Raw genomic sequence first — 114,046 nt, forward strand, 5'->3', positions numbered from 1 at the left:
CCCAGCTCACGCCAGGGGTTTGTCAGCAGTCTGAGGGCCGGGTTCCCCCGGCCCTCCCCTTTTACTCGCCGCCGAAGCGGTATTTCAGGCGCAGCCCGTACATGCGCGGTTCGCCATAGAGCGTCGACTGATACAGCAGCCCGCCGCCCTGGAAGACATTGGTGTTGCTGATCCGGTAGAGCTTGTTGGTCGCATTGGTGACGAACAGGCCCACGTCGAACCCGCTGCGTGCAACGTCGTTCCAGTCGAGCGACATGTTGAGCAGGCCGAACGCTTCCAGATACGCGCCCGGCTGCAGCGCAGGCACATTGCCCGGATCGGTGTACTGACGCGAGGTGTGCGAATAGTTCACGAAGAAGTTCAGCTTACCCATGTCGTCGCCGACCGGCATCGTCGCATTGGCATGAATGCTCCAGATATAGGGCGACACATATTGGAAGGGCAGGCAGCTCAGGTCCACCGTCCCACCGGGCGCGACACCGCCGTTGCAACCGAAACCGCCGGTGTTGGTCGTATACTCATACTTCTTGTATTTCGCATCAGTGTGGCTGAAGTTGCCGCCGATCTCCAGGCCCTGGAACGGCTGCATCGAAGCTTCGACCTCTACACCCTTGATCCGGGCGTCGGCGTTGCGGACCACCGCGCCACCGGCGCCCGATCCGGGGTTGAAGTCCGCGCCTGCCCGCTGGATGTTCTTATAGTCCAACAGATAGGCGCTGGTGTTCAGGCGGAACGGAACGTCGGCGACCCGGAAATCGGCCTTGAAACCGGCTTCATAGGAAGTCACGGTTTCCGGCTGGAAGGTGCGGGTATTGGTGAACACGGCCTGCTGGTTAAAACCGCCAGCCTTGTAGCCGCGGCTAACCTTCCCGAACAGCAGCACGTCGCGAACTACCTTGTAGTCCAGACCGATCAGCCAGGTGGACGCCTTGCTGTTCAGTTCGGCAGTATAGGTGCAGTCAGCCCCGGCAGTCCCGATCGGTACGATCGTGCCGGTTGAACTGCACTTCGCGGTCGTGCCCCCAATCTGCGGCAGGTAAGCGGTGGAGTAGCCGCGGATCTTGTCCCAGGTGTGGCGATAGCCGCCGGTCAGGCGCAGGCTCTCCAGAGCAGACGACACCGCTCCGAAGTCAAACGTCGCCTGAGCATAGACCGCCTTGGACGTCTGCGTAGTGCCATAGGTGCTGTAGTTGCCGGGGCATACGACGGGATAACCGGGAGTGTCGACGTCCGTTCCGGTGGCGAATGCCGGACAGTAAACGATCGCGCTGCCGGCCTGCGTGCCGCTCGGCCGCTGGTCATAATAGAAGCCGCCGACGGTGTAGGTCAGTTGCTTTTCCAGCGTGGAACCCTGCAATTGCAATTCTTCCGTGAACTGCTTCAAGTCGTCGCGCGGGAAGCCCGGATCATTCTCGTTGTAATAGGTGAGCGGGATGTTGGTGCCGGGCAGCACCACCTGGCCCGGCGCGGGCAGGCGATTGGGATCGACGTCATGCTGCTGCAGGACCGTGCCGTCGCTGTCATAGGCATAGTCCAGCTTTAGCTTCTGGAAGCTGGCGATGTTGCGCAGCGTCAGTTCGTCGCCCAGCTCGAAATCGGTCGTGTTGGTGATGCCCCAAGTCTTCGTGCGCGAGAAGATATCGACGCCCAACGCGGTCTGCCGGGGGCCAAGTGCGTCTGCCCGAGCCGTAGCGGCACGATAAACGTCACAGGAAAACGGGCCGCTTGCTGTAACCGGGGTGTTGGAGCACAGTCCCAGTTGGGCGAGGCCGCCAGCGCCTTCGATGTTATAACCCTTATGTACGAAGCCCGACCCATTGTTGCTCGACTTTGCGCCATAGATCATCGTGTAGTTTTCGATGGTCTCGGTCGGCTTGAACGTGACGCCGATGCGGCCCGAATACCAATGCTCGTCGTCGCGATCCTTGTTCCACACGACATCGCGCGTATAACCGTCACGATCATGGAAGGCGCCGACGACGCGGACCAGCAGCTTGTCTTCGATGACCGGAATATTCACCGCGCCTTCGACATAGCGGCGGTCATAATTGCCGATCTCACCCTTGATCCAGCCGCCGAAATTGTTGGTCGGCTTCTTGGGCACCAGCAGCACCGCGCCGCCGGTCGTGTTGCGGCCGAACAGCGTGCCCTGCGGACCGGACAGGACCTGAAGATTTTCCAGATCAACGAAGTTGCCGGGGCCACCCTGCTGGCTGAGCGTGATGCCTGCGGGCAGCGGGACTTCGTTCATGTAAACGACGACGCCCGGCGAAGCCTGGAAGGTTGCGCCCTGGCCGCGGATGGTGAAGGACTGCGCGTCACGCGATCCCTGGCCGTTGGGACCAACGATCAGCGAGGGGACGCTGGCCTGCAGGTCCTGTTCCTTCGCGATGCCCTGCTGTTCCAGCCGGTCCGGCGAGAAAGCGGTGATGGCGATCGGAACGTCCTGATTGCGCTCCTGACGGCGGTTGGCCGTAACGATGATGTCGGCAATGCCGCCACCCTGCTCTTCCGCTTGAGGTTGAGCTTCGGTTTGAGCGAACGCGGCGGGCGCCAGCAGATTTACGGCGACACCGGCCATCATGCTGGTGGCGAGAAGCGGCAAGCGCTGCCGCCGGCGAATTTCAGAAGACATTTAGGTCTCTCCCTGCACAGTTGAGCAAGGCGTGCGGCATCGCTGCCACCGCCGGAAAATCCTCTCCATTTTTGCATTTTTTATTTTGATCTGGACGACGCGTTGCGATCGCTGTCCAGCGTTTGGCACCGAGCAATGCCTCGGCACCATGCGTTCAATTGCTAAATAAAATCAGGTCGCGCCTGCCCCGACCTAGGGGCACCGCTTATGTCGGCAGCAATGCGTGCAAACGCCTGGCCCGTTGCGGCCCAGCTCCGCTTGTAGCTATCAGCTTGTATTCAGCCTCACGCATCAACTCCCTGACATCGATGGCGCTTCTGCGTCCAGCGCTCTTATTGACGCTCCGATAGGGGAGACAAATCTGCAAATCAATATGGTAATCATTAGTAAATATATCTTTTTCATTCCAATAATCGCAGAAACCGGCAGGAATTTTTCGCATTTCCAAACGAAGGGCACGGCTGCGCGCTCAGTGGAGGCTTTTTCGATCATGTGAAAAAATGCGCTTCGTGCTGTGCCCGCGGCTACCCACACCCTATTGCCACGCCATGACGGCACCACTCCCCCTAGAAGGATGCAAGATCCTGATCACCGGTCCTGCCGGCCAAATCGCTTTCCCATTGGCCCGCGCTCTCGCCGACAAAAATGAAGTCTGGGGCATCGCCCGCTTCAGTGACGCGGCACAGCGGCGGGAGGTGGAGCTGGCGGGCATCCGCACTCTGGCCATCGACCTGGGACAGCCCGATTTCTCTGGCCTGCCCAGCAACTTCACCCATCTGCTGCATCTCGCCGCAACTGTGCAGGGCGAAGATTATGACGGCGCGATCAGCGTCAATGCCGAGGGCACCGGTCTCCTTCTGTCCCACTGCCGCACGGTTGAGGCCGCACTCATCATGTCCACCGTTTCGGTGTATAGGCCGCATCCCGATCCTTGCCACGCCTATCGTGAGGATGATCCGCTCGGCGACGCGATGCTGCCCGGCATGGCCGCCTATTCGGTGGCGAAGATTGCGCAGGAGTCCGTCGCCCGATACTGCGCGCGCGAGTTCAACATCCCCATCACCATCGCGCGCATGGGCGCTTCCTACGGCCCGCGCGGCGGCCTGCCCACGCTGGTTGCGCAAACGGTCTCGCAGGGCCGCCCCTGGACCACACGGTCAGACCCCTGCCCTTATAATCCTATCCACGACGACGATTTGTTCGCCCAGCTCCCCTCGTTGCTTGCCGCCGCCAGCACACCGGCAACGATCGTCAACTGGGCCGGTGACGAGATGGTGAGCGTGCAACAGATGGCGGCCTTCGCGGGCGAACTGCTCGGCATGCCCGCCCGAATCGAGATTACTCCAGCCCCCGGCGCTCAGCCGGGGTCAGGCGTCGATAATGCCCGCCGCCTCGCGATCACCGGGCCGTGTCGGGTCGGCTGGCGCGATGGACTGCGCCGCGTCTTGGCACAGCTTTATCCCGGCCGGGCTCCAACGAAAAATGCCCCCTTGCCGCCCGGTAGCTGAACGGCCACCCTGAGACAGCATAATCCGAGAAGGGGAAATCCATGCCGCGATGGGTGAACAGGCCCGAAGGTTCCAACTGGGGCGACTTTGCCGAGGACGACCAGATCGGCCGCATGAACCTGCTGACCCCAGAGCGCCGCCGCGCTGCAATGGCGGAAGTCCAGGACGGTATCGCGTTCACGCTCAGCCTTCCGCTCAACGTGCCCAGCATCCCTTTCGCGCCCTTCCGCCAGCCGCCGCAGCTAAGCGCGGCCTGCGATGAAGAAGGCGGCATGTTCAACCGTCTCGATCCGGACGGCCAAGAAACCACCTGCGACGACCGGGTGCTACTCTACACCCAACATTCCACGCAGTGGGACGCTCTGTCGCACCGTGGCCGGGCCTTCGACGCGGATGGGGACGGGGTCGCCGAACTCGTCTATTATAACGGCTTCCGCGCCGGCGACGACGTCAGCGGCCCCGTCGGGCAAACGGGCGCCACGTGCGCTCATGCACTCGGCATAGAGACACTCGCGACCGCAGGCGTGCAGGGTCGGGGCGTGATGGTCAATCTCAAAGCCGCCTATGGTATAGAAAGCCGCGCCGTCACCCGGGACGATCTGCTGCGCGCAATGGATGCGCAGCGGGTGGAACTGCGCCCCGGCGACTTCCTGCTACTCTATACCGGCTTTGACCGCCTGGTCCTCGACCGGGAGGCGCGCGGCGATGACACGCCACTGACCCTAGCAGGGTGCGCGCTCGACGGCAGCGACGAAAGCCTGCTGCAATGGATCACGGACAGCGACATCGTCGCCATCTGTTCAGACAATGTCGCGATCGAAGCACTTGGCGCCATTCTCTCGCCCGAACCGCCGCCAATCCGCCTCCCCATCCATGACCTTTGCCTTTTCCGTCAGGGCATCTTCCTGGGCGAGCTATGGTATCTGGAAGAGCTGGCGGCCTGGCTGGGCGAACGGCAGCGCCACGCCTTCCTGCTCACCGCCCCGCCGCTGCGCTTGCCGGGCAGCGTGGGCTCTCCGGTGACGCCGGTCGCCACTGTCTGATCGCTCTGCTCATTGTCGATAGAAAGCGACTGGCACCAGTGGCACCTGACATCGTCGGTAATAGCCGAACCGACTCGCTAGCCGCCACTAGCTCCCGTTCAACATCGCGTACGCACCGTTCAGGAACAGACGGGTGACGGTTTCGGCGTTGGCCTTGATCTGGGCGGTAGTCATAGCGCGCTCATTATAGATGACCCGGTCCTGCCACCGCCGGAACAGCAACGTAACGTAGAAACTCGCCAGTTCCCGTGCCTGCTCCGCGCTGAACCCGTGGGCTGCCAATATCGTCTGCACGGGCTCCAACTGAAAGCGTTCGAACTGCCGCCGCGACACCATTTCCAATTGGGGAAAGCTGGTGCACTCGCGAAAGATGACGCGGGCAAGCCGGACCTGGCGATCATGATTCAGCCGCCCGTTCATATGAAGGGCATAACTGACCAACTGCTGGTGCAATGTCCCTGTCCCCCCAGCGGGGAAATGATGCTTGATTGCCGACATTTCCAAGCAGGATTCGAACAGTGCGACCTTGTCAGGGTAGCGATTATACAAGGTGCGCGTCGATACGCCCGCCCGTTCCGCGATTGCGCGGACCGATGCTCCATGAAAACCGTGCCGGGAAAATTCCTCCAGCGCCGCTTCCAACATCGCCTCATGCTTCAGTTCAGCTTCCCGCGCATTGGGCCTGCCGACCCGGCGCTTTGTTCCCGCATCAATCTTCTCTGCCTCACTGCTCTGCATTGGCTGGCGTCGCTCTTCCCTTTTCGCTTTGCACACAGAACCGCTGCCGGACGCGCGCGGCTCGCGCCCTGCTATAGGGCATATCCGCCCGTTCAGATAGGGACGGATCGGGCAGCCCAAGGACGCAATCGCGACTGGACCAGCGCTCGCGCCGGAGGAAAATCACCTCGTCAGGAAACCTGGACGTCCTCAACAGGCGGGATGGGCGGCATGTCGGGCACATTATGGGCATAACCCATCTCTTCATAGCGCTCTGCGATCCGCCAACCCTGTTCCGTGCGGACCAGCTTGTCGCGATACCATAGGCCGATGAAGAACACCTGCTCTTTCCCGTCCTCGGCCTTATAGACCATCGGGTTAAACAGCACCGTGCGGCTGCGAGCGCTATCGCCCTCCAGTTCCAGCTTGGTCGTGGCGACCATATGCTGGAACAGCGGGAATCGCTCCATCGCGACAGGTAGCCATGCCTTGATCTGCGCCACGCTGCCTTTTGCCCCGCCGGTTTCGCTATAGTCGATCACCGCGTCCGGCGTAAACACATCGTCTAACGCGTCCCAGTTCCGTTCATCGATCGCATAGCTGTAGCGGGACAGAAGGTCCTGAATCTCCAGCCGATCCGAAATTTCCTGAAGCGACAGCATCAGACATCCTCCTTTTTTTGTCCGGGTGAGAAGAGGCCCATCCGGTTCGCGCTTGTCAAGTTTATACGGCTTTCAGCCTTGAAATGCGTAGCAGTCTGGCGCAAACACTAATCAACTACACAGTTTGTCAGGAGAGTTTGCATGCGGCTTGAAGGTAAGATCGCCCTTGTGACTGGCGCAGCGTCGGGAATCGGCTTGGCCGTGGCAAAGCGGTTCGCGGCCGAGGGCGCAAAGCTCGTTATTGGCGACCGCAATGCCGCTGGGGTGGAAGACGCCGCTCGGGGAATCGGCCAGGGCGTCACCGCGTTGGCGCTCGACGTCGCTGACGAAGCTTCCTGCCAGGCCATGGTCGATCGCGCGATCAGCCTGCATGGCGGCGTCGATATTCTTTGCAACATCGCGGGCGTTCTCGATTTCGGCCGTTTCGCCGATGTGGATCGGACGCGCTGGGACCGGGTCATTTCGGTCAATCTCACCGGCGTCTATCAAATGTGCCGGGCCGTCATGCCCCAGTTGATCGAACGCCGCGGCAATATCGTCAACATGGCGTCGGCTGCTGGCCTTGTCGGCGTTCCTTATAACTCGGTCTATACCGCCTCCAAACATGGCGTCGTCGGCCTGACCAGGGCGCTCGCGCTTGAGTTTTCGAAGGAAGGCGTACGCGTGAACGCTGTGTGCCCCGGCGGCGTCGATACGCCGATGCTGCATGAGGCGCCCCCGGAAAACATCGATTGGCAGATGGTCATGCGCTCGGCATCCTGGCTCGACAGCGGCGCCATGGCGACGCCCGATGATATCGCCGATGCGGTGACTTTCCTGGCATCTTCCGAAGCCCGCCGGATTACGGGAGCCGCTTTCACCGTCGATGGCGGACAGACGGCCGGCTGACCGGTATCCACCTCAAGCTTTCAACAAGAGTGACGACTATGGCGACCCAGCCCGATCAGACCCAAACCCAGCCCCTCGAACGTGAGGCGCTGTTGCAGCAGGCGCGTGAAAGGGCCGGGCTCACCGACTTTGGCGACCTCTGGTTCCTGGAACCGATGGACCATTTTATCGTAGCCTCCAACCGCGAAGGGCGGCTGACGCCCGTTGGCCGCGAAGGCACGGTGGAAGTGATCGTCAAGGGCCTGGTCAGCCGTCTGCGCATGGTCGAGGACATCAAGCGCCATCCCGAAATCCTGGATGAACAGGTCGATGTCGCGGGCATCATCCTCGGCCTGCCGCGCACCGGCAGCACCATCTTCCAGCGCCTGCTTGCCAGCGCGCCGGGCATGACCGGCCTGCGCTGGTTCGAAGCGCAGAATATCGCGCCCTTCCCCGGCGAAGAGCGCGGCAACCCGGTCGAGCGCCGCGCCTATGCGCAGGCGATGATCGATGGCTGGCTCCAGCTGTCGCCCGAACTCGCCTCCATCCACCCCCTCGAACCCGATGCGCCAGACGAGGAAATCCTGGTGCTGGGCCAGATGTTCGTCAGCACCATGATCGAAGGCATGAACTATGTGCCCAGCTTCACCCGCTGGCTGAACACATATGACCAGTCGAAGGGGCATGAAGACCTCAAGACCATCCTCAAATATCTCCAGTGGCAGGACCCCTCGCGCAAGGGCCGCAAGTGGATTTTGAAGAGCCCATCCAACCTCCCTTATACCGAGGTCGCGGCCAAGGCTTTCCCCGACGCGCTGCTCATCATGACGCACCGCGACCCGCTACAGACCGTCCCCTCCTATGTCTCGATGCAGGCGGCGCTCTATAAGCTCAGCGCGACGCTCACCGACCGGGAAGTAGGTGAATTCTGGTTCCCCCGCCTGGTCGAATGGATGCGCATGTTCGAAGCCGCGCGCGAACGGATCGGCGAAGACCGCTTCATCGATATCGACTATCGCGAAGTGGGCAAGGAGCCCATGGCACAGGCCGAGCGCGTCCTCACCCGCATGGGCATCCCCGTAGATGCGCAGCTTGAAGAAGTGCTGGCCGAATTCCTCGCCGGCAACAAGCGCGAACAGCGCCCGATGCACGACTATTCGCTCGAGCGCTTCGGCTTGGACGAAGAAGCGATCAAGCGCGAATTCGCCGCCTATCGCGAACGCTACATTCTCTGACGATGGAGGTCCGGCCCGGCATATTGCGCACGCCCGACGCCTGTTTCGAAGGACTGCCGGGCTATAACTTCGCACCCAATTATGTGGAGGTTGAGGATGCGCGCCTCGGGCCACTGCGCATGCATTATGTGGATGAAGGGGACCGCAATGCCCCCGTCGTCCTCATGCTGCACGGCAATCCGACGTGGAGCTATCTCTACCGCCACATGATCGGCCCTGTCGTGGCGGCTGGCTATCGCGTCATCGCGCCCGACATGATCGGCTTCGGCAAGTCCGACAAGCCCGCCAGCCGCGCCGACTATGGCTTCGACCGCTTCGTTGCCTGGATGCGCGCCTTCGTCGAAGCGCTCGAACTTAAGGGTATCACCCTTGTCTGCCAGGATTGGGGCGGTCCCATCGGCCTGCGCGTCGTTGCAGAATGTCCCGACCGCTTCGCCGCGATCCTCGCCGCCAATACGCTGCTGCAAAATTGCGACCCGCCGCCGCTCGGCGTGCCCGACTGGCCGGGCGAGGCGATCGCCGCCTGGGTCGAAACCTGCCGCACCAGCGAGGATCTTCCGCTGGACCTGCTCGTCGGCCGCGCCTGCGTCACCGATGTGCCTGATGAAGTACTCGCCGCCTACGCCGCCCCTTTCCCCGACGCCTCCTACAAAAAAGGCATGCTCCAGATCACCTGCGGCATCCCGATCGCCGAAGACACCGAAGGGCTGGAAGCAAACCGCGCTACCTGGCGTTTCCTCGAAAGCTGGGACAAGCCTTTCCTAACCGCCTTCAGCGATCAGGACCCGGCCACGATCGCCTGGGAAGAGGTTTTCCAACGCCGCATTCCCGGCGCAAAGGGCCAGCCCCACACACGCATCAGCAACGGCGGCCACTTCGTGCAGGAGGATCAGGGGCCGCCCTTAGCGCAAGTGCTGATCAGCTTTCTACGGGCCAATAACTAACCCCGTTCGCTTCGAGCCCGGAGCGCCTGCTGCAAGCAGGCAGTCGAAGGCCTTGGCACGAACGAAAGCCGCCGCAACCCCCAAGCCCGTTCGCCCTGAGCTTGTCGAAGGGCGCGCACGCCCCTCTAATGAAACCCCCGCCGAAACGCGCGCGGTGTCATCCCTGTCGCGCGCCGGAACGCGGCGCTGAACGCGCTCGCCGTCGCAAAGCCAAGCGTCTCAGCTATCCGGTTCATCGGCAAGGCACCGCCTCGAATCATGTCCTGCGCACGTTCAATCCGTATTGCCGCGGCATAATCGGACAGCGCCGCCCCTGCCGTCGCTGCGAAACTGCGCGACAGATGCGACCGGCTGATCCCGCACAGGCTCGCCAGCACCTGCGTCGTTGGCCATTCCCCGTCGCTTGAGCGTAACGCTTCCTCGATCCGCGCCAGCTGCCAGGGTGCAAGACCACCCTGCCCCGCCTCATGCACCGGCTTCCGCCGGAACAGCCGCGCCACTTCCACCATCATCAACTGCACTAGCGCCTCGACCGCCATTTCCGATCCGAAGCCCGGCGCAACCGTCTCCTGTTTCAACCGCTCGGCCAGTGTCATCAAGATAGGTGAATGGATCGAAGCGCAGTGGCTCAACCGCCGGGAGTCCCATTCCGCCAGACCCGTAACCGCCGCGAAACGCACCGGATCAAAGCGGCAGGCCAATATGTCCAGCATCCCGCCGTCGCCGCGCGAATGCATGGCGATGCCACCCGGCCGCAAGAGCAAGCGACCGACCTTGTGCCGCCGCCGGTCGCCCAGGTCGAACATGATCTCGCCCTGCGTCCCTTCCGCGCGCGGCATAACGAAGGACAGGATAGGCGCATCGTCCAACTCCCACATCTCATTGGGACTCGGCAGCTCGTAGCGCCGCAGCTCGACGCGCGCGACGCTGCTTGCAGCGGCCGCCAGCACGGTCCACGGCTCCGCCGGGGCCCTCGCTGCACCGCCCGTTTCAATCAAAGCCTGTTGCGCCATCGACACAACGATAATCTCATACGACCCCCATAACAAGCACTGGCGATGCGCAGAAAAAGCTGCCATCAACAACGCAACAAAGCAAAAGACGGAGAGTGTCAGTATGAGCAGGACCATTGTCGTGACCGGCGCAGCATCAGGCATCGGCGCTGCGACCCGGGACAGGCTGAAGCACGGCGGCCACCATGTCATCGGTGTGGATCTGCGCAATTCGGATATCGATGCGGATCTCGGTACGGCGGCTGGCCGCGACCATATGGTGGCGGAAATATCCCGTCTTGCGCCCGAAGGCATCGATGGCGTGCTCGCAGGTGCCGGCATCTCCGCCCAGGATCGGGATGCTCAGACCATCGCCATCAACTATTTTGGCGCAGTCGCCACGCTGGAGGGATTGCGCCCGCTGCTCGCCAAGTCTCCGCGTCCGCGTGCTGTCGCCATCTGCTCCACCGCCGCCATGCTGCCCAACAATCCAAAGGTTGTGGAACTCTGCCTTGCCGGGGATGAGGGGGGCGCACTGGACGCCATGAATGCAGAGCCGGGCAACGCCTATGCGACGTCCAAAAATGCGCTGTCACGATGGGTGCGCCGCGCCGCCGCTACCCCCGAATGGGGCGGCGCGGGTATCCTGCTGAACGGCATCGGCCCCGGCGTGGTGAAGACCCCGATGACCGAGCCCCTGTTCGGCGAGCCCGAAATGATGAAGCTCATCGCCCAGAGCAATCCGATCGCGGTCAAGGACTATGCGCCGCCAGAGGAAATCGCCGAACTGATCGACTTCCTCCTCGGTATGGAAAACCAGTATCTGCTCGGCCAGATCATCTTCATCGACGGCGGCAGCGACGCGATCCTGCGACCGCAACAGGTCTGACGCGCCCACACCCGATCAACAAAATCTTATCGAAAGGATAGAGCGATGACGGCTCTTAAAGGCAAAGTCGCCCTGATCACCGGGGCGGGACAGGGAATTGGCCAGGGCGTCGCGCTCGCTTTGGCCAGCGAAGGCGTCGATCTGCTGCTATCGGGCCGCACCCTTGAAAAAGTACAGGAAACCGCGCGCCTCGTCGAAGAACGCGGCGTGCGCGCCATTGCGGTCGCCTGCAATGTGAAGGCGGCGGACGATCTCGCATCGGCAGTCGATACCGCCGTGCGCGATCTTGGCGGCGTTGATATCCTGGTCAACAATGCGCAGGAAGTGCCGCTCGGCCTGCTCAACGAGGTGACCGACGAAGCTTTCCTGGCAGGTTTTGAATCCGGCCCGCTCGCCACCTTCCGCCTGATGAAGCTGGTCCGCCCGCACATGGAAAGGCGCGGCGGCGGCACCATCTTCAACTTCACCTCTTCCGCGGGCATCCGCTGGGACATGAGCGGCTACGGCTGCTATGGTGCGATCAAGCAGGCAACGCGGGTCCTCACCCGCGCTGGCGCAGCCGAATGGGGACGGCAGAATATCCGCGTCCTCACCATCGCGCCCCATGCGGAATCACCTGGCCTTAAAATGTGGATCGAACATAATCCGGACGAAGCGAAAGCCTTTTTCCGCACCATCCCGCTCGATCGCATCGGTCGGCTGGAGGAGGATATTGGCCGCGCCATCGTCGCCCTGTGCGGATCGGACCTGTCCTACCTCACTGGCGCCACCATCCCGCTCGACGGCGGCCAGGCCAATTTCGACTGACATAGAAAATAGTTGGAGAGACGATCATGGAAAAGCTGATCTGCGCCCTGTGGGCGCCGGAAGGTGAAAGCCGCGGCGACTATGCCGAACGCCTGAAATCCACCCTCCCCGCCGCGCTCAAGGCGGCCGGGGCATACGGCATCCGCCTGAACCTGCGTGATGCCACGGTAGAGCCTGCATCCTCGCTCATCCAGCAGTGGCAGGAACGCCAGCAGGACGCCGTGGTCCAATTCTGGCTCCCCACCGCCAACGCCCATTTCCGTGGACAAATCGACGCCGCTCTGGCCGATCATAGCGTCCGGTTTGAAGCGTGGGTCGTTGCTGAATCTACCATCATCCCCAACAAGGATCATGCGCCGCAGGCCGGATCACGCACCTGGGGCTGGTCGCAGGCCAGCTTCATTTCCTTCCGCCCCGACATGAGCTGGGACGATGCGGTCGCCCATTGGCACCACCATCACACCCGGGTCGCCATCGATACGCAGGCGAATTTCGAATATGTCCAAAACATCATCGTCCGCGCGCTGACCCCCAACGCGCCTGACTATGATGCCTTTGTCGAGGAATGCTTCCCCCTGGAAGCGATGACCGACGCGCCCGTCTTCTTCGACGCCGTTGGCGACGAAGCCAAGTTCTCGCATAATACAAAGGAAATGGCAGACAGCTGCGCCGGGTTCATCGATTTCTCGAGAATCGACATCATCCCCACCAGCCAGTTCGACTACGCTCATCTCGACCGGTAGGCGACATGCAAGTCGCTACGAGACTACAATAACTTCCTGGCGGATATGCCCTTAATGACAATATTGGAATCTCGCTGCCTGGTCAGCTGGTCAATCTTCACCGCTTCCAATCGGAGCCATTAGATATCCAGAAACCTGTCACACCACAGCGAAATCAATCACAGTCACTGGATTTTTGCCGTCCCATGACCGCGAAGCGGCGATGCCCGCTTCGCACAGGGCGCGCATATCCGCGCCGCAGATGAATTCGAACAACTGGCCGGGCTCGCCGGGCACTTGGAGATAGGCCACGCGCGTTGTAGGATTCTGCGCGGTGAACAGGACTTCCATGCCACCCGCAACGGCAGCATCCACAGCCGCGTCGAGGTCATCGACAATGCGCGCAAGATGATGGAGGCCAAGCAGGGGCCGTCCATCATCGCCCCGATAGGGTGACGGCGCGTCGTTCGTGACTTGTATAAGTTCGATCTGCATCTCGCCCTGATAGGAGAGGCCCACATCCATCGTGACGACGGTAGGCTCACCGCGATAGCTGCCGTCCAGCCTCACATTGCGGAAGACCGTCCACGGCCCGACGCCTGAATGGGTGATCCAGCGGCTGATGCTGGCGTCGAGGTCCTGGACCAATATGCCCGTTTGATCGATCGCACCGAATATGCCCAAGCGCCTGTTCCCTTATTCGCAAAAAATGAGCGGGCGGCGCGAACCGCCCGCTCCCTCCCAACCTTATTCCGCCGCTTCCAGGGACGCCAGCGCGTCGTTCACTGCGGCCGTCGGCGCGAGATATTCGCCAGGCCGCGCGCCGGTATAGCTCTGGCCGTCGAAGGTCTTGACCCCGTTCACCAGCGTCAGCCGCATGGGCGCGGCCGGGCGGGTAAAGCGCCATGTGGTGCCGCCGTCGCCATCGGGCACATCGAAGCGCTTCTCCATGTTGCGATATTCGACCTCGTCAAGGTTGAAGACCGTGATATCGGCGCGGCGGCCGACCTTGATCTCGCCCGTATCGTGCAAGCCGAAGAAGTTGGCGAGCTTACCTGTCTTCACATGGATCGCTTGCTCCAGGGTCAACAAGCCCTCGCGCACATATTTGCTGAAAAGCAGGATATTCTCGCCCCCGCCGCACAGCATCTGCAGATGCGCGCCCGCGTCGGAAATATTGCCGACTGTCTTGGGATCCAGCATCAGCTGGATCGTCAGGTCCTCATCCTTGGGGAAGGGCGCCATATGCACGGTGGACTTGGTGCCATTCTCCAAGATCCACTGCGCCATCGCGTCCGACCGATGCAGCCCACGCGCGTCGGCAAATTCCTTGAGCGTGCCGCCCACGGGACCCGCGCCATTCTCGCTGTCCAGCAGATAAAGGTCCTGCGGGTTGTTCATCGGCGAATGAGGCCAAGCCTTCGTATCCCAGCTTTCCCGCGCTCGCGCGCGCCAATCCGGATCGGCAAGCAGCCGCGCCTTATCCTGATGCGTTTCAGCCAGCACAACCTCATGCCAGACATAATCGTTGGACTGGGCGAAGATCAGCGACTTGACGAGGCTCAGCGTGCTGGTGGGCGAGACATGCGCGTAACCGGGCCAGATATCGACGCCTTCCGCCTTCAGCTTCGCCATCGTGTCCTGAAGCCGGGGCAGAATGTCCTTCTGGAACTCCAGCGTCGGCACGGCGCCCGCGACCTGGATGCGGATCGCGCGACCCTTGAGCAGGCGGCCTAGCCGTTCAAGGCTTTCGGGACCTGTCTTGCGCATGAAGGTGTCGATGATCACCTGATAGGTCGTGCCGGGGTAGCGTTCCATCACCGCGAACAGCGCCTCGAACTCGGCATCGTCCGCCAGCAGCGTCGGGATGGCGCGATCATCACCATCATGGTCGTGCAGATTGTCGGACATGCCAAGCGCGCCCGCCGCCAGCGCATCGTCCAGCAATTCGGCCATGCGAGCGACCTCTTCCGCTGTCGCGGCGCGATCCCAAGCCTCTATCCCCATGGCAGCGAGACGGAGGGCGATATGGCCGACAAAGGCGGAATAGTTGGCGGGCAGGCTGATGTTGCGCGCCATCGACGCCTTATACTCCGACCATTTCTCCCAGTCCCACGGGACATGCTGGAGGAAGGGCTTTAGGGGGATATCCTCGAAGAAGGAGAAGATCTTGATCATCTCCAGTTGCGCGGCCTTTTCCTTCGAAAGCGGCGCTGCGGAAAAACCGCAATTGCCCAGGATCACCGTGGTCGCGCCATTGCCGGGCAGCGGATCGAGGTCCGGCTGCCACCACATGGTCGCATCATAATGGGTGTGGCTTTCAATGAAACCGGGGGTCACATAGCAACCACTGGCGTCCACCACCTCCTCACCGGCGGCAGCAGTCAGCCCCGTGCCGATTTCGGTGATCTTGGCTCCTGCCACGCGTACGTCGGCGGCGTAGCCGGGCGCGCCCGTGCCATCAACCACCGTGCCGCCGCGGATCAGCATGTCCGTCATCTCTCTCTCCTCTTGAGGCTTGTTATCCCTCGAGGCCGAAGCCTTGCATCTATGCCGCCTGTTCACCCGGCGATCGTGCTGAAGAAAGGCTATCGCGACCGGTCCGGGCACCGCAAGCTCGGCGCGCGGCAACTGCCGCACAGGATCATGCAGCGATCCATCTAGGGTTTGGCCGATGATCCTGCGGTGTTAGCGGCGGCGAGATCAGGAGGGTTCGGTGAGCATCGAACGGATGCGCGTCGCCAGCGCCTCCATAGCGAACGGCTTGGTGATCATTTCCATGCCCGGCTCCAGGAAGCCTGAGGCCAACGCAGCATTTTCAGCATAGCCCGTCATGAACAAAATCTTGAGTGACGGCCGCAGCAGCCGCGCTGCATCGGCAAGCTGGCGGCCGTTTAGCCCGGGAAGGCCAATGTCAGTGATCAGAAGGTCGATGCGCCGCTTGGACTGCAGCATATCAAGGCCGCTGACGCCATCTACAGCCTCAAGCGCCGCATAGCCCAGTTCATGCAGTTCCTCGAGGATGAGGCCGCGCACCACCGACTCATCCTCCACCACCAACACGACCTCGCCATCTTCGGCCTGGTGCATGGCGCTGGGTTGCGGAAGGTCTTCCTCCTCCTCCTCGCTGCCGCGGTAGCGAGGCAGATAGAGTTTGAACGTCGTTCCCTGCCCGACTTCACTATAGATCTTGGCATAGCCTTCCGACTGCTGCGCAAAACCGTAGATCATCGACAGACCCAGGCCAGTGCCCTGCCCGATCGGCTTGGTCGTGAAAAAGGGTTCGAAAGCCTTGCTGATGGTATCGGCGCTCATGCCGATGCCGGTGTCGCTGACGCAGAGGCACACATATTGGCCCGGCCGCACGCCCCGCTGCCGCGCCACATAGGCGCGGTCGAGATGGGCGTTGCAGGTTTCGATGGTCAGCTTGCCGCCATCAGGCATGGCGTCGCGCGCGTTGATGGCGAGGTTGAGTATAGCGCTTTCCAACTGATTGGGATCGCATTTGGTGACCCACAGCCCGCCTGCCAAAACCAGTTCCAATTCGATCCGCTCGCCACTTGTGCGGCGGAGAAGATCCTCCATGGAAGCGACGAGGGCATTGGCGCGCACAGGCTTGGGATCGAGCGGCTGGCGGCGGGAAAATGCCAGCAGCCGGTGCGTCAGGGCCGCAGCCCGATTGGCGGCGGTCGATGCGCCGGCTATGAACCGGTCCAGCTCGTCCAACCGGCCCTGCGCCACCCGCCGCTGCACGATCTCCAAACTGCCGGTGATCCCCTGAAGCAGATTATTGAAGTCGTGCGCGATGCCGCCGGTCAGCTGGCCGACCGCTTCCATCTTCTGCGACTGGCGTAGCGCGGCCTCCGCATCGGCGAGGGCTGCGGCCGCTTCGATCTCTGCGGTGATGTCGCGTCCGAAACCGTAGAAGGTGTCGTTTTCCGGGACGGTCGTCCACTGGATGGTCCGATGATCGCCATCTTTGGTCTGCAGCGTCGTGCGGTAATCGAGCAGCGGCGTGCCCGCGCGCAGCGTAGCGACCCGCTCGCGCCACCCAGCTTCGTCGTCCACCATGAAGTCCGTGGTGCGGCGGCCCAATGTCTCCTCACGCGACCAGCCCAGCTTTTCCGTCCAGGACGGATTAACGTCGGTGATATAGCCCTGCGCATCCGTGACGACCTTCAGCACTGGCGACAGGTTCCAGATGCGGTCGCGGTCGCGGGCGAGGTGACGCTCCTCGGTAATGTCACGTCCTACGCCATGGACCCGCCCCGCGTCGGGAACGGCCGTCCACGCGAGCAGGCGATAGTCGCCCTCACGCGTGCGGTAACGATTTTCGAAAGCGAGTGTGCTGAGCCCTTCCCCCAGACTCGCCATTTCGCCGCTGGTGCGGTCGAGATCGGCGGGGTGGATGAACTCGGCCAGGTTATGCCCGACCATATCCTCTTCCGCCCATCCCAGCATGCGCGTCGCCGAAGGGTTGACGGCCGTGATCGTCCCTTCCAGCGTGCAGACGAGCAGCAAATCGCGCGAAATCGACCAAAGCCGGTTGCGGTCATCCTGGAGCCGCCGGCTGGCCAGCACCTTTTCCGTAGTCTCGATGACGATCGCCACCACGCCGATCGGCGTGCCGTCTTCATCCATTACGGGCGAATATTCGAGGTCGGTCCACAGCAGCTTGGGCGTGCCATCGCGGATCAGCGTCAGTTCCTGATCCTTGTAGGACAGCGTTCCGCCCTCGCGATACACCTTCTGCATCACATTGGCGTTGAAGTCCGCAACCTCGTGCCAGCCTTCCAGCACATTGGTGCCGAGCAGTGATGGATGCCGGGCGCCCGCGAAGGAGCGATAGGCGTCATTGTAGATCATGACGCCCTTGTCGCCCCATAGCGTTACGATGGGGACGGGAGAACGGAGCACGAAGCCCAGCATGCTCTTCATCGCATTGCACCAGAGATCGATCGGCCCGATGCTGGTGCGCGACCAGTCGAAACGGGCGATGCGATCGCCCATCTCCCCTCCGCCGCTCAGAAAATGATGGTAATTACCGCCCCCAATCCGGCCCGAAATCGTCACTCTACATACCTTCTAGACCGGGAACTCATATTCATGAGCAGGGTGCGGTTGTTCCGCCCGACCGGAACTCCCTATAACACAAAGGGTTCCGTTCGGATTTGGTCAGCGGATATGCTGGACTTCTTGCAACCAATCAGCGCTGCGCGACGGACTCGATCGTCTGAGCATAGGAACGCAGTCCGGACCAAGCCGCGAGAGCAGCGAGAAGCGTGGCACAAAGTCCTACAGTCGCCAGCGCCGAGCCGATCTGGCCATGCCCGCCGAACAAGGCGCTGTCGATTAACGGCACGATGGCGGTGCCGAGCGACAGCCCGACAAGGCTGTTGGCAAGCAGGAACAGGGCGGCCCCGGTCGCACGCATATTAGGCGGTGTCGCAAGTTGGATCGCGGCGAGTGAACAACCGAAATATCCATTGAAGAAGAGGGTGAGCAACCCGAAGAGGACGAGCAACAGCGCGGGCGAAGGCATGAGCGGCGCGAGCAGCGCTGGGAACAGACAAAGCAGGGCGATAATCATGACCACCCGCAGGTTCGCGTCCCGTATGCCCTTTAGCGTAAGCCGCTCTGCCGCAAAGCCCCCCGCCAATGACCCCATGCTGCCGAGCAGCAGATAGATGAGCCCCAACCGGAGCGAAGCCTGTCCCGGAGTAAGGGCGAAACCGCGGATCAACAAGGTCGGATACCAGGCGGTTAGACCATAGCCCATGATCGAGAGCAGTGTCGAATTTGCGTAAATGGCGATGAATGTCCGCTTGTGATCGCGCAGGTGGGACAAAGCGGCGCGAAGCGGCATGCCCGCCTTCGATTGGGCGCGACGGGCCGGTTCGCGCGCGATGAATACAAGGGCGGCGACCAGTGCGCCGGGAAGCGCAACCAGCAGGAATGCGGCGCGCCATGTTGGCATCGGCCCCACAAGCGGCAGCACGAGCGCTCCGCTTTGCGCGACCATATCGACCACTGCGCCGCCAACGAGCAGCGCCAAGCCGCCGCCGATGGTGATGCCAAGATTGTAGATCGCCATGGCGCGGGAAAGCTGGGCAGGCGGATAAGCGTCGCTCAGCCAGCTATGGGCCGATGGCGAGAGCGACGCTTCGCCAAGGCCCACGCCCATCCGCGCCATGAACAGATGCGCATAGCTGCCGGCAAAGCCGCAGAGCGCAGTGCAGGCGCTCCAGAACAGCACGCCGACTGCAATGATCCGACGGCGGCTGATCCGGTCCGCGAGCATGCCGATGGGAATGCCGACCACCGCATAGAGCATGGCAAAGGCCAGTCCCTGCAGAAGGCCGACCTGAAGATCGCTCAGCCCCAGGTCCTGCTTAATCGGTTCAACCATCAAGCTGAGGATCTGCCGGTCAATGAAGGACAGGATATAGGCGATAAGGAATATGCCGAGCGCGACATGGGCTTGACGGTGGCTGACGCGTCCGCCGGCACTGATGGGTTGTTCGATGATCAATTTCTCGTCGCCGCGTGCCATGATCCAAAATCTGCTCGGTAAAAATGTAAATCACTCGCCCACCGGATCGTGGACGATGGGATCATAGCCAAATTAGGCCGCGACGATGGCGGATCGCAATCGCAGATATAGATCGCCCCCCCCCTTTAGCCCCCCTGACCGATTATCCCGTGCAGGTCGCCTATATAATGGGGATTATAGTTATTCCACGATTAGATCATCGTTTCCGTGATCCCGGTTGGGTTCTTTCATATGGCCGCAGCGCCGCACTGGCCGTCATAAAGCACCCGCGGGCCAATGCGAGCAGGGGGAGCGGCCACCAAAAGGGTTCCATCTCCTCAGTCACAGGCCCCGCATTCAGGCAGCGGATTGCAATCGGCTCTCGCCCACCTCTTCCACCGGGGTATCGTTAGTCGAGCGCCTTTCCGGATCCAGCATCAGTTTGACAAATTGCCACCATGCTGGTGCCTGGGGCCGCAGCGGCAGCAACTGACCTTTGCGAAGGACAGCAATCCAACCTGTGCCGGCGCACTCATACTTCCATACGGGATCGCAGTTCAACGGGACTTGCTCAAATTCGCCCAGACCAATCGATTGTTGCATTGCGCGGAGTTGGCTAGGAACTTCGCGGCATTCGCCGTCGGGAAACTCGACGAAAACAGGCATAATTCGCTCCAGGCGGGCAGCAGATCGGCAGCCCTTCTGTCTCAACGCACAGCAAGTGATTGAGTTCTGGTCGCAAGGAGCAGAATTAAGATTTGTGGCGAAACGAGCGGCGGCAAATCCATCCCGCCGCTCGCGCCCCTATATTCATCGTTCAGGAATCAGCTGACATTCTCGATCACTAGAGCGATGCCCTGCCCACCGCCGATGCACATGGTAATGAGGGCATAACGGCCGCTGGTCCGCTTCAACTCATAGGCGGCTTTGATCGTCAGGATCGTGCCGGTCGCCCCGACCGGATGGCCAAGGGCGATGCCCGAACCATTGGGGTTGAGCTTCTCACGATCGAAACCCAGCGTGTTGGCGACAGAAAGGGCCTGTGCGGCAAAGGCTTCGTTGGCCTCGATCACATCCATCTGCTCCAACGTCAGGCCCGCGCGCTTCAGGGCTACGGGAGCGGCCTTGATCGGCCCTTCACCCATATATTCGGGCTCGACGCCCGCATGACCCCAAGCCAGGATCTTCGCCAGCGGCTTCAGCCCGCGGCGCTCGACCTCGCTGCCGGTCGCCAGGACCACGGCGGCCGCGCCGTCGTTGATGCCCGACGCATTGCCAGCGGTAACCGTGCCATCCTTCTTGAACGCGGGGCGCATCGCGGCCAACGTCTCGGCGTTCGTGTCGGCGCGTGGATGTTCGTCGGTGTCGAAGATGGTCACGCCCTTGCGCGTCTTCACCTCGACGGGAACGATCTGCTCCTTGAAGCGACCCTCGGAAATGGCTCGTACGGCGCGCTGATGGCCTTCAACTGCCAGCGCGTCCTGCTGTTCGCGAGTGATGCCATGCCGTTCGGCGCAATTTTCAGCGGTGACACCCATGTGATAGCCGCCACCTGCATCCTGCAGGCCACAGACCAGTGCGTCTTCCACAGGATTGTCGCCCATCTTGCGGCCCCATCGCGCGCCATGGTCATGATAGGGCACGTTGGACATCGATTCTGCGCCACCTGCGACAGTGATGTCGGCCTCGCCCAGCTTCATCATCTGCGCGGCGGACACGATCGCCTGGACGCCCGAACCGCACAGCCGGTTGAGCGTCAGGGCGGGAACCTCAAGCGGCACGCCCGCTTGAAGCGCGATGGTGCGCGACAACATGCCATCGCGGGCACTGGTCGGCATGACTTGGCCGATGACGACATGGGTGACGTCACTTGCCGGGACCCCGGCGCGGTTGAGCGCTTCCTTCACCACGATGCTGCCCAGCTCCGAAGGTTTGAAAGGCTTGAGCGAGCCGCCGAAATCGCCGATCGCCGTGCGCGCGCCGCCGACAATATAGATATCTTCCATCACATGGTCCTTTGAACGATTGGCCAGGCGTGCACCCACTGCCGAAAAAATCTGACGCCGCTCATGCCCCGCTACACGAAACTGTCAAGGGCGCTTCGCAACAGGACGGCATATGCCTTCACGTACCGGCGCGGTTCGCCACCATGCGTTCCAGAGCGCCGATCAAGCAGTCATAGCCCATTGTCACAATCTCTTCCCGCCTGATGGTGGGTAAATAGTGCCGGCGTTCCATATCGCAACGCTCCGCGTCGCTCGCCGCTGATGCCGGGTCGAGCTCGAAATCCCCGGCAATCGCGCGGTTCAGGGACGCATGATATTCGATCAACAACATGCCCGTGACCTGCCCTTCGAACCAGGCATGGAGAAGCGTCAACTCCCGCCCCGAATAGCCAAGGCCATGAAGGACATCCAGCAGCAGCGCACGGACGTTGATCCAGGCGGAGGATGCCTGGCTGTTCGTCGCCATCACCCGGAACGCCACTGGATTGCGATCAAAAAAACGGTCGATTTCATCGAGCCAGGCACGCAGCCGCTGCTGCCAGGGTGCGTCCGGTCCCGGATCGTCGAAATGGAAGCTCGCAAAAACATCCGCAGCGACGGCGGCGAGCAAGGCTTCGCGGTTGGGGAAATAATTATAGATGGATGAACTGGGCACGCGCAGTTCCCGCCCCAACATCGCGAAGGTGATTTCCTCCGGCTGCTTCACCAGCAACATTTCGCGAGCCTTGGCGACGATCAACGCTGCCGTAATTTTGGCGGGACGCCCCCGCCCGGCGCGCACCGGCGCGGCCAATTGCTGCAAGTCAGAATCCATTACGCCATGACCGGCCAAACGGTCATTTTGTCAAGCCACAGATCCAGTCTTTCCGTATTTTAGGAATAGATGCCAAAAATTCCTTGTCCCGCCTGCAGGACCGGTGCAACAATCGCGATCAGGAATACGCAAAGAGGGAGAGGAACTTATGGCAGAGAGCGCCAGCACGGGTTTCAGTTTTACCAAGCTGATCGTGTCCGACGTCGATAATCTTTACAGCTTCTACAATCGCGTCTTCGGCCTGGTGGAAAAGACGCGCGTCCAGCAGGGGGAAGGCGAGCATGAACTGGACGAGATCATCATGGGCGCCGATGAGGCGGGCTATTCCAGCCCGACTCTGGTGATCCAGCGCTTTCCCAATCGCCCCATTCCCGACCGGGGCGAAGTGACGCTCGGCTTCGTGGTGGATGATGTCGATGCCACCGTCGAAAAGGCCTGGGCAGAAGGCGGCAGCGTCTATCGCGCCGCCCATGCCCAGCCCCAGCATGGCGTGAAGGTGGCTTTCATCAAGGACAGCGACGGCCACCTGATCGAAATCGTCGAGATGCTTTGATCAGCACTAAGCCGCCGGTCAACAGTCAAATCGGCGGCAAGTAGGAGAGGCAAATGAAAACAGACTTGGCAGACACGTTCCGCCCTATTGCGGAACCGCAAATATTGGATAGCGTCTATAGCGAGGACCAATATCATCGGCTGATTGGCGTAGTGCGCGATCATGGCCCCTGGCCGATGATCTTGGCGCATCATTTCAAAACGCCCGAAGAAGTGATCGCCACCAGTTCGGGCGAAATCCCCGAAGACGGCACGCTGACGTGGGAGCCGTTCCTAAACCCTGTGTTCCGCGGCTACCTCGCGCGCGGAGGAGTATGCCTCTATCCAGAGATAGAGGATTGCTACACAAATCCGTCCTTTCTGGACAAGGCGCGCGCCTATTATGGCGCCAAATATGCCCAGCCTGAGTCCATGCTGTTCAACATTTCAGGCCCCTGCGGTGGCGGCGGGTCGCCGCACGTAGATGGCACGCGGTTCCGCGGTCTCAATCTCGACAGCGCGCCAGTCTGGTTGCTGAACATCATGGCAAAGTCCGGCCTGTTCAAACGCTGGCAGGCGAAGAAGGCGCAGGTCATCGCCTGGTATTATCGCGGCAAGGTGGGCGGCAGCTTCACTTATTGGCCCGATGGTCCGCGCAACGCCCCCAAGCAGTTGAAAGCGCCGATGTGGGGCAAGGGCGTCGTCGTTGAAAATGAAATGATGTACCACACGGCTGAAGCGAATGGGCCGTCGGCGCTGCGCCGTCCCCAAGAGCTGGCCTATGAAAGCCGGATCGGCGCGGGCGCGGATGGCTGGCAGATCACCACCCAGGACCGCGTGATCCAGCAAATCCCCGACGAGGAAATTCGCTTCCTGGTCCATTGGGGGGCGCAGCTTTTCATGGATTATGACGAACTTAAGGTCTCGATGGACCATAGTGACGATCTGACGGTGGAGCGCGCCATCGGCATGTTGATCGCGGACCTGCGTTCACGCGGCGAGACATTTGAGGAACCGAGCGATCCACTGAATGATCGCGCCTTCGTCCGCCTGCTGATCCGCGTCTATGACCTCGGCAAGCCGGTGATCTTCCCGCCCGAACCGATCGAAGAACTGGCTGCCTAAACCAGGCTTCGGGTACCAAAGAAGGGGCCGCCCGGAACGCCCGGGCGGCCCCTCTTCTGTTTCAGCTAACTCAGCGTTCGCCGAAGCTATAGCGCAGCTTGATGCCATACATGCGCGGTTCGCCATAAAGCGATGCGAAGATGCCGAGGCCATTATAGCTGTTGGCATTGGCGACACGGTACAGCTTGTTCGTCGCATTGGTGACGAACAGGCTTGCGTCCAGACCAGTCTGGCGAATGTTCCGCCAGTCGAGCGACATGTTCAGCAGGCCATAGGCTTCCAGCATCGATCCCGGCTCGAAAGACGGATCACCCGTGGGCGATGTATGCTGTTTAGAGAAGTGCGAATAGCTGATGAGGTAGGACAGCTCGCCCAAATCCTCGCCCATCGGCAGCTTCGCCGTTGCATGGATATTGTAGATGTACGGCGTCACGAACTGGAACGGCAAGCAGCTCGCATCCACCGTGCCGCCGAAGTTGACACGGGCGAAGCCGCCGCCTGGAAGGCAGGTACGATCCGAACCGAGCGAAGTGAACTGGTACTTCTTGTAATCGGCATCGGTGTGACTGAACGTGCCACCAATCTCCAGTCCATCGAACGGACGGATCGACGCTTCTGCCTCGACGCCCTGAATGGTAGCGCTCGCCGACAGGATCTTGGCGCCGCCAGCGAAGGTCGTCAGATTGAAGTCGGAACCAGGACGCTGGATATTCTTATAGTCCGAATAGAAATAAGTGACGTTCAGACGGCCCGGCACCGAACCCACGCGCCAATCGGATTTGAAGCCAGCTTCATAGCTGGTCAGCTTTTCGGGATCGAACGTACGGAATTGGGGGTTCACTGCCACCGAATTGAAGCCGCCGGCCTTATAGCCGCGCGTGACCTTGCCATAAACCATAAGGCCGGAGAATGGCTTGTAATCCAGTCCCACTGTCCAGGTCGGAGCCTTGGTCTTGAGTGTCGCGTCAAAGCGGCAATCATCGCCCGTGGCCCGGATCGTATTATCGACTGAGCAACGGACGGTGCCGTTCGCCAGCGGTGACCAGGACGCCGAGAAGCCCTTCACCGTGTCCCAGGTATAGCGGTAGCCCGCCGTGAAGCGCAGATTTTCCAACGCTGCGGAGAACGCACCGAAATCCAGCGTGCCTTGCCCGTAGAGCGCCTTCGACTTGTTCGTGACGCCCGCTCTGCCACGCGATCCAGCGCAAGTAACAGGATTGCCGGTATTGATGGGGGAGCAGAACTGCACCGCTGCGGATTCCCACAGACCTGCCGGCTTGGTGTCGATGTAGAAACCACCGACGGTATAGGTCAGGTGATTGTCCAGCATATTCCCCTGAAGCTGTAGTTCCTCGGTGATCTGCTTCAGATAATCACGAGGGTGCGCCACCCGGACCTCATTATTATAACCCGCGACGGGGATCCCGAACTCGTCCGTCAAACCCGGAACGGGGAAGTCCGGGAAATTGGCGTTCTGACTGATCTGATACCCCTGCAGCGGCGTACCGTCATTGTCATTGCCATAATCGGACTTCAGCTTCTGATAGCTGACAATATTGCGCAGCTTCAACTCGTCGGTCAATTCAAGGTCAGTGGTGTTGATCGCGCCCCAGGCGTCGATGTTGGAATAGCTGTCGGCGTCGTTGCGCGTCTTGCGCGGACCGATCTGCTGTGAAATCTCGGTCTGGCGATTGTAGATCGCGATACATTGGGGCGTACCGCAGTTGCCGGTGACCAGACTGGGAATACGGAAGCCGCGATTGATATAACCCGCGCCATTGTTGCGCGACTTTGATCCATAGACCATCAGGTTGTTCGACAGCCGATCGGTCGGCGTCGCAAGGATGCTCACGCGGCCGGTGTACCAATGCTGATTATCGCGATCCTTGTCCCAGACAATGTCTTGGGTGTAGCCGGTCCGGTCATAATAGGCGCCAGCGACGCGGATGGCGAGCTTGTCTTGGATGATCGGCACATTGAGCGCGCCCTCGATATTCACCAGGTCATAATTGCCATAGGCGCCCTGAATATAGCCTTCTACATGGTCGGTCGAAGGCTTGTGTGCCGAAAGCAGCACAGCGCCACCGGTCGTATTACGGCCAAACAGAGTGCCCTGCGGACCGGAAAGCACCTGCACATTTTCAAGATCGACGAACTGACCCGGGCCGCCTTGAAGGCTGAGGCTGATCGATGCGACCAGCGGCACTTCGTTCAGATAAGTCGCCACCGAAGGCAGCGCGAGAAAGCCGGTCGACTGCCCACGAATGGAGAAGCTCTGCACATCACGGCTCGCCTGACCCTGGGTACCCACCACCAGCGAGGGGACGTTGCCGTAAAGCTTCTGCGGTTCGGTGATGTTCAGTTCCCGCAGCTTTTCGGGCGAGAAGGCACTGATGACGATCGGCACATCCTGCGCGCGTTCTTCGCGCCGCTGTGCTGTCACGATGATATCGCTGATCTGCGCGCCCTGCGCGGGTTCGGCCTGCGGAGCGGTCTGCGCTTGCGCGGGACCCATGGCTCCAAGAAATGCAGCACTCGCCAAAAGCGATACGGCATAACCCCTTTTTAAATTATCCATCCCGTCTCCTCCTCATTTTCGAATGAGATTTGAATTTTGTTTAAAGAGGGGGTATAAAGCTCGATCGGCGGTTTACCCGCTCGCTGCATCGTGCCTTTGCACCTCCCCTTGCGCTTCTGCGCTTGGGGATCATGGCGTAGGAAGCGACGGCTTATGAATGCCATCGGCTTGGTTCCGGATATGTGGAGCAATTACCTCCGATCCGACCATTAATGGGTCTAGTTATCGATCGATAACTAAAGATAGTCAAAGTTTGCGCGCCCCGCTAAAGTGCGGCCATGACCAGCATCGCGCAAAAACCCGTTAGCGAACTATCCCTTGCCCGGACAACCAAGGGGCAAAGGACAACCGATAGGCTGCTCGACACAGCTGAACTCTTGTTCGCGCAGCAGGGCTATGAAGCGACATCGCTGCGCGACATCGCCGCCGCCGCCAATATTCAGCAGCCCGGCCTTTACAAACATTTCGAAAGCAAGGATGCGCTCTATCATCGCGTTCTCCAGCGGGCGCTGCAGCCACTGGCGGACGAGATGGATGCAACCATCGCCCGGTCACCGCAGGAGGCATCCTTCCGCACTCTCGGGGGTCGGCTGGTAGATGTGCTGGCGCGGCATCCCAACGTCCCGATGCTGCTCATCCGGTCCCTGCTGTCACCACCCTCGCATCGGGACGATATCGGCATGGCCTGGGTTGACCGGCTCGCCGACTATGGGCGGCGGATCACGCGCGCGGCCGAATTCGAACCGGCGCCGGAGGATCTAATCCTTCAGATCATAGCGATCTTCAATCTCATGTTCGGCTATTTCTGGGCGGCCCCTCTAGCGCGGAACTTGTCAGGGATGGACCCGCTGTCTCCCGAGATGATCGAGCGGCAAAAACAGTTGATCAACCGTTTCATCGAGGCCCTCGAACGAGGGTTTGGGCGGGGGGAATCATGAGATAGCACGGCAGGATCGCCACCCATACGCGCATGTGATTGCCTTGTTTCTCCAGCGTAAATGCCTAAGCTGCGCCCCACCATTCCCGGAACGCTCGCCTGACAACGAGTAGTCCGCCTCTGCATTTCCCCGGAGTGATATTCCAGCCGATGTCCGCCACTCGCCTTTCCAGCGCCGGCCGCCGCGCCTCAATCATTGCCGCAGCGAAAGCGGTCTTTGCCCGGCACGGGCTGGAAGGAGCCCGCACTCAGCAGATCGCCCGCACTGCGGGCATTTCCGAAGCGCTGCTATTCCGGCATTTCCCCACTAAGACGCACATTTATCGCGCGGTGTTGCGGGAAGTGATCGCCGATCAGAACGCAACCTTCCAGTCTTACGGTCAGGCCGCCCCCAGTACCGAAGGTCTTCTTGAAATTCTCCGCCGCACGATCAGTCATGCCATGCAGGGAATGGGCGCATCCAACGCGGAAGGGATGCGCATGGTCGTGGGCAGCCTGGCGGGCGACGGGGGTTATGCGCGCCTGGTTTATCGCCGAGCGCTGCGCCTCACGCTTCCTAACCTTGAAGAAGCATTGGAAGCGGCACGCGCTGATGGGGGCATCAGCGGTGAGATAATCTCGGCCACCAACGCCGCGGCGTTCATGGAAAATATCAGCACAATGATGATGATGGCGCGCTGCCATGAGCGGATTGCCATCCCCTATGATGAGGATGACAATCGCACCTTGCGCGACGCGATCCTTTTCTGCGCTCGGGGCATAGGCATAGCCGAAGCGCGGATCGTTCAATTTCTGAACCAGATGAAACCCGCAGCGCAGGGAGACCGGTAGGGGCCGGTCTCCCCGCCGGTTCAACGCTTGGACCGCAAATGGCGCAGGAAGTAGTCGCTCATCACCTCGATCGCTTCCTGCGCTTCGGGAAGATGGGTCATGTACCAATGCGCGTGCGGCATGGCTTCGAACACGAACAGATCAGCCTCCGCGCCAGCACGGCGCAGGGCGCGGTGGAAACTGGCCGTGGCGCTGAGCACGGCGTCCCGCGTGCCGCTCATGAGCAGCGTTGGCGGGAAACGCGACAGATCCCCATGGATGGGAGAAACCTCCGGGGTTTTCGGGTCCGCGCCGCCCAGATACGCCCGAATTTCGCTGATCTCATGATCGGTCGGCAGGATCAGGTCGCCCCAAAAGCCCATCAGCGTGAAGATTTTCGCCGTGTCGCCGAGGTCGCTCAAATCCCCGCCAGCGGTGAAGATTCCGCAGCAAGCCGGCAGCGGCAGCCCCTCACGTTCCAGCCGCATGATCGTCTGGCCGGTCAGGAAACCGCCGGCCGATGAGCCGTAAATGCCGATCTGATCAGGGCGATGATGGTCCAGCATCGATCGATAAACGGCGACCGCATCATCGACTGCCGCTGGATAGGGATGTTCGGGCGCCAGGCGGTAATCGACGGCGACTACCGCCACCTTGGCCTGATGCGCGACCGGAATGGCTTCGATCAGAGATCCAGAGCCCATAACGAAGCCCCCGCCATGCAGGTTCATCAAGGTCAGGCCCTTATTTTCCTCCGGAATATCGTGAGGCTTGACGAGGTGGCACCGCACCCCGGCGATCTCGATTTCCTGCACCTCGACCGGATATTGCTGCAGCGCTGCTTCACCGCCCAATTTCATCTGTTCATCGACGAAGGGCCGCAACGCCCACATAGGCAGGCGTTCCGCGTCCGGAACGGGCGGCTCAGCCCAAGGCGGGGTAGCCAGAAACGTCTGCGCCTCTGCACTGACCGTCCGCGGCACAGGCACGACCGCATTACCCAGTTGTACCGAACCGTCTGCATCAATCTGATAGGTCATGAATTTCCCTTTCTTTTCGGGAGATCAAACTGCGGGGGCCTGTACCTGGCGACCAGCGCGCGCCATGCCGAAAAACAGCAGCGCTATGATGACACAGCCGCCAATGAGCATCATCGCCACAGGCCCATAGCCGCCGATTATGTCGCGCAGCACGCCCGCGAGCGGCGGTAGAAAGAAGGTAAGCGGCAGCGTCACCACGCCGAAAAGACCGATGACCCGAGGCAGCGAATCCTGACCGAACAGGCGAGCGGACAGCATGTTGACGGCCGGGAACACGCCTGCCCCGCCAGCGCCCAGCATCAGCGATGCCAAAGCCATGAGGGGGAAGGATCTCGTGCTGAGCAGCGCCAGCCAACTGAGCGCCAATCCGGCAGCAATCAGCCCGAGCGAAAATGGCGCGCCCAGGCGACCACAGAGAAAGCCGATGACGAGCGAACCGATCACCGCCGCGCCGCCCATGATAGAGAGCAGGCCAGCAGCCTCGCTCGCCGCCACGCCCCGCTCAGCCACAAAGGCGACGAGGTGCGAAACAGCCGTAATGCCCACGGCGCTAAGGTAACCGGCTCCCAGGCTTATTACCCAGAAGGCTGGACGGCGCAGCAGCGCGCGGGCGGACATCATCGCACCGCCGCCATGGCCATGCCCATGGCCCAATTGCTGCCCCGCTTCAGCTGGCGCGTCCGAAACTCCCAGCATGACAGGCAGCAGCGCCACGTGCAAAGCCGCCAGAGTCAGATAGAAGGCGCCAAGGCCATGGTCGCGGATCACAATCAACCCAACCATCGGCAACAAGGCAACGAACAGCGGCGTATTCGCTATGCCTAACGCCGTGCCAGGATTGCGCCGAAACCAATTACTGGCGAGTACGCTGGCAGGAAAGGGGCCGAACATCGCGAGGCCGACGCCGATCGGCAGTGCGTAAAGCAGCAGCACAACAGGCATGCTCGGCGCGATGGCCAGCAGCGCATAGCCCGCGCCGGAAATTGCCGTGCCGATCGTCATCGTCCAGCGCAGACCAATGCGGCCGATCAACGCGCCAATGAGTGGACTGACAAGGCCCAGCACCAGCACGCACAAAGCGAGCGACAATGTCGTCGTGCCCCTGCTGGCGCCGTAAAGTTGCTGCAGCGGCAGAACGGACACGCCGAAGCCGCCAAAGGCGCAGCCCACCGCCACATTCTGCGCCAGGAAGGCTCGGGCCACCATCATCCGGCCCTGCCCTGAAGGTCCGCCGGTCACGTCCCCGACAGCGGCTGCTCCAGTCATCCCATTCATTCACGTGTCTCCTGTTTGCGCCGGGCAAGGGCGGAGGGCTTGTCGTCAGCCTTGTTGCTGGTCGTAGCCGGTCCAACCGCTCGTGATCTGGACCAGTTCTATGCGCGTCCCGTCCGGGTCAGCGCAGAAGATGAGTTTTCCATAGCCAAGGTCGGACAGGGTCCCGTCCAGCCTCGATCCGCCAAATTCGACTACGCGCGCAGCCACTTGTTCCAGATCGTCAACCACGAAGCAAAGATGGGGGCGGCCGGGCAGATTGGCTGGGCGGGGATCCGCGCCGCCAGCAGGCGGCCGGTCCTCCACAGTCCACAACTCCATCCGCATGCCCTGCTCATGCCGGATGAACTGGGTGCGGACCATCGCGCCCGGCATTTCCAGCAGGGGCCCTGGCACGTCGGTGCGCCCATTTTCCTGCGCTTCAAAGCCGAGTCCCTCAATGTAGAAGCGCGTCGAAAGCGCGATGTCAGCGACATATATGCCGAAATGGGGAAAGCTTTTGATCATCCATCCTCGCCCAGGCGAACTTCGCTTTGCTCTTTCAAAAGCTGCACATGCGGTTTGGCGGCGCGCAGGATCCTGCTATCCAGCCGGGCTGTATAAAAGGACAATGCTGCACCCGTTACTCATTTTCGCAGTCGACCCCGACTCGGATTTTCTATTCTGCCATGCTTCGCACTCCTCGTTTCTGAAATGCGTAGAAGCCAGAGGCAAGCAGGAATTAACAACACACAGTGTATCAGCAAAGTCAGCTTAGCCGCGATCACGCTGCGCCACGAGCGATGCGGCCCGCAATATTGCAATTTCCGGGTAGGCGGATGGACGATGCACAGAGAGATGCGTAAATCTTCCACGGTCTGAAATCCGTCTGGCAAATGCGGATCAGCAAGGAGAGAGCGATGACTCTGGTAATCGATGTCGATGCGCATTTCGAACCGGGACCTGAATGGCTGGCCAATTATCCTGATTTGGCGAAGCGGCTTCCTAAGCTCGATGGCGGCGCTCTGGCGGTAAAGGTGATCTGCGGTGATCTGGTGCGGTCCATTCCCGACGACCGCCGCCCTTCCATGGAGGAACTAACGCCCCCTGGCCTCCTCACCCTGTTCGCCAAGGAAAAGGCGGATGAAAAAGGGCGACGCGCCGAATTTGAAGGCAAGAACCAGATGGAGGTCGCCAACACCAAGGCGCGCCTCAAATGGATGGATAGCCAGGGCATCGACCTGCAGAATGTCATTTGCCTGTCGGGCATTACTTATCAGACTTTCATTGATGATCCCTCGCTGCGGCAGGAAACCATCCGCACCGCCAATGACTGGCTGGCCGACACGTGCGACGAAGGGGGCGGGCGGCTGTTGCCGGTGACCGCGCTCGATTATGAAGATCTGGACTGGGCGATCGCCGAACTCAAACGCATGCGCCGACGCGGCAGCCGGATTGTCCTGATCCCCGGCGCGCCGGTCGCCGGCAGGTCCATCGTCCATCCGGATTGGGACCCGTTTTGGCGCGCCGTGACCGACAGCGGCATGATCGCCATGCTGCACACAGGTTTTGAGCGCATGTCCTTCGATCCGGGCTGGTCAAACATGGCGGCCGATCCTACCTTGCTCCGCCAGTTTGGCGGCGGGTTCCGCCATGTGACGGCGATGATGAACATCAACGCGATGGTCTTTTCGGGACTGTTCGAGCGGCATCCTACGCTGACTGTCACGATCGCAGAACTTGGTATCGGCTGGATGCCTTTCGTCCTCAATGACATAGACGAACGCGCCACGCCCACGGCCGAACTGTTCCTGGGTCAGTGGAAATATCCCATGAGGCCCAGCGACTATGTTCGCCGCAATGTTCGCGGTACGCCGCTCAATTGCGGCAGCGATAATCCGCTCGACCTGATCATGGAACAACTGCCGGAGGAGATGCTGATGTTCTCCTCCGACTTCCCGCACTTTGAGGGCTTTGCCGACCCGTCAGGCCATTATCGCGAATTTTTCGACAAACATGCCGACCGCTTGCCAGCACGCCGCCGAGATTTGTTCATGGGCGGCAACTTTCTGTCGGCTTTTGAACGGATGGGCGATCCGTTGATCGTTCCGGCGCGTTCCGAAACATTGGCTGTCTAATCAAAGGAAGGGGTCGGAAGATATTCCGCCCCTACCCAGTCAACGCGTCTCTTCGACCAGCCGCCGCAACTTGCGCGCCGCCATCTGCGGTGTAGTCAGCACCGGTTCGGACCGGATCTGCCGCACCAGCGGAGCAGCGCGCGCCATCGAGAATTGTCCTACCACGATGACGTCCACCGGCGGCAATGCCTCCGCAGCGGCTACGCTAAGCCGGTCATGCTCGTCCCCATCACCTGCCTGCAACGCTTCCAGCGCGCCGGTCGCGACCGCCGGTATGATTACTGGCCGCGTTTGACCGACAGCATCGGCCATCGCATGGATTTCGCCCTCTAGGGGGGCGACAGACCCCTGGAAGGTCAAGAGGAGGCCCACACGCCCGCCGCCTTCTTTCCCCTTGCAGAGCGCCAGCACCTCATCGAACGCGCCTTCGTTGGGCGTCACTACGGGTATGGAAAGGTTTGCCTTCACCCGTTCGATGGCGGGGCGGAAAGCGGAGCAGGTGAAGAGGATGCCTGCCGTCTCGGCCTGCCCGTCATTGGCCCCGGCGGCGTAACGCCCAAGAGCCTGGAACCGATCATAGATCGCCGGGCTGATTTCGCCGATGGTAGCGAAGTCCGATGCGAGCGAGTCATCGATCAGATTATGGACAGCGGCTTCAGGCCATTCTTCGCGCATGGCCGCCATGGCTGGACCCGGCGACTGTGCCAGGGCGCTGATCATCATAATGCGGGGCGCATTGCTCATTCCGCTCTCTCCATCCGAAAAGTTGCCACGCCGCAATGACGATGCCATCAGCGCGGGGCAAGGGTGAATCGCTACGCAAAACGGAGTGTGAGGGATGTTGAGACTGGACGGACGCGTCGCGATCGTGACTGGCTGCGGTAGCCAGGCTCCCGGCTGGGGCAATGGCAAGGCGATCGCTACCCTTCTCGCGCGGCAGGGGGCGACGGTCTATGGCGTGGACCGCAATCTGGAAGCCGCCGAGGCGACGAAGGAGATCGTCGCTGGCGAAGGCAATATCCTATACGCCGCGGCAGGCGACGTAACCGATTCCGCGCAGGTCAATGCGCTGGTCGCCGACTGCGTTGCCCGCTTCGGCCGCCTAGACATTCTCATCAACAATGTCGGCCAGTCGGAACCGGGCACGCCCGAAACGATGGAGGAAGCGGTCTGGAAGCAGCAGCTTGACCTCAATCTCACCAGCGCCTTCCTGACCAGCAAGGCCGTCCTGCCGATCATGACCGAACAAGGGTCGGGCGCGATCGTCAATGTGTCGTCGATCGCGGGGCTGCGCTGGGCGGGCAAGGACCAGGTCGGCTATGCCGCGGCCAAGGCAGGGCTCATCCAGTTCACGAAGGTGACGGCCGTAGCCTATGCGGCGAAGGGCGTGCGGCTGAACTGCGTCGTTCCCGGCCTGATGTTCACCCCTTTGGTGGAGCGCTTGGCCCAGCGCTACAACAAGGGCGACTTTGAAGGGATGGTGGCAAAGCGCCATGCTCAGGTACCGATGGGCCGCATGGGCGACGCCTGGGACATCGCGCATGCCACCTTGTTCCTCTGTTCCGACGAGGCGCGTTACATCACCGGCACGGAACTGGTCGTCGATGGCGGCATGACCGGCTTTACCGGCTTTCCGGGCTGAACCCAGCTATTCAAAGCTGGCTGATAAAGCCATGCAGGAAAATGGCTGCGGCGCGCTGCGCATAACGCCGCCTTTCCTGCGCGGAAACCGGATGCCCGCCTGCGAACAGGCGGTTGCCGCGCAAAGCGAGCACCAGCAACTGGCGCGCGTGCCAGTCTGCTTCTTGCCCCATGCCAAGGCTGTTCAGCCAGCGAGCCAGCTCCGACACCCAGGGCGCGCGCAGGGCGATATAGACATGGCGCGCCAACGCAGCATCGCGGCGAGACTGGCTGATGACGACGCGATGCAACTGGATCGAAGTGGCGGACGCAAGGATCGCCAAGGCCGCTTCGACATAAGCCGCCAGCGCGTCCACGTCAGCCTGGCCTTCGGGCAGCGCAGGGGGGACTGCTGCGCGCGCGCACTCCTGCACCAGTGCCCGCATGGCGGCTGTGAACAGGCCCGCCTTGCTGGAAAAATGGCGATAGAGGGTGCCGCGCCCAACCCGCGCCTCCTCGCCGATCAGGTGCAGATTGGCGCCTTCATATCCCTGCGCCAGGAAATGACGCCCAGCGACGTCGAGCAGCGTGCGGATATGGGATGGCGGCTCTTCGAATGGCTCGGCCTCGGCGGACGGCATCGGATCGGGCCACGGCAGGCCGGGCGCCGTGGCGCTGCCTATGCCCTGGGCGAACAGAGCCGCGGCGTGGTGCGCGATCCGGTGGCGCGCTTCGGGCGGCGCAGCAGGAAAGCCCATCAGTACCACCGGTCCTTCAACCGCCAATGATCCGAAATCCAGCGCCACTTCCAAAGGCACGGGGCGATCGACGCCTTTTTCCCGCGCATAATTTTCGAGCGCCTGCCGCACAGGTTCTAAGCGCATGCCCTGCCCATTTTGCAGTGCTGATGCGAGGTCGGGCATCTTGTGCGCCACGCCCGCCGCGACCCACAGGGCACTAAACATGCCCTGATCCAATGCGGAATCGAGTATGGCGCGGGCAAGACCCGCCAGTTCCGAACCGCCGCTCGCCGCGCTTTCATGGACGGCAGCGGCGCGGGCGACGAACTTGGCCCCCTGTTCGTCCAGAGCCGCGCGGAACAGCGCCTCCTTATCCGCGAAATGGCGGTAGATGGTTTCCTTGCTCACACCCGCCGTGCGTGCGATCGCATCGATGCTGACCGCGTCAAACCCGCGCTCGACAAACTGTGCGCGAGCGGACGCCAGAAGGTGCCGGACGCGCGGCGACGCCACATCCGTCCTCGCCTCCGCTGCATCTCTCATCCGGCATTCCTGCTAAACATCAGAGCGCTATATCAGCACGGCGCGAGGATGCACCCATGCTTCTTGACGACAACCGAACGGTTCGATACCGTTCGGACCCATAATGTAGTTGGGAGAGCGACTCATGGACAGTCCATGGACGGAGCGACCGTTGACGCCGTTCGGCATGGAAATCGGCATTCGGCTGGAATGGCCGCTGCCGGAAGGTTTCGAACAGCGCATGGTCGATCTGTTCAATCGCCATAAGCTATTGGTCTTCCGGAACCAGCAATTGGCGGAATCCAACCAGGTAAAGCTGCTCGAAAATTTCGGCCGGGTGCTTGGCTCGCACGGCGAATATCGCGAGATTTCAACCGATGGCGGGCTCGGTTCAGGCCCTCTCACCTGGCATAGCGATCTGGCCTTCACCGAAGAACCATTCAAGGTCATTTCTTTGCATGCCGTCGCTGTGAATGACGGACAAAGCTATACCGATTTCGTCAACGGCGCCGATACGGCGGTGGCCCTGCCGGAAGACCTCATGGTCAAAATAGCCGATCGGAAAGCCATGACCATGATCGCCCCGATCCAGACGCACCGCACGGTCGGCTACGACAGTTCCGACGAAATGCCGCATCAGATGCGCCCCCTCATCATCCCCCATCCGCGCACCGGGGAACCTGTCCTCTACATCAGCAACATGCAGACAGCGCGCATCATGGGGATGGAGCGGGACGAAAGCGACGCGACGCTGAACGCGCTGTTCGTTGAACTTTACCGCGACGACCGCATCTATCGCCACCGCTGGAATAATGGCGACATCGTTGTCTGGGACAATATCGCCTTGCAGCACGCGCGCGGCGACCTGACGGGCATGACGCCCCGCCGGCTGCAGCGCGTCGTCGTCGCTGACAAGAGCTTCTTCGACCTGCTCCCGCAATTTGAGGTGGGCGACAAGCGGGTCAGCGCCTGGGGTTCAGGCGGCAAGCAACTGGTGCTCGACTAAAGGAACACGGAACATGGCCGAAATCCCCTATCTGCTGCGCGGCGTAATGCCCGTCGAAACCGAAAGCAGCATCCTCATCTCTTCCTCCAAATATCTGAACAACCCGCGCCTGCGCGAATGGCTGGCGATGATCCTGCTGCGGAAAAATGGGCCCGACATGCCCGCCCCTGCCGAGATGTACGAATTCCTCCCGATCCTGGAATCTCTACGCGATTTCGACGCGATCGAGGAAATGTTCTCGGCAGAGCGCAAGGTGAACCCGCAACTGGACGCCTGGTTCAGCGAAGGTTTCATTTCGACCTACACCATCGAAGAGTTCGCCCAATATGCGCCCGGCTCCCTCGGCGGCATCTTTTACAAGCAGATGACCGAGGGCGATTATGAAATCCAGATCACGCCCTGGAAGGAGCCCCAAACGCAGCTGGAATATTATAATCTGCGTTCCGGCCAGACGCATGATTTCGAACATATTCTCACGGGCGGCGGCTTCAACTTCATGGGGGAGCTGGTCCCCTATTGGTATCGTCTGACCAATGTGCCCAAACATATGCACAACCCGCATCTCGCGGCCGAAGTGAACATGATCCACATCTTTGGCTCGCTCCGCTATACGGTCCGCACCATGCTGCACTATCCCGAAGTGTGGCCCACCTGCGTCAACGCGATCCAGCGCGGCATGAAGGTGGGGCAGCAGAGCGATGCCCTCTTCATGAAGAAGCTGGAAACCGTATTCCACCTGCCGCTCGCCGAGGCGCGCGAGGCGCTTGGCGTCCGGGGCGCGGAAGATGTCGATACGTCACGCGAAGGCGCTTTCTGGGCATCAGGCGGCAAGGTCGCGCTGGACCCGATTGCGAGGGCGGCGGAATGACCGAAACCTGCGATCTGCTCATTCGCGGCGGGACGATCGTCGATGGCGATGGCGGTGAACCCTTCACCGCCGACGTCGCCATCCGTGACGGCCGCATCGTCAGCGTCGGCGCATTCAGCGGCGAGGCGAAGGAAGTCATCGACGCTGCGGGCCTTACTGTCACGCCGGGCTTCGTCGATATCCACACCCATTATGATGGTCAAGCCGTCTGGTCGGAGGAACTCTCCCCCTCCTCCTCTCATGGCGTGACCACTGTCGTGATCGGCAATTGCGGCGTCGGCTTCGCGCCGTGCCGCGCTGCCGATCACGACCGCTTGATCCGCCTGATGGAGGGCGTGGAGGACATTCCCGGCGTCGTCATGGCCGAAGGGCTCAGTTGGGATTGGGAGAGCTTTCCAGACTATCTGAACGCACTCGACGCCCGCCGCCACGATATCGATGTCGCCGCGCTGTTGCCCCACAGCCCGCTCCGCGTGTTCGTGATGGGTGAGCGCGGTGCGCGGCGCGAGCCCGCCAGGGCGGAAGATCTGGAGCAGATGCGCGCACTCACGCGCGAAGCGCTGGACGCCGGGGCCATCGGCTTTGCGACGTCCCGCCTGCTGATCCACCGCACCAAGGCAGGTGAGAATATTCCGAGCTACCAGGCCGATGTCGAGGAACTCAAAGCCATTGCGGGCGCCCTGCGCGACGCAGACACGGGCGTGCTGCAGATGGTGCTGGACGCCCCCTTTCAAAGCTGGTCGGACGAACTTTCCCATCTTCTGGAGGTCGCGGAAACAGCGGGCAGACCGGCCACCTTCACCCTGGGCACTCCCAACGGCGGTGAACCAGTTTGGCAAGACGCGCTGCGCATTTGCGAGGAAGCCAATGAACGCGGCATGACGATCAGCCCGCAAGTGCTGCCCCGCCCCGTCGGCATGATTTGCGGCTTTGAACTGTCCAGCCATCCCTTCAGCCTCTGCCCCAGCTACGAGGCGATCGCGGGCTTGCCGCTGGAAGAACAGCTTGTGCATCTGCGCGATCCCGCCTTCCGGGCGAAGCTGCTCGCCCAAGCGCCGCATGAGGGGAACCCCCTGGCGATGATGACGCGCAACTGGGACTGGATCTTCCCGCTATCCGACCCGCCTAATTACGAGCCCCCGGCCGAAAGCAGCATCGGCGCGCGCGCACGCAGCCGGAACGCCGCGCCTGAAGAAATCGCCTATGATCTGCTGATGAACGGCGGCGACGGACGCGGAATGCTCTATGCCACGCTCGGCAATTACTACCGCAACCGGCTCGATACGGTCCATGACCTCATCAATCATCCTGCGACGGTGATGGGCCTTGGCGATGGCGGCGCGCATTATGCCGCGATCTGTGACGCAAGCTATCCGACCTTCCTGCTGACCTACTGGACGCGCGATCGCGACGGTCCCAAACTGAGCGTAGCCAAGGCGGTGCAGGCGTTGTCGTCACGACCTGCCGAAACCATGGGTCTGCGCGACCGGGGCAGGATTGCGCCCGGGTATAAGGCGGACATCAACATCATCGACCTGAACGGGCTTCATCTGCAAGCGCCTTATGTGCGCCACGACCTGCCGGGGGGTGGGCGCAGGCTGGATCAAAAGGCGACAGGCTTTGTCGCAACGATCGTCTCGGGCGAGGTGATCCGCCGCAGCGATGAGGCGACGGGTGCAAGGCCAGGCCGCCTCGTGCGCGGGGCGCAGGCGGTGCCAGCTTAGGTCCCCCCGGTTCGTCCTGCGTAGCCGTTGAGCTTGTCGAAAAGGGCGTATCGAAGGACATTCCCCTCGATAGGCGCCTTCGACTTCGCTCAGTTCCTAATCAGGGCGAACGGAAAATGATCTTAACGAGCCGCAGACGCCCCTACTTCCTCCGACAAAACCCCTCCCATCCGATCTTCGCGCCGCGCGATCAGCGCAAACAACATGGCCACGATCGAGCAAGTGCAAACAATCGTTGCTATCACCGGCCTATAGTCGCGAGCCATATCGTGTAGCCATCCGGCCGCAGGCGGCAGGAAGAAGGTCAGGGGCACGCTGAACATGCCGAACAGCGCCACGGCCCGCGCCATCGCGGCCGGGCCGAAGCTGTGCGCGAATAACAGAGTGACGCTGGGAAAAACGCCAGGACCGCTCACGCCGATCAGCAGGATAGCTAGCGTCATCGCCGGCAGCGATCCCGTCAGGCCGATGATCGCCCAGCCAAGGGCAAAGCCGCCTGCGACCACGGCCAGCGATCTTGCGCCGCCCAGATGATCGCATAGCCAGCCGATCGCGACCGCGCCGAACACGCTGGCTCCTCCCATCAGCGAGGCGAGCAACGCCGCCTGCGCCATCGGCAAGCCGCGCTCGACCGAGACAGCGACCATGTGCACCGATCCGACGATGCCGGTCGCGTTGAGCAAGCCCGCCCCCACCATGGCGAACCAGAATAGCGGGTGGGACAGCAGGCCGCGCCCGGTCTCAGCGCGCCCCTCCTGATGAACATTGTCCGCCGCTACCGGCGCGAGCGGCGCTTCATGGACGCCAAGCAGCAGGGGCACGGTCAGCAGATGCAATCCGGCCATGGCCAGATAGAGGCCCGGCAGGCCGAAATTCTGGATCAACGCCAGCCCCGCCATGGGCGCTGCGGCGATCACCACCGGCATGGTCGTAAGGCCGATCGCCCGTCCCCGCGCTTCCGGGAACCAGCCGCTCGCCAGAAGGCTGGCGGGCAATGTGCCGGAAAGCCCGACACCCGGCCCCACCAGCAGCGCATAAGCCGCCAGCACGACGGGCATGTTCCATGCGATGCTGAGCAAGCCATAGCCCGCGCAGCACAGCAACGCGCCCGCCACCATGATCGATCGCAGCCCGAACCGCTTCGCCAGCGCCGCTACCAGCGGGCCGATAAGCGCCGTCATCAGCACCACCAGTGACAATCCAGCTGAGACAGTCGCGCGGTTTGCATCGAACCTGTCCTGCAGGGGAAGGATGCTGACCCCGAACCCCCCATAGGCGCAGCCCACCGCGCAATTCTGCGCGACAAAGGCGCGCAGCAGCATGGAACGGCGCAGGGAAGGATCAAGGGCGGAGCCCGCTAGGTCAAAACGAATCATGCCAAGGCGATAGCAGCAGGCGAAACCCCTATTCCAGCGCCCCCCGTCTTGTTCCCCGCTGGCGGAAGGGCCCAGGCCGCTCCATCTCCAAATAAATGAATGATCGCTCGTAAATTATTGACTGCCGCGCGCCTCCCGATAAGAACTATGGCACGCGGCAAACCCGGAACTTTGATTCCGGGACGATTGTGACAGGAGAATCAGGATGCGGATCATCGACGTCGATAGTCATTTCAATGAACCGGCCGACTGGTTCATGAAAGCCAATCCGGCTCTCGCTGCGAAGCTGCCGAAGATGACGGCGGCCGAACAACTGATCGACATTCTGGTGGGCGACCTTTTTTCTTCCGTCCCGCCCGCGCTGCGCCCCGACCCGCTCACGCTCATACCGCCCGTCGTGGTAGATGCTTATGAACGCTCGCTGGCGGGCGGCGACCCGCCACAGATCGCGGTTGATTCGGGTTCTTTCTCTCCGGAAGCCTATCAGCCTGAACCGCGCATCAAATGGATGGATCAGCGCGGCATCGACAAGCAGATCCTGCTCCCGTCCAACGGTTACCACCCCTATCGCCACGCGATGCGCAACGCGCCGGAACTGGCGCTGGCGACGCTGGAAACCTACAATCGCTGGTCCACTGAGCAGCTGGCGGGCTATACCGACCGCCTGATCCCGGCGACGGTCGTCGATCTGATGGACGTTGAATGGTCGATCGCGCAGGTCGTCGCCGGGCGGGAACGCGGCGCGCGCGCTGTGTTCGTAAAGGCCGACCCGCATGGCGGCAAGGCGCTCAACCATCCGGATTTCGAGCCATTCTGGGCGACGTGCGAGGATCTGGGCGTCGCCATCCTGTTCCATGTCGGCGGCGGCCGGGCGGCGATGCACCCCGGCTGGGCGAATAATGGCGGCGACATCGCGGCCTTCTACCGCCTTGCCAATCTGTCCCGCCGTCTGGTGCCACAGCTCGCCGTCGCCTCGCTGGTCTTTGGCGGCGTGCTGGAGCGCTATCCCCGGCTTGCCGTCATCGTGTCGGAACTGGGGATCGACTGGCTGCCCGACTTTCTGGAAGCGATCGATCTCGAAGCCGATGAAAAGCGGCCGCGCATGTTGAGCTTTGCGCCCTACAGCTATCCGCTCAAGCCCAGCGAATATGTCCAGCGCCAGGTGCGCGTGTCCGTCGTCCACCAGCAGGACGTACTGCGCCCGACGATCGAACGCGTCCCGGAAGGCATCATCGTCTTCTCCTCGGACTTCCCGCATGTCGAAGGGCATCAGGAAGCCGTCGCGCTCTACGACGCTCAGTTAGAGGGCTTGCCCCAGTCCACCCGCGAAAGCTTCTTCGGCAAATCAGCTGCCGATCTGCTCGGCATCTGATGGGATTGCTCAATGATTAAGGCTTATGCGTTCACCAAGATCATCGTCGCCGATCTGGCGGCGATGGAGCGTTTCTATTGCGATGGCCTTGGTCTTCGGGTGCAGACGCGGATCGCGGTGGACAAGCCGGGCTACGCCTTGCGCGAGACGGTACTGGTCGTCGGGGAATCCGGCACCTTGCTCAATCTGGTGCAATATCTTGACCGGCCCTGCCCACCGCCGGGCGAGGCAGTGGTCGGCCTGTCGATCGATGACATGAGCGCTGTGATCGCAGCGGCGACCGAGGCAGGCGGATCAGTGGTGACGCCGCCGGTGGATATTCCCGATCACCAACTGAAGGTCGCCTATATCGCCGATCCGGAAGGTCATCTGCTGGAACTGCTCCAACCGCTCGGCTGACGAAGAGGCGGTGGAGGCGTCCGCCGAAATAGCCTAGACTGCACCGCCAGATAACTAGCAGGAGAGGCTTCGATGGCGACAGCGGCAGAAGACCGCGCGGTTGACTGGACCACGCTGCGCACCTGCTTTGGCGAGCGGTTCAGTCAGAGCCAGGCGGTACGCGACCATCATGGGCGAGCGGAAACCTTCTATCCCGCCATGCCGCCGGACGCAGTGGTCTATCCGCTCACCACGGAAGAGGTCGCGACAGCCGTCCTCTTCTGCAAGGATAGGGGCATCGCGGTCACGCCCTATGGTACGGGCACCTCGCTTGAAGGCAATTTCCTCGCCGTGCGCGGCGGCCTGTGCATAGATCTCTCGCGCATGGACCAGGTGCTGCGCGTCAGCACCGACGATCTCGATTGCACGGTGCAGGCGGGCGTCACGCGCAAGCAGCTCAATATGGAGTTGCGGGATACCGGCCTCTTCTTTCCCGTCGACCCGGGCGCGGACGCATCGCTCGGCGGCATGGCCTCCACCCGCGCGTCAGGCACCAACGCGGTCCGCTACGGCACGATGCGCCAGAATGCCCTGGGGCTGACCGTGGTGCTACCAGACGGGCGGATCATCAGGACCGGCGGCCGCGCGCGCAAATCGGCGGCGGGCTATGATCTGACCGGCTTGTTCGTAGGCGCGGAAGGTACGCTCGGCATCATCACTGAAGTGACCCTGCGCCTCTATGGTCAGCCCGAAGCCGTTTCAGCCGCCGTGTGCGAGTTCGAGACGCTGCGCGGCGCGGTGAATGCGGTCATTCAGACGATCCAGATCGGCCTGCCCGTCGCCCGCATCGAATTGCTCGATCCGCTGCAAATGCGCGCCATCAACGGCTATAGCCACACCGCCTATCGCGAATGTCCGACCCTGTTCCTGGAATTTCACGGCACGCCCGCAGGGGTAGCCGAGCAGGCGGAAACCTTCGGCCAGATCGCCGCGGACAATGGCGGCGGTCAGTTCAACTGGGCGACCCGTACGGAAGACCGCACCGCCCTATGGGAAGCGCGGCACAAGGTCCATTATGCCAATCTGGCGCTACGGCCGGGCTGCCAGGCCATCGCCACCGACGTCTGCGTTCCCATCTCGCGCCTGTGCGACTGTATCGAGGAAACGCAACGCGCTATCGAAGAAAGCGGCCTGACCGCTCCCATCGTCGGTCATGTGGGCGACGGCAATTTCCACGTCCTCATGATCTTCGACCCCAACTCCGCCGATGAGCGGGCGCGCGCCAAGGCTTTGTCGGAGCGCATCGTCGAGATCGCTCTCGCCATGGAGGGCACCTGCACCGGCGAACATGGCATCGGCCTCGGCAAGAAAGCCCATCTCCTGACCGAACATGGCGCAGCCGTGGAAGTGATGCGGCAGATCAAGCGCGCGCTCGATCCCAGCGGCATCCTGAACCCGGACAAGGTCCTCGACCTCTGACTAGGCCGAGGGCAGCCCGCTTGCTCCAGCGAGCGACCCGCTCCCCTCTCTGCCCCGCCAGCAGATGACGATGATTGACAACGCATGCCCCACCGCCGGTCCGATCGCAAAGAACAGATGCATGCCCGCCAGCCCCTCCGATCCCGAAGAACGCGGGTCGAAGCCCAACAACCCGATGACGGGAAGCGCGATGCCCACCGCCACCGCATAGGCTGCATTGGTGGTGACGTTGAAAACCGACGAGAACAGCCCCGCCCGCTCGATGCCGCTGCTTTCCCGATGGCGATCCGCCACATCATAGATCATCGACCGCAGCATCAGATTGCCCGACCCTTGCGTCAGCCCCTGCCCCACGATCAGCAGCACGAACAGCCACATGCGATCCGGCGTCAGGAACAGCACCATCATGTTGATCGCCACCTGCACCGCCTCCGCCATCACCAGCGTCCGCAGCCGCCCGAACCGATAGCTGATCCGCGCCCAGAGCGGCGCTGCGATGATGCCGAACGCATATTGCAGCATCAGCAGCAAGGCCGGTGACGCCATGCCCATGTAGCGGGTGACGAAAAACAGGAAGACCGCGGTGCGAAAGCCCTGTCCCAGCGCGACGAAGAAATCCGACGCGACGATCCGCCAGAGCGCGGCATCGCGCAGCACCGCGCTAAGCCCCTGCCGCCAATTCACCGCCATAGATGTACGCCCCGGAACCGGCGGTTCGCGGAACAGCAGCGCAATCAGCAACATGCCCATGGCCAGCACCGCCGCCACCAGCGCCCCCATAGATCCTACCCGTACCTCCGGATTGCCGCGACCCATCGCGTCGAGCAAAGCGGGGAGGACAAGGACCAGGAAGATGCCGATCGACGAGCCCGTTTGGATGTAAGCTTGCACGCGCGCGCGCTCGACGGGCGACGCCGCCATCTCCCCGCCCCAGGCGTAAAGCGGCGTTGAAGTGGCCGTCCAGCCCAAGCACAGCAGCAGCAGCCACCCGCCCAGATACAGCGGGCTTGCTCCGGCGGGCGGCGAAAATACCGCGAAGAGCGACAGCAGAAACAGCAGCCCGCCACCCAATATCCACGGCTTGCGCCTGCCCATCTTGGTGCGCGTATGATCCGACGCCCATCCGATGATCGGATCGGCGGCTGCGCTCCACAAGCGGCTGATCATGAACACCAGCCCGACCGTCGCCAGGTCCATGCCGATAGCCGTGGCATAAAAGGCGGGCAAATAGGTCTGGAGCGGAATGTTGAATCCGCCAGTCGCGATGCTTGTGACGGAAAAGGCCGCCAGCCTCGGCCCCGATTCGCGCGCCTGATCCGTCATGATGCCCAAATGCCCCTCTATTTTACCGTCCGCGCGCCCTAATGGACGATTATGAAATCCGCGCAGGCGCTAATTTCCGAACAATCTTCCGAATTGCAGATTTTGCAACGAAGGATGTCTTTCTTATCTGCTGTCCCACATGCTATCGGCCCCCCATTCCATTTCAAAGGGGATCATCATGAAGTTTTCTTTCGCTTTTGCAGCGGCTTTGTCGCTTGCTCTTCCCGCCGCCGCCATCGCCGCCGACGCGCCCGTCATCAAGGACCGCGCCTTGGTAAAGACCGTTGACGGCCGCAAGGTCGGCTTCATCGACCGCGTGCTGAAGAACGCCGCTGGCGAGCCGACCGGCGTGCAGATCATCTACAGCGGCCGCTTCGTCGTCATCCCCGCCACCACGCTCAGCGCGGCGGAAAAGGGTCTGGTGACCAGCCTGACCTCCAAGGAAGTCAACAAGCTCTGACGCTCAAAAGGCGCTGCATCCCGCACGGGAACAGCGCCTCGACAGGCATGGCCGCTCCTGTGGCCATGCTATTGCCGTTGTGAGTTGATGTTGCCGCCGTCGACGATGATTTCCGCCGCTGTCATGTAGCTAGCCTCGTCCGACAGCAAAAAGCGGATGACGCGCCCCAGTTCCTCCGCCGCGCCATAGCGGCCCATCATGATCCTACGCTCATAATGACCGGGCAGCGCCGCCTTCGTCCCCGCCATGATCGGCGTGTCGATCATCCCGGGACTCACCGCATTGATGCGCACGCCATCGGCTGACAGTTCGTCGGCCATCGAACGAACGAGCGAGATCACCGCGCCCTTCGCCGCGCTGTAGATCGGGATCATGCCATTGCCCAATGTCGCGTTGATCGACGACAACGCCACGATCGCGCTGCCCGGCAGGCTGCGCAAATCCTCCCGAAAAGCCTGCGTCATCAGCACGATGGACCGGACATGCAGTGCGATCCCCGAGTCCCAATTTTCCGGCGTCACGCCATCGATGCCCGTCGTCTCCGCCGTGCCCGCGCAATGGACGATCCCGCCAACCGCGCCGATCGCCTCCCGCGTGGCGATCGCGGCGGGCGTCACCGCCTGCGGGTTGCGCAGGTCAACGCTGAACCCAACCGCACGCACGCCATAACGCTGGCTGATGATATCCGCCGCGCCTGCCGCACCATCCGCATTGATATCCCACAGCGCCACCGGACGCCCCACCGCCGCAAGAGCATGGGCCGCAGCCAGGCCAATGCCCGACGCGCCCCCGGTGATCACCACACCAGTCGCGGGTGAACCGAGCTGCGGCGAGAAATCAGCCTGGTTGTCCAATGCCGCCACGAACCTCTCCCTTCACAGCTCGACAATTTTTAAATCGATCCGCCTTCTTCCGTTCGTTTCGAGCGAAAGAATCACGCTCAAATCACCTTGCTCCAGATGCTCTATCGCCGCTCCAGGTCGCGATAGGCCGCCGCAACAATGTCGGGCCGCATCGCGCCGTTCAGCCAGCTTGGCCAATATTGCGCGAGGTAGAGTAGGAAGAAGCGGCGCTCCGGGTCCATCCAGCAGGCCGTGCCCGCCGCCCCCGGCCAGCCGAACACGCCAGCAGGCACATCGCCCGGCCAATCGAACATGCCGCCGGTTCGCTCACTGCGCGTCAGGGAAACGGACATGCCCGCGCCGAAGCCGACGCCCGAAAGCGTCTGGCCGATCGGCAGGTCCACATGGGTGACAGCCTCGGGCAGCAGGTTGGACCGGGCCAGCCGCACCGTCTCTGGCTTCAGCACCCGCACGCCGTCCAGCTCGCCCTCGTTCAGCAGCATGGTGGCGAAGCGCACATAATCCTGCGCCGTCGACACCAGCCCGCCACCGCCCGCCGGATAATAGGGCCGCGCATAGAAGCTGTCGGACGCATCATCGGCCAGCGCCCATTTCCCGTCCTTCTTCTCGGGCAGGTCGGCAAAGCGCGCGACCTGGTCCGGCCGGATCAAAAAGCCGGTGTCCACCATGCCGAGCGGTTCGAACACGCGGCGCTGCAGAAAGGTTTCGAACGGCATGCCCGACGCGACTTCGATGACCAGTCCCAGCACATCGAGCGCCACGCTGTAGTCGAAGCGGGTGCCCGGATCCGTCGCCAACGGCAGGGCAGCGATTCGATCGCCCAGTTCGGCGAGCGATGTCGGCGTCGGCAGCTCGCCCGGCCCGGCGACGCGTTCGCGCGTACCCGGCGCCACCCCATGCTTCGTGTAGAGCGCGCCCAGCGTCATACCCGCCATGCCAAATCCCCCAGTATGGGTCAGCAAATGCCGCACGGTGATCGGACGCGCGGCGGGACGCGTCACTTCCGGATCGTCGCCTTCCATCACCCGCATGTCTGCGAAGGCCGGCAGGATTTCGCTGATCGGCTGATCTAGCGCGATCACGCCATCCTCGATCAGCATCATCGCGGCGACGCCGGTAATCGGCTTCGTCTGGGAATAGATGCGGAAGACGGAGCGTTCATCAACGGCAGCGCCGCGCTCGTAACCCAGCCTTCCCTCCGCATGATAGCGGACCGGCCCACCCACCGTTCCCCATGCCAATATGCCGCCGGGGATGACGCCATCCTCAACAAATCTGTGGAGCAAGGCCTCCGTTTCCGGCAGGTCGATCGTGGCGTCCAGCGTATCGGGCATGTGCCGCTATCCTCTTCTATCTTTCGGGCGCTGGTCAACCTCGCCCATGTTCGTGCGGCGCGTTCAGCGCGGTCCCATGCGGATCGCGCCGTCCAGACGGATGACTTCGCCGTTCAACATCGGATTGTCGATAATGCTCTGCACCAATTGCGCATATTCGGATGGCTTACCCAGCCGCGAAGGGTGCGGCACCTGCGTACCCAGCGAATCCTGCGTTGCCTCGGGCAGACCCTGCAGCATCGGCGTCAGGAAGATGCCCGGCGCGATCGTCATCACGCGGATACGATGTTGCGCCAGGTCGCGAGCGATCGGCAAAGTCATGCCGACCACACCGGCCTTGGACGCTGCATAGGATGCCTGACCGATCTGCCCTTCAAACGCGGCCACCGACGCCGTGTTGACGATGACCCCCGCCTCTTCGCCTTCCACATTGGCGGCGGCAAGCCGGGCAGCGAAACGCGAGATGACGTTGAACGTGCCGATCAGGTTGATCTCGACCCCCGTGCGGAAGAGATCGAGCGAATGCGGCGCGCCGTCCTTGCCAATGACGCGCGCACCCGGAGCGACCCCAGCGCAATTCACCAGGATGCGCGGCGTGCCCAGCCGCGCGGCAGCAGCCGCCAGACCGTCATCGACGGATTCGGCGCTGGTCACATCGACGCGGTGGAAACTGCCGCCTAGCCGCTCGGCCAGCGCTCTCCCCGCCTCTTCGTTAAGGTCGAAGATCGTCACCCGCGCGCCCCGGCTCGCCAGCATTTCGGCGGTTGCCGTGCCAAGTCCCGACGCGCCTCCGGTTACGATAGCACACAGATCCTTCACATCCACGATCGCTTCTCCCTCGGGTCAGAAGTCCAGGCTTACCGCCTGATCGAACTGAACGAAGCGGCGCGCGATTTTCCACCCCTCGCCCGTCTTGACGACCGTGTCGCGCTGACGGCCGGTCACGACGATCCGCGAACCCATCGGATTATGGCCCGCATTGACGTTCATGAAGGCATAGTCGGCAAAGACCTGCCCATTTTCCTCGCTGACGATCATATTGAAATTATAGTGACGGTTCCTGCCCTCAGCCTGCCGATCCGACTCCTTGGCATGTTCGACCTGCGCTTCGATGCCTTCGTAACGGATGGTGATGCCTTCCATTTCGGTGACGACATCGGGCGTATAGATCTTCGCCAGCCCCTCCCAGTCTCCGAAGTCGGAACAGCGGGTGAAGCGCGCGATCAGTTCCTGAACCGCGACCTTGTCTTCCAGTGTGATCATGTCTCTCTCCAACTATTATTGCTTGTCATACCAGGGGAAGAAGGACGGCATCTGCGACGCCTTGCCCGTAAATTGCGCAGGCCGCTTTTCATTGAAAGCGCGCACGCCTTCGCGTCCATCGGCCTGGCTTGTGTAGAATACCGAAAGGGACTCGGTCAGATGCGCCTGCCATGGGTCCGGCTGCGCACTGTTGCGGTTCAGCATCTGGCGGATCAGCGCGATCGACACAGGCGAACGATCCTGCACCAGTGACCGGGCGAAGGCTTTAGCCTCATCGACCAGCGTTTCGGCCGGGAACACGCCGCGCACCAGACCCTTTTCATGCGCTTCGGCCGCGTCAAAAATATCGGCCTTGTACGCCCATTCCAGCGCCTGCTCCAACCCGACGATGCGCGGCAGGAAGAAGGATGAACAGGCTTCCAGCGTGATGCCCAGCCGCCCGAAGACGAAACCGAAGCGCGCCTTCTCCGACGCGAATCGGAAATCCATGGGCAGCAACATGGTGGAACCGATGCCCACCGCCGCGCCATTCACCGCGCCCACGATGGGCTTCAGGCAGTCATACATCGCCATCGTCACGCGGCCGCCAGTGTCGCGCACGCCCTTCAGGATCGCCGGATCGTCGCTACGCTCGTGCAGATCCTCCATGGTGGGCGTCATGCTCTCGTCCAGGCCGAAGACATTACCGCCGACCGACAGGTCCATGCCCGCGCAAAAGGCGCGGCCCTCGCCTGTCACGACGATGACGCGAACCGCATCATCCTGGCTCGCGCGGCCATAGGCGTCGATCAGCTCCTCGCACATTTCAACGGTGAAGGCGTTCAGATTGTCGGGCCGATTGAGCGTCAGCAGCAGGACGCCGTCATCCTCGACTTCATATCGGATGGTGTTGTAGCTCTTGCTCATGGTCACTCCGCAGTCAGGGCCGTGGCCCGGGCAAGCGCGTCGCGGCACTCGCCCACGATCCGCTCGATCAATTCGGCGCAGGTCGGGATGTCGTCCATCAGGCCGATGCCCAGGCCCGCCCAGACCAGGCCGCCATCGACCTCCCCGCTCTCCAGCGCCGCACGCCCGCGTGCGCCGGCGACAAGCGCCTTGATATTCTCGAAGGTCGCGCCGGGTTCCCGCTCCTTTACGTTCACTTCCTCGGCGACGGCGTTACGGAAGACGCGCGCCGTATTGCGCAGCTGGCGGAAGATCAGCGTCGTGTCGCGCTCGCTGCCCTGGACGACCGCCTGCTTGATCGCCTCATGGATCGGCGCTTCCTTCGTCAGCATGAAGCGCGTGCCCATGGTCACGCCTTCGGCGCCCAGCGCCAGCGCAGCGGCCATGCTGCGGCCGGTTGCCATGCCGCCAGCAGCCAGGATGGGGATGTCGAGCGCGCGGGCGGCGGCGGGGATCAGCACCATGCCCGGAATATCGTCCTCGCCAGGATGGCCTGCGGCTTCGAACCCGTCGATGGAAACCGCATCAACGCCTGCGCGCTGCGCCGACAGCGCATGGCGGACGGCCGTGCACTTATGGACGATCTTCACCCCCGCCTGCTTGAAGCGGGCGATGAACTCCGCCGGGCTCCGGCCCGCCGTCTCGACCACGCCGACGCCCGAACCGGCGATCACCTCGGCATAAGCTTCATAAGGAACGGGCTGCGCGGTCGGCAGGATGGTCAGGTTCACGCCGAACGGCTTGTCCGTCATCGTACGACACCGTTCTATTTCGGCCGCCAACGCCTCAGGGGTAGGCTGCGTCAACGCCGTCAGGATACCGAGCCCCCCGGCATTGGACACCGCCGAAGCCAGCTCCGCACGCCCAACCCACTGCATCCCACCCTGAATGATAGGATAGCGCGTCCCCGTAAGCTCCGTAATCCGCGTTTTCATTCATTAAATCCCCTTGAATTCAAGCCGCCTCTGCTTCGCCCCACCCTAATTTAGCGAGCAGAGGATATTGCGCCGCCAGTTCTTCTGCATGCGCCGACGCGGCCGTCCCGCGCAATGCTCTGGCCTTGATGCCATGATAGATGGCGGCAAGCCGGAACAGGGCGAAGGCGCGGTAAAAGCCGATATTCTTAATGCCTTCCCGTCCCGTCCGCTGGCAATAGGCAGCGATATAATCCTCTTCGGGCATCAGGTTTAGCGCCGCGATGTCAACGCCGCGCAACCCGGAAAGAATCTCCGGCGGCAGGCGGTACATCACGATGTGATTCACGAAATCCGCCAGCGGATGGCCAAGCGTCGACAGCTCCCAGTCCAGCACTGCCGACACACGCGGCTCGGTCGGATCAAAGACCATATTGTCCGCGCGATAGTCGCCATGAACGATCCGGCTCTCATCGCCCGCGGGAATGTTTACCGGAAGCCATTCGATCAGCCGATCCATATTGGCGTCGCGGCCTGCGGCTTCGTCGCTCAGATATTGGCGGGACCAGCGCGCGATCTGACGCTCGAAATAATTGCCCTTCTTCCCGAAGTCGTCGAGCCCAAGGGCTGCAGGATCGAAGTTGTGCAGCAGCGCCAGCGTCGCGTTCATGGCGTCGAAATAGGCAGGCCGCTCTTCGGCAGGCACGGATTCGAAGCGGGAATTCCAGAAGACCCGTCCCTCGACACATTCCATGACGTAGAACCAGCTGCCGATCACCGCTTCGTCAGTGCACAAGCCGTAAACCTGCGGCACCGGAAAGCCGGCCTTGCCGAGCGCCCCGATCACCCGCGCTTCCCGATCGACGGCATGAGCGCCCGGAACCGTAACACCCGGCGGCTTGCGCCGCATGACGAAGGAGCGGCCCGGCGTGTCCAGCCGGAAGGTCGGATTGGACTGCCCGCCCTTGAACTGCCGGACGGTCAGTTCCCCTTCCGCCTCTGGCACATGATCGCGCAACCAGGCCCGCAGAGCGCCTTCATCGAAACGATGCGCCTCGCGCACTTGCGTGAGGCCCGCATTCAGCTGCTCGACGTTCATGACCGGGCCAATGCCTCGCGCTTGATCTTCTTGGCCAGCGACCATTTATGCACCTGCGTTGGGCCGTCATAGATCCGGAAGGCCCGGATTTCGCGGAACACCTGCTCGACGATCGTGTCGTGACTGACGCCCGTACCACCCATCACCTGGACGCAGCGATCCGCCACACGGAACAGGGTTTCAGATACGGCGACCTTTGCCATGGAGCTTTCGGTGATCGCCTTTTCCCCGGCATCGAGCGCGTCGGCGCACCAGTCGATCATCAGCTCGCACTGCTTTAGGTCGATGAGATTATCGGCCAGCATGAAGCCAACGCCCTCATGGTCGATCAGCGCCTTGCCAAACGCCTGCCGCCTGACCGCATATTCGGTGGCGATCTCATTAGCGCGCGTCGCTGCGCCCAGCCAGCGCATGCAATGGGTCAACCGCGCAGGAGCGAGGCGGATCTGCGCATAGGCAAAGCCTTCATGCGCCGCACCCAGGATCGCGGATGCGGACAGGCGCAGATTTTCGACCTTCACGACCGCATGGCCGCCCGGCATGGAGCTGTCGATCGTGCTGATCAGCCGTTCCTGCTGAAGCGCAGGATGCGGCAGGGGGACCAGGAACATGGTGGCGGAAGGCGTGCCGTCCTCTCGCTCAGTCTTCGCCATAAGGATAGCGAATTTGGCTCCGTCGAAACCCGTCGCGAACGCTTTGCGTCCGTTCACTACCCATTCGTCGCCCTGTAATTCGGCGCGCGTCTGCATCATCGATGGATCGGACCCGGTGCCCCCATCGGCCGCCGGCTCCGTCATCAGGAAGCAGGATCGGCCCTCGCCAGCCACCATGGGGTCGAGAAACTGCTGCTTCTGCTCCGGCGTCGCAACCTTCCCGAGCAGGAACATATTGCCTTCGTCGGGCGCGTTAGTGTTGCACGCCAACGGACCCAGCGGCGAAAGTCCGGACGCGCGCAGAACCCGCGCCGTCGCCCGGTGGCTGAGATGGCTGCCGTCGGGGCGGATATGCGGCGTCAGCACCCCGGCTTCACGCGCCCTGGCGCGTATTTCGTGCACCAATGAATCGAGCGGCCCATGATCGTCCCGGCGGCTGTCCGTCTCATAGGGTACGACGATGTCGCGGACGAACCTTTCGACCTTTTGGGCTATAGCTCGCCCATCCTCATGATCTATGGTCGCCATCTCCGCTCCTTTCGTTTGTTGGCGCTTGCCAAGGCCAGAACCACAATGCAAGGTGTAATTAAAAGAGCCCGGCGAGCTATGTGTGAACACGCCATAGCCGGTCGCGCCGAGAGGAACGACATCCAAATGAAGGAAGAGCATCTCCGCAAGGAATTGCACCACGGCAGGGTGGTGGACTGTTACGCGGATCGGCCGCAAGACATTTACGCGATGTTTCTGGATGCGGTGCGGCGCGCGCCTGACTCGATCGCATTGGTAGAAGGCGATGTGCGATGGAGTTATGCCAGTCTTGCCGCGCGCGTGGACGCCTGCGCCGCGCGGCTGACCGCGCTCGGCCTTGCCGCTGGCGATCGGATGGGCATCCTTCTTTCCAACCGCGCTGACTACATGACATTGCTGGTGGCCGCAGCGCGGCTCGGCGTCATCGCGGTCCCGATGAACATCCGCCAACGCGCGCCCGAAACCGCCTATGCGCTGACCGATAGCGGCGCGGCGGCGATCATTTATGACGACGCGCTGGAAGACCAACTGCCCGACCGCGCCAGCCTGCCCGCGGTCCGCCATTGGCTCCCCTACCAAGCGGAAGCGGCAGCTTGGTCAGCCGCTGGGCCGGAAACGCGAGCAGACAGGCCGGATCACTCCGCAGTGGGAGAGGACGATCCTTTCTGCATCCTATATACGTCCGGCACCACTGGTCGTCCCAAGGGCGCGGTGCTGACCCATCTCGGGCTCACCACCATCTGCATCGGCACTCAAAATCATCTGCAGTTGAAAGACGGCGAGTCGATGATCCTGGCCGTCCCTGCGTCGCACGTTACCGGCATCGGCCTTGTCTTGATGCTCAGCGTCCGCGTGGCCGGCAAGGTGGTCGTGGAGGAGGCGTTCAAGGCACGGCAGTTCCTGGAATTGGCGCAAGCCGAACGCATGAGCTTCGCCATCATGGTTCCGGCAATGTACAAGCTGTGCCTGATGGACCCCGACTTCGACAATTTCGATCTGTCGAGTTGGCGGATCGGCGCATTCGGCGGAGCGCCGATGGCCGAGGCGACGATCGAGGCGCTGGCCGAACATGTGCCACAGCTGACGCTGGTGAACATCTACGGATCGACGGAGACCTCGTCCCCTGCGGTAATGATGCCGCTGGGACAATGCGCATCTCATCGCGACAAGGTGGGCAAGCCACTTCCCTATACCGATATCGTCATCATGGACGAGGATGGACGTCAGGTGCCGCCAGGCGCGCAGGGCGAAATCTGGATTGCAGGGGCGATGACGGTCCCGCGCTACTGGAACAATCCCGAAGCGACTGAAAAAGGCTTTGCGGCCGGCTATTGGAAGTCGGGCGATATCGGCGCGATGGATGCGGACGGATATATCTGCGTACTCGATCGCATGAAGGATATGATCAATAGAGGCGGATTCAAAATCTACTCGGTCGAGGTCGAAAACACCCTGATGGCGCATGAGGCCGTGGCCGAAGCGGTTGTGGTCGGCCGCCCTTGCCCCGTGTTGGGCGAGCGGGTCGAGGCGTTCGTCGTGACGAACGAACAGGCCGACGACGCCAGCCTGCGTCAATTCTGCGCGGAGCGCCTTTCGGACTATAAGGTGCCCGATCATGTCTATATCGTGGAAGGCCCGTTGCCCCGCAATCCGAACGGAAAGCTGCTGAAAAATGCGGTGCGCGAATGGCTTCCAGCCTTGTCCGAGGGCCAGCCCGCCTAACTACATCGCTCGTTGTCATATATTGCCTTTGCCGGGCAGATGAGATAGGGTCGGCATGCCGATGGGGCCTGCGCGCAGTCAGGCTGCCAATCCAAACCAGTTCAACGTTCATAAGAACGAGGAGAGCATTGAATGACCACCCAATTCCGCCCCGTCGCCCCGCCCCAGATCATCGAGGGCGCCTATAGCGAAGACCAGCACAGCCGGATGCTGAACGTCGTTCGGGAAAACGGACCCTGGTCGCTGATCCTAGCGCAGCATTTTAAATCCCCCGAGGAAGTCGTCGCGACCACGTCGGGCAGCATACCTGCGGGGTTCAAGCCGACCTGGGACATGTTCCTGTCGCCCGTGTTCCGCGGCTATTTCGCGCAAGGATCGACCGTCCAGCATCCCGAGATCGAGGATTGCTTCTTCAACACCAAGTTCCTCGACCTCGTGCGCGGCTATTGGAAGGCGGAATATGCCCGTCCCGAAAATATGCTGTTCAACATTCAGGGCCCCTCACGCGGCAGCGACACGCCGCACGTCGATGCGACCCGCTTCCGCGGCATCTCCATGCAGACCTCGCCGGTCTGGCTGATGAACATCATGGTGAAATCGGGCCTGTTCGAACGTTGGCGCGCGAAGAAGGCGCAGGTAATCACCTGGTATTACAAGGGCAAGATCGGCGGCGGCTTCAACTATTGGCCCAACGGCCCCAAGGCTCAGCCCGCCCAGATCAAGGCGCCGATGTGGAGCCGCGCCGTCGTCGTCGAAAATGAAATGATGTACCACACGGCTGAAGCCGTCGGTCCGTCGTCGATGCGCCAGCCCGAAGGCCTGGCGATCAATTCGCAGATGAGCGCGGACCCCGAAGACCCCAATGGCTGGCAGATCACCACTGACGGCAAGGTGATCCAGAAGATTCCGGAAGATGAGTTCCGCTTCCTGATCCACTGGGGCGCGGACATCTTCATGGATTACACCGAACTCAAGCAGTCCCTCGATCACACCGACGACATCGGGCATGATCAGGTGTTCGACATGCTGATCGCCGACCTGCGGGCGCGCGGCCTGACGTTCGAAGTACCGACCGATCCGCTGACCGACAAGCAGTTCATCACGCTGCTGGTCCAGACCTATGACCCGGGCAAGCCTTCGATTTTCCCGCCTGAACCGGAAGAAGTGCTGGCGGCCTGATGCAGGCTTGACGAAGAGCCGGCCGCGTTCTCGCGCGGTCGGCGCAGACGTTCAAACGCGTTAAACCAAAGGTGAGGAATAGAAGGAGCAAGTCCAATGGTCGCCGTTCCATCACCCCGATCATCACCCCGCCGAAGCTGCTTCAGGATTGTCCTTCACGGTGCCAACAGACCTATGACTGACCCAGCCTCATCGCCACGCTGGCCGCCCCTTGTGCGATCAGCCCGAGCAATTATCCCGCCGAAGCGCCGCTGGCGCTAGCGGCATGACGCTTCCCAGCTTCGGCCTTGAGGGGAAGACGGCGCTCGTCACCGGCGCGAGCAGCGGGCTTGGCGAGCATTTCGCGCGGACGCTCGCTGCCCAGGGGACACGGTTAATCCTGACAGCGCGGCGGACCGATCTGCTTCAGTCGCTTGCAGCGTCCCTTCCCGATGCGCGCGCCATGGCGCTGGACGTGCAGGACGCCTCGTCCATAGACCGGCTGTGGCAACAGGTGGGTGCGGTCGATATTCTGGTCAACAATGCGGGGGTGGCAGGCGGCGGCCCTCTACTCGATCAGGACGAAGCGGAATGGGACCGCATCATGGATACCAATGCGCGTGGCACCTATTTGGTAGCGCGCGGTGCGGCGCAGGCGATAGTTGCGGCCGGGCGTCAGGGCAGCATCATCAACGTGGCGTCGATCCTTGGGCTGCGTCAAGCGGCGCAGGTCGGCTCCTACGCCATTTCTAAGGCTGCCGTCGTGCAGATGTCGAAGGTCATGGCGTTGGAATGGGCGCGCCACGGCATTCGCGTGAACGCGCTATGTCCAGGTTATATTTCGACGCCACTCAACGCTGCGTTCTGGGAAATGGACGCGGGCAGAGCGCTGATCGGCAGAATTCCGCAACGCCGCCTGGGACAGCCGGAGGATCTGGACGGCGCGTTGCTCCTGCTGGCGTCAGACCTTGGCGCTTATATCACCGGTGCTGAACTGGTCGTGGATGGTGGTCATATGGTGAATACGCTTTAGAACCCGCGTCACCTCGGATTGACCCTGAATTTTCGTTCGTTTGTTTGAGGCGATCCCTTCGCCTCGCTTCAATCGTCAACACTTCACCTGTCTTGCAAAAGAATAGATGGGCTTCGACAAGCTCATCCCGGACGGAAAAGTTGGATTGATACAGCCGAAGGGAGCATTCCGGGCTGGCGGAAGGTGCGCTCGGGTCGATTGACCGCTATGCCGGTCCTGCTGCTTGTACATGAGCGGAAGGAAATCGATGCGCATTCTCGTCCTCGGCGCGACCGGCTATCTCGGGTCGCACATTGCCCGTCACCTCACGGCATCGGGGCATCGGGTCAGCGGCCTCACTCGCAGCAGCGATCGCGATGCGGCCCTGGTGATGGAGGGCGTCAGACCGCTGCGCGGCGACCTTAGCCAGTTGGACGCCGTCATCGACATGATGCGCGAACATGATGCGACCATCTATGCCGCCCAGCTCATGCTGCAGGAGGAGTTCGACACGATCGCGGCGCTATTGAAGGCGATGGACGGCAAGTTGCATAGCTTTCTCTTCACCAGTGGCACCGGCCTGTTGTCCCAAAGGACGGACGGGGCGTGGAGCGAGGACAGCTTCGCCGAAGACGACCCTTTCATACCGTCCAAATATATCGGATATCGCCTCGTGACCGAAACGATGATCCGGCAGGCGGGAACATCGGGCAGCGTCCGCGCAATGGTGGTTCGGCCGCCGATGATCTGGGGCCATGGCGGCTGCGGCCATCTGCGCATGTTCTACGCGGATGCCGTGCGCAACAGTGATGTCGCCTATCTGGGCGCAGGGCTAAACCTCTATTCCAATGTCCATGTCGATGATCTGGCGGAGGTCTATCGCCTGGCGCTGGAGAAAGGCATGGCGGGCGCGCTCTACCATGCCGTCGCTGGGGAGTTGAACAATCGCATGCTGGCCGAGGCGGTGGCCCGCGACCTTGGCGTCCATGCACACAGCGTGGATTTCGCCGAAGGCGTTCGCCGCTGGGGCAAGTTCGAAACGCTGATCGGCATGGCGACCTGCAGCCGTTCTCGCAGTCCGCGAACACGGCGCGAACTGGGCTGGACGCCCCGCCATCTCAATATCCTCTCTGATGTAGGCCACCCTGCCTATCGCGCGCTGGCGGGGCGGTAGCAAGACCAGCGACCTTTCCGCTGACCCGGAACAGGCGTTGCCCTGCTTTGACGAAGGCTCCGCCTGCCCTTCAATCACGCCATTTCCAAAAGGAGAGATTGATGACGAGCGAAGCCCTGTTCAGCAAAGCCGACATTCCTCGCGCCGACCGGCCGATCCGCCTGGGATCGCTGCTCTTCACTATGGTCGAGCCGCGCCCCGGATATGAGGCGGCCTATAATCGATGGTATGAGCGCGACCATTTCTACAGCGGCTGCATGATCGGCGCCTATACGGTGGCAGGCGGCCGCTATGTCGCCACCCGCGCGGAAAAGGCGAAGCGCTTCGGGTCCGGCAGCATAGACTTGGCCAAGGGGTCCTATCTCGCGCTCTATTGGATATTGGACGGGCATCACAAGGATTGGGACGCTTGGGCGGTGAAGCAAGTGAATGACCTGCACGCGACTGGCCGCATGTTCAAGGAACGAGACCACATCCACACCAGCTTCTACAATTTCGACGCCGAGTATAATGCGCCGGGCAGCGCCATGCCGATCGAACTGGCGCTCGACCGCGCCTATGGCGGCGTGGTCGCCTTCATCGTCGATCTCAATACCGGGAAAAGCGCGGCCGACCTTTCGGACTTCCTGCGCGCGCGCAATCTGCCGGGGGATGTGGCGCTCAGTGGATCGCCGCTGCCGCTCGACCCCACCAGTCCGAAGGATGTGCCGATCGAGGCCAATCACCGCGCTGTGTTCCTGAGCTTCTCGGTTGAAGATCCCAAGGCCGTTTGGGACAGCGCCTATGTGCCACTCGGCCGGGCAATCGAGGAAAGTGGGATCGGCAGGATCGTCATCGCCTCACCCTTCATGCCCACCGTCGTGGGCACCGACACCTATACCGACCAGCTTTAACGGCTGGTAAGCGAACGAGGGCGGCCGCAAACGGCCGCCCTGCCCCCCTTATAGCAATTCAAAATCTTCTTTGCGCGGGCCGCGGCATTCATTCCAGAAGTCGATGAGCCGCCACGGCCAAGACAGGAAATTCCGCTTCTTGCTATTATTGTAATAGCTGTAGGCCCGCGGATGGCTCCAGATCATCTTGACCATCTGGGTCTCCACCTTCTTCTGCCAGGTGTCGAAGGCAGGCTTGGTGGGCTGCAGCGCCTTCTTTTCCTTGGCATTGACCCAATCGAGGCACTCGATCGCATAATTGACCTGACGCTCGGAAATCAGGTTTTGCCCGGCCGCATGGTTGGGCGCGCTGTTCGGCCCGACCGTGTGGAAATAATTGGGGAAGCCGGGGATGAGCATGCCGAAATAAGCGCGCGGATCTTCCGTGCCCCACTCGCTGCGCAGATGCTTGCCGCCAATGCCGACGATTTCCAGATCGCCCATCATGTTGGCGACGTCGAAGCCGGTGGCGCAGATCAGCACGTCCAGTTGGATCTCGCGTCCATCCTTCAGCAGCAGCCCCTTGGGCGTCACCTTTTCGATGCCCGACTGCTCAAGATGGACATGCGGTTCCAGATAGGTCGGGAAATAGGGGCCGCGGTCGAGGATGATGCGCTTGGAAAAGACCGGGAAGTCCGGTGTCAGCTTTTCCCTGAGGTCAGGCCGATCGGCGAACATCTTGTCGATATAGCCGACCGCGAACTTGCGCATCCCTTCGTTCACTGCGGAAACCGAAGGGGAATCCTCGGGCCATTCGGGATCGAGCAGCACATTGGGATAGAGCCCGTCGGCGGCGTACCAGTAGATGCGGAAGCGGAACCATTCCAGATAATGCGGGATGTGCCGCATGGCGAACTTGACGCCTTCGGTGACTTCATCGTCGCCCGCTGGGCTCGGCATTACCCAATGGCGGCTGCGCTGGAAAACATACAGCTCGCTCACGTCCTTGGCGATGGCGGGGATCAGCTGCGCCGCGCTGGCACCCGTGCCGATGACGCCGACGCGCTTGCCCTTGAGGTCCATCGACGTGTCCCAGGTGGCGGTGTGCAGCCGCGTGCCCTGGAAGCTGTCGAGACCCGGAATAGCAGGCCATTTCAGACGGTTGACAGGGCCGTGGCCGTTGATGACAGCATTGGCGCGGATAACCTCTTCGCTGCCGTCCTTCCTGCGGACGGTGACGTTCCATACTGCGGCGTCCTCGTCCCAGACCAGCTTTTCCACCAGCGTATTGAAGCGAAAATTCGGCCGCAGCTTGTAATCGTCAGCCACCCGCTTGAGGTAGGCGAACATGTCCGTGCCCTGCGGGTGGTAATTATGCCATTCGGAATTGAGCGCGAAGGAGAAGGAGTAGAAGTGGCTGGGCGTATCGACGCCCACGCCCGGATAGCGGTTTTCCCACCAGGTGCCGCCGACTTCTTCATTCTTTTCGATGATTTCCCAATCATAGCCCGCTTCGGCCAGCTTTACGCCCGCCGCAAGGCCGGTCATGCCCGCGCCGATCACCAGCACCTTGAAGCCGGCAGGGGCGGGCTTGCGGTCCTTGCGCTGGCGCCGTGGAACTTCGGGACGGAAACCGATCTGGTCGTAGAGCAGCGGCAGGAATTCGTCGGCGACTTCCTCGGCCAGGCCGACCGTCATCATGCGGTGCATCAGCGCCTCGGCAATATCGCCCTCCAGCGCCGCACCCGGCGTGCTGAGGACATAGAGCAGCTTCTGCCGTAGTTCTGCGGTCAGGTCCGCTGGGATCTCTTCGGGAGGATAGGCATAGGGCGACTTGATATGCGGACCGAACTTGTCGAGCATCGACTCATCACCGCTCAGATGCACATAGGTCATCAGCAGCGTGTGGATTTCGCCCTCCGCCAGCGCCTGCCGTAATTCAGGCGTATCCTTCAGCGGCAGCTTGCGCGCCTTTAAGTCGGCAGGGGCGGTCCCCACCACGTCTGCATATTGGGCAGCCATTCACTCACTCCTCAAAAAAACGCTATTCTGATCGCTTGCAGGTCTATCCCGCCGCCGGGAGGAACCAAGGTTCAAACCGGCATTTCCATATCTATGGAGCCGCCGCACGATGCCTTGCCCGCCAGCTTTCCATGGTCTTCTTCCCAAAGACACTTAAGACAGGAGCAGGACATTGGCCGTTCCCCTTCATGGCCGCGCGGCCCTCATAATCAGCGAATGCCAGCGCGGGATCGTGGAGCAGGGCATGGGCGGCTTCGCGGGCCTGATCGGGCAGGTTGCGGAACGCGGCATCCTGCTCAAGATTGCCCATCTTGCCGGGCGATTCCGGGACGCGGGTCTCCCGATATGGCACCTCACCATCGCTCACCGGCCAGACTTCGCGGACGTCCAGCCCAACAGCCTGCTCGCGGTGATGGCTCGGAAAAACCGCCTGCTGATCGCGGGAAGCCCGGAAGCGCAGATTGTCGGCGAACTGTCGCCCGCACCGCAGGATTTCGTCGTCGCGCGCAGTTCGGGGCTGATCGGGCTTCACGGCACGGCACTCGACGCCATGCTGCGGCGGATGCGCATAGACACGATCGTGATTACTGGCGTCTCGACCAATGTCGCCGTTGCGGGCTGCGCGATGGCTGGCGCGGATCTGGGCTATCATGTGATCATCGCAGAAGATTGCGTGGCGGCGGCCGACTCCGGCACTCATGAAGTCATCATGAGGGACCAGTTGCGCATGGTCGCTCGCATCGCCAGCGCCGATGACATCGAACAAGCGCTGCAACCATCCGGCCCTTATTGAATACTGATCGTCTTGCTCCGGCGGATTCCGTCATTGTAGCGGAAGATGACCGACTGCATGCCTGACAGCATCTGCCGCACATCATTGTCGCTTGAGAACAAGGGATCGCCCACAACGCCAATGGCGTAGGAAGCGACGCCGTGCGGCACGCGCAAAGGCATGGCGATGGAATCGACCGGCTGCGACCGGCTGCGGCGGCAGATGGAAAAACCGCGGTTGCGCGTCTGGGCTATGCGATCCACCAGATGCTTCATCAGCGTCGGCCCTTTCGGACCAAAGCCAAGCCGCTGTGTCCGGGTGGCGAGTTGAATGATATCGACATTGGATTGCTGCGCCAGCATCGCCGCCGCAAAATTGGTGCCGGGACGCCAACTATTGCGTTCGAAACAGACCATCTGGTCGTGATAGCTGGGCGCTACGTCCGGCGACGCCTTCCAATCGCCTAGCGTTTCCGCGATGCTTTCAGACCAGCAGTCATTCTGCTGAGTGACGAACACGCTCGCTCCGGTTTCACGGCGCATATCCTCCATGATCTCGCCAATCTGTCCACCGCCGAAGAAGCTCTGTTCGATCGATGAAGCATTGGCGACGATCTTGTAGGATGGAGCGTAAAGCTTAGTCGCCTGATTGTAGGTGAGATAACCGGTCGCCGCGAGCGTCCGCAAGATCTCATCCGCGCTGGAATTGGGGATACCGAGCGCCTCGCTGATTTCGATAGTACGAGCCGGAACGCCCGCGTTCATGAAATATTCGAGGACCTCCAAAGTCCGCAGACAGGATTTTACACTCCCCCGTCCACGAGACCTTCCGTCCGCCTGTGAGCTAGAGCCCATTCCGCCTCCTACACACCTCGCCTTTTCGACGCCGGCCGTACCGTCCGCCGATTTATAGTAACGCCTACTATATTCTGAGCGAGCGATGGATTCAAGCGTCCGAAAATGCCGGCGAAAATGGCTGTTACAGCCATGCGGAAACCAAGCTTTTTCGGGTCGCCAACCACCGCACCCTCCTCTTTACATTGAGGAATGCCGGAAAATACAAGCCGCGTCACCGCCGCCGTAAAGCGCCCTTTTCTAAACAGCCGCATGACGCTCAGCTACACTGAATGGCCGAATCATGGTGCGCCCCTCGTCATCCTGATTCACGGAAGCCGCGACCATAGCCGCAGCTGGGACGCGATGGCGGAAGCGTTGCGGCCAAAATATCATGTGATCGCGCCGGACCTGCGCGGCCATGGCGACAGCGGCTGGTCGCAGGACGGGCGCTATGACTTCGCCGCCTATCTGTCCGACCTCGCCGCGCTGGCACAGGAGCTTGGCCTTGGCGCGGAGCGGAGGGCGGCGCTGATCGGCCATTCGCTGGGCGCGCATATCGCACTGCGGTTCAGCGCCGTTTACCCGGATAAGGTGCGCCAGGTGGTGGCGGTCGAAGCGGTCGGCGCACTTCCCGCCATTGAAGAGCGCCGTCTGGGGCGGATGATCGAAAAGAGGATAGGCGACTGGCTGGAGGAGCGGCATGCCGCTTCGCTGACGCCCCCCCGCCAGTTCGCGTCGATCGATGAAGCGGAGGACAGGATGCGGGCACGCCACAGATTTCTGTCGGCTACCCAGGCGCATCATCTGACGCGCCATGGCCTGAAGCGGGTGGGCGAGGCGAACTGGCAGTGGAAGCATGATCCCTATCTCGCCGTCTGGCCCTTTCCCGACATCACGCCGGACGAGGCCCGCACATTGTGGCGTCACATTTCTTGCCCGGCACTGCTGCTCTATGGCGAGCGCAGCTGGCCGTCCGGTGTGCCCGCCGACCTGCTGAGGGCGATTCCGCATGTGCGGGAAGTCCGGCTGGCCGACAGCGGTCATTGGCCGCAGCATGACGCGTTCGACGCATGCCGCGCCGCGATCGAAGAGTTTCTGGCCGAATGATCGGCCGGACCAAAGGCTATTCGTTGCTTTTCTTCGTTGCCATGACGCGCGGATCGAAATGGTTTGCCGCCATCCATCCGCCATCGACGAACAGCGTGTGCCCGGTCACATATTCCGACAGACCCGAAGCCAGGAACAGGACGGCACCGGCCACATCGCGAGTGGTGCCGGGCCTGCCGATCGGCAGCACGCTCGATTCCATCAGCGCGCGGGAATCCGGCGTCTCCGGCAGGCGCGGGGTGGTGATGCTGCCCGGCGCTACGGCATTGGCGCGGATGCCCTGGCGTCCCCATTCCGCCGCCATGGACTTTACCAGATGCATAAGGCCAGCCTTGGCCGCGCCATAGGGTGCGTGCATGGGTGAACCGACAGCGCCGTCCACCGACCCGATGCAGATCAGCGATCCAGGCACCCCGCGCGCGATCATCGATTGCGCAACGGCGCGGCCGGTCACGAAGAAATAGCGAAGGTTCCGGGACTGATCATAATCCCATTCCTCCAGCGTCACGTCGAGCAGCGGCTTGAACAAAGCCTGTCCGACGATGGTAACCAATATGTCGAGGCCGCCCATCGCTGCTTCCGCATCGGCCACTGCCTGCTTGACCGAGGCTTCGTCCAATATGTCCGCTTCGATCGCGATGCCCGCGCGGCCCAGCGCCCGCACTTCCTTCGCGACCTGTTCGGCCCTTTCGAGCACGCTGTCGAGCACGGCGATGTCGCATCCGGCTTCCGCCAGCAGCAGGGCGCTTGCTTCGCCCATGCCGCGGCCGCCACCGACGATCAGCGCCTTCTTTCCTTCCAAACCCAACAATGACACGGTCATTTTCTCATCCTCTCAGGCCGCGTCGGCCATGAACATCTTCTTCACATCGTTCAGGCTGACCTTGAGCGACGGCGTGCGCGGCAGGGCATCGACTATGCGGATTTCCACCGGCACATGGGTAGGCGGCAATTCGGCGCGCAGATGCGCCAGCAGCGCCTGCTCATCAACTATCCCCGCGCTCTGGCTCAATTCGACCGCCGCGACCGGGACCGCGCCGAGGCGGGCGTCGGGGATGCCGACGACAGAGGCATCGACCACGGCGGGATGCTGGCGCAGCACATCGACCACGCGCTCAGGCAGGATCTTGAAGCCGCCCCGCACGATCGCGCCGTCGAACCGCCCCCGGTGAAAGACGTAGCCATCCTCGTCGATCATCACCAGATCCGTGGTGCGTACCCAGTCCGGACGGACGGACGGGCAATGGACTTCAAGAAGCCCTTCGGCACCGTGAGGCACTTCGGCTCCGCTTTCCGGATCGATGGCGCGGATCTCGACGCCCGGCATGGGCAGGCCGGTGCTGCCGCGCTTGCTGTCGCCCCTGTCCGCGCGCATCTGCGGCGTCCAGCGGACGATGGTACCGCAAAACTCCGTCGCGCCCATGCCCCAGAGGATCGGCAGATTGTAACGCTTTTCAAACCTGTCCTGCAGGTCTGGGTCCAGATAGGCCGAGCCGCCCGAGACGCTTTTCACGCTCTCCATGTCTTCCGGGGAGACGTCCGCGTCCATGATCATGGCGATCGCTGTGGGATTGAGGCCCAGCGTATCGGGCCTGTGGCGGCGCAGCGCATCAACCAGGCCATCGACGGTGAACCGCTCCATCAGCACCAGCGGCGTGTTGTTGACCGCCGCGCCCGTCAGCAGACACACGCCGCCCACGCCGCCCAAGGGCCAGATATTGATCTGCACCGAGGGAGCATTGCCGGACTCCGCACCGGGCGCGCTCATCACCGCCCGTTCCAACAGCTTGAGCGGCATCGGGATGCGCTTGGGCGTGCCGGTGGTGCCGCTCGACAGCACTTCAATGCCGCCATCAGGCAAGGCGTCGTCAAAGCTGGTCCGCGTGCACTTTTCCAGCCCCTCGACCAGCCTTGGTTCGGCATCGATGTCCGCCAGAGCAATGCCGGCACAGCCCGCTTGCTCAGCCGCCTTCCGGAAATTCGGCCAGTCCTGTTCGTCCGCGAGGATCGCCGCGGCGCCAAGGCTATCGATATTGTCGGCGATCGCAGTCGCCGGCAGGAAGGGATAGACGAAGCTGATCGACCGGCGATGCGCCAGCAATCCCACGACTGCAGCCGCATGCGCCAAGCGGTTTCGGATGATGATCCCCACCTTCGCCGATGGTGGGCAACCGGCGGCCTCCAGCTGCGCCACGACTGCTTCGCCATAGCGCGCAACGTCGCCCCAGCTGACCCAGCGGCCCTCAAGTTCGATACCGCGTTCGCTGGCATGGTCGCGCAGATTGGCGCGCAGCTGTTCGATGACGTCGTGGCTCACAGCTTTTCCTTAGTTCCGCACGCCTTCCAGCAGGCCCTTGAGGTTGGAGGACATGACCATTTCCTTTTCCGCCATGGAATAGCTGGTCAATTCATGAAGGAAGTCGAGGGGATGTTCGGTTCCTTCCGGGTGCGGATAGTCGCTGCCGAACAGTATCCGGTTCACCTGCATATGCTCCTTCAACTGCCCGAAGTCGTCCTCGATAAAGGGCGTCACGAAGACATTGCGGTGAAATTGTTCAACCGGATCATTCATGAATTTCTGCGGCATCTGCCCGTAAACATGCTTCAGCTGGTCGATCAGCGGGATGACCCACTTCGCGCCATTTTCCACGCTGACCAGCCGGACGTCGGGGAAGCGGTCGAACACTCCGCCGCAGATGATCGCGGCCACCGTATCGGAAATGGCGCGTTCAATGATCCGCAGGCAGTTGACGAACGGATCAGATTCAAACGGCAACCACTCTGCGCCGCCGGTCCACATCTCGATCAGATGGTCATAGTCCGAGTTGGAAGCGTGGATCGACACGAAGATCTTTGCTTCCTGGATACGCGCCCAGAAGGCGTCGAAATCCTTGAGCCCCATCGACCGGCCGCCGCGATAGCCCGGAACGGGGGAAGGCCGGATGCAGATGGTCCGAGCCCCTTCCTTGATCAGCCAATCGGTCTCCGCGACCGCCCGGTCCATGTCGGCAAGTGAAACGACCGGCACGCCGAACAGACGGTTCTCGCGCGCGAAACCCCATTCCTCGCTGGTCCACTGGTTGAGCGCATGCAGGGCGTCGTGCAAGAACTCATGATCATAGCTCATCCACTTTTCAATGACCGAAAAGAGGGTGGGGAACATGAGCGCGGCATGCACATTATGGCCATCCAGTACCGCCAGACGCTCCTTGCCGGTGCGCCAGGATTCCGGCGGAGCGATCGGCTTGCCGGTCATCTGACGCATGGTCAGACCCTCGGGATTGTTCGCCCTGTAATAGTTGACGTGGGTGCCGGGAGCCGCAACGCGCTCGAAAGTGGGGTTCGGAATATAGTCCGAAATCTGTCCCTTGATCGCCAGACGCTTGCGGCCATCGACTTCCACGAAGCGGAAATCCTTGTGCCACTTCTTGGGCAGGTGACGGAACAGCGCGTCTTCCGGTTCATAAAAATGATTGTCCGCATCATAGACGGGAAAGGGTAGGCTGGGCGTTGTCATGGTGACGTCTCTCGATAGAAATAATGGTCTGCTTGTCGGTCAGTCCGGATGGTCCGGTCAATTGAGCGAGGCGGCTTTCCGGCTACATGGAAGCGCCGGAAACCGCGGATTTCAGGGCTTTGGTAAAGGCCGCCATGGTTGCAACGGCGGCGGCCGCTTCGGGCGATCCGGGGGCCATGAGCGGCCAGACATGGCCCATGCCCGGTGCGACGTGCAACGTCACGCGACGGTCCGCGATCGCCAGCTTTCTTGCAAAGGCAAGCGCTTCGTCCAGAAGCACTTCCGCGCTGCCGGTCAGGATCAGAGTCGATGGGAAATCGGCGGGGTCGGCATTGAGTGCTGATACTAAGGGATCATCGGGCGCATGGCCCTGAAGATAGAGTTGCGCGGAATCCAGAACCGCCGCCTTGGAAAAGAGCGGATCGCGCTCCGCATTGCGATCAAGGCTGTCGCCCTGGGCCGTCAGATCAAGCATCGGCGAGACAAGAATGGCACCCGCGGGCCGCTCACCCGCCCGCGCCGCGAGGATGCAAAGCGCGGCAGTCAGGCCGCCCCCGGCAGAGTCCCCTGCAATGACCGCAGACTGGCTGTCCTCCAGCGCGCGATAGACCGCGACGATGCTGTGCAGCGCGGCGGGAAAAGGATTTTCGGGTGCGAGCGGGTAAAAAGGCAGGATGATCCGCCGCCCGGCTTGATCGGCTATCCCCTGCGCATAAGCGATATAAGCGACAGGCGAACCCAGCCGGTATCCGCCGCCATGGAGGTAGAGGATGTCGCCCTGTGCCGGGCCGTTTTGCGGCTCAACCAGCAAGCAGCGTACGCCACCAATCAGGGCTTGCTTGGGAGCGTCTCCCTCGCCCGTGCTACCGGCAGCGCGGGCTCTTCGTTCCAGCAGCCCCGCATCTGCAGGACGACCGTCGCGCAACGGCGGCAGATACCAGGCGCCAGCGCCGGTCACAGCACGAACACCCCGCGCGCCAGCTTGCCTTCCTCAAGATCGTGGAAAGCCTGCTCGAAATCGGCCAGATCGTAGCGCTGCGTCACCAGCTCATCCAGCATCAGCTTACCCTGTCGATATTGGGCGATGTAGGACGGAATGTCACGATGCGGCCGCGATGCGCCATAGCGCGCGCCCATGACGCCGCGATCGACAAAGGCGAGTGGGGTGAGCGACACTTCGGCGGTGGTACCCGCCGCCGTGGTGCCGACGATCACGCAATTACCGCCCCAGCCAAGGCTCGCCATGGCGTCGTTCAGCACGCGGGTATTGCCGACGCACTCGAACGACCAATCGACGCCGCTGCCATGATCTGGGTTGCCACCGGACACAATGTCCTTGATCCGCTGCGGCGTGTCCTCCTTCGACGCGTCGATGAAATCGGTTGCGCCGAACTCGCGCGCCTTCTCCTCGCGCGAAGCGAGCAGGTCGATGGCGATGATGCGGCTCGCCCCGGCCAAGCGCAGGCCCTGCAGCACGTTGAGGCCGATGCCGCCAATGCCGAACACCGCTGCCGTCTCGCCCGGCTGCACGCGCGCGCGGTTGACGACAGAGCCCACGCCGGTCAGCACGCCGCAGCCCACGACGCAGGCGGTATCCAGTGGCACTGTAGGGTCAATCTTCACCGCCTGATTGGACTTCACCACCGTCTTTTCGACAAAGGTGGATGTCGCCGCGAAGCTGGAGACGGGCTCCCCATTGCGCATGAAGGGTTGGGAGCGGTTGCCGTAAGACTGGCGGCAATGAGTCGGCCTGCCGCTTTCACAAGGACCGCAACGGCCGCAATTGGCAAGGGTGTGGAGAGCGACATGGTCGCCGACCGCCAGATCGGTGACTCCTGGACCGAGCTTTTCGATCACCCCCGCCCCTTCATGGCCCAACACAGCAGGCGCAGGCCAATCGATCGTGCCGTTGATGACGGAGATATCGGAATGGCAGATGCCGCTGGCAGCGATGCGCACCAGCACTTCGCCCGCCTCCGGCTCGCGCACCTCCACATCCTCGACATAGCGGATCTTGCCGGGACCTTCGTAGATCAGCGCACGCATTCAGCTTCTCCCAATATATTCTTATCTTGCGTCGATGCGGCCCGGCAGTAACGGCCGACCGCCTCACCCAGCATAGCGATGCGGGACAACGACAAGGGCCGGTCGAACCCGAAGAGCGACAAGGTGCACAGCACCGCGCCATCGGGGCCGAAGACCGGGGCAGAGATCATATCGACCGCATGAAGGCGATCGGCCTGCCCCTCGATCATCAGATAATCCTCGCCCATCTGCCCGATCAGCTCGGCCGCGCGCTTTTGCCGGTCGTCGGCGAGGGGTTCCTCGGCCATGTCGAGTACCGCACGACCAGCCGCCACCTGCTCAGGGCTGCGCCGCATCACCGCGTAGCCGCGCTGGCGCACCATCGCGAGCGACTGGCGCAGGCGGTCCTGCTCGATCGGTCCTGCCGCCTTGCCGAGCCAGTCGTCCACTTCCCGGCTGTCCGCCCAAGCGAGGAATGGCGTGCCGAGCGGCGGGATAAGCGGCACGCGCTGCCCGATCCGCAACCCGGGGAGCCGCCCCGGTCCTTCCGACGCCAGGGCGATCAACCGGTCCCCCAGCCGCGCGGTCAGCAGGCTGTCCAGATCTAGGTCGGCAGACATACGGGCGATCTGGTCGCGTGCCGCTGCGACCACAGGATGGCACTGGAGCGCGGCATGGCCGATTGCGATGAGCGCAGGGCCAAGCCTGTAAGCCCGCCCCCTCTCCTGCCGGACGAGATAGCCGTCGCGCGTCATTGCGCCGAGCAGTGCGTGGCAGGACGCCGGATTCAGGTCGAGGTGTCGCACCAACTCCGTCAGCGAATAGCCCCGCATCGGGTCCGCCGCCATGAAATTCAAAATGTCGATGGCGCGCGATGCGGCCAATGCGGGGCGAGGCACGGCTATTCCCTCAACTGAGTTCCAGATCGTCCCAGTTCACCACCGTGCACATGCGGTGATAATCGGGGCTGAGCCAGGGCGCATTGACCTGAAGGCGGCGATGTTCGCGGTTCACATAATAATTCTTCTCGATGCCGCCCTCTGGCGTCATCTGCAGCCAGTTCTGCGCCTCTTCGTCGAGTTCGCGGTTATAGCGTTCGAACGCCTCCCGCTTCACATCGACGCGGCCTTTGCCTTCTTTCAACATGCGCATCATGCACTGAGCAGCGAAGCTGGCCCAGATCAGCCACCATTGCGGCAGGCCGGTGCCGCCGGTCAGCGGTTGCGAGTTGGGGCCGTAAAGCATGAATAAATTAGGGAATTGCGGCACCATCATCGACAGATAGGCGCGGGGGCCGTCGCCTGCGTCCCATGTGTCGTGGAGGTCCTGGCCTTCCTGGCCCTTATAGCGGGCGGGCCAGAGATATTTAAGCACGTCGAAGCCGGTTGCGGCGATGACGATATCGAAGTCGCGTTCGGCGCCGTCCGCCATCACGAAGCCGGTCCTGGTGAAGCGTCCCACCGATCCGGTCAGCAGTTCCACATTGTCGCGGGTGAGCGCGCGATACCAGCCATTATCGACCACGGGGCGGCGCGACATGGGGGCATAATCGGGGATCAGTTTTTCGATGAGATCCTCGCGCCCGCCGGTTTCCTGCCGGATATAGTTAGTGAGGAAGGCGCGCATGTCGTCATTCGCCTTGCTGACCTGACCACCCTGGGCCTGCCATTCCCGATCGACGCGCTGCAGCCGGTCGATATCGAACAGGGGAGCGGTCGCGGCGTAGCGCGCCCAGTTCCAGTAGCCGGGCATATTCTCATAGAGCCAAGCCAGCTCGGGTTCGATCGGGGAGCCATATTTCTCGCGCGGGCTGATCCATTGCGGGGTGCGCTGCACGACAGTGACATGCCCCGCCTTTTCCGCGACGGCGCTCAACAGCTGCACACCGGTCGATCCATTGCCGATGATGGCGACGCGCTTGCCGGTCAGGTCCAGATCCTGCGGCCAGGCGGAGGGATGGACGATCTGGCCGCCAAAGTCATGGACGCCTTCGATATCGGGAAGCTGCGCATTGGCGAAGGTGCCGCAGGCGGTGATGATGACATTGGCTTCGATCTGCTCGGCGCCGGCGGGCGTATCAACGTCGATCGTCCAGATGTTGCGGGCAGCGTCGAAGGATGCGCCCTTTACGTCATGGTTGAAGCGGCTGTTCGCCATCACGCCATATTTGCGCGACACATGCTGGAGATAGGCGCGCACCTCCTCGCCCCGGTTAAAATGCTCCGACCAGGGATAGAGCTTTTCGAAGCTATATTCATAGGTGATAGACGGCGTGTCGACGCGCACATCGGGATAGCGGTTGATCGTCCAGGTGCCGCCCGCTTCGGGTTGACGCTCCAACAGGATATAGGGGAGGCCAAGCAGCTCGCACTGCACACCTGCCACGATGCCTGCCGGGCCGCTGCCGATGATGACGACGCGGAAGTTGTCCGGAATGTCGGGCTTCCCTGACTGCCACTGGACGGCGCAGGGGAAGGGGCGGAAGGCGGGAAGGTCACGGCGCGCCTCGAACTCGACTTCGGTCATCTCAAGGCCGGTGATCATGGTCATCAGCTTGCGCAGTTCGGCTTCGGGCGGTTCGGGCAGCTCCGCGCTGCCCGCATTGTCGATGAGCCAGTCCGTCGCGCGATTGATCAGCAGCGCCTTCTGCTCAGGGCTCATGCGCGCCGAGGGCGGCAGGGCGGCAATCTCTTCATCGCCGCTATTCTGGTAAAGGGTGACGCGCAGCGCATTCGGCTCCGCCAATTCGACCGCACGCCGAATATAGTCCGTGTCGATAGCTTTTGCCGCCGTAGCCATCAGTTACTCCATGATTGAGCGCGACGTGAGAAGAGTCGCGGCCTTTGTTGTTTTTTGCAATATCGAATTTTTAATGGTGCTCGGCATAGATTTGGCCTGTTTCCACAATGGCGGAACAGGAGAGAAGCGCCCTTCGACATTTGGCTGAGACAAGTGGCTCAGCCAAACAGGGCGAACGGAGGTTAGAATAAACGCGCTTAATAACCCAGGAAGCGCGGCGGGCGGCGTTCCATGAAGGCTTTGCCTGCTTCGCTGGCGTCGTGGGTCAGCAGGCTGATCTGGGCGTTAGCGACCGCTTCCTGCGCCATGGTTTCGTCGAGCGTGCCAGCCGCCGCGGCGTTGAGGTTGCGTTTCATCGCGGCGTAGGCGGCAGTTGGTCCGCTTGCCAGCTTGGCTGCAAGGGTCGCGCATTCGGCATCCAGTGCCTCATCGTCGGTAAGGTGGGTGATGAGCCCTGCGGCCAGCGCTTCTTCGCCGGTCATCGGGTCGTCGAGAAGGAACATCTCGCGTGCTTTCGCTGCGCCGAGCAATTGAGTCAGGAAGAAGCTGCCGCCCGGATCGCCGCAGCGTCCGGCGCTGGCGAAGGCGAGCTTGAACTTCGCCGTCCGCGACGCGACGCGCAGGTCGCAGGCAGCCGCCATGACCAGCCCGCTGCCCGCCACCGGCCCACGGATGCAGGCGATGGTGGGCTTTGGCATGCGGTGGAGCAACAGCGGGATTTCGGCATGCAGCGTCATGCGCGCGGCCGCCTCGTCCGGACGCATCGGCTCCGCCCGTTCCTCCTTGCCGTCGCCCGACAGGTCATAACCGGCGCAAAAGCCCCGCCCTGCCCCGGCAAGCACGACGCAGCGGATCGACGGATCAGTCGACCAGGCGCGCAGCGTCAGCGCGATTTCGTCCAGCATGGCTTCCGTGACGGCGTTGAGGCGATCCGGCCGGTTCAGCGTCAGCGTCGCAACGCCATCCCCAATTTGCGTCAGGATGCTCATGCGTGCGACTTCACCTTGTCCATGCCGGCCACGATGAACTCGCCAGTCTGGCCATAAGCGGACGCATGGCCGAGTTGATGAATGTCGAAGCAGCTTTGCAACGCCGCGCTCTGACCCATGATGTCCAGCGTCTGGTTGACGGCGCGCTTGGCCATGGCGAGCGCATGGGGGTGCATCTGCGCGATTTCGCGGGCGAGCGCGAGCGCCTCTGCATCCAGGTCGGCGCGCGGCACGACCCGGTTCACCATGCCGCGCCGTTCCGCCTCAATCGCGCTGATCGGCTTAGCGGTGAAGAGCATCTCCTTCGCCTTGCGCGGGCCAAGTTCCCATGTGTGACCATGATATTCGACGCCGCCGATGCCCATCAGCACGACCGGATCGGAAAAGCGTGCATCGTCCGCCGCGATGATGAGATCGCACGGCCAGGCGAGCAACAGGCCGCCCGCGATGCACGCGCCCTGCACCGCCGCTATCGAGGGCTTGGGAATGTCGCGCCAGCGCTTTGAATAACCGAGATAATATTTTGCTTCCCATTCATGGATGCCGAGCAGGCCGCGTTCGGGTATCGTTTCGCGGATTCGGTTGAAGGACCCGTCCCGAAAGGCTTCCGGACTGACGTCATGACCGGCGGAGAAATGCTTGCCCTCTGCGCGCAGCAGGATGACGCGGACGGACTCGTCCTCGGCCGCTTTCTCCCATGCTTCGTTCAGCTGATGCAGGAAGGGTTCATTCTGCGCGTTCGCCCGGTCGGCGCGATCCAGCGTGATCGTGGCGACGCGGTCCTCGACCGCATAACGGATAAATTGTGCCATTAGATAAAGTCTCCTGCACCGCTGGTTGCGCGCAATCCGCGCGGCGGACATCCGTTACCCCCGCCCTTCCGCGTGACCGGAAGCACTGCGCCGCCAAATTGACATCGCTACCTGCAGGATGGCCAAGCATGGGAGCGCGAACAAGGTGGAAATATAGATGGACCTCGAACTGAACGAACAGCAGGTGATGATGCAGGAAGCGGCGCTCCGCTTTTTCGATCGGGAAGAGGTGGTGAATGCCGCGCGAGCGTCCAGGGGCGGGGCCGACGCGGCGCTCTGGCGCGAAGCGGCTGACATGGGCTTTGTGGCGATGCGCGCGCCCGAGGGCAAGGGCGGCCTGGGCATGGGCCTGATGGAAGCCGCGCTGATCTGTGAGGCGGCGGGCCGGGGCGCGGCCCCCATTCCCATCGCGGACGGGATCGCCGCATGCGGCCTGCTGGGGGCGCTGGAGGGCCAAGCGGCGGCCGAGCTGCTTGAAGAATCGCTGAGCGCACCGATCAGCTTTGACCCGCAGCTAGGATGCGCTCAGCTGATCTGGGACGACGACGCACTCCATGCCGTTCGGCCGGATGGCAAGAAGCAGCTGATCGGCAGCGGCAATGCGGCGAGGCAGTTTTTCGAGGCGGCGCTGATCGAACGCGCGTTGCTGCGATCGGCTTGGCTGGTCGGCGCGGGCACGCGAGCGATCGAAATGGCCTCTGCCTATGCCACCGAACGCAAGCAGTTCGACCAGCCGATCGGCGCGTTCCAGGGCGTGGCCTTCCCCCTGGCCGACTCCATCACGGACATGGAAGGCGGCCGGTTACTGCTGTGGCGCAGCATCTGGGGCATTTCCCAAGGACAGGCGGATGCTGGGGCCCTGTCCGCCATGACCAGCTGGTGGACCGCGACGACCGCGCGCTCGGCCGTGCGACGCGCTTTGCGTACTTTCGGAGGCTATGGCCTGTCTGACGAATATGACATCCACCTCCACTTCCTGGCGATCGACCGGGTGGCGCTGGCGGAGGGCGATCCGGAGGATCGGCTTGTCGTGGCGGGCGATCGGCTGTGGGCGGGGGCGCGGGCCGCTTTGCCCGATGCTGGCGAAACCGGCGTGGAGATGGGCTTTACGCCCGGCGAAGAGGCCTTCGCCGCAGAGGTTCGACGCTTCCTGGAAACCGCTGTGACGCCTGAAGTGCGGGAGCAGGCAAGGGCTTCGACGGACGGCCATATCCCTGAGCTGCACCGCAAACTGGCGGCAGCGGGCCTCGCCTACCCGGATTGGCCGAAGGAGTGGGGCGGGCAGGATCGCAGCCCGACGGAAGTCACCGCCCTGGGCCGCGTGTTCGAGGAGTTCGGCATTTCCCGCATCCCGATCGGCTGCACCAATATGGGCGCACGCATGACTATGAAGTTTGGATCGCCCGAAATGAAGGCGGAGATATTGCCGCGCCTGGCCGACGGATCGGCGCTTGGCTGCCTGGGCTTCACCGAGCCGGGTTCGGGATCGGACATGTATGCGGCGCGCACGCGCGCCGTTCGCGATGGCGATGACTGGATCATCACCGGGCAGAAGATGTTTACGACCGGAGCGCATATCTCCGATTATATCCTGATGCTGGCGCGCACCGATCCGGACGCGCCCAAGCATAAGGGAATCACGATCTTCTTCTTTCCCATGGACCTGCCCGGCATCACCACCCAGCCCGTCGATACGCTGCAGGACGAACGGACCAACATCACTTTTTACGACGAGGTGCGGGTGCCGGACCGTTACCGGCTGGGCGAGGTCAATGGCGGCCTGAAGGTCATGGCAGCGGCAATGGAGATCGAGCATGGCGGCGAAGGCTATCATATCTATCATCACAGCCTGATGCAGGCGGCGGTGGATTGGGCGAGCAACGCCGATGCGAAGGGTGTGCGCCCCATCGACAAGGCGGCGGTGCGGGCGCGGCTAGCGCGCGCGCGAACGCATATGGAGATCGCGGACCTGATGTGCCGCCGCGTCACATGGGCGATCGAGGCAGGGCGAATGAACCGCTCGATCGGACCGATGGCGAAGATGTTCGCGACCGAAATCTACATGGAGGATGCGGGCGACCTGGCGGCTCTGGCAGCGCCGGGCACGCTACGGCATGAAACGCCTGCGCTGGCGAAGATCGAGGAATCCTATCGCCAGTCGATCGGCCAGACCATCTATGGCGGCACCAGCGAAGTGCATCGCGGGATCATCGCGCAGCATCATCTGGGCCTCCCACGAGCGTAAGGCGCAGGCTTCCATATGCGCGGAAAGTTGCTCGCACACATTGATCCTGCGGGCCAGCGGCCGATCCTGCTCGGCGATGCGCGGGACAGGATTCGGCAAAGGAGAGCGATGACAAATCAAGTTCCGCTGACGGCGCCCGATGCCTTTCCAGCCGTGGCGGCCGATGGCCCCGCCGCAGTCGACGGATCGATGAAGCGCCGGCGCACCGCGATGCTGCTGATGCTCGCCTTCATCTACAGCCTCAATTATCTCGACCGGCAGATCGTCATCATCCTGCAGGAGCCGATCAAGGCCGATTTCCGGCTGGCGGATTGGGAGCTGGGCCTGCTGACGGGCGGGGCGTTCGGGCTCTTCTATACGGCGATGGGAATTCCGATCGCCCATGTCATCGATCGCGGCGTCAACCGGGTGCGGCTGATCGCACTGTTCACGGCGAGCTGGAGCGTCATGACGGCGCTGTGCGGCCTGACGCGCAGCTTCACCCAGTTCTTCGGTGCGCGCATGGGCGTCGGCCTAGCCGAAGCGGGCTTTGCGCCTGCCGCCCATTCGCTGATTTCCGATCTTTATCCGCCCCGCGAGCGACCTGCGGCGGCGGGCCTGTTCGCGATCGGCGTGCCTGTCGGGGTAATGGCTGGCCTGTCGATCGGCGGCGTCGTGGCGCAGGCGACCGACTGGCGCACAGCGCTGCTGCTCGCGGGTCTGCCGGGCATAGTGATGGCCATCATCTTTCCGCTTGTCGCGCGCGAACCGGCGCACGGCGGCACAGAAGAGACGCACCATGACAGGCGCGAGGATCAGCCGCCTGCGAACTTCCTCCAGGGGCTGCGTATACTCGGCCGGCGACGCGCCTTCGTGCATGTGATCGCGGGCAGCGCCGCCATCGCCTTCGCGCAGACGGGCATATCCGCGTGGATGCCATCCTTCCTCATCCGCAATTATGGCATGAACCTGGCGCAGGTCGGCCTTAGCCTAGGGCTGCTCTCCGGCTTGTGCGGCGCGCTCGGCACATGGGCGGGCGGATGGCAGGGGACGCGCCTCAGCCGGTCGGGCCTGCATATGGCCCTATGGTTGCCGATCGCGGGCGTTCTGCTGTGTGGGCCGCTCTACATCGTCGCGCTGCTGATGGGGAGTGGGCAGAGCGCGCTGCTGATGCTGATCCCTGCCATCATCCTGGGCGCGCTGTGGACCGCGCCGTCGATCGCGCTGACGCAAAGCCTGGCGCCCGTCGCTATGCGTGCGCGGGCGAGCGCAGTCTATATCGTCGCCGCCAACCTGATCGGCGTGTCGATGGGGCCGCTGATGACGGGTTTGCTGAGCGACTGGTTCGCGCAGCTGCGGGGCGACAACGCGGCCATGGGGCTGCGCGACGCGATGATGAGCATCACGGTGCTGTTCCCGTTGGGTGCATGGCATTGGGCGTTGGCGGCGCGCTTGCTCCGGCGGGAAGCGGCAGCGGCGGGTACGGGAGCCTGAGATCGTCATGCCGCGGGCTGTGATCATCGGATCGGGCAATATCGGCAGCGCCGTTGCGGGACGGCTGAAGGCGATTGGCTACGACGTTGTCATGGCCAATTCGCGCGGGCCGTCTTCGCTCACCGACCATGCGCGGCGGCTGGGCATCACGCCGGGAACGCTGGAGGATGCGGCAGGCGCGGCGGACTTCGTGCTGATCGCTATTCCGCAGCATGCCGTCGCGAAGCTGCCGCCCCGGCTGTTCGCGCGCACCAGTACGGAGACGGTGGTACTAGACGCGGGCAATTATTATCCCCGGCTCCGCGACGGAACGATCGCAGAGATCGATGCGGGGATGCCGGACAGCCAGTGGGTCGAACAGCAGATCGGCCGTCCGGTGATCAAGATGTTCAACACCATCCATGCAGGCCGCATCGCCGACGCGCACCGGCCCCCTGGCGCGCCAGACCGCATCTGCCTGCCGGTCGCAGGTGATGACGTGGCGGCGAAGGCGCGGGCGGTCGCCTTGGCGGACCTGATCGGCTTCGATGGCATCGATGCCGGGCCGCTCGCTCAGTCGTGGCGGCAGCAGCCCGGCATGCCGGTTTTTTGCACGCATGTGCCGACGGCCAAAGCAACAGCCGCGCTCGCACAGGCACGGCATGATGCGGTAGAAGCAAAGCGGCAGGAAGCGCTAGACCGGGCGCGGCGCTGGTCGCGCGATGGCGCGGACGTCGGCCGACTGCCGGCAGGCTGAATCAATCATCGGGGCAGCGGCCCCGCGTGAAATTGAAACAGGAGATGGACATGGCAGTGGGAAACGCAAAGAAGCAGGTGACAAAAGACATGGGCGGCGGTGATACGCGCCCTGTAAAGCCGCTCGAATTTGATGGTCCGTTGCCTAAGCCTACCACCGACCGGGACCAGATCAGGGCGGACCTGGATCGTGCCGGTTACGCCATCGCAGCAGAGGTGTTCACCAAGGCAAAGGCGCGCGAGATGCGGGACTTCCTGGCTGCGGAGATCGCGCGCGATGAAGCCATCGACGAGGAGCGGGTACGCCGTTTCTATACCGACAATGACGACCTTAACCGCCGCATGTCCGGGTCGCAGCTGGTAAACCGCCATGCGTTCTTCCGCGACATTCTAGAACATGAACTGCCGTTGCAGATCACCAAGGAATTGTTGGGGCCGCAGACGCTGAACGAATCCTATCTAGTGCACAGCTATGGCGCGAACGTCACGCGGCCCGGCAGCGCTCAGCAAGGCATCCATCGCGACCGCAGCGGCGCCGTGCCTCTGGTCGCCGGGGCGGCGCAGACCCGCTTCATCTGGTGCCTGGATGACTTCGTCGAGGAAAATGGCGCGACCCGCGTGGTGCCGGGCAGTCATCGCGATACCGAACCGCAATCCTGGACCGTGCAATATGAATCGGTCCCCGCCGAAGCCCCCGCCGGGTCAGTGCTGATCTATACCGACCTGCTGCTGCACGGCACCGGGGCCAATGTCTCGTCCAATCTGGAACGTGCAGGAGTCATCATCGGCTACTGCCCGCCCTGGTGGAAGCCGATGATCAACTTCCCGATGACGACCAATCCCGAAGTGATGAAGGGTTCTTCCAAGGTGCTGCGCCAGTTGATGGGCTATAGCTCGGTCTCGGTGGGATTCGACGAGCCTTGGACCTACGCGCCCGAGGCCGTGAAGGAACTGGTCGTGCCGCCCGAAATGGAGTGGTGAGGGTGCAGAGCACAGGAATGTCTGATCATGTCGCAGGACCGGCATGGACCTGCAACTGACGGGAAAGCGCGCGCTGGTGACCGGATCGAGTTCCGGCATCGGCGCGGGCATCGCGGCCGAACTGGCGCAGGAGGGTGCGCTGGTCGTCGTCCATGGCCGTCATGAAGGCCGGGCAGAGGCCGTCGCTCGCGCCATTCGGGACGGCGGCGGGACTGCCGCAGTGGCGATCGGCGACCTTTCGAGCGACGTGGGGGCTGACGCCGTCGCGGCTGCGGCGCTTGCCGCCTTTGGCGGCATCGACATATTGGTGAACAATGCCGGTGGCCGATCAGGTGGCGACGGCGCTGCGGACTGGATGAGCGCGTCCGCCCAGGATTGGGCGGATACCTACCAGAAAAATACCATCGCGACGCTGCGCATGATCCACCGCCTTGCGCCCGCGATGAAGGAACGGGGCTGGGGCCGGTTGATCCAGTTCGCGTCCTCCGCCGCCAATTCGCCCAGCTCCGCTGTCCCGCATTATGCGGCGTCCAAGGCCGCGATCATCAACCTGACGGTCGGACTTTCCAAGGCGTTCGCAAATAGCGGCGTCACGGCGAACACGGTGAGTCCGGGCATGATCGCGACGCCGTCGGTGGATGAGTGGTTCGAGCAGATCGCGGCTGAAAAAGGCTGGAGCGGCCCCGACGCAGCGAAGCAGGCCGAAGCCTGGGCGATGGAGCATATCGTTCACCAGACCGTCTCACGCGTAGGCCGCGTCCGTGAGATAGCGGCGCTGACAGCATTCCTCTGCAGCCCGCTTGCAGATTTCATCAATGGCGCAAATTTTCGCAGCGACGGCGGCCGGTCGCCCGCCATCAATTGAAGTTTAGGCACAGGAATATCACGCTTTTTATCTCGGCTATCAGCTCCCCTGCCCTCAAACCTGGACGAGCCCTGTCACGATTTCCAAGGGCATTGGCGGCCTGGCTGGATATTCGCCCATCCAGCCTTAAGCCATTGGATCAGGCGGGCATTGACGGTAGGAGCCGCGAAGTTCAGGATTATTGCTGCTCATGCCCTCTTCCCCGCCTATCGCCCGCGTGGTGGCCGTCCTCAATTTCCTTGGCGGTCATGCGGAGCAAGCCTTCACGCTCACTGAAATCGCCAAGTCGCTACGGATCAGCGGCGCGACTTGCCACAGCCTGTTGGGCGCGCTGGCCGAGGAGGGCTATGTCTATCGCACAGCGGCCAAATCCTATGTCATCGGCCCGGCTGTCAGCCGCATCGCCCAACCGCGTTTGACGATACAGGCGCTGATGCAGGTCGTGCGGCCGGAAATGCGCCTGCTTGCCGATGAGTTCGATGTCGTCTGTTCCGCATCCTTCCTGAAGGGCGAGGATGTCATCGTCCATGAACGCGCGGCTTCCGTTTCGAACATCACCTGGAACGCCAACGCGCGGTCAGCGCACAAGGCGACCGCTCCTGCTGGCAATGTCTTCATGGCTTGGAGCAACGGGGAGATGGTTGAACGCTGGCTTGATGGCGCGGCGCCCCCTCTTGACGCACAGGGTCGGAAAGCAGCGCTCCGGACGCTGGAATTCTTACGCCTTAAAGGCTTCACCTTCGGCGTGCGGCTTGCTCCGCTCGACAGCCCGGAAAGCGCGTTGGCGCTGCAGAGCCGCCGCGATATGACCGATTATTCGGCACCCGAGTTGAAGCCGAGTGCGAGCTACAATCTCGCCTTCATCTCCGCTCCCATATTCGGCCGGGGCGAGGAGGTCGCGTTCAGCTTGAACCTGCTGGGTTTTAGTCAGCCGGCGAAGGGCAAGGACGTCATGGTGATGGGCGAAAGACTGCGCGAAGCCTGTGCCCGCATCAGCGCCTTCATTGCGGGGCGCGAACTGCTCGGGATCGACGCTCCCGCCACTGCAGCCCTCTAACAGAATTAGAGCACAGACTCGGCGATGCCGAAGCATGCCGCGCGCGGGCCGCTGCGCCAATTCCGGCTATCCGGCAAAGCGCGTGCCATACTATAATCTTTCTTCAAAATACGGAATTATCATTCGGCAATAAGCTGAATGTTTCCGGTTAGGTCATGACAGAACAGATATTCGATCTCATCATCACTGGCGGTCTCGTCATTGACGGGACCGGCCTGCCGCGCCGCCGCGTGGACATCGGAGTGAAGGACGGGCGCGTCGCTGCCTTTGGCCACCTGAAGGGCGCTGCCTCACGGCGGCAGATCGACGCCAGCGGAATGATCGTCGCGCCGGGCATCGTCGATCCACACACCCATTATGATCCGCAGATCACCTTCGATCCTTACGCCACCATGTCCTGCTTCCATGGCGTGACGACGGTACTCGCGGGCAATTGCGGCTTTTCCGCTGCGCCGGTTCGCAGCGGTGATCGCGAATTCCTGACCGATATTTTCGCCAGCGTCGAGGACATGAATCCCATCGCCCTCTCAGGCGTGCCCTGGGACAATTTCGAGACTTTTCCCGAATATCTCGCTTCGCTGGAAGGGAATCTGGGCGTCAATTTCGCCTGCTATGTCGGACATTCCAACGTCCGCCGCTGGGTCATGGGCGAAGGCGCCTATGATCGCGATGCGACAGTGGAGGAAGTCGCCGCCATGCAGGCGGTTGTCGATGAAGCGATCAAGGCCGGTGCAGCGGGCCTCTCCTCCTCCGCTGCGCCGACACATCTTGATATCAAGGGGCGGCCGGTTCCTTCGCGTAGGGCGAGCCGGGAGGAACTGCTGGCTCTTTGCGCCGTCGCGGGCAAGGCGCGCCCCGGCACCATCTGCTATCTGCCCGCCAGCGCAATCGGCGGCATGACGCAGGAGGATTATGACCTGCTGCTGGAAATGGGAGCGGCGTCGGGCCTGCCTATCATCATCCAGGGGATCGGCGGGCGCAGCAAGGTGGATGTTCCCACCGCAGGATGGGAGGCTGCCTCGCGCTTCCTGGATGAGGCGACCGCGCGCGGCACGCCGGTCTATTCCCTGCTGATGAGCCGCCCATTCGACCGTACGGTCGAAATCGGCCCGAACAATGTTCATTATAAAGCCTGTTTCGCGTTCAATGAGTTGCTGAACCTGCCCGAAGACGAGCGGCGGGCTGCGCTGCACGACACTCTCTGGCGCGATCGGGTGCGCCACGCGGTCGAAAATTGCAACCGCGACCCGGCGAAGGGCACTACCCTGCCCGCTCCGCAATGGCGCGACGTGTATGTGGTTCAGGTCGCCGAGGAAAGGAACCGATCGGTCGAGCGCAAGTCCATCGCCGCCTTGGCGGAAGAATGGCGTGTCGCGCCGATGGACGCGATGCTGGATCTGGCCCTGGACGAGGACCTGCGTACCAGCTTCCGCTGGCGCACCGAAAGCCCCGAATGGGCCGCAGCGGTCGATGTGGCGCAGGGGCATCCCAATATGATCGTGGGTGTATCAGATGGCGGCGCGCACCTGCACAAGGACGATGGCGCGGACTGGAGTTCCTATTTCCTGCGATCCTGGGTTCTGGACCGCAGGCGCTGGACGCTGGAGGAAGGCATTCGCCAGATCACGCAGGTCCCTGCCTGCATGCTGGGCTTTGCCGATCGCGGAACGCTGCGCGTCGGCGGCTGGGCCGACATCATGATCTTCGACCCCGAAACGATCGGCCCTTGGCGCAAGGAGTTCATCCACGACCTGCCGGGCGGCATCGGCCGCTGGAAGGCGCTGGGCACGGGGATCAAGGCGACGATCGTCAATGGCGAGCCAATCGTGCTGAATGGTGAATTGACGGGCGCGATGCCCGGCCATGTGGTGGCGCCGGGCGCTGCACTGGACCCGGCCTGAGCCGCTGGAGGAAAGATCATGATCGAAGTGAAGAAGCTGACCGGGACGATCGGTGCGGAAATCAGAGGCGTGGACCTGTCGGGCGAATTGCCGCCCCAAACCGTCGCCGCGATCGAGGACGCCCTGTTTGACAATTATGTCGTGTTTTTCCGTGATCAGAAGCCGTTGTCGGAAGAAGAGCATATGCGCGCCGGGCGTTATTTCGGCACGCTCGACATTTCGGAAATCCAGCCTAAGCCATCGGCTAACCGCGAAGTGCTGTGGATGGAAAGCGATTCCGCCAAGGGAAAGGGCGCTGAATATTGGCACCGCGATCGCACCTATCTGGAAGCGCCGCCGATGGGATCGATCCTGCAATGTATGGTGAAGCCGGAAATAGGCGGCGACACATGCTGGACCAGTTCGGTCGCCGCCTATGATGCGCTGTCCCAGCCCATCCGCAAGCTGATCGACGGCCTTAGCGCGCTTCATTCGATCCGGCCGCTGGCGGCGCGCAGCGAACCGATCCGGGAGGCCCTTGGCGAGAAGCTACACAGTTTCCCAACCGCCATCCACCCATTGGTCGAAGTCCATCCGGTGAGCGGGCGCAAGGCGCTGAATGTCAATGCCAATTGGACCACGGAGATAGTCGGCGTCTCTCGGGAGGAGAGCCGCATGCTTCTCGACTTCCTGCTCAACCATGTGAAGCGTCCAGAATTCCAGGTGCGTTTTTCCTGGAATGTTGGTGACGTCGCCTTCTGGGACAATCGCTCGACCCAACATTGCGCCATCGCTGATTATGACACGCGCCGTGTGATGAAGCGCGTCGCCCTGGCGGGTCACGCGCCTCAAGGGCCATCTGCAGCAGCTATTTGATGAGAAGCTTCCGCTCCGCACTGGCGGATTCCTTTTGCAAGCCGCTTGCGCTCTACCCACCGTCCGGCCATCCCTGCAGGGCTGCGGCATCGCCGTTGCCAACTAGCTAAGGAAAGAGGAATGCTGCCAAGCGAAGAGCGGCCTGCGCGCCCGGCCTATGCCCTGTATATTCTATTGCTGCTGCTGGCGATCAACGCGCTCAGCTATGCGGACCGGCATGTGTTCTCGGTGCTGATCCCTTCGATCAAGGCGGAATTCGGGGCGACCGATTCGCTATTGGGCCTTATCGGCGGTCCTGGCTTCATCGTGAGCTATGTGCTCTTCAGCATGCCGCTTGCCAGAGTGGCCGACCGCTGGTCGCGCCGGGGCGTGCTAACATTGTCGGCAACGCTGTGGAGCGCTGCGACAGCCGCTTGTGGCGCTGCGGGCAGCATGGCGCAGTTGGCTGTATCCCGGCTGATCGTGGGCATCGGTGAGGCAGGCGGCTTGCCACCGGCGCAGTCTCTGCTGGCCGACCTCTATGACGAGCGGCGCCGGTCGGGGGCGATGGGCGTCCTGTCATCGGCGACCTATGTCGGCGTCGTGCTCGGCCTGACTGGCGGAGCGGCAGTCGGAGCGCTGTGGGGTTGGCGTTGGGCCTTCTACGCCCTTGCAATCCCTGGTTTCCCCTTGGCGCTGCTTCTCTGGTTGACGGGCCCGCGCCGCGTGAGGGCCGCCAAGACGGTCCAATCGGCGCCCAGTGAAAGTTTGTGGGCATCGGCTCGCCGTTTCTGGGCCATCCCCTCGCTGCGCCTCCTCGCGCTGGGCGTCGGCACATTCAATATCTTCGGCTATGCTGCGGCTATTTGGAAACCGGCCTTCTTCATGCGATCACACGGCATGACCATGGTCGAAGCTGGCTCGTGGCTCGGCGTGGGCGCGGCCATCGGCGGCATCACCGGCAGCATGTTGAGCGGCTTCATTGTCGATCGCCTGCGCGCGCGCGGGGAAATTTGGCAGCTGCGGGTTCCCGCCATCGCCTTCCTGCTGGCCTTCCCGCTCTTCATGTTCATGTATCTGCTGCCCGGCGGCGCGGCCGTCCATATTGGCGATTTCCGCATCCCCGGTGTTGCACTGCTTTCAATCCTGACAGGCATGATGTCGGCGATGTGGGCCGGCCCCGCATTTGGCGCGGCGGCTCGCCTGGTCCTGCCCGAACAAAGGGCGCAGGCGACCGCGATGCTCGTGGTTATCATCAATGTGATCGGCAGTGCGCTCGGACCAGTGCTGGGCGGCGTGGTGAGCGATCTGCTGACCGGCCGGTTCGGCGCGGAGTCGCTGCGCATCAGCCTGATGTCCATGTCGATCCTGACGGTGCTGGGGGGATGGCTCTTCTGGCGCGCTGCGAGCCATTATCCAAGCGACCTTGCGCGAGCGGCCCGGCCGCAAGCCGACGTCGACGCTTATGATGGCAGGGTTGGGGGAGCGAAGCTTAAGGAGGCTTAAGTCAGCGTCTCATCGCCCTTCTTCCATTCTGGAGAAGAAGAGCCCTTCGACAAGCTCAGGGCGAACGGGGGGTAAGCTAGTCCCATTGCTCAGATTAGGGGAGCGGCACAGCGGGGCAGAAATGGGGGCGAGCCGCTTGGGCCCGCCCCGGCCGCATCAAGCCTTACCGGCTTCTTCCTTGACGATTTCGAGGAACAGCGGCCGTTCGCCGCCGCCATGCACTTCGAGCTTCGCGCCGCTGATATAAGCCGCGGCGGGCGAACCCAGGAACACCACCGCTTCGGCAATGTCGCTGCCCCGGCCCATACGGCCGAGCGGCAGCGATGCGGCAATGCGCTCTTGCGCCGCCCGCGTGCCGTAAGTCATCTCCGCCGTCTCCGTTTCGATGAGGCCGACGATGATCGCGTTCACGCGTACTTCCGGTCCCCATTCCTGCGCCAGACTGGTGGTGAGGCTGAGCAGTCCGGCCTTTGCCGCGCCGTAAATCGCCGTATCGGGCGAAGGCCGAGCTCCCGATACGCTGGCGATGTTGACGATGGAGCCGCTCGCCGCCTTCAGATACGGATAAGCCGCCTGCGCGACATGCAGCGGAGCGAGCAGGTTCAGTTGCAGGATACGTTCGGAAAAGCGGGGGCTGGCGGTGGCCGCCTCCGCTTGCGGCGATCCCCCGGCATTGTTGACGACCAAGTCGATCCGGCCATGACGCGCCACTAACGCCTCGATCCAGCCAGCCACGGCTGCGGGATCACGAATGTCGCACGCCTCGAACTCGGCCGTCCGCCCGTCGACGCCGATCGGCTCCTCTGGCGCAGTGCGTCCGCATGTCGCAACCGCATAGCCTTCCGCCAGCAGCCGCCGCACGATCGCCGCGCCGATTCCGCGCGTGCCGCCCGTGACGATCGCTACCTTGCCCACACCCGTCTCGCCCACAGCCCAATCCTCTCTTTCATGAATGCGCAGCGAGGCGCATCACCACAGAAACGCTCCATACTCAATCCATCCTGTAGTTCGCCAGCCATTATGCAGTCATCATTGCAGAATGTTACGCAGATCGGGTATAGGTAGGCAGAACAAGCACAAAATTGCGTCACCATATGGAGAGGTTCATGGCCTACACCCTGCAGCAACTGAGCGACTTAGAAGACATTCGCACCCTGAAACACCGTTATTTCCGGGGCATCGACACTGCCAATATCGAATTGCTGAGCGGCCTGTTCACTGAAGACCTTAGCGTCGATTATCGCGGCGGTACGTACCGGGTTCGCTTGCAAGGGCGCGACAACATGCTGAATTTCCTTGCCAACAGCTTCCATTCAGACGCGGTCGCCATGCATCATGGCCATATGCCGGAAATCACCCTGACCGGCGAGGACAGCGCAGAAGGCCTATGGTATCTGGAGGATATCTTCATCAACTTGGAAATGCGCAGCCACACGATTGGCAGCGCCATCTATCGCGACATCTACCGGCGCGAAGACGGTGTGTGGAAAATCGCCAGCACCGAATATGATCGCGTGTTCGAAATGATCCGGCCGCTCGCTGCTGCCGCACAGATTACGTCCCATCATCTTGCAAAGGCCGGCCGCAAACCCGAAGAACGCGGTGACATCAGCCATCTGATCGAATGGGTAGCCGCCTGACGCGTCGGAAGGGGGCCATATGAACGAACGAGAGACCGCCGATCGGCTGGCCATAAATGAGCTGTTGGCCCGATATTGCCATGCGATCGATCAGCACCGGTGGAAGGACCTGCGCGCCCTGTTCGCAGATGATGCGCAGGTCGATTTCACGGCCTTCGGAGGTCCAAAGGGCGGCGCGGATATGCTGATCGCCTTTCTACGGCCTGTGGTGGAGGGGCTGACAGGCAGTTACCATTCGACCGCCAGCATCATGTGCAACCTCGATGGAGACAGCGCGTCGGTCCGTTCGGCGGCGCATGTCGTGATGACAGCCAAAGGGTCGGACGGGAGCGAGCAGAACAATCATATCGGCCTCTGGTACGAGGACGAACTGACGCGCACCGCTGCCGGATGGCGTTTTGCCCGACGAACGCAGAAGCGGGCTTGGGTGGACGCCGCCGTACCCTGATGATGCTTAGACGCAACACCGGCTGCATTTTTGCAGCGGCCCGCTGGAGAATGGGAATGGCGGCACTATAGTCGCCGGCAAAATAAAACGGTTTTTGGGGAGGGAACCATGCGCAAGACGCTTTATCCGATAGTCTCATTCATTGCCCTTGCAGCGCCCGGACTGGCGTTGGCGCAGAACAGTGCGCCTGGAGCGGCCACATCAGAGGGTAGCGACATCGTCGTCACCGCCCGCCGCCGCGAGGAACGGCTACAGGACGTGCCGATCGCGGTTAGCGCCGTCGATGCCTCAGCACTCGACAGCCGTGGCCTCGATAATGTGACGCAGGTCGGCCAGATCGCGCCCAATATCCAGTTCACACCAGGTCAGGGCGGCAACAGCGGCGGCATCGCGCCGTTCATTCGCGGCGTCGGCGAAAATGACTTCATCATCACATCAGACCCGGCGGTTGGCGTCTATATCGATGGCGTCTATGTCGCGCGCACTTTTGGCGCGACGACCGAATTGCTGGGCATCGACCGGATAGAAGTACTGCGCGGGCCGCAGGGCACGTTGTTTGGGAAAAATACCGTGGGCGGCGCGATCAACATCGTGTCGGCCATTCCGGGTCGCGAGCAGAAGATCACGGCCGACCTGCGCTATGGTTCGTTCAACACGGTGCGCGGACGGGTCTATGCCGAAACGCCTTTGTCCGACCAATGGTCGCTGGGCGTCGCGGCGCTCGGCGAATTCGGCGAGGGCTGGCAGAAGATTCCCTCGGGCAAGAATCTGGGCAACCGAAATGTCGTCGCGGGCAAGGTCGCGCTCCATTATGACGGCGAAGGGCTGGACGCAGTGCTGCAGGTCGATGGCCTGCGCCGGCGGCAGCATAGTGCGCCGCACAGCATGATCGCCTTCACCCCGACCTTCTTTTCGATCCTGCAATCGACATTCCTTGCACCCTGCTGCACGGTGCCCGGCGACATAGACCGGACCGATAGCACGCCTGCGCTCAACAAAGACCAAACCGACGCAGTCAACGCATCGCTGACCCTGACCAAGGAATTTGGCGGAGCAACTCTGAAGTCAATCACCGCCTACCGCTATGTCGATGCGCTGTTCGGGCGTGACGGCGACGCATCGGCGGCGATCAATTATGCGGGCGATATCCATGATGAACGCGCGCGGCAGATCAGCCAGGAACTGCAGCTTTCGCTCGATCTGGGTGGGCGCGGCACATTACTGCTGGGCGCCTTCGCCTATCGCGAGAAGACCCGCGACAATACGCGGCTGATCGTGGCGGATGGGCTCTATCCGGCGCTGGTCGCAGCGGGCCTGGACCCCTTCCCGATTGCGCCCGGTTTCGCTATCCCGGCCTCGTCGCTCGACTTCAACATCGACTTCCGCAATCGGCAGCGCACCGACAATCTCGCGCTTTTCGCGAACGGCAATTACGAACTGGCTGACGGTCTTTCGCTGGAGCTTGGCGCGCGTTACACATGGGAAAAGAAGAAGTTCTTCCAGTCGGCGATGCGTATTTATTCGGGCGAGCCGTTGCTGGCTGGCACGCCGAGCTATACGTTGGAAAAGAGCTGGGACGCTTTCACGCCGCGCGCGTCGATCTCTTACAAGTTCCGGCCGAACCTGATGACCTATGCTTCCTATTCGCGGGGCTTCCGGTCGGGCGGGTTCAATGGGCGGCCCACCTCGGTCGAAGAAATCGGCTCCTATGACCCGGAATATCTGACCGCTTATGAAGCGGGTCTGAAGGCGGGTTTCGGCGGCGTCGCCACGATCAACCTCGCCGTGTTCCGCAACGAATATCGCGATCAGCAGATCCTGGTGTCCACGGTCAGCCCGACTACTGGCCTGATCGTCGTGCGGAACGAGAATGCCGGGCGCTCGCGCATCCAGGGTATCGAGCTGGAAGGCGCGTTCAAGGTGTCGCAGCGCTTCACTGTGACCGGCGCGCTTGGCTTGCTCGACGCCAAATATCTGGACTATGTTTCGGTAATCAACGGCGTCCCGACGGATGTCAGCGACCGCAAGCTGAAACAGGCGCCCGACATCACCGCCAATGCGAGCGTGGTTTATGAAGCGCCGCTCAGCGAAGATGTGGACGCGGTCTTCCGCCTCGACGCCGCCTATAAGAGCCAGGTCTTTGTCGATGCCGAAAACACGCCGCTGCTGCGGCAGCCCGACCATGCGATCCTCAATGCGAGCGCCGAGTTGCGCCTTGCGGACAGTGGCCTGTCGGTGCGGGCGGGCGTCGATAACATCACCGATCGCCGCATCATCACGGCGGGTTATGACGCGTCCACCAGCTTTGGCTTTACCGAAGCCTATTATTCGCCGCCGCGCCGCTACAGCATCACGCTGGCCCTGCGGCGCTGACGCGGGGGAGAGCCGCGGCGGCGCAACCCGCTGCCGCGGCCAAGGCGGATGATCTGATCGATGAGCGACGACACTGCCTTTGCCGACCTGCTCGAAACTCTCTATGGCGGACTGACCCGGTCGCCGCCGTGGGAAGATTTTCTGCGCACGCTCGCGGCCGCGACCAATACGACTTTCGCCACGCTGCTCATCGGCCGGGGGCATGCTGGCATCGACGCGCATGTTACGCCCGGCGCTGACCCGGAACGCACACAGGAATATCAGAAGATATCGCAAGCCGACCCCTTTGTGGGCCTGCCAGAAGGACAGGTCGTGTCTTTCCGCGACTTTGTCAGCCATATCCCCGCGCGATTCCGCGACTGGTTGAATGTGGCGCATAGCGTCGAGATATTGGGCGTCGATCTCCATCGGCCGCCCGATGTCGCCGTCCGCTTGCGCTTGACGCGGGTTGATGAGGAGGGCGAATTCGGCGATGCCGAACGGGCGTTGCTCACCCGCCTGATCCCGCATCTGCGCATCGCGCTGGACCTGCACGCCCGCCTCACCACCACTCAGGCGGAAAGCCAGCTGTTCAGCAGCGCCATGGCGGGCCTGGCGGTCGCCACGCTGATCCTGGACCGTGAAGGCCGTATCCTGAGGCGCAATGCGGTGGCCATGAGGATGCTGGAGGAAGCCGACGTCGTGGCGGAGCAGAGCGGCAAGCTGCAGCCGCGAACGGGGTCCGCCGCCGCCACGATCAACCGCATTCTCGCTTCTCCCCCACCGGCGGGAGAGGAAATATTGTTCGAAGTCGCCGCGGGAGACGGGCAGCCGCTCCATGCCCGTGCCCGCGCGGTGCCGTCCTCAGCTTATGGTGATGGGGCATGGATCGCCCTGTTCATCGCCGATCCAAGCAGGCCGGGAGGGCTATCCGAAGAAGCGCTGCGGGAACGATTTCAGCTGACCCGCGCCGAAGCAGGACTGGCGCTGCATCTAGCGCAGGGCGCATCGCTCGCAGACGCGGCGGTAGCGCTCGACATTGCCTATAATACCGTCCGATCTCACCTACGCGCCATATTCGCGAAGACCGGCACCCATCGCCAGGGTCAACTCATCACATTGCTTAGGACCGCCGGCAGCGAATATGAAATCTGATCCATTTGGATGATGCCGCCGCCTGCCACTGCGCATAGCCTTGCTCCACGACAAGAAAATTGTGGAGAAGATGATGAAATTCTCGATCATTTACGAAGCGCAGATGGCCGACACGTCGCGCGCGAATGAACAGCAGGTGTTTCGCGACATCGTCGAACAGTCAGTCTATGCCGAGGAAATGGGCTTCGACACGATCTGGGCGGTCGAACATACCGCGCTGACCCAATATGCCCATATGTCAGCGCCCGAGACTTTCCTCGCCTATCTCGCCGGCCGCACCTCGCGCATCGGCATCGGCCATGGCGTGGTTTGCCTGCCGCCCGCGATGAACCATCCGGTGAAGGTGGCAGAGCGAATCGCGACGCTCGACATCCTGTCTAATGGCCGCGTTCATTTCGGCATGGGTAAGGGCGGGACGCAGCAGGAAGCGGGCACCTTCGGCTATAATCTCGAAGACCTCCCGCCGATGATCGACGAGTCCATGTATCTGATCCCCAAGATCCTGAAGCATGGCGAGATCGAGCATGACGGCCAGTTCGTGAAGATCCCCTTCCGTCCGATCCACCCGAGTCCGCTGCAGGATCCGCATCCGCCGATCTACATGGCCTGCACCCGCGCCGACACGCTGGTCACCGCCGGTTCGCGCGGCATCGGTGCGCTGGTTCTGGGCTTCGCAGGCCCGGAAGATATCGCTAAGAAGAACGCCATCTATCGCGAGGCTTTCGCGAACCGGAAAGCCGAGGATCAGGTCGGCTATCGCCCGACGCAGCATCTCGCCGCGCTTTGCCCCGCCGTCGTGCTGGAAGACCGCGAAAAGGCGCGACGCATCGGCCTGCGCGGGCAGCGCTTCTTCGTGGAATCGCTCGGTCACTGGTATTCGGGCGGCCCAGCCCCCGATGTCGAGGACCTCGACGCCAGCGAAAGCCTCGCCGCGCTTCAGCGCCATAAGGAAGAGACCGTGGCCTGGCTGTCGGAAGAAAAGATCGCTGTTGGTGGCCATCATACCGAAAGCTTCGAAGTGGTCGAGGATGCCTACGGCACGCCGGAGGACTGCATCCGCCAGATCAAGCGCCTTCAGGATGCCGGCGCCGACGAAATCCTTTTCATGTTCCAGATGGGCGGCATCCCGCATGAAGTGATCATGGAGACGATTCGCAACATCGGCGAAAAAGTCATTCCCTATTTCCGGGAACAGACGACACTGGCTGCCGAATAAAACGGATCGGATCGGGCGGAGAGTTGCTCTTCGCCCGATGGAGACCCCTGAGCAATGGGCTCTCAGTGCGCTGCGTAGAGATCCCGCATCGATTGCATCAGCCGGGCCGCGCGTTCATGCGGCTCCCCCTTTGCAAGCGCGCGGGACGGCGCTTCCACCGCGATGGTTGCGTGGCCGGGCAGCAGCGCCAGCAGGGCCTTGAGGCCGAACGCGCCCTCCCCCGGCAGTTGTCGGTCGAACACAGCCTCATTCACCCTGTCATGCGGCGCTTCCAGCGGTCCATCATTCAACTGGACATGACGGATCCGTCCGGGTGGCAGCGCGGCGACATCGTCCCAGCTGCCTCCGCTGCGGATGATGTGCAGCGTATCGATGCACAGGCCGACGTCCGGACCCAAAGCCTGAGCAAAGCCTAGCGCCTGCGCCGGCGAGCGGATCGTGGAGAGCGGATAGGCTTCGATCACAGCCGCCGCCTGCGCCCTGCGACAAATATCGACCGTGCGCTCCAGCGACTCCCGCAGTCGCGCATGATCCTCGTCCAGGCCCAATATGTTGACCGTGCCGCCAAGCTCCGCCGTCAGTTCCGCGCTATGTTCAAGCAACTGCCAATTGGGATCCTGATCGAGCATGAAGGGTTCGACGATTCCGACCCGCAAGCCCGTATCGCGCAAAGCAGCGAGGACTTCCCTTCGCGCCACCTTGTCCGCCACCAGATCAGGCGTCGGACTGATGGGAATAGGGGTAACGAACAGGCTGACCGCAGCAAAGCCCGCATGGGCGGCGGCATCGATCACCGTCAGCGCATCGAGATCGACGAGTGACAGATGATCGAGACAAAATTCACGCGCAGCGAAGGTCATTGCAGGCGACCCCTTGCAACGTCCGGCGCTTCAGGCGTGGACGCCCCCATCGACACGCACGATTGCCCCATTCATGTGCCCTCCATCCTCGCTCGCCAGCATGGCGATGACGCCCGCGATCTTGTCCGGGGCGGCAAAACCCTTGATCGGGCTTAGATGATTATACAACTCCCAATCGGCCCCTTCCACCATGGCGGTTTGTACGCTGCTGGCCAACGGGGTTTCAATCCCGCCGGGAGCCACGGCATTTACCCGGACCCCCCGCTTTACATATTCCCAGGCGAGGCTTTGGGTATAAGCGGCGACCGCCCCCTTGCTCGCGGCATAGCCGGTCAGGAAAGGGTGACCGAAATGGCTCGAGGTAGATGCGGCATTGACGATGTTGCCGCCGACCTTTTCCAAATGCGGCAGGGCTTCGCGACACATGAGGAAGGTGCTGCCCAGATTAACGGCAATGATGGACATGAAGTCTTCATAATCCGTCGATGCGGCGTGGCTCGATCTTATGATCCCGGCCATGTTGACCAGGACGTCCAACCGGCCCGCCACCGCGACCCATTCAGCGATGATGGAGCGGACGGTAGGTTCATCGGCGACGGAGCCCGCCCGGATTTCAATACCGGGCTGTTCCTGCTGCAGCGTCGCCAGACCCTTTTCATCCAGATCGACGGCCAGCACCCGCCCACCCTCGGCAGCCAGGCGCAGCGCCGTAGCGCGTCCGATGCCCGATGCCCCGCCGGTGACGATGATCGACTTGCCTGCAAATCGAGGTCCAAACTCCATCAGTTCTTTCCTCAAGCCACGATTGCAGGGTGCGCAATCCGGGGGTCGCCCAGCATCGCGCGGTAGGAAGGCGGCGTGCGCCCGCCGGATTCGGTGATGTCGTAGCGCTGCGCAATTTCGGCGGTGATCAACGTCTGACCGTTGAGCTCGTCGCGGTTCGGGTCATCATGAATCGCCGCGATAACGCGCCCGTTGAATTCCGGCGTTTCCGCGTCGGCCATGAACTTTTCATATTGCTCCGGATGCTCCGACAGCGTGCGTTCGCTCCGTTCGGTAAGCAGCGGCCCCATCCAAAGCGCGATCGCGGCGACGCCCGTTCCCCGAAAATCGACGCCCATGTCGGCGGCGAACTTATCTACGCCCGCCTTCTGCGCGCCATAGGCTGCGCCGTGCATGTAGCAGACCGACCCGAAGGAGGAGGTGAAGGCAATGAGGCCGCTTCCAGCCGGGACCATCATGCGCGCCGCATGCCAGCTCGCCAGATAATGGGAGCGAAGCCCGACGTTCAGAATGTCGGCCAGGCCGGTGGATTTTTCCCAGAAGGGGCCGGGCTTCACCAGATCATCATTCAAGGCGGCGACATTGTTGACCAATATGTCGAGCCGGCCGCTTTCTTCCCGCACCCGGTCGAACAGCGCGGCGATCGCGTCATCATCGGCGTGATCGACCTGGACGGCGCGGCCTTCGCCACCTGCGGCATCGACCTGCGCGGCCGTAGCGCCAATGGTGCCCGGCAGTTCCGCATCGCCTTCGCGGATAGACCGCCCGGTGACATAGACGCGATAGCCCTGTTCGCCCAGCGCAACGGCGATGCCGCGGCCTGCGCCACGGCTAGCGCCGGTAACGATGGCTACCGGGCGTTCACTTCTCTCCATCTCTTTTTCTCCTTCAGGCGGCTTGCGTCGAGCTACGCTTGTCGAGCGTGACATGCAGGCCGTTGGTGCGCTTGTGCAGGTCGGGGGTCTTGTCTCGGGGATTGTAGAACTGCTTGTACCAGGTGCGGACCTTGCCGTAGGGGCCGTCGCTCGGGATCACGAGCGGGTTGAGGCACGCCTTCTTGTTCTGCCAGATCTCGACATCCTGGGCGAAGGCCAGGCGGCTGCCTTCCTGATATTGCAGCGCCGCTTCGCGCAGGTCATCGGTGACCGGCGCAGAGCCGTCATTCACCTGCACCATCAGGCCGTGCCAGACGCGGATCTTGCCATCCTCGATCGGCGTGTGGGTGATGAGGATGAAGCTGTTGAACGTCCCCTCCATCTCTGACTGCAGGATCGAAGGGCCGGTGTACCAGGTGTCGAGCGTCAACACGTCGTCCGGGTTGGTCACCAGCGTGCGGTGGCCAGCGGCATAATATTGGTGGACGATGTGATCCTTGAACTCATTGGCGAAATAGACAAAGTCCTTCGCCCCATGGATGGGCACGAAATGGCCAAAGTCGGCCATATTGTCCACCACCTCGATCGGGTGGATGTCGAGATCGCCCATAAAATCGATCTTCCAATTGACCCAGCCCGGCGCGTCATAATGGCCGCCAAAGTCGGGCAGGTCGAAATTGGGTTCGAGCCCTTCAGGATCATGCCAGATCCACACGGTGCCCGCACGCTCAACGACCGGGAAGGTCTTGAGCTTGGCCGCCTTGGGCACGAAGTCGGAATAGGGGATGTTCTTGCACGCGCCGTCGGGACCGAACTGCCAGCCATGGAAGGGGCAGCGGATCGAATCGCCCTCAATCTGCTCGCCGTCGCGCACGATGTAGCTGGTCGTGTTCTTCGCCAGATGCGCGCCCATGTGCGGGCAATAAGCCTCCGTCACATAAACCGTGCCGCTCTCGCCACGGTACATCACCATGTCCTGGCCAAGATAGCGCATCGCCTTGGGCGTCTTCGTCGCCTCGACGCTCTCCCCAACCATGAACCAGCCACGGGGAAACTCAAATTCTCCCAGACGATAGTCCGACGATTTGGCCATTATTCCGATCCTCTCACTCGGTGCCTGCGTAGCAGAACAGGGCCGATCCCGCCATATGCCACCATATGGCGCCAGCCCAACCGTGATAACTGATGGCGCACATTTTACGCAAAGCTATCAGTACGCGCAAGTTACTTATCGACAATCAGCTTGAATGAGCCCTTAACACTCCGCACTCCCCGCCCCTCTTCCATATTGGCGGAAGCGAGTGTTGCGCGCACGCAAAAGTCAGCGGCATCAATTCACGCCATGCGGACTGATAACGGCATCATATGCGCTCGCCTAATAGCGACCGGCAACTGCTCAATCTCGTCATCGCCCCCCTCAAGCGCTCGCTGCGGGTGAAGCCGGATTGGCGAATGGCTGAATGCGCTCGCCGACCATTCCCCACACTGGCAGGTCCATCTGGCTGAGCAAATTATCGGTCGCGAATATCTGCTCCAAGGCCGCGATAAAGAGGCAATTGAGGCGATCGCTCCGGCGAAACCCCTAGCCTTCATTTGTCCGTGTCGCTCCGGTCCATTCGCGCGGAAAAGCTCTCGGATTTTATCGGCGCGCTCCTCGATGGTGACAGCCCACGAGCTCAGGCGCTGCTTGCTCAGCTTCCTGAATATCCAATACTCCTCACCCGCCACCTGTCCACCGCGCGCGAATGGCTAAGGCGGCGCCCGCGCGAATGAACGTGTGGCCCTCCTCGCCTCTTCCAATGCACTCCGGCTGCCGTGCGCACCTTACGTTCGGGAACCTGGTTGAGCGAGATTTCACGGTCCAGCATCTCGTGCAGGTCAAGGCCGTCCATGCAGATGACGTTAAATTCGCGCCGGAGACTGGCAATCTGCTCCCGATTGGTGTAGATGACCAACTACTTGGTCAGGAGACGGGGAATGGACGCAGTCAACCTTGCAGATGCGAAGGCGCACCTCAGTGAACTTGTAGACCAAGTTGAAGCCGGTGCCTCTATCGAAATCACGCGCCGCGGCAAGCCGGTCGCGAGATTGACGGGCGTGACCCGACCCCGCTCACAAATCGCGCTTGCCACGCTTAGGGCACTCACAGCGACAATGCCGGACGCGCCGCAGTCCGCTGCCGAACTTATTCGCGAGATGAGAGATGGCGACCGTTACTGATGATCTATCTCGACACGTCCGTATTGATTGCCGCCCTGTTTCAAGAAGCAGCAACGAGCCGTACGCAGAGCTGGTTGGCGGAGCAGGACCCGGAACAGCTGCACATCAGCGAATGGACGCTGACAGAAGTATCCTCGGCGATGGCACTCAAGGTCCGCACAAAACAAATCACGCTGGATCAGCGGGCCGCAGCATTAGCTACATTTAACAGGCTTGTCGCCGAGAGCCTCCACCTTTTGTCAGTGACGGGCATGAACTTCCGCATGGCCGCTAAATATGTGGACCAACACAGTTTTGGCCTTCGAGCTGGGGATGCACTGCATCTGGCGGTGGCGTCGGATCACGGTGCAACGTTGTTCACGCTCGATCAACGTCTCGCTGCAGCAGGCCCTTTCCTGGGGACGGCAGCACATCTGCTGTAGTAGCCTCGAGCTCCCCACCGGAATGAGCAGGAGCTACACGTCTCCTGCGGACGCAGCACCAACGCGTCGGATGCATCGTCACGAAGCCCAGACAACCAATCGCTTCAGTGCGACGGCGGAAAGAATTCGGTTGGGCAAGGATCGACCGCAGGAGGAGGGCATACCGCGTAACTGTCGTAAAGATTGAGAGGTACACCCGACGGTCAAACCCGTGGCGCTGGTAGCCGATGTGCTTCTCGACGTTACCGGCGTCGGTGATTTGGTGCTCGACCCATTCGGAGGGTCAGGAAGCACTTTGATAGCAGCCGAGCGCACCGGGCGGCGAGCGTGCTTGATCGAATATCAGCCCCATTACATCTACCGCACCATCGAGCGATGGGAGCGACTTACGGGTCAAACTGCAGAACTGATCCACCAAGCCTGCGATGCTGAATTCGCCGCGCAGGAGGCTGCGGCGCCAACCCTCTCGTCCTCTGATGATCGGGAGGCGATCTGATGGGCCGTTACGATGACCGACCATATAAGGTCGGCAAAGGCAAACCTCCTAAACGGACCCAATGGCAACCGGGTGAGTCGGGGAACCGCACGTGGATCTTCAAAGAAGAAACGCCGCTGCAAAGAAAAGGACCTGTCCGAACTGGTGCGTGAGTTCGCCAATGAGAAGATTTCGGTGACCAGCGGTGGAAAAAGGCTATGATAGCTTTACGCCTCGTCAACGACGCGATTGAAGGCTCAGCAAATCACAGGCTTAAAGCAATCCCCTTGTTGCATTCCCTCGGCCTCTTTGATGCCGTGGCGCAGTTGGATAACAGCAAGGAAGCACAGGATGCGAGGATCGCTGAAGTGCTTCAAAGGCTTCAGCAGGAAGCCGAGAGGGGATGAAGAATGGTGAAGAGCCTCCTAGACCGCTGTGGCTATGTTTCTTCATAACCACGGATAGGCTTTCTGGACGATCTCCTATCTGTCCTAAGCAACACTTACCTGACTGCGCGGCGGATTTGCGCCTCTTTAGGAACCTATCGAGCCGCTGGGCGAACAGGGGTACCGCAACAAGCCACACCCCTCGTGAAAAGTTCAAGCCGCTTCCCAGACCCTGTTCAGGATCTTGGCCGCCATCGCAGCTTGTCCTGTGGGAGAAACCGACCATACTGTTTGGCGACCATTTCGGGCGTGTCCTGGATAGCGTAGCTTGCCTGTTCAAAGGGACCGGTATGTTTCAGGATGTGAGTGGCAAGGATGGCCCGCACATTATGCGGCCCATGCGGAAGAAGACCGTCGATCGCGCCCCGCCCAGTAAAGGGGTTCAAGACGCCGTAGCGCTGGATCACAAGAACATGCAGCCTTATCGCTTTCCACCACCGGTTTCCGGCAAAAAAAAGGCCGGTTGGCGACCGGCCTTTCAGGGGGAGTGATGCCTAGAAGCCACAGCATGTTTAGGCCTCGAAGTGAGCCACGCAAGAACAAAATGATATATAGTTCATATTATCTGAGATACCCGGCCCAATGACGTATGGCACCGGCAGAGTTGCAGTAATGGACAAATAGAGATAGAACTCCATTTATCGACGCATATTGATGCGCTGTTAAAAGTTTATTTCCCACGTGCGTAAATCAAGGAGAGTGATATTGACGCGCCTGTCAGATAAAATTGCGATCATCACCGGAGGCTCCAGGGGCATGGGCGCAGCGACCGTGCGACAATTTGTGCGCGAGGGCGCGAAGGTCGTTATCGCGGACCTGCTGCCCGAAGGCGAAGCACTGGCCCGGGACTTAGGATCATCGGTGCTTTTTCACCGGACCGACATTTCCAGCGAAGCCGATTGGCAGGCCCTGCTCACAGCGACGGAATCCGCTTTCGGCACGCCCGACATCCTCGTCAACAACGCGGCGATGCAGCGTTTTCGTTCGATCCTGGAATGCGAGGTTGATGATTTCCGCAAGGTTGTGGACGTCAATCTTATTGGCGCTTTCCTAGGCCTGAAGGTCGTGGGTGGCGCGATGGTGCGTCAGCGGCGCGGCTCTATCATCAACATATCGTCGGTCGATGGCATGCGCGGCGCCAACGGCTATGCCGCCTATTCCGCGAGCAAATGGGGCGTGCGCGGACTGACCAAGGTCGCTGCGATGGAATTCGGTCCGCGCGGCGTGCGGGTCAATTCGGTGCATCCCGGCGGCGTTCATACGGTGATGGGCAACCCCACCGGCGCAGCGGTCGAGGACATCGACAAGGGATTTGGCATGGTGCCAGCGCAGCGCAGCGGCCAGCCTGACGAGATCGCCGCAGCCACGCTCTTCCTGGCGAGCGATGAAGCATCCTACATCATGGGCGCCGAACTGGCGGTGGATGGCGGCTGGACCGCGGGCATCTACAACCAGATGCTTTCCGGTGCCCCGGAAGACGCGGATTATGGCGCGCGCACCGCCGCGCATGACATCAACAAGGTTCTGGATGACGCCCTTCGCGCCAAGGCAGGAAATTGATCATGACCACAGTTCAAACGCTGATCGACGAAAGAGACATCAACCGGGGCCTCAGCAGCTTCGCCCGCATTCTTGACCAAAAGCGCTGGGACGACCTGCCCACCGTGTTCGCCCGCGACCTGACGTTCAACTATGGCTCGGCCGGCGAACAGGAAGGGATGCAGGCGCTTGAAGCGCAGATGCGCCAATATCTGGACGTTTGCGGCGGCACGCAGCATTTGATCGGCAGCATCCTGGTTAACGTGGACGGCGACCGCGCGGAAAGCCGCGCCTATGTTCAGGCCCGTCACCAGCGTCGGGATGATCCGGCGGGCGCGATTTTCGATTCCACCGGCGAATATCGTGATCGCTGGGAGCGGCGGCCGGAGGGGTGGCGCATCGTTCGCCGCGACGCGATCTGGTTCCTGCACAGCGGCGATCCGGGCGTTCTGGCGACTGAAGAAAGTCAACTTGGATGAGCGCTGGAACCTCGCTCGCCGAGCGCTACGGCCCCCGCGCCCTGATATTGGGCGGGTCTGAAGGGATCGGCGCGGAATTCGCAGATCTTTTGGCCGGCGCGGGGCTCGATCTCACCCTTGTGGCGCGGTCTGCGGGCGCGCTGAACGAAACGGCGGCCAGGATCAGGGACGCGCATGGGGTGGAGGTCGATGTGATCGAACTCGACCTCACCGCCCCCGATATCCCGTCAAAGGCTGGCGACATCATCGCTGCGCGCGATTTTGGGCTCGTCATCTACAATGCGGGCGCGACGCATGGCGTCAATCTGTTCCTGGACCAGCCGGTCGATCGCGCGCTCAATTTGGTGGCGCTCAATTGCGCGTCGCCGGTCGCCGTTGCACATGCCGCGCTTGGCAAGATGCGGGAAAAGGGACGCGGGGGGCTGATACTTATATCGTCCATGTCGGGGCTCGTCGGCAGTGGTTATGTCGCGGCTTACGCCGCGTCCAAGTCTTTCGAGATCGTGCTGGCCGAGGGGCTGCACTGGGAATTGCAGCGCGACGGGGTCGATATATTGTGCGCCGTCGCCTCGCTCACCGACACGCCCGCCATGCAGCGCTCCGGTATGGTGGAGGTCGAGGGACTGACGCCGATGGACGCCCGGACCTTCGCAACCGGGGCGATCGACGCGTTGGGAAGCGCGCCGGTCTGGTATGCCGTGGGCGACGCCGCGGTCGAGGGGATGCGTGCGATGCCGCGAACCGCCATCACGGCGAACGCCTCCGCCATGTCAGCCCAGCTATGGGGCATAAAGGTCGATAACTGACGGGTTCAGCGTTCGGGACGCGTGGCGCCGGATGATCGCCGGGTGCGCGCAGTTTCGGCCTTCGGCTGCAGAAGAGGAGAACAGGATTGCGAAGTGCCATTGAACCGGCGCGGACGGCGGGCCGGAGGGGACGGCCTTCGCGGAACGAGGAGCGGGAAATCACCCTAGCGATCCTCGACGCCGCTCTCGTGCTTTTTCTCGAACATGGTTATGGCGCGACGTCGATGAAACGCATCGGCGAACAGGCCGGCGTTGCCCCTAACACGCTATATGCCCGCTTCCCCGACAAGGCCACGCTATTCCGCGCAATCGTCGAATGGAAAGCCGCGATCTGGAAGGTGACCAACCCACCCCGCCATGCCAAGCCAGGATCGTCCATGACCGAGGTGATCGAAGTCGCGCTGACGGGTGTCTTCGATGCAATGGAGCGCGAAGACATCAGCGCGATCGGCCGTTTGCTGGCGCAAGAAGCCGAACGCTTTCCCGAACTTGCGCAAATTTATCATGAGAATGCAACGCGCATCGGCCACGAGGGGCTGGTCCAATCCATCCGGCAGAGCAGCGACTGCACCCTTTCCGAAGATGAGATACATGATCTTGCCTATACAATGCTCGAATGCGCGTCCGGCCACATCAATCTTAGGATGCTGAACAGCGGCAGCGGACAGGAGACACATAGGCGGGCGGCCAAGCGCATCGCGACTTTTCTTTCGCGTGGCGTCATAAGGAAATGACAGAAGTTTGGGGAAAAAGCGGAGGTCATGGGAACGGCCCTATCCCCTGTTCAGAACATGCGGGCGCCATTGGGCACTGTGCGTTCCAGGCCGATCAGAACGACCCTGCCCTCGCTATCGGGTAAGCCCAGCGTCAGAACCTCCGACACGAACGGCCCGATGCGGCGTGACCCCAGATTGACGACGCAGGCCACCTGCTGCCCGACAAGGGCGTCTGCCTGGTCGTCAGGCACGGATCGGACAGGCTCCTGACCGTGGCTCATGTGTAATTTGTCAATCAGCCGCCCTGAGGAGCGGAGTCGATTAAACTGATAATACAATAATATTTAAGTTCCAGCGTTCCAAGCGGATCTCGGGGCACCGCCTAGGGGTGCCTATGGACACAGTCAGGAAAAAAAGATAATACCTTACACATATATGTAGAAATCTTTGGGGGCGGCCATATTATGGCTCACGCATTTCACTGTATCACGCTTGCAACGCGTCCTGACCGACATATCGGCGAGCGCACATCAAAAAGGAGGGGATTTCTTCATTATGCTTAATTTATCCATTCACGCCCGACTGCTGGCCGGTATCGCCATTGGCAGCCTGAGCGTCGCTGCATATGCGCAGGAAGCGCCGCCGCAATCGCAGCCTTCGGCACTTAGCGGCTCCGACATCATCGTCACCGCCACTCGCCGCAACGAATCTTTGGTCGATGTGCCATTGAACGTGCAGGCGATCACGTCGGAAGACATCACCAATCAGGCCATCACCAACTTTAGCGACATCGATACGCTGGTTCCCGGCCTTTCGCTCGACACCACGGCGCAGGGCAATGAAGCGTCCATTCGCGGCGTCACCACGGCTTCCGTCTCTGGCGCTCCGCAGTCGCTCGACATCTATTTGAACGACGTGCCGGTGTTGGCCTTCTCGATCTTCTCTGCGCTTTATGACGTCGGCCAGATCGAAGTGCTGCGCGGTCCGCAGGGCACACTTCGCGGCAGGACGGCGCCGACCGGCGCGATCACCATTACATCGCGGCGGCCCGATATGAACGCCTTTGGCGGCTACGTCGAAGGTCAGATGCAGTCCCACGAGCGGTTCGGCTACACCCTTCAGGGCGCTGTCGGTGGTCCGATCATCCCCGACGTGCTCGCCTTCCGACTCGCGGGCTTCTACCAGCAGGATGATCTCAACGGCACCCGTAGCATCAACAACAACGTCGAATCGGAGCAGCGGATCAAGAGCGGTCGCGCTACCCTTCTGTTTACGCCGGGTGACCGCTTCCAGCTGCTTGCTACATATCAATATAATGAAACCGACGAGGATAAGGTCGCCCGTCTCGCTGGCGCAGGCCGCGGTTATAACGGTCCGCCATTGACGGGTGAGGAAAATTCCGGGGTGGCCGAAGCCCCCGACTATACCAACAGACAATTCCACTTCGCGTCGATCAACGCCAAATATGATTTCGATTTCGCGACGCTGAACTATATCGGCGGCTGGACCAAATCGAAGAATACCCGCAAAGGCCGCCAACAGCTCGATCCCGGCAACGCCATTATCGGCTTCAATTATCTGCCGGACGCCGTGGCGGACATCGAAGTTCAGCAGTGGTCACACGAACTGCGGCTGCAGTCGAACACGAAGCCGGGCGATTTCCTAGACTGGACGGTCGGCTATTACCGAGCCAATGGCGGTTCGCGCGTCGATCAGAACACCACCCTCGTCAGCGCAGGTCCGGGCAGCGGCATCCTGGGCGATCCGGCCATCGTCGGTCCCACGGGACCTGCCGTGCCCACCGCATCGGATATCAATCTGAACTATTTGACGCGGGGCATTCTCCGACTTCAGCCCGGTTCCTTCAACATCTTCGGCGATCCTGGCCGCGATCTGGAGCAGTCGCTCTTCGCCAGCACCACCTTCAATTTCGATTCGGGCACCCACGTCCGTCTTGGCGCGCGCTATATCTGGGGTCACAAGGATTATGACTTCAATCTGGCTTTCGATAGTCCGCTGCGCATCGCTCAGCCCCTGGGCTTTCCAACTGCCGGTGTTTGTGGCTTCCTCCCGCCGCCATTCCCCGGCGCCACGTTTGCACCTTCAAGCTATCCCACCAGCTGCGATATCCTGATTGCCCTCCCCAACCCGCCTTCGCTTGATCAGCAGGCGAAGCTCAACGATTGGGTGTATGACATCAACGTCCGGCAGGAATTGGGCGAACATCTCAATGCTTATGCAAGCTACGCCCGCAGTTTCCGGTCCCCCGGCGCGAGCCAGGGCGACGTCCCAGCCCAGTTCGTGATCGTGAACGCAGAAAAGTCTGATAATTATGAAATCGGTCTGAAGGGGGAGTTGTTCGACCGGCGCGCTCGCTTCACCATTTCTGCCTTCCAACAGGACTTTAAGGGGTACAATGCCACCGTATCCAACATTCCGTTCGTGAGTGGCGGTTTGGCTAACGGCACCGTCACGGATGCCTTCTCACTGACCTATAACGGCGATGCGCGTGTTCGGGGCTTTGAGGCAGACATTAGCGGTAACATCACGGACCGTTGGAGCGCTCGCGCCTCGGTTTCCTATGTCAAAGGCAAGTTCAAAAATGCCTCGCAGCCATGTCGTGACGCCAACTTTGACGGCGTACCTGATAATGGTACTCCGACCTTGGCAGGCTTCCAGGGAGCAGGCGTGATCGTAGCGACCTGCGCGACCAACGGTCCGATCAATGGCCTGCCGAAATGGACGGCGACGGTGCAGACGGAATATTCAATCCCCATCGGTGATCGGGGCGAAGGATTTATCCGTGGCTTGCTCAACTATAAGAGCGACGGCCTGATCGTTTCCAGCAACGCCAAGATTCCGGAATATGCGACCGTCGATATATATGCTGGTGTGAACTACGATAATTTCCGGGCCAGCATCTTCGCGAAAAACCTGTTCGATACGACGCGCTTGATCGACCAAACCGGTTTGCTGAATACGTTGGGGTCCATCCCCACCGGATATCGCGAAGTGTTCTACACCCAGGGCCTGCAGATCGGCCTCAACCTGGGCTTCCGCTTCGGCGGCGGCTAAGCTGCGCAAGGAGCGGGCCGGCCAACAGTTCGGCCCGCTCCTTATTTCCGCTAAGATTCTCGATTTTTGCCAGTGAAATTAAGACGGTAAGTAGATCTCGTCGGCTTCGATGAGCCGCAGTAACCCGATCAGCAGCGCCATGATGGTTTGGTGCCAGTATAACAAGACTGCCAGCGGCGATGAGCGGGCCCGCACAAGTTTTGGGGCCTTCCTGATCTGCAGCGGTTCTACCAAAAGCGAGGTGTTCGAAGAGCTGATGGGCGATGAGCTCGCCCAGATGGTGTTCACGGACGCGCTCTGCGCAGGCGACAGTCTGAACAAAGTCCCCCTCCCTTCCGGGATGGGGGCTTTTCTTTTGTCTCAAATCGCGTTCCGCCGGGCAATCGCGCCAAGGTGGCGGCCGCTGGGTTTGATTGTGCGCTTGAAACTGGTGCGATCGACATCCACCAAGCCAAATCGCTGATGAAAGCCTTCGTTCCATTCCCAATTGTCCAACAGCGTCCAGTGGAAATAGCCGCGGACATCGGCGCCGGCGTCGATCGCCGCCTTTAATCCGGCCAGCGCGCCACTGATATAGTCGACGCGACGAACATCATTATCGGTCGAAATACCGTTTTCGGTGACGTAGATCGGTACTTTTACCTGGGAAGCAGCATAGCGAACAATATTACCGATGGCAGCGGGATAATATTCCCACTTGCTCTTAGTAAATTCGGCATCTTTGCCTGCCTTGCGCGGTCCTTCCGGTCCAATCAGGTAACGGGTATAGCCCTGCACCCCCAAAAAGTCGCTACGTGCGGCCGCTTCCAGCCATTGTGAATAGACTTCCTGGCGCTTCTGCGCGACTTTGGCTTCACCTCCATCAACAGCCTGATCATCACCAATCGACACGATCGCTCCGACCGGGAACTTGCCAGGTCCAGCCTTGAGAGCCGCCATGGCAAGTTCGTGCGCACGGATCATCGCCGGCACGGCTGTCTTCGGATCGCTGAACAGGAAGGACGAAAACTCATCGCTGCCCACTTTCTTGGCGGCGAGCTTCATCAGCGGGGCCGACATGGACGCAATATCCATCGGCTGGCCGGTCGCGCTCTGCATGTCCGGTGACCATTTGACAACGAGCGGCGCGTTGGGCTCGTTGAACGGCACCGCCATGCCGATGAGGTCGCCCATATGCTTGGACACCCGTTCGGCGTAGCGCGCGAACAGTTCCGGCGCGTCCGGCTTGTTCCAGGCGCCACGGGCGGCGAACCACCGCGGCGAGGAAAAATGATTGAGCGTCACATTGGGAAAGATGCCGGCATCGCGGCAGGCGGCGATACAGCGGCGGTAATGATCCAGTTCCGCCAGGGAAAACTGCCCTTCTTCCGGTTCGACGCGTGACCATTCGAGGGAAAAGCGATAGGCGTTGAGGCCCATAGCCTTCACCAGGGCGACGTCCTCACCCCAACGGTGATAGCTGTCGCAGGCATCGCCTGACCTCTCCCTAAAGGGAGAAGGATTCATATTTTCTACGATCCACAGATCCGAACTGACATTGTTGCCTTCTGTCTGGTGCCCCGCGCTTGAGGCACCCCAGAGAAAGCCCGTGGGGAATCTTACCTTCGGCGCGTTCCGTGTTGGAGCAGCAGCTGTGCTTGGGGCGGAGAGCAGGGCTGATCCAGCAGCCATGCCCATCAGGATCGATCGTCGATCCAGCGCGTCAGCGAAATCCATGAAATATCCTCTTCACATCCTTAGGGCCGCGCCGCGATCTTCAAAAACGGGACCGGCACCGTGACCGATGATGATTAAAAAGCATATGGCTTGTCAATTTAATAGAGCTGCAATAGCAGTCCGCGCGCATCTCACCGCTTCCAGAGGCGACCGCATGATACAATATTCTGGGGAGAGAATTTTACGCGACTTAGGCAGTTTGCGCGCTACGCAGCGATGGCGGGTTCGGTTGGTAGGATTTACCCCACCATCCCATCCAGCAGGCGAGCGAATTCAAGAATGATGCGGCAGATGCCGCGTCCGGCACCATCATCGTCACCGCAGACGATCGCATTCGCATCAGTCGCTCAAATCTGATTGCCCCCTTCGGCGCTTTCGCTGAGGTCAGCCCACCTCCACCCGGATACGCGACAGCCGGATTTCCTGTATCCGCCAGTCGCCGCCGACGCGGACATAGCGCTCATGATAATGACCATAGCCGTGCATCCATTTGAAGGGCAGCGGCGAGCCGTCCTGAACCCACAGCTTGTCCTCCATGGCCCAAATACCCGTCGCGTGATCCGGCCCCTCAATCCAAATTTCTGGCATATGTCCGTGATGGACGGTCTGGACATGCTGCAGGATCGGAGCAAGCTTGGCGACATAGGCGGCCGCCCCATGGGTCAGTTGGCTTTCGTCCTGCTGACCGGTGGATTCCCGAAAGTCCGCAACCAGATCGGGAGCGAAAGTCGCTTCCAACCCGGCCCAATCCTTCATGTCCATCGTCCGGAAATAGCGCGCTTTGAGCGCGTGAATTTCCGATGCGGCGGCAAGTTTTTCTGCTTCAGTCACAATCTCATTCCCAAGCTGAAAAGTCAGACCTTACCAGGTCACCTTGTTCGCGGCTTCGATGGCGGCCTGCATGTCAGGCGGCAGCAGTACGCCGCGCTTCTCTGCCGCCTTTACCGCTTCCGCGAAGCGTTTGTGGTAGACGTCCGGGGTTCCGTAGAGCGCCTTCAGCCGATCCTTGGAGAACGGGAATGTCCGGCCCGAACCACCGATACATTCGCCTCGCCAATCATATCGGGCGACCGGCACATCCACCCATGGTGTGCGGAGGCCCCCCTTCACATTACCGTTCGCATCGAAATAGCCGGCTGGCTCAAGCACCGGCTCCTTCGGTCCTTCAAAGGACGCAAGCTGAGGGAAGCTGGGTGCTGCCTTGCCGCTCTTGATCCATCGGTCAACGGCTATGATCGCAGCGCCCGAGACATATTGCACCGGAAGGGTGTTGGCATAATCCACGGGACAACCGCCCGCGTTCAGGCCGAGATCGCGTGTATTGGCCTTACCCACGCGGTCCATATAGGGACCGGTCGTATGGGAACTGCCCGCGGGCGCCCAAAAACGCAGCATCTTGCCTTCCGGCCGTGGTCCGCGTTCGGCAGAAGCCGTGGTAGTGTTAAGCACGATCACCGGCACGCCAACATCGGTGCGCACGACTGGCGCAGGCGTATCGACGCCCGACAACTTCAAACGTGCGCCCCTGTGAAGATCTTGCAAGAAAAAGCCGTCAAACACTCTCTGACGCGGCTGAATGGCGTTGATATAAATCGCCATCCGTTCGCCAGCGATCGTGTTGCCCACCCCAATTACGGCTTTCGGTTTTAAACCGGAGAATGGATCGGGCCCGCCTGCGATCATCTTGCTCTTCAGGGACGCGGCGATCTGAGTCAGTATGTCATAGGACATGTCGGTCGATGGCACCGACAAGCTGCCATAGCGCTGCGGATCCCAGCGGGCGAGCGTGGTGCCGACCGGGATTTGGCTGCCGGCATAAGTGATCATCTGCGGCGGCTTTTGGTCATCGATGCCTTCATGGTGCATCGACACCCCTACCCAGCCGAAGCCGTTGCGCAGCAGCGTTTCAGCGTTCCAGCGATAATTGGTATCCCGTTCAGTGCCGTAATATTCCTGCATATATTCGACGACGACGGTGCCATTGAACTTGGCGGCCGGTGGTTTACGGACGAGAATGCGCGTCTTGTAGGGCATATCTTCGCCCGCAACGACCTGCCAGCGGCCATCCGCGCCGAGCGTCGTGCCCGGCGCAACCGTATAGGCATGGGCTTTGCCCGAAACGAAATATTCGCTTTCGGTATAACCATAGGGCGCCAGATCGACGATCGATGCAGAATAGGGAAAGCCGCGCGTCCCGCCCGTCACCGGCCCTTCGATCGTGACACTGCCGACGCTGGCGTGCTGCGCCTTCGCTTGTCCGCGCGCCGACAGCGCGCTCCCCGGCTGAACAAGCATCGTTGCCGCCAAGAGGGGCATCAACCATTTTCTGTTGGGTTTCATCTCTTCTCTCCGGCTATTTCTTAGGTAAAGCAAAGGCGACGATGCTGTTGCGCCCCTCCGTCATGACGGAACTCATCTTAGCTATTGCGGGGTCGTATGAACCGGCTGCCAGCGCGATGAACTGGCGCCCTCCTGATTTGTAGACAGCAGGCACGCCGCCCGGCACCGACGGCAGGGGCGCTTGCCAGACCATGCGGCCGTCCACCATGCTCCATGCCCGCAGCTTACGATCCTGCGTCCCAGCGAACAGCAGATCGCCCGCCGTCGCGACGATGGTGCCGCGCGGGAAAAGCGTGCCTGAATTCTTGAGTCCGGGCAGTTCGCCGAAGGGAACCTGCCACAGCTTCCTGCCGCTGTTCATGTCATAAGCGGTAAGGGTGGACCATGGCGTCGCGTTCGCGGGAAACATCTTCTTGCTGAATAAGAAGTTGTAGCCGGTCTTGAGCTTGATCGGCCCGCTCTTCGCGGCTGCTGTCGACCCGTCCTGAACGTCGGGACCGGCAGCAGGTGCAGGCGCACTCGCCTTGCTCGCCTGCTCTCTGCTGAAGCCCAGGAAGAGCAACAGATCCTTCATCTCCTGCGGCTTCAGATTGAACGCGGGCATTACCGCGCGGCCTCGCGTGACGATTTCGCTCACCTGATACACCGTTCGACGCGCCGCGATCCCCGTCAGCGCCGGGATGGCAGGCGGTTGGCCAGCGCGTTTCTCGCCATGGCAGGACGAGCAGTTTTGCGCATAGACGGAGCCGCCGGGATCTTCGGCGCTCGCCCCCAGAAACATGGTGCGCGGCTTGTCAGAAGGCGGCTCCATCCGCAGGATCGCGGGAACATCCATCCCCACCACGAAAAAACGGCCGGTGCGCGGATCGACCGCGCCATTACCCCAATTAGTTCCACCCGAACTGCCCGGGATCTGCAATGTCCCCTGTCTGCTCGGCGGCGTGAATATCCCTTCGTTGCGTAGGCCCGCGATCACCGCCGCCACCTGCTTTCGCTCGGCCGCATCCAGATAAGGATTGAGGTCTGCTGCCGTCATATGCTGGCGCACGAACGGCTCGGGCGCCGTGGGGAACGGCTGCGTGGGAGAGGCCTCCTCCCCCGGAATGTCGCTTTTGGGAACCGGCCGCTCCTCAATCGGAAAGACAGGCCGCCCTGTACGCCGATCAAAGGTATAGATAAACCCAGTCTTACCAGCGACCGCGACCGCCTCGATCCGCTTTCCGCCACGATCAAGCGTCAGCAATTTGGGCGCTTGGGGCAGATCATAATCCCACAGGTCGTGATGCACGGTCTGGAAATGCCAAAATTTTTTGCCCGTTCGGGCGTCCAGCGCAACCAACGAGTTGGCGTAGAGATTGCTGCCCTTACGATTGACGCCATAGAAATTATAATCGGCCGACGCGAGCGGCACGAAAAGGATACCGTTGGCAGTGTCGAGCGTCATTTCGCTCCAGTTGTTGACGCCGCCCACCTTGTTCCAGACATCTTTGGGCCAGGTCTCATGGCCTGGCTCGCCAGGCTGTGGAATACTGTGGAAGGTCCAGCGCAGCTTACCGTTGCGGACGTCGAACGCGCGAATATAGCCAGGAGGGCCGTTCCATTCGTCGCCACCCGTCGTGCCGACGATGATGAGGTCATCGAAGATCCGCCCCGGCGATTGCGACTCAATCCGCTTGATAGTCGCTGGATCGCGTCCCAGACCCTGTTTGAGGTCGATCGAACCATTTTCGCCGAAGTCTGTCACCGGCTTTCCCGTCGCAGCGTTGATTGCGTAAAGACGATCATGCTGGTTGTAGAATAGCCTGCGCGGCTCCCCGCGCCCCCCGCTCCAGCTGCTCAGGCCGCGCATGCGCACGCCGTCGGCATCGACGCGCCAAAGCTCCCGCCCGGTCGCTGGATCCAGCGCCAATATGCCGCCGCTATAGGGCACGAACATACAGCCGCCGATGACCAAGGGATTGCCGTTGGACTGGCCATTGTTGGGTAACGGAACGCTCCATGCTAGCTGGAGCCGATGGACATTGGCGCTGTTAATATCATCAAGCGGTGAAAATTGCGCGGAATCGGGCCCGCCCAGATAATCGGACCAATCTCCGCCCGAATAGGGCACACCGGTTGCTCCGCACCCCCCGAGCAATGCCGCAACTATGGCGAGGCCGCCGATTGCAGCATAAGACTTTCGCCCGGACATCAAATATCCCCTCCAAAGGACTTTTCTCCCGCGCAAATTACGCTGCGGTCAGCGTCTAAACCCCCGTAACCTGCTACCTCCGAGACCATCGTACGCGGTAGCCAACATCGAGGAGCCGAAGAATAAAGTAGAGATATCTATATATATTATGGTTGGCAAGAGGTTGCATGAATTACCCGTCCATGACATTTCCTTCATGTGGAGATATGGAGCTGGTTTCGGCCCGGCAAACGCCCTTTGCCCGAAAGGCCGGTTCGAGAGGAAAAACGGTTTGCCAGAAGCTATGAAACAGGCGCGTACAATAGGACGGAGAGGACGCCCATCGCGGGAGGGTGAGCGAGAGATCACCTTGGCTATCCTCGATGCGGCGCTCCAGCTTTTCCTGACTAACGGCTATGGGGCGACATCCATGAAGCGCATAGGCGAGGAAGCCGGCGTGGCTCCCAACACGCTATATGCGCGCTTTCCTGAAAAGGCGACGCTCTTCCGCGCGATCGTGGAATGGAAGACGGCTGTCTGGAAGGTTACCAATCCTCCTCGCTATGCAAAGCCCGGATCCCCGATATCCGAAGTCATCGAAGTTGCGATGAACGCTATGTTCGAAGCGATGGACCGCGAAGACGTAAGTGCGATGGGTCGCCTGCTGGCGCAGGAGACAGAACGTTTCCCGGAACTCGCCCAGATCTATAGTGAAACTGCAGCCCGGGTTGGTCAGGAGGGGCTTATAGAGTCCATGCGTGCTAGCAGCGATTGCGGTTTGTCCGAAAAGGAATTGTCAGACCTGGCCAATACCATGATGGAATGCGCATCGGGACACATGAATCGGCGGATGTTCAACGGGAATAGCGGCCAGGAGAGCCACAGGCGAGCGGCGAAGCGCATCGCCAAACTGCTGTCGTACGGAGCTGCACAGCGCTGAAAAAACCACGAGCGCACGGCGCGCAGGGCTAAAATGAACAAACCATTCTTGTTTATTTCGAAAACTGGCTCCATTCTGGCAGCAGCGCGCACGTCCCAAGATGGTGCCGCGCAGAAGCTAAGGAAATGCCTAAATGATCAAGTTCTTCACGCCGGCTCTTCTCAGTCTGGTGGCTGCAACTGCCGCTCAAGGCCAGCAGCCTGCAGCCACCACTGCAGCTACAGCGCAATATTCGACTGAAAAGACGGATGTCGGTGCATTGATCGGCAATCCCCAGACTAAAGCCATCGTGGACAAGCATATCCCGGGTTTCAGCAACAATCCGCAATCGACATGGCGCGCGGCATGACCCTGCGCGCAATTCAGCCCTTTGCGGCCGATCAGGTTACCGACGCCGCCTTGAGCGCGATCGACAGCGAACTTTCCAAGCTACTCGCTAAGTAAAGACATTCCGGCATTCAGTCAGAACATGCACCGGTCGGAGCGCACCTGGTGAGATGCTGGCCCGTGTATTTCGGGTGGGTGGGCGCGAGATCAGGCACCGGCTCGCGGCTGATTTAAAATGAATTTACTTCATTATTTTACCTTGCCGCCGCGAGCTCGTCATCTAGATGATCCCGACCGCACCGGGACTAGTATTGTCAGAGAGGAAAGATCATGAAGCGCGCTCTCAAACTTCTGCTGACGGCCAGTGTAGCGTTTGCAAGTATGCCCGGGCTGTCGCAGGACCTGTTACACGAAGGCTTCCAAAATCCTCCGCAGGAGGCCCGCCCCCGCGTATGGTGGCATTGGCTGAACGGGGCCATTTCAGAGCAAGGCATCAAGCAAGACCTCGATTGGCTGCACCGGTCGGGCATAGGCGGCGTGCAGATATTCTACGGAGCGATGCCCAATAATGACGGCGTCGTCACGCCGCCCGTCCGCTACATGTCGCCTGAATGGAAAACCGCCTTCCGCAGTGCCGTTGCGCAAGCCGCCGACAAAGGCATGGAAGTCACCATTCCCACCTCTGCCGGCTGGAGCGAGACCGGCGCGCCCTTCGTCAAAGCCGCAGATGGGATGAAGAAATTCGTCTGGACCGAAAGCGATGTGGTGGGGGGACGACGCTTTCAGGGCATTCTGCCACGCCCCTCCGACGCATCGGGGCCGATCGGGGGCATCGAATTTGGCGAAAACAGGCTGACGCATGGTGCGATCGGGCCCCAGCCGCCGCGCCTTTATGTCGATAGTCGCGTGATCGCCTATCATGTGCCGGCGACGGAACATGCGCTGCCCTTGCCCAAGGTCACGACTTCGAAAGGGGAGGTGCCCGCGGCCGGACTTTTCGACCGGCGATTGGTGAAGGCGATCGAGATCGACCGTCCCTCCAACAAGAATCCGGGCTGGGTCCGCTTCGATTATCCGAGGCCCGTCACCCTCCGATCGCTGACGGTGGTTCTGGAGCCCAAGAAGCCCGAAATTGCGGTTTCGACCGAAATTCCGGCTTGGCTGGAGGTCAGCGAGGACGGCGTCACCTTCCGCAAGGTGGCCGATATAACAGCGGGCTCCTTCACGCAAAATACGAACAGCTTCGCCCCCGTCACCGGCCGCATCTTCCGCGTGGTCCTGCAACCTGCGCCTGCCACGCTCCCCGCTTTGGACATGGCGCCCGGGGCGCTGCTGCAACCTGGTCTTGCCTTGTCTCCGCCCGGCAAGATGCTGACGATCTC

Annotated in this window: 105 protein-coding genes and 1 pseudogene (1 of these 106 only partly in view); 58 read left to right on the forward strand and 48 right to left on the reverse strand. The window is 61.8% G+C overall.

The features are described 5' to 3' along the window. Positions 1-61: 61 nt before the first annotated feature. Positions 62-2,635, reverse strand: a complete 2,574-nt coding sequence (locus ACFO3E_RS02805; RefSeq protein ID WP_380802373.1) for a TonB-dependent receptor — start codon at positions 2,633-2,635, stop codon at positions 62-64. A gap of 548 nt (positions 2,636-3,183) precedes the next feature. On the opposite strand from ACFO3E_RS02805, the gene ACFO3E_RS02810 reads away from it, so the two are divergent. Together ACFO3E_RS02810 and ACFO3E_RS02815 are read left to right on the forward strand one after the other, a co-directional pair. Further along, positions 3,184-4,143 carry an NAD-dependent epimerase/dehydratase family protein gene (locus ACFO3E_RS02810; RefSeq protein ID WP_066530969.1) on the forward strand — a complete coding sequence of 320 codons (960 nt, stop codon included), beginning with the start codon at positions 3,184-3,186 and terminating at the stop codon, positions 4,141-4,143. Positions 4,144-4,184: 41 nt separating this feature from the next. Then, positions 4,185-5,186, forward strand: coding sequence for a cyclase family protein (locus ACFO3E_RS02815; RefSeq protein ID WP_066530967.1), 1,002 nt, complete (start codon positions 4,185-4,187; stop codon positions 5,184-5,186). A gap of 87 nt (positions 5,187-5,273) precedes the next feature. On the opposite strand, the gene ACFO3E_RS02820 is transcribed toward ACFO3E_RS02815, so the two are convergent. Both ACFO3E_RS02820 and ACFO3E_RS02825 read right to left on the reverse strand, forming a co-directional pair. Then, positions 5,274-5,924 carry a TetR/AcrR family transcriptional regulator gene (locus ACFO3E_RS02820; protein ID WP_066530965.1) on the reverse strand — a complete coding sequence of 217 codons (651 nt, stop codon included), beginning with the start codon at positions 5,922-5,924 and terminating at the stop codon, positions 5,274-5,276. Positions 5,925-6,094: 170 nt separating this feature from the next. Beyond that, positions 6,095-6,565, reverse strand: coding sequence for a nuclear transport factor 2 family protein (locus ACFO3E_RS02825; RefSeq protein WP_380802376.1), 471 nt, complete (start codon positions 6,563-6,565; stop codon positions 6,095-6,097). 141 nt (positions 6,566-6,706) lie between these two features. Here ACFO3E_RS02825 and ACFO3E_RS02830 point away from each other — a divergent pair, with 141 nt between their 5' ends. Genes ACFO3E_RS02830 through ACFO3E_RS02840 form a run of 3 tightly spaced genes read left to right on the forward strand, consistent with a single transcriptional unit; the run spans position 6,707 to position 9,611 of the window. Continuing rightward, positions 6,707-7,453 carry an SDR family NAD(P)-dependent oxidoreductase gene (locus ACFO3E_RS02830; protein WP_066530961.1) on the forward strand — a complete coding sequence of 249 codons (747 nt, stop codon included), beginning with the start codon at positions 6,707-6,709 and terminating at the stop codon, positions 7,451-7,453. Positions 7,454-7,491: 38 nt separating this feature from the next. Further along, on the forward strand, positions 7,492-8,667 hold the full coding sequence (locus tag ACFO3E_RS02835) for a sulfotransferase family protein (RefSeq protein ID WP_380802379.1): 1,176 nt from the start codon (positions 7,492-7,494) through the stop codon (positions 8,665-8,667). Between the two features lie 2 nt (positions 8,668-8,669). After that, entirely contained in the window at positions 8,670-9,611 is a 942-nt protein-coding gene (locus tag ACFO3E_RS02840; protein ID WP_380802380.1) for a haloalkane dehalogenase, read from the forward strand. Between the two features lie 125 nt (positions 9,612-9,736). On the opposite strand, the gene ACFO3E_RS02845 is transcribed toward ACFO3E_RS02840, so the two are convergent. Then, positions 9,737-10,624, reverse strand: coding sequence for a helix-turn-helix transcriptional regulator (locus ACFO3E_RS02845; RefSeq protein ID WP_066530953.1), 888 nt, complete (start codon positions 10,622-10,624; stop codon positions 9,737-9,739). A gap of 103 nt (positions 10,625-10,727) precedes the next feature. Between ACFO3E_RS02845 and ACFO3E_RS02850 the strand changes: the two genes are divergently transcribed. Genes ACFO3E_RS02850 through hsh3 form a run of 3 tightly spaced genes read left to right on the forward strand, consistent with a single transcriptional unit; the run spans position 10,728 to position 13,042 of the window. Then, on the forward strand, positions 10,728-11,492 hold the full coding sequence (locus tag ACFO3E_RS02850) for an SDR family oxidoreductase (RefSeq protein WP_380802382.1): 765 nt from the start codon (positions 10,728-10,730) through the stop codon (positions 11,490-11,492). Positions 11,493-11,537: 45 nt separating this feature from the next. After that, entirely contained in the window at positions 11,538-12,299 is a 762-nt protein-coding gene (locus ACFO3E_RS02855) for an SDR family NAD(P)-dependent oxidoreductase (protein WP_380802384.1), read from the forward strand. Between the two features lie 26 nt (positions 12,300-12,325). Then, positions 12,326-13,042, forward strand: a complete 717-nt coding sequence (gene hsh3 / locus ACFO3E_RS02860) for a 7-beta-hydroxysteroid dehydratase Hsh3 (protein WP_380802386.1) — start codon at positions 12,326-12,328, stop codon at positions 13,040-13,042. Positions 13,043-13,180: 138 nt separating this feature from the next. Here the strand turns inward: hsh3 and ACFO3E_RS02865 are convergent, their stop codons facing one another. The 7 genes from ACFO3E_RS02865 to ACFO3E_RS02895 all read right to left on the reverse strand — a co-directional run bounded on the left by ACFO3E_RS02865 (position 13,181) and on the right by ACFO3E_RS02895 (position 22,373). Beyond that, on the reverse strand, positions 13,181-13,705 hold the full coding sequence (locus ACFO3E_RS02865; protein ID WP_380802388.1) for a VOC family protein: 525 nt from the start codon (positions 13,703-13,705) through the stop codon (positions 13,181-13,183). A gap of 63 nt (positions 13,706-13,768) precedes the next feature. Further along, on the reverse strand, positions 13,769-15,520 hold the full coding sequence (locus tag ACFO3E_RS02870) for an N-acyl-D-amino-acid deacylase family protein (protein WP_066530940.1): 1,752 nt from the start codon (positions 15,518-15,520) through the stop codon (positions 13,769-13,771). A gap of 204 nt (positions 15,521-15,724) precedes the next feature. Next, positions 15,725-18,031, reverse strand: a complete 2,307-nt coding sequence (locus ACFO3E_RS02875) for a PAS domain S-box protein (protein WP_380802511.1) — start codon at positions 18,029-18,031, stop codon at positions 15,725-15,727. Between the two features lie 196 nt (positions 18,032-18,227). Beyond that, positions 18,228-19,574, reverse strand: a complete 1,347-nt coding sequence (locus ACFO3E_RS02880) for a spinster family MFS transporter (RefSeq protein WP_380802390.1) — start codon at positions 19,572-19,574, stop codon at positions 18,228-18,230. 336 nt (positions 19,575-19,910) lie between these two features. Next, positions 19,911-20,219 carry a hypothetical protein gene (locus tag ACFO3E_RS02885; protein WP_380802392.1) on the reverse strand — a complete coding sequence of 103 codons (309 nt, stop codon included), beginning with the start codon at positions 20,217-20,219 and terminating at the stop codon, positions 19,911-19,913. A 158-nt stretch (positions 20,220-20,377) separates the two neighbouring features. Then, entirely contained in the window at positions 20,378-21,559 is a 1,182-nt protein-coding gene (gene bktB, locus ACFO3E_RS02890) for a beta-ketothiolase BktB (protein ID WP_380802395.1), read from the reverse strand. A gap of 118 nt (positions 21,560-21,677) precedes the next feature. After that, on the reverse strand, positions 21,678-22,373 hold the full coding sequence (locus ACFO3E_RS02895; protein WP_066530932.1) for a TetR/AcrR family transcriptional regulator: 696 nt from the start codon (positions 22,371-22,373) through the stop codon (positions 21,678-21,680). A gap of 148 nt (positions 22,374-22,521) precedes the next feature. Here ACFO3E_RS02895 and ACFO3E_RS02900 point away from each other — a divergent pair, with 148 nt between their 5' ends. Then, positions 22,522-22,926 (forward strand): VOC family protein, encoded by a 405-nt coding sequence (locus ACFO3E_RS02900; protein WP_380802398.1) that lies wholly within the window; start codon positions 22,522-22,524, stop codon positions 22,924-22,926. Between the two features lie 53 nt (positions 22,927-22,979). After that, positions 22,980-24,029: a hypothetical protein gene (locus tag ACFO3E_RS02905; RefSeq protein ID WP_066530928.1), complete on the forward strand. Its 1,050-nt coding sequence runs from the start codon at positions 22,980-22,982 to the stop codon at positions 24,027-24,029. Positions 24,030-24,099: 70 nt separating this feature from the next. Here ACFO3E_RS02905 and ACFO3E_RS02910 read toward each other — a convergent pair whose 3' ends face one another. Beyond that, positions 24,100-26,544 (reverse strand): TonB-dependent receptor, encoded by a 2,445-nt coding sequence (locus ACFO3E_RS02910; protein WP_380802402.1) that lies wholly within the window; start codon positions 26,542-26,544, stop codon positions 24,100-24,102. 341 nt (positions 26,545-26,885) lie between these two features. On the opposite strand from ACFO3E_RS02910, the gene ACFO3E_RS02915 reads away from it, so the two are divergent. Beyond that, positions 26,886-27,545 (forward strand): TetR/AcrR family transcriptional regulator, encoded by a 660-nt coding sequence (locus ACFO3E_RS02915; RefSeq protein WP_066530924.1) that lies wholly within the window; start codon positions 26,886-26,888, stop codon positions 27,543-27,545. Positions 27,546-27,694: 149 nt separating this feature from the next. Further along, complete coding sequence (locus ACFO3E_RS02920) at positions 27,695-28,375, forward strand: TetR/AcrR family transcriptional regulator (RefSeq protein WP_066530922.1); 681 nt, start codon at positions 27,695-27,697, stop codon at positions 28,373-28,375. 20 nt (positions 28,376-28,395) lie between these two features. Here ACFO3E_RS02920 and ACFO3E_RS02925 read toward each other — a convergent pair whose 3' ends face one another. The 3 genes from ACFO3E_RS02925 to ACFO3E_RS02935 are packed head-to-tail and all read right to left on the reverse strand — an operon-like array spanning position 28,396 to position 31,173. Continuing rightward, entirely contained in the window at positions 28,396-29,394 is a 999-nt protein-coding gene (locus ACFO3E_RS02925; protein ID WP_066530920.1) for an alpha/beta hydrolase, read from the reverse strand. 24 nt (positions 29,395-29,418) lie between these two features. Further along, a complete protein-coding gene (locus ACFO3E_RS02930; RefSeq protein WP_225870618.1) occupies positions 29,419-30,669 on the reverse strand; it encodes an MFS transporter in 1,251 nt (416 codons plus the stop codon). 45 nt (positions 30,670-30,714) lie between these two features. Further along, on the reverse strand, positions 30,715-31,173 hold the full coding sequence (locus ACFO3E_RS02935) for a VOC family protein (RefSeq protein ID WP_066530916.1): 459 nt from the start codon (positions 31,171-31,173) through the stop codon (positions 30,715-30,717). A gap of 392 nt (positions 31,174-31,565) precedes the next feature. Here ACFO3E_RS02935 and ACFO3E_RS02940 point away from each other — a divergent pair, with 392 nt between their 5' ends. Further along, positions 31,566-32,783: an amidohydrolase family protein gene (locus tag ACFO3E_RS02940; RefSeq protein ID WP_380802406.1), complete on the forward strand. Its 1,218-nt coding sequence runs from the start codon at positions 31,566-31,568 to the stop codon at positions 32,781-32,783. Positions 32,784-32,822: 39 nt separating this feature from the next. Here ACFO3E_RS02940 and ACFO3E_RS02945 read toward each other — a convergent pair whose 3' ends face one another. Then, complete coding sequence (locus tag ACFO3E_RS02945) at positions 32,823-33,527, reverse strand: aspartate/glutamate racemase family protein (protein ID WP_066530911.1); 705 nt, start codon at positions 33,525-33,527, stop codon at positions 32,823-32,825. Between the two features lie 94 nt (positions 33,528-33,621). Between ACFO3E_RS02945 and ACFO3E_RS02950 the strand changes: the two genes are divergently transcribed. Continuing rightward, entirely contained in the window at positions 33,622-34,425 is an 804-nt protein-coding gene (locus tag ACFO3E_RS02950; protein WP_066530908.1) for an SDR family NAD(P)-dependent oxidoreductase, read from the forward strand. Between the two features lie 10 nt (positions 34,426-34,435). Here ACFO3E_RS02950 and ACFO3E_RS02955 read toward each other — a convergent pair whose 3' ends face one another. After that, positions 34,436-35,686, reverse strand: coding sequence for a TetR/AcrR family transcriptional regulator (locus tag ACFO3E_RS02955; RefSeq protein WP_066530906.1), 1,251 nt, complete (start codon positions 35,684-35,686; stop codon positions 34,436-34,438). A gap of 124 nt (positions 35,687-35,810) precedes the next feature. Between ACFO3E_RS02955 and ACFO3E_RS02960 the strand changes: the two genes are divergently transcribed. From ACFO3E_RS02960 to ACFO3E_RS02970, 3 genes are read left to right on the forward strand one after another with little or no spacing between them, the layout of a single operon-like run. Next, on the forward strand, positions 35,811-36,671 hold the full coding sequence (locus ACFO3E_RS02960) for a TauD/TfdA dioxygenase family protein (protein WP_082919752.1): 861 nt from the start codon (positions 35,811-35,813) through the stop codon (positions 36,669-36,671). 13 nt (positions 36,672-36,684) lie between these two features. Beyond that, complete coding sequence (locus ACFO3E_RS02965; protein ID WP_066530901.1) at positions 36,685-37,539, forward strand: hypothetical protein; 855 nt, start codon at positions 36,685-36,687, stop codon at positions 37,537-37,539. Then, positions 37,536-39,263 (forward strand): N-acyl-D-amino-acid deacylase family protein, encoded by a 1,728-nt coding sequence (locus tag ACFO3E_RS02970; RefSeq protein WP_380802411.1) that lies wholly within the window; start codon positions 37,536-37,538, stop codon positions 39,261-39,263. The genes ACFO3E_RS02965 and ACFO3E_RS02970 overlap by 4 nt, the downstream gene beginning before the upstream one ends. Before the next feature lie 122 nt (positions 39,264-39,385). On the opposite strand, the gene ACFO3E_RS02975 is transcribed toward ACFO3E_RS02970, so the two are convergent. Further along, positions 39,386-40,639, reverse strand: a complete 1,254-nt coding sequence (locus tag ACFO3E_RS02975; protein ID WP_066530895.1) for an MFS transporter — start codon at positions 40,637-40,639, stop codon at positions 39,386-39,388. Positions 40,640-40,844: 205 nt separating this feature from the next. Here ACFO3E_RS02975 and ACFO3E_RS02980 point away from each other — a divergent pair, with 205 nt between their 5' ends. The 3 genes from ACFO3E_RS02980 to ACFO3E_RS02990 all read left to right on the forward strand — a co-directional run bounded on the left by ACFO3E_RS02980 (position 40,845) and on the right by ACFO3E_RS02990 (position 43,868). Next, positions 40,845-42,011, forward strand: coding sequence for an amidohydrolase family protein (locus ACFO3E_RS02980; protein WP_066530893.1), 1,167 nt, complete (start codon positions 40,845-40,847; stop codon positions 42,009-42,011). Between the two features lie 12 nt (positions 42,012-42,023). Next, positions 42,024-42,410, forward strand: coding sequence for a VOC family protein (locus ACFO3E_RS02985; protein ID WP_066530892.1), 387 nt, complete (start codon positions 42,024-42,026; stop codon positions 42,408-42,410). Between the two features lie 72 nt (positions 42,411-42,482). Then, the gene (locus tag ACFO3E_RS02990; RefSeq protein WP_380802414.1) at positions 42,483-43,868 is read left to right on the forward strand and encodes an FAD-binding oxidoreductase; all 1,386 of its coding nucleotides are present in this window, start codon (positions 42,483-42,485) and stop codon (positions 43,866-43,868) included. Here ACFO3E_RS02990 and ACFO3E_RS02995 read toward each other — a convergent pair whose 3' ends face one another. Continuing rightward, entirely contained in the window at positions 43,869-45,191 is a 1,323-nt protein-coding gene (locus ACFO3E_RS02995; RefSeq protein WP_156518665.1) for an MFS transporter, read from the reverse strand. It lies immediately after the preceding gene. 178 nt (positions 45,192-45,369) lie between these two features. On the opposite strand from ACFO3E_RS02995, the gene ACFO3E_RS03000 reads away from it, so the two are divergent. Further along, positions 45,370-45,651 (forward strand): hypothetical protein, encoded by a 282-nt coding sequence (locus tag ACFO3E_RS03000; RefSeq protein ID WP_066531697.1) that lies wholly within the window; start codon positions 45,370-45,372, stop codon positions 45,649-45,651. A 68-nt stretch (positions 45,652-45,719) separates the two neighbouring features. Here ACFO3E_RS03000 and ACFO3E_RS03005 read toward each other — a convergent pair whose 3' ends face one another. The 8 genes from ACFO3E_RS03005 to ACFO3E_RS03040 form a co-directional block, all read right to left on the reverse strand. After that, the gene (locus ACFO3E_RS03005; RefSeq protein ID WP_066530886.1) at positions 45,720-46,514 is read right to left on the reverse strand and encodes an SDR family NAD(P)-dependent oxidoreductase; all 795 of its coding nucleotides are present in this window, start codon (positions 46,512-46,514) and stop codon (positions 45,720-45,722) included. 101 nt (positions 46,515-46,615) lie between these two features. Further along, a complete protein-coding gene (locus tag ACFO3E_RS03010; protein ID WP_066530885.1) occupies positions 46,616-47,848 on the reverse strand; it encodes a serine hydrolase domain-containing protein in 1,233 nt (410 codons plus the stop codon). Positions 47,849-47,911: 63 nt separating this feature from the next. Continuing rightward, a complete protein-coding gene (locus ACFO3E_RS03015) occupies positions 47,912-48,673 on the reverse strand; it encodes an SDR family NAD(P)-dependent oxidoreductase (protein WP_066530884.1) in 762 nt (253 codons plus the stop codon). A gap of 18 nt (positions 48,674-48,691) precedes the next feature. After that, positions 48,692-49,111, reverse strand: coding sequence for a nuclear transport factor 2 family protein (locus ACFO3E_RS03020; RefSeq protein WP_066530882.1), 420 nt, complete (start codon positions 49,109-49,111; stop codon positions 48,692-48,694). A 15-nt stretch (positions 49,112-49,126) separates the two neighbouring features. Next, positions 49,127-50,017, reverse strand: a complete 891-nt coding sequence (locus ACFO3E_RS03025) for a crotonase/enoyl-CoA hydratase family protein (RefSeq protein WP_066530880.1) — start codon at positions 50,015-50,017, stop codon at positions 49,127-49,129. A 2-nt stretch (positions 50,018-50,019) separates the two neighbouring features. Then, entirely contained in the window at positions 50,020-50,991 is a 972-nt protein-coding gene (locus tag ACFO3E_RS03030; protein WP_380802419.1) for an NAD(P)H-dependent flavin oxidoreductase, read from the reverse strand. A gap of 19 nt (positions 50,992-51,010) precedes the next feature. Beyond that, positions 51,011-52,069 (reverse strand): phosphotransferase family protein, encoded by a 1,059-nt coding sequence (locus ACFO3E_RS03035; protein ID WP_380802422.1) that lies wholly within the window; start codon positions 52,067-52,069, stop codon positions 51,011-51,013. Continuing rightward, a complete protein-coding gene (locus ACFO3E_RS03040; protein ID WP_066531695.1) occupies positions 52,066-53,250 on the reverse strand; it encodes an acyl-CoA dehydrogenase family protein in 1,185 nt (394 codons plus the stop codon). Before ACFO3E_RS03040 ends, ACFO3E_RS03035 begins: the two co-directional genes overlap by 4 nt. Before the next feature lie 126 nt (positions 53,251-53,376). On the opposite strand from ACFO3E_RS03040, the gene ACFO3E_RS03045 reads away from it, so the two are divergent. From ACFO3E_RS03045 to ACFO3E_RS03065, 5 genes are all read left to right on the forward strand, one after another. After that, entirely contained in the window at positions 53,377-54,972 is a 1,596-nt protein-coding gene (locus ACFO3E_RS03045) for a class I adenylate-forming enzyme family protein (protein WP_066530875.1), read from the forward strand. A gap of 132 nt (positions 54,973-55,104) precedes the next feature. After that, entirely contained in the window at positions 55,105-56,151 is a 1,047-nt protein-coding gene (locus ACFO3E_RS03050) for a hypothetical protein (protein ID WP_066530868.1), read from the forward strand. Positions 56,152-56,416: 265 nt separating this feature from the next. Next, a complete protein-coding gene (locus tag ACFO3E_RS03055; RefSeq protein WP_066530866.1) occupies positions 56,417-57,163 on the forward strand; it encodes an SDR family NAD(P)-dependent oxidoreductase in 747 nt (248 codons plus the stop codon). A gap of 247 nt (positions 57,164-57,410) precedes the next feature. After that, positions 57,411-58,316 (forward strand): NAD-dependent epimerase/dehydratase family protein, encoded by a 906-nt coding sequence (locus ACFO3E_RS03060; RefSeq protein ID WP_066530865.1) that lies wholly within the window; start codon positions 57,411-57,413, stop codon positions 58,314-58,316. Between the two features lie 101 nt (positions 58,317-58,417). Beyond that, on the forward strand, positions 58,418-59,209 hold the full coding sequence (locus ACFO3E_RS03065) for a hypothetical protein (protein ID WP_380802427.1): 792 nt from the start codon (positions 58,418-58,420) through the stop codon (positions 59,207-59,209). 48 nt (positions 59,210-59,257) lie between these two features. On the opposite strand, the gene ACFO3E_RS03070 is transcribed toward ACFO3E_RS03065, so the two are convergent. After that, entirely contained in the window at positions 59,258-61,210 is a 1,953-nt protein-coding gene (locus tag ACFO3E_RS03070; protein ID WP_380802429.1) for an NAD(P)-binding protein, read from the reverse strand. A gap of 172 nt (positions 61,211-61,382) precedes the next feature. Here ACFO3E_RS03070 and ACFO3E_RS03075 point away from each other — a divergent pair, with 172 nt between their 5' ends. Beyond that, on the forward strand, positions 61,383-62,003 hold the full coding sequence (locus ACFO3E_RS03075; RefSeq protein WP_066530860.1) for a cysteine hydrolase family protein: 621 nt from the start codon (positions 61,383-61,385) through the stop codon (positions 62,001-62,003). Here the strand turns inward: ACFO3E_RS03075 and ACFO3E_RS03080 are convergent. After that, positions 61,997-62,836: an IclR family transcriptional regulator gene (locus ACFO3E_RS03080; protein ID WP_066530857.1), complete on the reverse strand. Its 840-nt coding sequence runs from the start codon at positions 62,834-62,836 to the stop codon at positions 61,997-61,999. The two genes, ACFO3E_RS03075 and ACFO3E_RS03080, sit on opposite strands and share 7 nt — an antisense overlap. A gap of 192 nt (positions 62,837-63,028) precedes the next feature. Here ACFO3E_RS03080 and ACFO3E_RS03085 point away from each other — a divergent pair, with 192 nt between their 5' ends. Next, positions 63,029-63,925, forward strand: a complete 897-nt coding sequence (locus ACFO3E_RS03085) for an alpha/beta fold hydrolase (RefSeq protein ID WP_066530848.1) — start codon at positions 63,029-63,031, stop codon at positions 63,923-63,925. A gap of 16 nt (positions 63,926-63,941) precedes the next feature. On the opposite strand, the gene ACFO3E_RS03090 is transcribed toward ACFO3E_RS03085, so the two are convergent. The 7 genes from ACFO3E_RS03090 to ACFO3E_RS03120 all read right to left on the reverse strand — a co-directional run bounded on the left by ACFO3E_RS03090 (position 63,942) and on the right by ACFO3E_RS03120 (position 72,266). Then, positions 63,942-64,748, reverse strand: coding sequence for an SDR family NAD(P)-dependent oxidoreductase (locus tag ACFO3E_RS03090; RefSeq protein WP_066530846.1), 807 nt, complete (start codon positions 64,746-64,748; stop codon positions 63,942-63,944). Positions 64,749-64,760: 12 nt separating this feature from the next. Then, a complete protein-coding gene (locus ACFO3E_RS03095) occupies positions 64,761-66,242 on the reverse strand; it encodes a class I adenylate-forming enzyme family protein (RefSeq protein WP_380802434.1) in 1,482 nt (493 codons plus the stop codon). Positions 66,243-66,251: 9 nt separating this feature from the next. Next, a complete protein-coding gene (locus tag ACFO3E_RS03100; protein WP_066530840.1) occupies positions 66,252-67,442 on the reverse strand; it encodes an amidohydrolase family protein in 1,191 nt (396 codons plus the stop codon). Between the two features lie 82 nt (positions 67,443-67,524). Next, entirely contained in the window at positions 67,525-68,400 is an 876-nt protein-coding gene (locus ACFO3E_RS03105; protein ID WP_066530837.1) for an alpha/beta hydrolase, read from the reverse strand. After that, on the reverse strand, positions 68,397-69,488 hold the full coding sequence (locus ACFO3E_RS03110; RefSeq protein ID WP_066530836.1) for a Zn-dependent alcohol dehydrogenase: 1,092 nt from the start codon (positions 69,486-69,488) through the stop codon (positions 68,397-68,399). Before ACFO3E_RS03110 ends, ACFO3E_RS03105 begins: the two co-directional genes overlap by 4 nt. Then, positions 69,476-70,366 carry an IclR family transcriptional regulator gene (locus ACFO3E_RS03115; protein ID WP_156518663.1) on the reverse strand — a complete coding sequence of 297 codons (891 nt, stop codon included), beginning with the start codon at positions 70,364-70,366 and terminating at the stop codon, positions 69,476-69,478. Before ACFO3E_RS03115 ends, ACFO3E_RS03110 begins: the two co-directional genes overlap by 13 nt. Before the next feature lie 10 nt (positions 70,367-70,376). Beyond that, positions 70,377-72,266, reverse strand: a complete 1,890-nt coding sequence (locus tag ACFO3E_RS03120) for a flavin-containing monooxygenase (protein WP_380802438.1) — start codon at positions 72,264-72,266, stop codon at positions 70,377-70,379. A 10-nt stretch (positions 72,267-72,276) separates the two neighbouring features. Between ACFO3E_RS03120 and ACFO3E_RS03125 the strand changes: the two genes are divergently transcribed. Further along, on the forward strand, positions 72,277-72,414 hold the full coding sequence (locus ACFO3E_RS03125) for a hypothetical protein (protein WP_380802440.1): 138 nt from the start codon (positions 72,277-72,279) through the stop codon (positions 72,412-72,414). A gap of 49 nt (positions 72,415-72,463) precedes the next feature. Here the strand turns inward: ACFO3E_RS03125 and ACFO3E_RS03130 are convergent, their stop codons facing one another. Next, positions 72,464-73,255 carry an enoyl-CoA hydratase-related protein gene (locus ACFO3E_RS03130; RefSeq protein WP_066530828.1) on the reverse strand — a complete coding sequence of 264 codons (792 nt, stop codon included), beginning with the start codon at positions 73,253-73,255 and terminating at the stop codon, positions 72,464-72,466. Next, positions 73,252-74,067: an enoyl-CoA hydratase gene (locus ACFO3E_RS03135; RefSeq protein ID WP_066530826.1), complete on the reverse strand. Its 816-nt coding sequence runs from the start codon at positions 74,065-74,067 to the stop codon at positions 73,252-73,254. The genes ACFO3E_RS03130 and ACFO3E_RS03135 overlap by 4 nt, the downstream gene beginning before the upstream one ends. 157 nt (positions 74,068-74,224) lie before the next feature. Here ACFO3E_RS03135 and ACFO3E_RS03140 point away from each other — a divergent pair, with 157 nt between their 5' ends. The 9 genes from ACFO3E_RS03140 (at position 74,225) to ACFO3E_RS03180 (ending at position 85,664) form a co-directional block, all read left to right on the forward strand. Next, positions 74,225-76,312 (forward strand): acyl-CoA dehydrogenase, encoded by a 2,088-nt coding sequence (locus tag ACFO3E_RS03140; RefSeq protein ID WP_066530824.1) that lies wholly within the window; start codon positions 74,225-74,227, stop codon positions 76,310-76,312. Between the two features lie 108 nt (positions 76,313-76,420). Then, complete coding sequence (locus ACFO3E_RS03145; RefSeq protein WP_380802444.1) at positions 76,421-77,785, forward strand: spinster family MFS transporter; 1,365 nt, start codon at positions 76,421-76,423, stop codon at positions 77,783-77,785. Further along, positions 77,715-78,521 (forward strand): NADPH-dependent F420 reductase, encoded by an 807-nt coding sequence (locus ACFO3E_RS03150; protein ID WP_380802446.1) that lies wholly within the window; start codon positions 77,715-77,717, stop codon positions 78,519-78,521. Before ACFO3E_RS03145 ends, ACFO3E_RS03150 begins: the two co-directional genes overlap by 71 nt. Positions 78,522-78,571: 50 nt before the next feature. Then, entirely contained in the window at positions 78,572-79,501 is a 930-nt protein-coding gene (locus ACFO3E_RS03155; RefSeq protein WP_197486354.1) for a phytanoyl-CoA dioxygenase family protein, read from the forward strand. Between the two features lie 43 nt (positions 79,502-79,544). Beyond that, positions 79,545-80,366, forward strand: coding sequence for an SDR family NAD(P)-dependent oxidoreductase (locus tag ACFO3E_RS03160; protein WP_066530817.1), 822 nt, complete (start codon positions 79,545-79,547; stop codon positions 80,364-80,366). 190 nt (positions 80,367-80,556) lie between these two features. Further along, positions 80,557-81,423, forward strand: coding sequence for a helix-turn-helix domain-containing protein (locus tag ACFO3E_RS03165; RefSeq protein WP_156518657.1), 867 nt, complete (start codon positions 80,557-80,559; stop codon positions 81,421-81,423). Between the two features lie 155 nt (positions 81,424-81,578). After that, the gene (locus tag ACFO3E_RS03170; protein WP_380802449.1) at positions 81,579-83,324 is read left to right on the forward strand and encodes an N-acyl-D-amino-acid deacylase family protein; all 1,746 of its coding nucleotides are present in this window, start codon (positions 81,579-81,581) and stop codon (positions 83,322-83,324) included. An 18-nt stretch (positions 83,325-83,342) separates the two neighbouring features. Continuing rightward, on the forward strand, positions 83,343-84,179 hold the full coding sequence (locus ACFO3E_RS03175; RefSeq protein ID WP_066530812.1) for a TauD/TfdA dioxygenase family protein: 837 nt from the start codon (positions 83,343-83,345) through the stop codon (positions 84,177-84,179). A gap of 120 nt (positions 84,180-84,299) precedes the next feature. Then, a complete protein-coding gene (locus tag ACFO3E_RS03180; RefSeq protein ID WP_380802452.1) occupies positions 84,300-85,664 on the forward strand; it encodes a spinster family MFS transporter in 1,365 nt (454 codons plus the stop codon). Between the two features lie 156 nt (positions 85,665-85,820). Here the strand turns inward: ACFO3E_RS03180 and ACFO3E_RS03185 are convergent, their stop codons facing one another. Beyond that, positions 85,821-86,594, reverse strand: coding sequence for an SDR family oxidoreductase (locus ACFO3E_RS03185; RefSeq protein ID WP_066530807.1), 774 nt, complete (start codon positions 86,592-86,594; stop codon positions 85,821-85,823). Between the two features lie 176 nt (positions 86,595-86,770). Between ACFO3E_RS03185 and ACFO3E_RS03190 the strand changes: the two genes are divergently transcribed. The 5 genes from ACFO3E_RS03190 to ACFO3E_RS03210 all read left to right on the forward strand — a co-directional run bounded on the left by ACFO3E_RS03190 (position 86,771) and on the right by ACFO3E_RS03210 (position 92,475). Then, positions 86,771-87,304 carry a nuclear transport factor 2 family protein gene (locus ACFO3E_RS03190; protein ID WP_066530803.1) on the forward strand — a complete coding sequence of 178 codons (534 nt, stop codon included), beginning with the start codon at positions 86,771-86,773 and terminating at the stop codon, positions 87,302-87,304. 19 nt (positions 87,305-87,323) lie between these two features. Then, positions 87,324-87,752: a nuclear transport factor 2 family protein gene (locus ACFO3E_RS03195; protein WP_066530800.1), complete on the forward strand. Its 429-nt coding sequence runs from the start codon at positions 87,324-87,326 to the stop codon at positions 87,750-87,752. A gap of 108 nt (positions 87,753-87,860) precedes the next feature. Beyond that, complete coding sequence (locus ACFO3E_RS03200; protein WP_066530798.1) at positions 87,861-90,125, forward strand: TonB-dependent receptor; 2,265 nt, start codon at positions 87,861-87,863, stop codon at positions 90,123-90,125. 60 nt (positions 90,126-90,185) lie between these two features. Beyond that, positions 90,186-91,259, forward strand: coding sequence for a helix-turn-helix transcriptional regulator (locus ACFO3E_RS03205; protein WP_066530796.1), 1,074 nt, complete (start codon positions 90,186-90,188; stop codon positions 91,257-91,259). A 73-nt stretch (positions 91,260-91,332) separates the two neighbouring features. Continuing rightward, positions 91,333-92,475 (forward strand): LLM class flavin-dependent oxidoreductase, encoded by a 1,143-nt coding sequence (locus ACFO3E_RS03210; protein WP_066531691.1) that lies wholly within the window; start codon positions 91,333-91,335, stop codon positions 92,473-92,475. Positions 92,476-92,537: 62 nt separating this feature from the next. On the opposite strand, the gene ACFO3E_RS03215 is transcribed toward ACFO3E_RS03210, so the two are convergent. The 4 genes from ACFO3E_RS03215 to ACFO3E_RS03230 are packed head-to-tail and all read right to left on the reverse strand — an operon-like array spanning position 92,538 to position 96,086. Continuing rightward, entirely contained in the window at positions 92,538-93,335 is a 798-nt protein-coding gene (locus tag ACFO3E_RS03215; RefSeq protein WP_380802456.1) for a sugar phosphate isomerase/epimerase family protein, read from the reverse strand. Positions 93,336-93,365: 30 nt separating this feature from the next. Further along, on the reverse strand, positions 93,366-94,118 hold the full coding sequence (locus ACFO3E_RS03220) for an SDR family NAD(P)-dependent oxidoreductase (RefSeq protein WP_380802458.1): 753 nt from the start codon (positions 94,116-94,118) through the stop codon (positions 93,366-93,368). A gap of 11 nt (positions 94,119-94,129) precedes the next feature. Further along, positions 94,130-94,993 carry an SDR family NAD(P)-dependent oxidoreductase gene (locus ACFO3E_RS03225; protein ID WP_380802461.1) on the reverse strand — a complete coding sequence of 288 codons (864 nt, stop codon included), beginning with the start codon at positions 94,991-94,993 and terminating at the stop codon, positions 94,130-94,132. Positions 94,994-95,006: 13 nt separating this feature from the next. Beyond that, positions 95,007-96,086: a Rieske 2Fe-2S domain-containing protein gene (locus tag ACFO3E_RS03230; protein WP_066530715.1), complete on the reverse strand. Its 1,080-nt coding sequence runs from the start codon at positions 96,084-96,086 to the stop codon at positions 95,007-95,009. Positions 96,087-96,586: 500 nt separating this feature from the next. Between ACFO3E_RS03230 and ACFO3E_RS03235 the strand changes: the two genes are divergently transcribed. From ACFO3E_RS03235 to ACFO3E_RS03285, 11 genes and pseudogenes are all read left to right on the forward strand, one after another. Next, positions 96,587-96,766 carry a hypothetical protein gene (locus ACFO3E_RS03235; RefSeq protein WP_380802463.1) on the forward strand — a complete coding sequence of 60 codons (180 nt, stop codon included), beginning with the start codon at positions 96,587-96,589 and terminating at the stop codon, positions 96,764-96,766. A 204-nt stretch (positions 96,767-96,970) separates the two neighbouring features. After that, positions 96,971-97,213, forward strand: coding sequence for a type II toxin-antitoxin system Phd/YefM family antitoxin (locus ACFO3E_RS03240; protein WP_380802464.1), 243 nt, complete (start codon positions 96,971-96,973; stop codon positions 97,211-97,213). After that, positions 97,213-97,635, forward strand: coding sequence for a type II toxin-antitoxin system VapC family toxin (locus ACFO3E_RS03245; protein WP_380802467.1), 423 nt, complete (start codon positions 97,213-97,215; stop codon positions 97,633-97,635). The genes ACFO3E_RS03240 and ACFO3E_RS03245 overlap by 1 nt, the downstream gene beginning before the upstream one ends. A gap of 202 nt (positions 97,636-97,837) precedes the next feature. Further along, positions 97,838-98,131: pseudogene (locus ACFO3E_RS03250) on the forward strand (DNA methyltransferase); the annotation flags it as partial. Positions 98,132-98,143: 12 nt separating this feature from the next. Next, positions 98,144-98,332 (forward strand): hypothetical protein, encoded by a 189-nt coding sequence (locus ACFO3E_RS03255; RefSeq protein WP_380802469.1) that lies wholly within the window; start codon positions 98,144-98,146, stop codon positions 98,330-98,332. Then, a complete protein-coding gene (locus ACFO3E_RS03260; protein ID WP_380802471.1) occupies positions 98,329-98,517 on the forward strand; it encodes a hypothetical protein in 189 nt (62 codons plus the stop codon). The genes ACFO3E_RS03255 and ACFO3E_RS03260 overlap by 4 nt, the downstream gene beginning before the upstream one ends. A 329-nt stretch (positions 98,518-98,846) precedes the next feature. Further along, complete coding sequence (locus ACFO3E_RS03265) at positions 98,847-99,047, forward strand: hypothetical protein (protein WP_380802474.1); 201 nt, start codon at positions 98,847-98,849, stop codon at positions 99,045-99,047. A gap of 214 nt (positions 99,048-99,261) precedes the next feature. Continuing rightward, positions 99,262-100,116 carry an SDR family NAD(P)-dependent oxidoreductase gene (locus ACFO3E_RS03270; RefSeq protein WP_380802476.1) on the forward strand — a complete coding sequence of 285 codons (855 nt, stop codon included), beginning with the start codon at positions 99,262-99,264 and terminating at the stop codon, positions 100,114-100,116. A 2-nt stretch (positions 100,117-100,118) separates the two neighbouring features. After that, positions 100,119-100,574 (forward strand): nuclear transport factor 2 family protein, encoded by a 456-nt coding sequence (locus ACFO3E_RS03275; protein WP_380802478.1) that lies wholly within the window; start codon positions 100,119-100,121, stop codon positions 100,572-100,574. Continuing rightward, complete coding sequence (locus tag ACFO3E_RS03280) at positions 100,571-101,380, forward strand: SDR family NAD(P)-dependent oxidoreductase (RefSeq protein ID WP_380802480.1); 810 nt, start codon at positions 100,571-100,573, stop codon at positions 101,378-101,380. Before ACFO3E_RS03275 ends, ACFO3E_RS03280 begins: the two co-directional genes overlap by 4 nt. Before the next feature lie 86 nt (positions 101,381-101,466). Further along, positions 101,467-102,114, forward strand: a complete 648-nt coding sequence (locus ACFO3E_RS03285; RefSeq protein ID WP_380802482.1) for a TetR/AcrR family transcriptional regulator — start codon at positions 101,467-101,469, stop codon at positions 102,112-102,114. 50 nt (positions 102,115-102,164) lie between these two features. Here ACFO3E_RS03285 and ACFO3E_RS03290 read toward each other — a convergent pair whose 3' ends face one another. Continuing rightward, entirely contained in the window at positions 102,165-102,347 is a 183-nt protein-coding gene (locus tag ACFO3E_RS03290) for a hypothetical protein (RefSeq protein WP_380802484.1), read from the reverse strand. 304 nt (positions 102,348-102,651) lie between these two features. Here ACFO3E_RS03290 and ACFO3E_RS03295 point away from each other — a divergent pair, with 304 nt between their 5' ends. Beyond that, positions 102,652-105,171, forward strand: a complete 2,520-nt coding sequence (locus ACFO3E_RS03295; RefSeq protein WP_380802486.1) for a TonB-dependent receptor — start codon at positions 102,652-102,654, stop codon at positions 105,169-105,171. Between the two features lie 360 nt (positions 105,172-105,531). Here the strand turns inward: ACFO3E_RS03295 and ACFO3E_RS03300 are convergent, their stop codons facing one another. From ACFO3E_RS03300 to ACFO3E_RS03315, 4 genes are all read right to left on the reverse strand, one after another. Further along, positions 105,532-106,887, reverse strand: coding sequence for a glycoside hydrolase family 1 protein (locus tag ACFO3E_RS03300; RefSeq protein WP_380802489.1), 1,356 nt, complete (start codon positions 106,885-106,887; stop codon positions 105,532-105,534). A gap of 384 nt (positions 106,888-107,271) precedes the next feature. Continuing rightward, a complete protein-coding gene (locus tag ACFO3E_RS03305) occupies positions 107,272-107,718 on the reverse strand; it encodes a nuclear transport factor 2 family protein (RefSeq protein WP_380802491.1) in 447 nt (148 codons plus the stop codon). A gap of 30 nt (positions 107,719-107,748) precedes the next feature. Then, entirely contained in the window at positions 107,749-109,227 is a 1,479-nt protein-coding gene (locus tag ACFO3E_RS03310; RefSeq protein WP_380802494.1) for an alpha/beta hydrolase domain-containing protein, read from the reverse strand. A 13-nt stretch (positions 109,228-109,240) separates the two neighbouring features. Further along, entirely contained in the window at positions 109,241-111,418 is a 2,178-nt protein-coding gene (locus ACFO3E_RS03315) for an outer membrane protein assembly factor BamB family protein (RefSeq protein WP_380802496.1), read from the reverse strand. Between the two features lie 283 nt (positions 111,419-111,701). Here ACFO3E_RS03315 and ACFO3E_RS03320 point away from each other — a divergent pair, with 283 nt between their 5' ends. The 3 genes from ACFO3E_RS03320 to ACFO3E_RS03330 form a co-directional block, all read left to right on the forward strand. Then, a complete protein-coding gene (locus ACFO3E_RS03320; RefSeq protein WP_380802514.1) occupies positions 111,702-112,337 on the forward strand; it encodes a TetR/AcrR family transcriptional regulator in 636 nt (211 codons plus the stop codon). 133 nt (positions 112,338-112,470) lie between these two features. Next, positions 112,471-112,686 (forward strand): hypothetical protein, encoded by a 216-nt coding sequence (locus tag ACFO3E_RS03325; RefSeq protein ID WP_380802499.1) that lies wholly within the window; start codon positions 112,471-112,473, stop codon positions 112,684-112,686. Positions 112,687-112,994: 308 nt separating this feature from the next. Beyond that, positions 112,995-114,046, forward strand: partial view of a glycosyl hydrolase gene (locus ACFO3E_RS03330; protein ID WP_380802501.1) — the start only. It continues 2,302 nt past the right edge of the window; only the first 1,052 of its 3,354 coding nucleotides appear in the window; its start codon is at positions 112,995-112,997; its stop codon lies off the right edge, out of view.

Source organism: Sphingobium tyrosinilyticum, assembly GCF_042654265.1.
In the GTDB taxonomy this organism is placed as follows: Bacteria; Pseudomonadota; Alphaproteobacteria; order Sphingomonadales; family Sphingomonadaceae; genus Sphingobium; species Sphingobium tyrosinilyticum.

Bases quoted from the DNA above. Each gene is read 5' to 3' on its own strand.
- ACFO3E_RS02805 (WP_380802373.1), bottom strand. From the start codon at position 2,635: ATGTCTTCTGAAATTCGCCGGCGGCAGCGCTTGCCGCTTCTCGCCACC.
- ACFO3E_RS02810 (WP_066530969.1), top strand. From the start codon at position 3,184: ATGACGGCACCACTCCCCCTAGAAGGATGCAAGATCCTGATCACCGGT.
- ACFO3E_RS02815 (WP_066530967.1), top strand. From the start codon at position 4,185: ATGCCGCGATGGGTGAACAGGCCCGAAGGTTCCAACTGGGGCGACTTT.
- ACFO3E_RS02820 (WP_066530965.1), bottom strand. From the start codon at position 5,924: ATGCAGAGCAGTGAGGCAGAGAAGATTGATGCGGGAACAAAGCGCCGG.
- ACFO3E_RS02825 (WP_380802376.1), bottom strand. From the start codon at position 6,565: ATGCTGTCGCTTCAGGAAATTTCGGATCGGCTGGAGATTCAGGACCTT.
- ACFO3E_RS02830 (WP_066530961.1), top strand. From the start codon at position 6,707: ATGCGGCTTGAAGGTAAGATCGCCCTTGTGACTGGCGCAGCGTCGGGA.
- ACFO3E_RS02835 (WP_380802379.1), top strand. From the start codon at position 7,492: ATGGCGACCCAGCCCGATCAGACCCAAACCCAGCCCCTCGAACGTGAG.
- ACFO3E_RS02840 (WP_380802380.1), top strand. From the start codon at position 8,670: ATGGAGGTCCGGCCCGGCATATTGCGCACGCCCGACGCCTGTTTCGAA.
- ACFO3E_RS02845 (WP_066530953.1), bottom strand. From the start codon at position 10,624: ATGGCGCAACAGGCTTTGATTGAAACGGGCGGTGCAGCGAGGGCCCCG.
- ACFO3E_RS02850 (WP_380802382.1), top strand. From the start codon at position 10,728: ATGAGCAGGACCATTGTCGTGACCGGCGCAGCATCAGGCATCGGCGCT.
- ACFO3E_RS02855 (WP_380802384.1), top strand. From the start codon at position 11,538: ATGACGGCTCTTAAAGGCAAAGTCGCCCTGATCACCGGGGCGGGACAG.
- hsh3 (WP_380802386.1), top strand. From the start codon at position 12,326: ATGGAAAAGCTGATCTGCGCCCTGTGGGCGCCGGAAGGTGAAAGCCGC.
- ACFO3E_RS02870 (WP_066530940.1), bottom strand. From the start codon at position 15,520: ATGACGGACATGCTGATCCGCGGCGGCACGGTGGTTGATGGCACGGGC.
- ACFO3E_RS02875 (WP_380802511.1), bottom strand. From the start codon at position 18,031: ATGGGCGATCGCATCGCCCGTTTCGACTGGTCGCGCACCAGCATCGGG.
- ACFO3E_RS02880 (WP_380802390.1), bottom strand. From the start codon at position 19,574: ATGGCACGCGGCGACGAGAAATTGATCATCGAACAACCCATCAGTGCC.
- ACFO3E_RS02885 (WP_380802392.1), bottom strand. From the start codon at position 20,219: ATGCCTGTTTTCGTCGAGTTTCCCGACGGCGAATGCCGCGAAGTTCCT.
- bktB (WP_380802395.1), bottom strand. From the start codon at position 21,559: ATGGAAGATATCTATATTGTCGGCGGCGCGCGCACGGCGATCGGCGAT.
- ACFO3E_RS02895 (WP_066530932.1), bottom strand. From the start codon at position 22,373: ATGGATTCTGACTTGCAGCAATTGGCCGCGCCGGTGCGCGCCGGGCGG.
- ACFO3E_RS02900 (WP_380802398.1), top strand. From the start codon at position 22,522: ATGGCAGAGAGCGCCAGCACGGGTTTCAGTTTTACCAAGCTGATCGTG.
- ACFO3E_RS02905 (WP_066530928.1), top strand. From the start codon at position 22,980: ATGAAAACAGACTTGGCAGACACGTTCCGCCCTATTGCGGAACCGCAA.
- ACFO3E_RS02910 (WP_380802402.1), bottom strand. From the start codon at position 26,544: ATGGGTCCCGCGCAAGCGCAGACCGCTCCGCAGGCCGAACCCGCGCAG.
- ACFO3E_RS02915 (WP_066530924.1), top strand. From the start codon at position 26,886: ATGACCAGCATCGCGCAAAAACCCGTTAGCGAACTATCCCTTGCCCGG.
- ACFO3E_RS02920 (WP_066530922.1), top strand. From the start codon at position 27,695: ATGTCCGCCACTCGCCTTTCCAGCGCCGGCCGCCGCGCCTCAATCATT.
- ACFO3E_RS02925 (WP_066530920.1), bottom strand. From the start codon at position 29,394: ATGACCTATCAGATTGATGCAGACGGTTCGGTACAACTGGGTAATGCG.
- ACFO3E_RS02930 (WP_225870618.1), bottom strand. From the start codon at position 30,669: ATGAATGGGATGACTGGAGCAGCCGCTGTCGGGGACGTGACCGGCGGA.
- ACFO3E_RS02935 (WP_066530916.1), bottom strand. From the start codon at position 31,173: ATGATCAAAAGCTTTCCCCATTTCGGCATATATGTCGCTGACATCGCG.
- ACFO3E_RS02940 (WP_380802406.1), top strand. From the start codon at position 31,566: ATGACTCTGGTAATCGATGTCGATGCGCATTTCGAACCGGGACCTGAA.
- ACFO3E_RS02945 (WP_066530911.1), bottom strand. From the start codon at position 33,527: ATGAGCAATGCGCCCCGCATTATGATGATCAGCGCCCTGGCACAGTCG.
- ACFO3E_RS02950 (WP_066530908.1), top strand. From the start codon at position 33,622: ATGTTGAGACTGGACGGACGCGTCGCGATCGTGACTGGCTGCGGTAGC.
- ACFO3E_RS02955 (WP_066530906.1), bottom strand. From the start codon at position 35,686: ATGAGAGATGCAGCGGAGGCGAGGACGGATGTGGCGTCGCCGCGCGTC.
- ACFO3E_RS02960 (WP_082919752.1), top strand. From the start codon at position 35,811: ATGGACAGTCCATGGACGGAGCGACCGTTGACGCCGTTCGGCATGGAA.
- ACFO3E_RS02965 (WP_066530901.1), top strand. From the start codon at position 36,685: ATGGCCGAAATCCCCTATCTGCTGCGCGGCGTAATGCCCGTCGAAACC.
- ACFO3E_RS02970 (WP_380802411.1), top strand. From the start codon at position 37,536: ATGACCGAAACCTGCGATCTGCTCATTCGCGGCGGGACGATCGTCGAT.
- ACFO3E_RS02975 (WP_066530895.1), bottom strand. From the start codon at position 40,639: ATGATTCGTTTTGACCTAGCGGGCTCCGCCCTTGATCCTTCCCTGCGC.
- ACFO3E_RS02980 (WP_066530893.1), top strand. From the start codon at position 40,845: ATGCGGATCATCGACGTCGATAGTCATTTCAATGAACCGGCCGACTGG.
- ACFO3E_RS02985 (WP_066530892.1), top strand. From the start codon at position 42,024: ATGATTAAGGCTTATGCGTTCACCAAGATCATCGTCGCCGATCTGGCG.
- ACFO3E_RS02990 (WP_380802414.1), top strand. From the start codon at position 42,483: ATGGCGACAGCGGCAGAAGACCGCGCGGTTGACTGGACCACGCTGCGC.
- ACFO3E_RS02995 (WP_156518665.1), bottom strand. From the start codon at position 45,191: ATGACGGATCAGGCGCGCGAATCGGGGCCGAGGCTGGCGGCCTTTTCC.
- ACFO3E_RS03000 (WP_066531697.1), top strand. From the start codon at position 45,370: ATGAAGTTTTCTTTCGCTTTTGCAGCGGCTTTGTCGCTTGCTCTTCCC.
- ACFO3E_RS03010 (WP_066530885.1), bottom strand. From the start codon at position 47,848: ATGCCCGATACGCTGGACGCCACGATCGACCTGCCGGAAACGGAGGCC.
- ACFO3E_RS03020 (WP_066530882.1), bottom strand. From the start codon at position 49,111: ATGATCACACTGGAAGACAAGGTCGCGGTTCAGGAACTGATCGCGCGC.
- ACFO3E_RS03025 (WP_066530880.1), bottom strand. From the start codon at position 50,017: ATGAGCAAGAGCTACAACACCATCCGATATGAAGTCGAGGATGACGGC.
- ACFO3E_RS03030 (WP_380802419.1), bottom strand. From the start codon at position 50,991: ATGAAAACGCGGATTACGGAGCTTACGGGGACGCGCTATCCTATCATT.
- ACFO3E_RS03035 (WP_380802422.1), bottom strand. From the start codon at position 52,069: ATGAACGTCGAGCAGCTGAATGCGGGCCTCACGCAAGTGCGCGAGGCG.
- ACFO3E_RS03040 (WP_066531695.1), bottom strand. From the start codon at position 53,250: ATGGCGACCATAGATCATGAGGATGGGCGAGCTATAGCCCAAAAGGTC.
- ACFO3E_RS03045 (WP_066530875.1), top strand. From the start codon at position 53,377: ATGAAGGAAGAGCATCTCCGCAAGGAATTGCACCACGGCAGGGTGGTG.
- ACFO3E_RS03050 (WP_066530868.1), top strand. From the start codon at position 55,105: ATGACCACCCAATTCCGCCCCGTCGCCCCGCCCCAGATCATCGAGGGC.
- ACFO3E_RS03055 (WP_066530866.1), top strand. From the start codon at position 56,417: ATGACGCTTCCCAGCTTCGGCCTTGAGGGGAAGACGGCGCTCGTCACC.
- ACFO3E_RS03060 (WP_066530865.1), top strand. From the start codon at position 57,411: ATGCGCATTCTCGTCCTCGGCGCGACCGGCTATCTCGGGTCGCACATT.
- ACFO3E_RS03065 (WP_380802427.1), top strand. From the start codon at position 58,418: ATGACGAGCGAAGCCCTGTTCAGCAAAGCCGACATTCCTCGCGCCGAC.
- ACFO3E_RS03070 (WP_380802429.1), bottom strand. From the start codon at position 61,210: ATGGCTGCCCAATATGCAGACGTGGTGGGGACCGCCCCTGCCGACTTA.
- ACFO3E_RS03080 (WP_066530857.1), bottom strand. From the start codon at position 62,836: ATGGGCTCTAGCTCACAGGCGGACGGAAGGTCTCGTGGACGGGGGAGT.
- ACFO3E_RS03085 (WP_066530848.1), top strand. From the start codon at position 63,029: ATGCCGGAAAATACAAGCCGCGTCACCGCCGCCGTAAAGCGCCCTTTT.
- ACFO3E_RS03090 (WP_066530846.1), bottom strand. From the start codon at position 64,748: ATGACCGTGTCATTGTTGGGTTTGGAAGGAAAGAAGGCGCTGATCGTC.
- ACFO3E_RS03100 (WP_066530840.1), bottom strand. From the start codon at position 67,442: ATGACAACGCCCAGCCTACCCTTTCCCGTCTATGATGCGGACAATCAT.
- ACFO3E_RS03110 (WP_066530836.1), bottom strand. From the start codon at position 69,488: ATGCGTGCGCTGATCTACGAAGGTCCCGGCAAGATCCGCTATGTCGAG.
- ACFO3E_RS03120 (WP_380802438.1), bottom strand. From the start codon at position 72,266: ATGGCTACGGCGGCAAAAGCTATCGACACGGACTATATTCGGCGTGCG.
- ACFO3E_RS03125 (WP_380802440.1), top strand. From the start codon at position 72,277: ATGATTGAGCGCGACGTGAGAAGAGTCGCGGCCTTTGTTGTTTTTTGC.
- ACFO3E_RS03130 (WP_066530828.1), bottom strand. From the start codon at position 73,255: ATGAGCATCCTGACGCAAATTGGGGATGGCGTTGCGACGCTGACGCTG.
- ACFO3E_RS03135 (WP_066530826.1), bottom strand. From the start codon at position 74,067: ATGGCACAATTTATCCGTTATGCGGTCGAGGACCGCGTCGCCACGATC.
- ACFO3E_RS03140 (WP_066530824.1), top strand. From the start codon at position 74,225: ATGGACCTCGAACTGAACGAACAGCAGGTGATGATGCAGGAAGCGGCG.
- ACFO3E_RS03145 (WP_380802444.1), top strand. From the start codon at position 76,421: ATGACAAATCAAGTTCCGCTGACGGCGCCCGATGCCTTTCCAGCCGTG.
- ACFO3E_RS03155 (WP_197486354.1), top strand. From the start codon at position 78,572: ATGGCAGTGGGAAACGCAAAGAAGCAGGTGACAAAAGACATGGGCGGC.
- ACFO3E_RS03160 (WP_066530817.1), top strand. From the start codon at position 79,545: ATGGACCTGCAACTGACGGGAAAGCGCGCGCTGGTGACCGGATCGAGT.
- ACFO3E_RS03165 (WP_156518657.1), top strand. From the start codon at position 80,557: ATGCCCTCTTCCCCGCCTATCGCCCGCGTGGTGGCCGTCCTCAATTTC.
- ACFO3E_RS03170 (WP_380802449.1), top strand. From the start codon at position 81,579: ATGACAGAACAGATATTCGATCTCATCATCACTGGCGGTCTCGTCATT.
- ACFO3E_RS03175 (WP_066530812.1), top strand. From the start codon at position 83,343: ATGATCGAAGTGAAGAAGCTGACCGGGACGATCGGTGCGGAAATCAGA.
- ACFO3E_RS03180 (WP_380802452.1), top strand. From the start codon at position 84,300: ATGCTGCCAAGCGAAGAGCGGCCTGCGCGCCCGGCCTATGCCCTGTAT.
- ACFO3E_RS03190 (WP_066530803.1), top strand. From the start codon at position 86,771: ATGGCCTACACCCTGCAGCAACTGAGCGACTTAGAAGACATTCGCACC.
- ACFO3E_RS03195 (WP_066530800.1), top strand. From the start codon at position 87,324: ATGAACGAACGAGAGACCGCCGATCGGCTGGCCATAAATGAGCTGTTG.
- ACFO3E_RS03200 (WP_066530798.1), top strand. From the start codon at position 87,861: ATGCGCAAGACGCTTTATCCGATAGTCTCATTCATTGCCCTTGCAGCG.
- ACFO3E_RS03205 (WP_066530796.1), top strand. From the start codon at position 90,186: ATGAGCGACGACACTGCCTTTGCCGACCTGCTCGAAACTCTCTATGGC.
- ACFO3E_RS03210 (WP_066531691.1), top strand. From the start codon at position 91,333: ATGAAATTCTCGATCATTTACGAAGCGCAGATGGCCGACACGTCGCGC.
- ACFO3E_RS03215 (WP_380802456.1), bottom strand. From the start codon at position 93,335: ATGACCTTCGCTGCGCGTGAATTTTGTCTCGATCATCTGTCACTCGTC.
- ACFO3E_RS03220 (WP_380802458.1), bottom strand. From the start codon at position 94,118: ATGGAGTTTGGACCTCGATTTGCAGGCAAGTCGATCATCGTCACCGGC.
- ACFO3E_RS03225 (WP_380802461.1), bottom strand. From the start codon at position 94,993: ATGGAGAGAAGTGAACGCCCGGTAGCCATCGTTACCGGCGCTAGCCGT.
- ACFO3E_RS03230 (WP_066530715.1), bottom strand. From the start codon at position 96,086: ATGGCCAAATCGTCGGACTATCGTCTGGGAGAATTTGAGTTTCCCCGT.
- ACFO3E_RS03240 (WP_380802464.1), top strand. From the start codon at position 96,971: ATGGACGCAGTCAACCTTGCAGATGCGAAGGCGCACCTCAGTGAACTT.
- ACFO3E_RS03245 (WP_380802467.1), top strand. From the start codon at position 97,213: ATGATCTATCTCGACACGTCCGTATTGATTGCCGCCCTGTTTCAAGAA.
- ACFO3E_RS03255 (WP_380802469.1), top strand. From the start codon at position 98,144: ATGACCGACCATATAAGGTCGGCAAAGGCAAACCTCCTAAACGGACCC.
- ACFO3E_RS03260 (WP_380802471.1), top strand. From the start codon at position 98,329: ATGATAGCTTTACGCCTCGTCAACGACGCGATTGAAGGCTCAGCAAAT.
- ACFO3E_RS03265 (WP_380802474.1), top strand. From the start codon at position 98,847: ATGTTTCAGGATGTGAGTGGCAAGGATGGCCCGCACATTATGCGGCCC.
- ACFO3E_RS03275 (WP_380802478.1), top strand. From the start codon at position 100,119: ATGACCACAGTTCAAACGCTGATCGACGAAAGAGACATCAACCGGGGC.
- ACFO3E_RS03280 (WP_380802480.1), top strand. From the start codon at position 100,571: ATGAGCGCTGGAACCTCGCTCGCCGAGCGCTACGGCCCCCGCGCCCTG.
- ACFO3E_RS03295 (WP_380802486.1), top strand. From the start codon at position 102,652: ATGCTTAATTTATCCATTCACGCCCGACTGCTGGCCGGTATCGCCATT.
- ACFO3E_RS03300 (WP_380802489.1), bottom strand. From the start codon at position 106,887: ATGGATTTCGCTGACGCGCTGGATCGACGATCGATCCTGATGGGCATG.
- ACFO3E_RS03310 (WP_380802494.1), bottom strand. From the start codon at position 109,227: ATGAAACCCAACAGAAAATGGTTGATGCCCCTCTTGGCGGCAACGATG.
- ACFO3E_RS03315 (WP_380802496.1), bottom strand. From the start codon at position 111,418: ATGTCCGGGCGAAAGTCTTATGCTGCAATCGGCGGCCTCGCCATAGTT.
- ACFO3E_RS03320 (WP_380802514.1), top strand. From the start codon at position 111,702: ATGAAACAGGCGCGTACAATAGGACGGAGAGGACGCCCATCGCGGGAG.
- ACFO3E_RS03325 (WP_380802499.1), top strand. From the start codon at position 112,471: ATGATCAAGTTCTTCACGCCGGCTCTTCTCAGTCTGGTGGCTGCAACT.